This is a genomic window from Pseudoalteromonas sp. NBT06-2, from assembly GCF_002276045.1.
GTDB lineage: Bacteria > Pseudomonadota > Gammaproteobacteria > Enterobacterales > Alteromonadaceae > Pseudoalteromonas.
Map to the genome: position 1 here is coordinate 1 of NZ_NQMR01000021.1, position 87,768 is coordinate 87,768.

The 87,768-nt window shown below is 34.2% G+C and carries 76 protein-coding genes, 1 tRNA gene and 2 pseudogenes; 14 read left to right on the forward strand and 65 right to left on the reverse strand.

The features are described from left to right. Positions 1-169 precede the first annotated feature (169 nt). Positions 170-517: a hypothetical protein gene (locus CJF42_RS06450; protein WP_095365890.1), complete on the forward strand. Its 348-nt coding sequence runs from the start codon at positions 170-172 to the stop codon at positions 515-517. A 63-nt stretch (positions 518-580) separates the two neighbouring features. Here the strand turns inward: CJF42_RS06450 and CJF42_RS06455 are convergent, their stop codons facing one another. From CJF42_RS06455 to CJF42_RS06555, 22 genes and pseudogenes are all read right to left on the reverse strand, one after another. After that, positions 581-1,978, reverse strand: coding sequence for an NAD(P)-binding protein (locus tag CJF42_RS06455; RefSeq protein ID WP_095365891.1), 1,398 nt, complete (start codon positions 1,976-1,978; stop codon positions 581-583). 14 nt (positions 1,979-1,992) lie between these two features. Further along, on the reverse strand, positions 1,993-2,682 hold the full coding sequence (locus tag CJF42_RS06460; RefSeq protein WP_095365892.1) for a class I SAM-dependent methyltransferase: 690 nt from the start codon (positions 2,680-2,682) through the stop codon (positions 1,993-1,995). A 55-nt stretch (positions 2,683-2,737) separates the two neighbouring features. Next, positions 2,738-3,532 carry a flagellin N-terminal helical domain-containing protein gene (locus CJF42_RS06465; protein ID WP_095365893.1) on the reverse strand — a complete coding sequence of 265 codons (795 nt, stop codon included), beginning with the start codon at positions 3,530-3,532 and terminating at the stop codon, positions 2,738-2,740. Between the two features lie 74 nt (positions 3,533-3,606). Continuing rightward, the gene (locus CJF42_RS06470; protein WP_095365894.1) at positions 3,607-5,637 is read right to left on the reverse strand and encodes a motility associated factor glycosyltransferase family protein; all 2,031 of its coding nucleotides are present in this window, start codon (positions 5,635-5,637) and stop codon (positions 3,607-3,609) included. A gap of 42 nt (positions 5,638-5,679) precedes the next feature. Beyond that, the gene (fliD, locus tag CJF42_RS06475) at positions 5,680-7,074 is read right to left on the reverse strand and encodes a flagellar filament capping protein FliD (protein WP_095365895.1); all 1,395 of its coding nucleotides are present in this window, start codon (positions 7,072-7,074) and stop codon (positions 5,680-5,682) included. A 42-nt stretch (positions 7,075-7,116) separates the two neighbouring features. Next, positions 7,117-7,533, reverse strand: coding sequence for a flagellar protein FlaG (locus CJF42_RS06480; RefSeq protein ID WP_095365896.1), 417 nt, complete (start codon positions 7,531-7,533; stop codon positions 7,117-7,119). A 100-nt stretch (positions 7,534-7,633) separates the two neighbouring features. Next, on the reverse strand, positions 7,634-9,241 hold the full coding sequence (locus tag CJF42_RS29030) for a flagellin N-terminal helical domain-containing protein (protein WP_095365897.1): 1,608 nt from the start codon (positions 9,239-9,241) through the stop codon (positions 7,634-7,636). 218 nt (positions 9,242-9,459) lie between these two features. Next, on the reverse strand, positions 9,460-9,927 hold the full coding sequence (locus tag CJF42_RS29500; protein WP_502694776.1) for a flagellin: 468 nt from the start codon (positions 9,925-9,927) through the stop codon (positions 9,460-9,462). A gap of 147 nt (positions 9,928-10,074) precedes the next feature. Beyond that, positions 10,075-11,070, reverse strand: a pseudogene (locus tag CJF42_RS29505) (flagellin N-terminal helical domain-containing protein); the annotation flags it as partial. Between the two features lie 362 nt (positions 11,071-11,432). Next, positions 11,433-12,941 carry a flagellar hook-associated protein FlgL gene (flgL, locus tag CJF42_RS06495; protein ID WP_095365899.1) on the reverse strand — a complete coding sequence of 503 codons (1,509 nt, stop codon included), beginning with the start codon at positions 12,939-12,941 and terminating at the stop codon, positions 11,433-11,435. A 10-nt stretch (positions 12,942-12,951) separates the two neighbouring features. Then, a complete protein-coding gene (gene flgK, locus CJF42_RS06500; protein WP_095365900.1) occupies positions 12,952-14,997 on the reverse strand; it encodes a flagellar hook-associated protein FlgK in 2,046 nt (681 codons plus the stop codon). Between the two features lie 29 nt (positions 14,998-15,026). After that, complete coding sequence (gene flgJ / locus CJF42_RS06505; RefSeq protein WP_095365901.1) at positions 15,027-16,073, reverse strand: flagellar assembly peptidoglycan hydrolase FlgJ; 1,047 nt, start codon at positions 16,071-16,073, stop codon at positions 15,027-15,029. A gap of 526 nt (positions 16,074-16,599) precedes the next feature. Continuing rightward, positions 16,600-17,646 (reverse strand): flagellar basal body P-ring protein FlgI, encoded by a 1,047-nt coding sequence (locus tag CJF42_RS06510; protein WP_252097544.1) that lies wholly within the window; start codon positions 17,644-17,646, stop codon positions 16,600-16,602. 69 nt (positions 17,647-17,715) lie between these two features. Next, the gene (gene flgH, locus CJF42_RS06515; RefSeq protein WP_095365903.1) at positions 17,716-18,417 is read right to left on the reverse strand and encodes a flagellar basal body L-ring protein FlgH; all 702 of its coding nucleotides are present in this window, start codon (positions 18,415-18,417) and stop codon (positions 17,716-17,718) included. Between the two features lie 19 nt (positions 18,418-18,436). Next, positions 18,437-19,225, reverse strand: a complete 789-nt coding sequence (flgG, locus tag CJF42_RS06520) for a flagellar basal-body rod protein FlgG (RefSeq protein WP_095365904.1) — start codon at positions 19,223-19,225, stop codon at positions 18,437-18,439. A 14-nt stretch (positions 19,226-19,239) separates the two neighbouring features. After that, complete coding sequence (locus CJF42_RS06525) at positions 19,240-20,007, reverse strand: flagellar basal body rod protein FlgF (protein WP_095365905.1); 768 nt, start codon at positions 20,005-20,007, stop codon at positions 19,240-19,242. A 256-nt stretch (positions 20,008-20,263) separates the two neighbouring features. Then, positions 20,264-21,709 (reverse strand): flagellar hook protein FlgE, encoded by a 1,446-nt coding sequence (gene flgE / locus CJF42_RS06530; RefSeq protein WP_095365906.1) that lies wholly within the window; start codon positions 21,707-21,709, stop codon positions 20,264-20,266. Between the two features lie 17 nt (positions 21,710-21,726). Next, positions 21,727-22,446, reverse strand: a complete 720-nt coding sequence (locus CJF42_RS06535) for a flagellar hook assembly protein FlgD (protein WP_095365907.1) — start codon at positions 22,444-22,446, stop codon at positions 21,727-21,729. Between the two features lie 12 nt (positions 22,447-22,458). Continuing rightward, entirely contained in the window at positions 22,459-22,881 is a 423-nt protein-coding gene (gene flgC, locus CJF42_RS06540) for a flagellar basal body rod protein FlgC (protein WP_095365908.1), read from the reverse strand. A 17-nt stretch (positions 22,882-22,898) separates the two neighbouring features. Continuing rightward, complete coding sequence (gene flgB, locus CJF42_RS06545; protein WP_095365909.1) at positions 22,899-23,297, reverse strand: flagellar basal body rod protein FlgB; 399 nt, start codon at positions 23,295-23,297, stop codon at positions 22,899-22,901. Positions 23,298-23,479: 182 nt separating this feature from the next. Continuing rightward, complete coding sequence (locus CJF42_RS06550; RefSeq protein ID WP_095365910.1) at positions 23,480-24,310, reverse strand: CheR family methyltransferase; 831 nt, start codon at positions 24,308-24,310, stop codon at positions 23,480-23,482. Positions 24,311-24,345: 35 nt separating this feature from the next. Beyond that, the gene (locus tag CJF42_RS06555) at positions 24,346-25,278 is read right to left on the reverse strand and encodes a chemotaxis protein CheV (protein ID WP_095365911.1); all 933 of its coding nucleotides are present in this window, start codon (positions 25,276-25,278) and stop codon (positions 24,346-24,348) included. Between the two features lie 146 nt (positions 25,279-25,424). On the opposite strand from CJF42_RS06555, the gene flgA reads away from it, so the two are divergent. The 3 genes from flgA (at position 25,425) to flgN (ending at position 26,973) form a co-directional block, all read left to right on the forward strand. Further along, on the forward strand, positions 25,425-26,135 hold the full coding sequence (gene flgA / locus CJF42_RS06560; protein WP_095365912.1) for a flagellar basal body P-ring formation chaperone FlgA: 711 nt from the start codon (positions 25,425-25,427) through the stop codon (positions 26,133-26,135). Positions 26,136-26,204: 69 nt separating this feature from the next. Next, positions 26,205-26,543, forward strand: coding sequence for a flagellar biosynthesis anti-sigma factor FlgM (gene flgM, locus CJF42_RS06565; protein ID WP_095365913.1), 339 nt, complete (start codon positions 26,205-26,207; stop codon positions 26,541-26,543). Next, on the forward strand, positions 26,536-26,973 hold the full coding sequence (flgN, locus tag CJF42_RS06570; protein ID WP_170940507.1) for a flagellar export chaperone FlgN: 438 nt from the start codon (positions 26,536-26,538) through the stop codon (positions 26,971-26,973). The genes flgM and flgN overlap by 8 nt, the downstream gene beginning before the upstream one ends. Before the next feature lie 18 nt (positions 26,974-26,991). Here flgN and CJF42_RS06575 read toward each other — a convergent pair whose 3' ends face one another. Further along, positions 26,992-27,447, reverse strand: coding sequence for an LPP20 family lipoprotein (locus CJF42_RS06575; protein WP_095365915.1), 456 nt, complete (start codon positions 27,445-27,447; stop codon positions 26,992-26,994). 194 nt (positions 27,448-27,641) lie between these two features. Here CJF42_RS06575 and CJF42_RS06580 point away from each other — a divergent pair, with 194 nt between their 5' ends. Both CJF42_RS06580 and CJF42_RS06585 read left to right on the forward strand, forming a co-directional pair. After that, on the forward strand, positions 27,642-28,820 hold the full coding sequence (locus tag CJF42_RS06580) for a flagella assembly protein FlgT (protein ID WP_095365916.1): 1,179 nt from the start codon (positions 27,642-27,644) through the stop codon (positions 28,818-28,820). A gap of 221 nt (positions 28,821-29,041) precedes the next feature. Further along, on the forward strand, positions 29,042-29,770 hold the full coding sequence (locus CJF42_RS06585; RefSeq protein WP_095365917.1) for a glutathione peroxidase: 729 nt from the start codon (positions 29,042-29,044) through the stop codon (positions 29,768-29,770). On the opposite strand, the gene CJF42_RS06590 is transcribed toward CJF42_RS06585, so the two are convergent. The 10 genes from CJF42_RS06590 to rppH form a co-directional block, all read right to left on the reverse strand. Continuing rightward, positions 29,771-29,847, reverse strand: a tRNA-Arg gene (locus CJF42_RS06590). A gap of 59 nt (positions 29,848-29,906) precedes the next feature. Further along, positions 29,907-30,491 carry a hypothetical protein gene (locus CJF42_RS06595; protein ID WP_095365918.1) on the reverse strand — a complete coding sequence of 195 codons (585 nt, stop codon included), beginning with the start codon at positions 30,489-30,491 and terminating at the stop codon, positions 29,907-29,909. 12 nt (positions 30,492-30,503) lie between these two features. Then, entirely contained in the window at positions 30,504-31,157 is a 654-nt protein-coding gene (locus tag CJF42_RS06600) for a FlgO family outer membrane protein (protein WP_095365919.1), read from the reverse strand. A 20-nt stretch (positions 31,158-31,177) separates the two neighbouring features. After that, positions 31,178-31,834, reverse strand: coding sequence for a FlgO family outer membrane protein (locus CJF42_RS06605; protein ID WP_095365920.1), 657 nt, complete (start codon positions 31,832-31,834; stop codon positions 31,178-31,180). Positions 31,835-31,845: 11 nt separating this feature from the next. After that, entirely contained in the window at positions 31,846-32,451 is a 606-nt protein-coding gene (locus CJF42_RS06610; RefSeq protein ID WP_095365921.1) for a FlgO family outer membrane protein, read from the reverse strand. A 79-nt stretch (positions 32,452-32,530) separates the two neighbouring features. Further along, positions 32,531-33,421 carry a UTP--glucose-1-phosphate uridylyltransferase GalU gene (gene galU, locus CJF42_RS06615; protein WP_095365922.1) on the reverse strand — a complete coding sequence of 297 codons (891 nt, stop codon included), beginning with the start codon at positions 33,419-33,421 and terminating at the stop codon, positions 32,531-32,533. Between the two features lie 25 nt (positions 33,422-33,446). Next, positions 33,447-34,280, reverse strand: coding sequence for a thymidylate synthase (locus CJF42_RS06620; protein ID WP_095365923.1), 834 nt, complete (start codon positions 34,278-34,280; stop codon positions 33,447-33,449). 50 nt (positions 34,281-34,330) lie between these two features. Beyond that, the gene (locus CJF42_RS06625) at positions 34,331-35,134 is read right to left on the reverse strand and encodes a sulfite exporter TauE/SafE family protein (RefSeq protein ID WP_095365924.1); all 804 of its coding nucleotides are present in this window, start codon (positions 35,132-35,134) and stop codon (positions 34,331-34,333) included. 154 nt (positions 35,135-35,288) lie between these two features. After that, on the reverse strand, positions 35,289-37,577 hold the full coding sequence (gene ptsP / locus CJF42_RS06630; protein WP_095365925.1) for a phosphoenolpyruvate--protein phosphotransferase: 2,289 nt from the start codon (positions 37,575-37,577) through the stop codon (positions 35,289-35,291). A 74-nt stretch (positions 37,578-37,651) separates the two neighbouring features. Continuing rightward, positions 37,652-38,182 carry an RNA pyrophosphohydrolase gene (gene rppH, locus CJF42_RS06635; RefSeq protein ID WP_095365926.1) on the reverse strand — a complete coding sequence of 177 codons (531 nt, stop codon included), beginning with the start codon at positions 38,180-38,182 and terminating at the stop codon, positions 37,652-37,654. A 487-nt stretch (positions 38,183-38,669) separates the two neighbouring features. Between rppH and mutH the strand changes: the two genes are divergently transcribed. Further along, positions 38,670-39,341 (forward strand): DNA mismatch repair endonuclease MutH, encoded by a 672-nt coding sequence (gene mutH / locus CJF42_RS06640; RefSeq protein WP_095365961.1) that lies wholly within the window; start codon positions 38,670-38,672, stop codon positions 39,339-39,341. Here the strand turns inward: mutH and CJF42_RS06645 are convergent. The 20 genes and pseudogenes from CJF42_RS06645 to rlmD form a co-directional block, all read right to left on the reverse strand. Further along, on the reverse strand, positions 39,338-41,161 hold the full coding sequence (locus tag CJF42_RS06645) for a hypothetical protein (RefSeq protein WP_095365927.1): 1,824 nt from the start codon (positions 41,159-41,161) through the stop codon (positions 39,338-39,340). The genes mutH and CJF42_RS06645 overlap by 4 nt on opposite strands. Beyond that, positions 41,148-42,047: a flagellar basal body L-ring protein FlgH gene (locus tag CJF42_RS06650; protein ID WP_141235502.1), complete on the reverse strand. Its 900-nt coding sequence runs from the start codon at positions 42,045-42,047 to the stop codon at positions 41,148-41,150. The genes CJF42_RS06645 and CJF42_RS06650 overlap by 14 nt, the downstream gene beginning before the upstream one ends. Positions 42,048-42,112: 65 nt before the next feature. After that, positions 42,113-42,934 carry a hypothetical protein gene (locus tag CJF42_RS06655; protein ID WP_095365929.1) on the reverse strand — a complete coding sequence of 274 codons (822 nt, stop codon included), beginning with the start codon at positions 42,932-42,934 and terminating at the stop codon, positions 42,113-42,115. 35 nt (positions 42,935-42,969) lie between these two features. Beyond that, positions 42,970-43,455: a hypothetical protein gene (locus tag CJF42_RS06660; protein ID WP_095365930.1), complete on the reverse strand. Its 486-nt coding sequence runs from the start codon at positions 43,453-43,455 to the stop codon at positions 42,970-42,972. 60 nt (positions 43,456-43,515) lie between these two features. Beyond that, entirely contained in the window at positions 43,516-44,025 is a 510-nt protein-coding gene (locus CJF42_RS06665) for a hypothetical protein (protein WP_252097543.1), read from the reverse strand. Continuing rightward, positions 44,025-44,438: a hypothetical protein gene (locus CJF42_RS06670; RefSeq protein ID WP_095365931.1), complete on the reverse strand. Its 414-nt coding sequence runs from the start codon at positions 44,436-44,438 to the stop codon at positions 44,025-44,027. Before CJF42_RS06670 ends, CJF42_RS06665 begins: the two co-directional genes overlap by 1 nt. Before the next feature lie 17 nt (positions 44,439-44,455). Then, positions 44,456-45,325, reverse strand: coding sequence for a hypothetical protein (locus CJF42_RS06675; RefSeq protein ID WP_095365932.1), 870 nt, complete (start codon positions 45,323-45,325; stop codon positions 44,456-44,458). A 21-nt stretch (positions 45,326-45,346) separates the two neighbouring features. Further along, a complete protein-coding gene (locus CJF42_RS06680) occupies positions 45,347-45,922 on the reverse strand; it encodes a hypothetical protein (protein WP_095365933.1) in 576 nt (191 codons plus the stop codon). 97 nt (positions 45,923-46,019) lie between these two features. Further along, entirely contained in the window at positions 46,020-47,246 is a 1,227-nt protein-coding gene (locus CJF42_RS06685) for a hypothetical protein (RefSeq protein ID WP_095365934.1), read from the reverse strand. 136 nt (positions 47,247-47,382) lie between these two features. Beyond that, positions 47,383-47,925: a hypothetical protein gene (locus CJF42_RS06690; protein WP_095365935.1), complete on the reverse strand. Its 543-nt coding sequence runs from the start codon at positions 47,923-47,925 to the stop codon at positions 47,383-47,385. Then, positions 47,918-49,570 (reverse strand): hypothetical protein, encoded by a 1,653-nt coding sequence (locus CJF42_RS06695; protein WP_095365936.1) that lies wholly within the window; start codon positions 49,568-49,570, stop codon positions 47,918-47,920. The genes CJF42_RS06690 and CJF42_RS06695 overlap by 8 nt, the downstream gene beginning before the upstream one ends. A gap of 17 nt (positions 49,571-49,587) precedes the next feature. After that, entirely contained in the window at positions 49,588-51,402 is a 1,815-nt protein-coding gene (locus CJF42_RS06700) for a formylglycine-generating enzyme family protein (protein ID WP_095365937.1), read from the reverse strand. Between the two features lie 69 nt (positions 51,403-51,471). After that, complete coding sequence (locus CJF42_RS06705) at positions 51,472-52,308, reverse strand: lytic transglycosylase domain-containing protein (RefSeq protein WP_170940508.1); 837 nt, start codon at positions 52,306-52,308, stop codon at positions 51,472-51,474. Continuing rightward, positions 52,308-52,736, reverse strand: coding sequence for a hypothetical protein (locus CJF42_RS06710; protein ID WP_095365939.1), 429 nt, complete (start codon positions 52,734-52,736; stop codon positions 52,308-52,310). The genes CJF42_RS06705 and CJF42_RS06710 overlap by 1 nt, the downstream gene beginning before the upstream one ends. 177 nt (positions 52,737-52,913) lie before the next feature. Then, on the reverse strand, positions 52,914-54,206 hold the full coding sequence (gene eno / locus CJF42_RS06715; RefSeq protein WP_095365940.1) for a phosphopyruvate hydratase: 1,293 nt from the start codon (positions 54,204-54,206) through the stop codon (positions 52,914-52,916). A 162-nt stretch (positions 54,207-54,368) separates the two neighbouring features. Further along, the gene (pyrG, locus tag CJF42_RS06720) at positions 54,369-56,009 is read right to left on the reverse strand and encodes a CTP synthase (protein ID WP_095365941.1); all 1,641 of its coding nucleotides are present in this window, start codon (positions 56,007-56,009) and stop codon (positions 54,369-54,371) included. A 350-nt stretch (positions 56,010-56,359) separates the two neighbouring features. Continuing rightward, entirely contained in the window at positions 56,360-57,157 is a 798-nt protein-coding gene (mazG, locus tag CJF42_RS06725) for a nucleoside triphosphate pyrophosphohydrolase (protein ID WP_286203475.1), read from the reverse strand. 108 nt (positions 57,158-57,265) lie between these two features. After that, a pseudogene (locus tag CJF42_RS28520) lies at positions 57,266-57,469 on the reverse strand (hypothetical protein); the annotation flags it as partial. Positions 57,470-57,647: 178 nt separating this feature from the next. Beyond that, positions 57,648-59,825 carry a GTP diphosphokinase gene (gene relA, locus CJF42_RS06735; protein WP_095365942.1) on the reverse strand — a complete coding sequence of 726 codons (2,178 nt, stop codon included), beginning with the start codon at positions 59,823-59,825 and terminating at the stop codon, positions 57,648-57,650. A 30-nt stretch (positions 59,826-59,855) separates the two neighbouring features. Beyond that, positions 59,856-61,226 carry a 23S rRNA (uracil(1939)-C(5))-methyltransferase RlmD gene (rlmD, locus tag CJF42_RS06740; protein ID WP_095365943.1) on the reverse strand — a complete coding sequence of 457 codons (1,371 nt, stop codon included), beginning with the start codon at positions 61,224-61,226 and terminating at the stop codon, positions 59,856-59,858. Positions 61,227-61,361: 135 nt separating this feature from the next. Here rlmD and barA point away from each other — a divergent pair, with 135 nt between their 5' ends. Beyond that, a complete protein-coding gene (barA, locus tag CJF42_RS06745; RefSeq protein WP_095365944.1) occupies positions 61,362-64,151 on the forward strand; it encodes a two-component sensor histidine kinase BarA in 2,790 nt (929 codons plus the stop codon). 303 nt (positions 64,152-64,454) lie between these two features. Here barA and lptG read toward each other — a convergent pair whose 3' ends face one another. Beyond that, complete coding sequence (lptG, locus tag CJF42_RS06750) at positions 64,455-65,462, reverse strand: LPS export ABC transporter permease LptG (protein ID WP_252097545.1); 1,008 nt, start codon at positions 65,460-65,462, stop codon at positions 64,455-64,457. Positions 65,463-65,587: 125 nt separating this feature from the next. Continuing rightward, positions 65,588-66,718, reverse strand: coding sequence for an LPS export ABC transporter permease LptF (gene lptF, locus CJF42_RS06755; RefSeq protein WP_095365946.1), 1,131 nt, complete (start codon positions 66,716-66,718; stop codon positions 65,588-65,590). A 155-nt stretch (positions 66,719-66,873) separates the two neighbouring features. Between lptF and pepA the strand changes: the two genes are divergently transcribed. The 3 genes from pepA (at position 66,874) to CJF42_RS06770 (ending at position 71,919) form a co-directional block, all read left to right on the forward strand. Then, positions 66,874-68,385, forward strand: coding sequence for a leucyl aminopeptidase (pepA, locus tag CJF42_RS06760; protein ID WP_095365947.1), 1,512 nt, complete (start codon positions 66,874-66,876; stop codon positions 68,383-68,385). Positions 68,386-68,539: 154 nt separating this feature from the next. Beyond that, the gene (locus tag CJF42_RS06765) at positions 68,540-68,995 is read left to right on the forward strand and encodes a DNA polymerase III subunit chi (RefSeq protein ID WP_095365948.1); all 456 of its coding nucleotides are present in this window, start codon (positions 68,540-68,542) and stop codon (positions 68,993-68,995) included. A gap of 68 nt (positions 68,996-69,063) precedes the next feature. Beyond that, a complete protein-coding gene (locus tag CJF42_RS06770) occupies positions 69,064-71,919 on the forward strand; it encodes a valine--tRNA ligase (protein WP_095365949.1) in 2,856 nt (951 codons plus the stop codon). A 165-nt stretch (positions 71,920-72,084) separates the two neighbouring features. Here the strand turns inward: CJF42_RS06770 and csrA are convergent, their stop codons facing one another. The 5 genes from csrA to CJF42_RS06795 form a co-directional block, all read right to left on the reverse strand. Further along, entirely contained in the window at positions 72,085-72,276 is a 192-nt protein-coding gene (gene csrA, locus CJF42_RS06775) for a carbon storage regulator CsrA (protein WP_042143112.1), read from the reverse strand. A 526-nt stretch (positions 72,277-72,802) separates the two neighbouring features. Then, a complete protein-coding gene (gene alaS, locus CJF42_RS06780) occupies positions 72,803-75,403 on the reverse strand; it encodes an alanine--tRNA ligase (RefSeq protein ID WP_095365950.1) in 2,601 nt (866 codons plus the stop codon). Positions 75,404-75,672: 269 nt separating this feature from the next. Beyond that, positions 75,673-76,131 carry a regulatory protein RecX gene (locus tag CJF42_RS06785; RefSeq protein ID WP_095365951.1) on the reverse strand — a complete coding sequence of 153 codons (459 nt, stop codon included), beginning with the start codon at positions 76,129-76,131 and terminating at the stop codon, positions 75,673-75,675. Between the two features lie 13 nt (positions 76,132-76,144). Beyond that, entirely contained in the window at positions 76,145-76,927 is a 783-nt protein-coding gene (locus CJF42_RS06790) for a BPSS1780 family membrane protein (protein ID WP_095365952.1), read from the reverse strand. Further along, a complete protein-coding gene (locus CJF42_RS06795; protein WP_095365953.1) occupies positions 76,927-77,562 on the reverse strand; it encodes a GTP cyclohydrolase II in 636 nt (211 codons plus the stop codon). The genes CJF42_RS06790 and CJF42_RS06795 overlap by 1 nt, the downstream gene beginning before the upstream one ends. Positions 77,563-77,823: 261 nt before the next feature. Here CJF42_RS06795 and CJF42_RS06800 point away from each other — a divergent pair, with 261 nt between their 5' ends. From CJF42_RS06800 to CJF42_RS06810, 3 genes are all read left to right on the forward strand, one after another. Next, the gene (locus CJF42_RS06800; RefSeq protein ID WP_095365954.1) at positions 77,824-78,465 is read left to right on the forward strand and encodes an energy transducer TonB; all 642 of its coding nucleotides are present in this window, start codon (positions 77,824-77,826) and stop codon (positions 78,463-78,465) included. A 73-nt stretch (positions 78,466-78,538) separates the two neighbouring features. Further along, entirely contained in the window at positions 78,539-79,093 is a 555-nt protein-coding gene (locus CJF42_RS06805; protein ID WP_170940509.1) for a sigma-70 family RNA polymerase sigma factor, read from the forward strand. Position 79,094: 1 nt separating this feature from the next. Beyond that, entirely contained in the window at positions 79,095-79,724 is a 630-nt protein-coding gene (locus CJF42_RS06810) for a hypothetical protein (protein ID WP_095365955.1), read from the forward strand. 713 nt (positions 79,725-80,437) lie between these two features. On the opposite strand, the gene CJF42_RS06815 is transcribed toward CJF42_RS06810, so the two are convergent. The 5 genes from CJF42_RS06815 to CJF42_RS06835 form a co-directional block, all read right to left on the reverse strand. After that, positions 80,438-82,387: an alpha/beta hydrolase family protein gene (locus CJF42_RS06815; protein WP_095365956.1), complete on the reverse strand. Its 1,950-nt coding sequence runs from the start codon at positions 82,385-82,387 to the stop codon at positions 80,438-80,440. Between the two features lie 133 nt (positions 82,388-82,520). Then, positions 82,521-85,190, reverse strand: a complete 2,670-nt coding sequence (metH, locus tag CJF42_RS06820) for a methionine synthase (protein ID WP_502694777.1) — start codon at positions 85,188-85,190, stop codon at positions 82,521-82,523. A 108-nt stretch (positions 85,191-85,298) separates the two neighbouring features. After that, a complete protein-coding gene (locus CJF42_RS06825) occupies positions 85,299-86,354 on the reverse strand; it encodes a homocysteine S-methyltransferase family protein (protein ID WP_095365958.1) in 1,056 nt (351 codons plus the stop codon). 63 nt (positions 86,355-86,417) lie between these two features. Beyond that, a complete protein-coding gene (locus CJF42_RS06830; RefSeq protein WP_095365959.1) occupies positions 86,418-87,365 on the reverse strand; it encodes a homoserine O-succinyltransferase in 948 nt (315 codons plus the stop codon). A gap of 71 nt (positions 87,366-87,436) precedes the next feature. After that, the gene (locus CJF42_RS06835) at positions 87,437-87,673 is read right to left on the reverse strand and encodes a hypothetical protein (RefSeq protein ID WP_095365960.1); all 237 of its coding nucleotides are present in this window, start codon (positions 87,671-87,673) and stop codon (positions 87,437-87,439) included. Positions 87,674-87,768 lie beyond the last annotated feature (95 nt).

An 87,768-nucleotide genomic window follows, 5' to 3' on the forward strand; every position in this document is an offset into this window, starting at 1 on the left:
TTTAAATAATCTGATTGGTATTAGATGAAAATTTAATCTCTGAAGCAAAAGAAAAATCACCCAGTAAAATGCATTACATTTGTGATAGATTAGAAGATCTTCAGAACTGCCACCATAAATTTAACATTATTATAACATCAGTTTTTTTTGGTACTTTGACAATCAACAAATGATAAATATATCTGCTATTTTAAAAGGCATGTTAATGCCTAATGGTATTATGATTTCTTCAAATTATGACATTACATGGCAACAAGTTGATAATGGCCAATTAAGAGGGTTAGATTTTTTAAAAGATGGTATTCGGGCATTTGATTTTGATAACAATGAACTAAATAAATTATTAGAAAAAGACTTCACTAATGTTGCTCGATACCCTCACGCTATTGGAGGGTATAAATTAGCACAACTCGGAGAACTTCTATCTCACCCGAGCAGGTATTCATCTTATGAGTCTATATTAGATGCAAATGCAGTGAGGGCTACATCATTTCTTGATGTATTCTCTCCGACTTAACTTCCTAGATTCGCATAAAAAGTGATTTAGTGAAAGTATAAATATACTCTTAATTGAGTATATTTATACTAAGTTTTGAATATCAAAATACACCTCTTTTAATACATCTTCATGAAACCAGCTTTTCCCAGCAAACCGCCCTGCGATATGAATATTATCAAAAGCTTGAGACAAGTCGTCATAATTTTTTTTAACCGCAGTATTAAATTCAAATGTAGGTACAGGAAATGTGTGATGTATAATTTGTTTATGTTGATTGATTATATTTGAACTTTCATCAACTAAACCAATGTTAACTAACTCTTCATACATTTCATTTAATGTAATTTCTTCAGCTTCTTCAGGCTTGCATAGTGCTTCAATCGATACTCTATACAGTGATTTTTCATCCGGTTTTTGCATATTTGGGTAAAGTGTAACTCTAAAGCCTTTAAATTCTTGATCCCAATTCCATACATAATGTGATTCTGTATTTAATAATGGCTTATCGACTTGATAATGGAATATACATGCACTTTTAAATAATAGATTTCTTTGCTTTACCTCTATTTTTGCAGCTTTTAAGGCTAGGATAGGCGGTACAGTCCAAAATAAATAATCACAATCTATTATCTCTCCAGAACTTCCTAATTCAATAGATGAAATAAGCTTTTCTTGGTAGTTAATTGTTTTTATATATTTTTCAGTTAATAACGTTACACCTTTACTTTTCGCCTGTTTTATAAGGTGATCAACCCAATAACCCACCCCGCCTCTTTTTGGATAATAATTTGTTCTTTGAGGAGTTTTATCTTCACGAATTCGTTCTTCAAAATCAGCTTCGTTGTGATAGGCCAACTTGTCATCAAAGGCAGGAATTTCTTTTAATTTTTTACTTACAATCGGGTCTAGTGCCAATAATCGAGATAATCCAAAGTAACTTACCGATGAATTAGTTACCAAAGTTGATAAATCCACATCTGAACCGTACAACTTTCCTGCTATAGGAGCTACAACTTCTGTAGTAAAAGTAGGTCCTAGAGTTTCAATCAAAAAAGTAACAATATCTTCAGCACTACTTTGCTCAGTTAAAGATAGCAACTCAATTATACCTTTCTGATAAACTTCAGAAGGTAAGTTACGTACATCTAGCATTTGGTTTATAAGATTCCATTTACCGGTAAAGTAATTACCTGAGCGAAGCTTACCAAGATCATGCCAATGTAAATTTCGTTCATCTTCTCTTCCAAATAAAATATCATCAATTTCTGGTATCATTGTAGTATTAGGAACATGTGTTCCCTGATCAAAAGTGACTCCCCCATCTAAAGAAATAGATTTAAGGAGACCACCTAACTGGGACTCTTTTTCTATCAGAATAACGTTTTCAAATTTATCCGCTAATAAAATAGAAGCAAATAACCCACAAATACCACCACCGGCAATAATACAGTTCTTTTTTTGTACAGTATTATTTCTCATATACTCAATCCTATTTAAGACTTGGAATCAATTTTTTCAACAATAACATGATATTCTGCATGATTATTTTGATCCTCAAAAAATACTTCTATTTCTTGCTTAAGCTTAACGCTTAATATTTTCCAACCTTTGTTAGAAAAAAGTTTACGAATATCTTCTAATCCTAAAAAACATAGCTGACCTGCTCCTATCAAAGAACCTTTACTAATTTCGGTAACTAAACGTGTATTTTCATCATAGATACCTGAAACAGCACTAGTGTGGGTATCAGCGTAAGGGGTAAATAGCATTCTACCTCCTAACTTTAATACTCGATTTGCTTCTCTAAGGGTATCTATCAATAGTGGGTAAGGCGTACAGGTTAATGAACCTCTATCTATAATAAGATCAACTGAATTATCTTTCTGTGGTAAACAAGTAAAATCTGCACAAGTAAGCTCACCAATTAACCCTTCTGACTTAAAACGTTTTATTGCCACATTAATAGCTTTTTCTGCTCCATCAACTCCTGAAACTATAAACCCTTCATTTGCACAAAACCATAAATTACAACCTGTACCGCAGCCTAATTCTAAAATATGGGTTTCATTTCGTGGTTTGTTTGGTTTATTCCGAAAAACAAAACTAACAACACTATCCCATGGATATCTATTTTCTTGCCCATTTTCATATATATCATTCCAGGTAGGGTCAAATGAAAGCATTCTCTTTTTCTACTCCTAATAGTTTATAAAGCTCAGTTTACACTTAATATTTTTACTAACCAGTTAATAATGAAAGAATATTACTCCAATCATCGAAGCTAGTCCCCATTGTTGCATGTACCATTTCATGCAGTACAACTTCATCTAAAGCTAGCCCATTTGGATCTCCCTCAGGTAAATTTGAGGCATTAAAATCATCTAAATCAATAACCATAACTTGATTGAATGCACCTATACCCGCAATACTCTGAGCTTGAACATAAGCAGCTGTGCCACCAGCTCCATCAACTTGCTCTAAATCAATTTTAAGTGTTTGTCCTTTTCCATCAATCCCAAACTGTTCAAAAATAATTTTTTCAGATTCTCTTAACCAAGATGAGGCTAAACCATTAATCATATCCCTTTCAACAATATCAACCAAACGTCCATCACCCATATCAAATAACTTTTGGCTACCAAAGCGAGTAGTATCATTAATTCGGTTTATTTCTAATTTTAATTGGTCAACTTCTTCTTGGATTGATGCCCTATCACTTCTACTGTAGGTACCATTTGCTGCTTGGAGGGAAAGATCTCTTATCCTATGTAAGTTTGCAGTCACTTCAGATAATACACCTTCTGCTGTCTGTGCCATCGAAATACCATCATTTGCATTTCTAATGGCCACCGCATTACCATTTATTTTAGCTGTGATCCTGTGAGATAACTGCATGCCTGCAGCATCATCTTCGGCATTATTAATTCTCAGACCTGAACTTAATCTTTCAATCGAATTTGAAGTAGCATTAGTCACAGAAGTTAATTGCCTCTGAGTAAATAATGAACTTAAATTAGTAGAAACTGATAGCACATTGATACTCGATAACTAATATTTGTTATATTAGTTATCGGTATTTCAAATTAAAACTTTAATGGGTAGGGAAGTTATTTCTGAGAGTTAATCCAATCAAGTACTAGGTTAGAATATTCTTGCTTCATTACATTCATGTAGTCACATAAATACTTTAATGAACTTGTTGCATACTCATCACGAATAGTTTGATTTCTAATAAAGTGCATTTTACCAACAATCACTGTCTGCAAATAATTTAAGCTTCCAATCAACATCCTACAAATAAAGACATTTTCTTCTTTTCCAACTTTAACTGTGCTGTAGTATTGAAAGTTAAAGTGCTCCATCAACTGATGCTGAGTAACAGTTACATCCCCTAATTTAGGGTCAACTATTTTATCCATTAATTTAAATAGCTCTTGACTAAACTCTGTTACTTTTTCACATAGCACTTTAAATTCAATGATTGATGAGCAATTTAAATTGGCTAATGCTTTTTTAATGTCAGGTAATTTATTTGAACTGAACCTACAGTCTTCAACTTTCAATGGTATAGCTCTATCAATTTTTGCCCCATTTGAACAATTAAAACAATTTAAATGTGCATTCTCAGGCTTTCTAAGTGAGTGTTCCATTGTATGTCTAGACCAATCAAAAATCATATTTGAAAATACAGTGTCCTCAAAATTGCCAGGTACTGTTTTATCTTTATTATAGCTATTTGAAAAATCGGGTAAAGAGTCGTCTTCTTTAAAATAAATACTCTCTTTAGAATGATGGTAATCTGAGTCAATATACCCAAGATCGACACCATGGAGGAATATCTTTGAGAAACCTAATTTGATTGCAAATGCTAATGCTGCATTTGAGACTGTAGGGTTCGAATCAAACAAATGTAAATATTTATTAAATTCATTTTGCCCTAATGCCGTTCTCATTAATTCTGTACCACCATCATTTGGTTTAAAATAAGTATATACATCCCCAAATAAATCCATAACAATTGGTGAAACAGTGTTCATAGTTATAAGTGTTATCTTTTTATAATATTCATCATCATTAATTACTGATACATATTTAAATAAACCTTCAGTACGTTCTATTTCAAAATGAAAATCAGGTGTGAGCCCTGCTTTATACAATGGCATTAAGGCACTACCACCTGAAAATAAATAATACTTATCTCTATTTGCTTTTAAAAAATCAATATTGCTATCTAATGATGGTCCGTTTGCGCATATAAAAACAGGTTTATCCGTAATATCGGTATCTAATAACACATCCGCAGGTAAAAACTTCCTATTATCTCTAATATTTTTCATTGTATGAATAGAGGAGATGATTTCATCTTCAAAAAAACCGAATCCATTATAAAAATTACTTACATTGTCAAAAAACCGTGTAAGGGCCTCATTCGTAACTCCACTTTCATAGTGTCTATAAACGGGGAATGAGCCAGCTCTAAATAGACCTCTTTCAAATAGTTGTTTATGAATACTTTCAATAAAAAATTCAGGTTGAGAGCCTATTTCTAAAGTTATGCCTTTATTTTTTTGTGTGAAATGTTCAAATATTTTACGATAATCAACTGTATGTAATGAAGCGTAAAATAAATCATTATTTGGTTCATAAATAAACAAATGTTGTATGTTTTTATTAACTAATTGCTCTAAATGATACCCTAAGCCCACTCCTATTATAGATAAAACTGGAAAGCAACTTGGGGATTCATACTTTTTAGAGAATGCCTTAGCAATATACTCATCGCCATTTGCAGCAACAGCAGCAACTAACTTAGGATGTTTAAATACTTGATTGGGAAGCTCAGCTTCTTCACTATTAATAGTGTAAACACTATTTACGGTGCAGCTGAAAAAATTATTAAATTGCTCATTACATATTTTTTGAGGATCTCCATCATAAATAAATCCTCCTGGGTAAGCGGCATTCAAAATGCCATCAGGTGTAAGCTCTAATCCATGAGTTTTAGGTTTGTATTCTAAAAAGCGATTGTAAAATGCAGGAAAATACTCTTTTAACGCAAGTAGATTTTGATACAAGGTATAAGATAGAACTGTTTTTAGCTGCTCTTTTGATTCTTCTGCTGTTCTTTTTTCTGACATAAAAACTCCTAATTCTTCGAAATCGAAAAATGAAGAGAAAACTTAATTTTTCGATGTAAATCCTGGTAAGTTATCCAACTGAGTTGTTAAATAATCACCTGTTGCTTTTAATTGCGCAACTAATAAATCCATAGATAAAAACTGTGAATATAGCCTATCTTTTAAGGTCGATAATTTTTTCTCATTTTTAACTTGTTCTTCATCCCAACGTACATTTGATTCTTCTAATCCTGTAATCCGTTGGTCAATTAAACCACCAAATTTACGGTATTCAGATACAACATCATTTAACTTTCGACCTATGCCTTCAGAGGAGGCGAATATTTCACTTAAATCATCAAAGTTAGTATGTACTGAATCCTTTAATTCTTTTGCATCAAGCTCTAAAGATCCATCTTTCTTTGTTGAAATACCCATCATAGATAAACTAAATACATTACCATCTTCTAATTTTACTGGAGTGGATAACGCAGTTCTTATCTGATTCATCATAGTTCTGACAGTACTATCACCAACTAATGTACCAGCGGTATCTAAATCAACATTGACATCAGATGCTTCCTCTACAGAAACAACTACTTTATTAAAAGCCTCAATAAACTCAGTTAGGCGAGTAACTATACTTTCTTCATCTTTACTTATTGAAAATTTATCCTTTTCTCCTGCAGTATGCGTGCCAGTTACTGTAATTACCGCACCAGCAACAACAGAATCAAAGCTATTTGTATCACTATTAACAGTTAAAAAATTATCTACTTTAATTGAAGCATCTTGAGCTGTATTTTGTAAAGTAAAAGTATCATCAGGCGCACCATTGTAATTTAACCGAGATAAACCTGAACCATCGGTAATATCACCATCAATATCGGTAACTGTGATTGCTATATCATTTCCAGCCCCTGTTTTTGTTCCTGTTAAAGTTAAATGCTGACCATCATCTGCAGTTAATATTGAAGCAGTTACTAGTCCATTGCTTGCATCACTGATTTTTGCTTTTACAGCTTCTAAATCATCTGTCGCTGATATTTCTACTTTAAATGTTTCACTGCCAACGGTAAAATCCATTGTACCTTCACCTACAGGATCTCCTTCAGTAAAGCCTATTGATGTCATTTTGTGAGCGGCCGCTAATTGTAAAACTTCAATATCATAATCCCCTGTTACTGAAGCGGAACCAGCTTCAACAGTAAATTTAGATGAACTAGTATCTACAATGCGTTCGTTAAAAGTAAAAGGGAGTTTTAGATCAAATAAAATATCATCTAATTCTGACATAGCGCTTTTAATATTGCCAAAGGAAGATATTTTTGCTGTATTAACTTCTTGTGCCTTATCTTTTTTTTTATCAAAAGGAACGCGTTCAGCATCAACTAAACTTTTAACAATACTATTAACATCTAACCCAGATCCTAACCCTGGTGATGAAATTGAGCTCATATTTCCCCCTTAAAATAACTTTAAAATGTAAAAAATTACAAGTTAAATTTTTTCATTAACTAATATACCTGATGCCTTAGAAAGGTTTGTAATTATGCCAAGTAGTTCCTCTGAAGGAAATTGTTTAATTAAATCTCCAGATTCACCATCTAATACTTTTACAACATCACGTCCTGATTCTTGATGTGTCTCAAATTTTATAGATTTATTAAGACCACCAACAAACTCCTGCAATTTTACTGCCAATTCTTCAAGTTGTTCTTTAGATATTGATTCTGTTTTATTTATGTCTATAAAATCAGAGGGTATTTTCTTATTTTCTATTTGTTCTATTTGTTCTATTTGTTTTATGTTTTCTGTTGGTTTATTAGAGTTTTCAGCAACTAAGTTTTTGTCTGGTTTCACCAAAGCATTTAGCACATCATTCAATTGTGGTGGTGCTGTATTTATATTATTCATTATAGCTCTCCTACTATAGTAGAGTATAAAACGAAAAATGGAGCTAGGTAAAACCTAGCTCCTCTTATTTTACCGAATTGTTTGGAAGTTAATTTAAATATTAACCTAATAAACTTAATGCTGCCTGTGGTAACTGATTTGACTGCGCTAAAATAGAAGTACCAGCTTGTTGCAATATTTGATTTTTTGTCATTTCAGCTGTCGCTGTTGCAAAATCAGTATCTCTAATTTGTGAACGTGATGCTGACGCATTATTACTTACATTCTGAAGGTTTGACACTGTAGAGTCTAAACGATTTTGTACCGCACCTAACTGTGCTCTTTGTGTATCAATCTGTGCCAAAGCCCCATCGATAACATCAACTGACATTTGAGCACCTATTGCAGTACTTACGTCCACATCATCAATTGTTTCAATTGTTGATAATCCAGTTGCAGTAATATTACTTTCTGATGATCTCATTTCAAAATCATCATTTGCTGTTGTTCTTACAGTTCCAACAAAACTAACTTCACTTGTTGCACCAGACATTGCAGCAGTACCACCAGTACCTAATAATGTAAAAGTAGCTAATGTTTGTGTTGCATCTGTAATATCACCTTCATAATCATGTGAATTTGAAGATATTGATAAACTACTCGCATTTTGTGCACCAGCACCTGATATCGCTAAGTTAGAGATTTGTACATTATCTCCAGCTTCACTCACCATTACTAACTCTCCTTCAGCTGATATACTTGCAGAAACACCAGTTTTTCCTGTTTCTGCATTAATCGCATTTGCAATTGAGCTAAGATCTTCGGTGTTGGTGATATCTGCTTTTATAGTTGGTGCTGCAATTGATTCGTCAGTATTTGCCCCTCGTAAATCAAAAGTAATTGAAGTTGTACCACTCACATTACCTGAAACATTTTGAGATGAAAAATCAAGTGATACTATAGTACGAGCATCAGCTTCTACTCCTGTTGTTTTAGTTGCACGATTAACAGCATCTTGAACATCCACAGCTGTACCCGAACCAGCCATAGTTGCTGTTGCAGAGCCCTGAGATCCAAGGATAGAAACTGTTTGAGTAGTTCCCGCTGAACCTAAAAACCCATGATGAGTAGTCGCATTACAAGTTGCAATACCACCTAGTCCAGTTGCACCAGTAGTAACTGCCAAGGCTTGTCCATCATTTAATGAAAAAGTTTGAGCGCCAATATCATTAGCACCAAACGAGCCTAAACTGATATTAATAGTTTCAAATGCTTTTGCGCCAACTTGCATAGAATTAGAACCAAATGAGCCATCTAATAATTTTCTGTCACCAAAAGAGGTTGTTTCAGCAATACGATCTAGTTCACTTTGTAACTGGCCAACTTCTTCTTGTATTGCAGATCTATCTGAATTTGAATATGTACCATTTGATGCTTGTAATGCTAAATCTCGCATACGGTGTAAAATATTTGTACTTTCTTGTAATGCGCCCTCTGCAGTTTGCGCTAAAGATACACCATCGTTTGCATTTCGTGCAGCAACACCTAAACCATTTATCTGAGATGTTAATCGATTTGAAATTTGTAGACCAGCTGCATCATCTTTTGCACTATTGATACGAAGACCTGAAGACAAGCGTTCCATTGTAGTTGATACTGCTTTTTGAGTTTGCCCCAACTGACGCTGTGCATTCAGGGATGTTGCATTCGTTTGAATTGATAAAGCCATAATATTTCTCCTAAATACTCCACAGTTGGAGCTGAATTTCTATGATTACAGTCTCTATTACGGCAGATGTTTTTTTTTCTTTAATTTATTTTAGAAAAATATTTGATTTATTTATAAATGCAGATGTTGGAGGTTTAAAGTAAATAAGCTATAAAGCTTAGGGATATCCATAAAATGAAGCAGTAAAGGTTACTGCTTCATAAGGACCATTAAAAAGACTAACCACCCAATAAGGATAACGCAGCCTGCGGCAACTGATTAGCTTGAGCAAGTATAGAGGTACCTGCTTGTTGTAAAATTTGATTTTTTGTCATTGTTGCTGTTTCAATAGCAAAATCGGTATCTCTAATACGACTACGAGAACCAGATGCATTTTCTGATACATTTTGTAAATTAGATATTGTAGAATCTAAACGATTTTGTACAGCACCTAATTGCGCTCTTTGCGTATCTATTTGAGCTAATGCACCATCAATCACATCAACCGCCATTTGAGCACCTATTGCTGTACCTACATTTAAATCTTCGATATTCTCTAATTGGGATAAACCACCGCCGGTTAACTCAGCTTGACTAGATTGAATACCAAAATCATCGTTACCAGTAGTTCTGATCGTTCCAACAAAATTAATTTCATTTGTTGTTGTAGACATAGCAGTCGCTGCACCCGTACCTACTAAGGTCATTGATTGTAAAGTTTGAGTCGGATCAGAGATATCACCTTCATAATCATGAGAATTTGCTGATACAGATAAGCTACTTGCATTAGCTGCCCCTCCACCTGAAATAGTGAAAGTTGAAATTTGTATATTATCACCACTTTCACTGGTTAACACTAACTCCCCTTCAGCTGATAATTGAGCTGAAATCCCTGTTTCATTTGCATTATTATTAATAGCAATCGCAATTGAACTCAAATCTTCTGTATTAGTAAAAGATGCCTTTATTGTCGGAGCTGCAACTGATTCATCCGTATTACTGCCCCGTAACCCAAAAGTAATGGTTGTTTCAGCTGTCACATTTCCTGTCAAATTATCTGATGAAAAATCTAATGATATAACTGTTCGAGCATCAGCTTCTACACCCGTTTTTGTTGTCGCACGATTGATTGCATCTTGTACATCAACGGCTGTACCTGAAGCTGTAATAGTGGCTGTTGCAGAGCCTTGCGTTCCTAAGATACTCACTGCTTGCACAGTACCCGCTGAACCTAAGAAAGCATGTTGAGTTGCGGCGCCAGAGAAAGCAATACCACCTAAACCTGTTGCTCCAGTAGTAGTACCTAATGTTTGACCTGCATTCATACTAAATGACTGCGCACCAATATCTTCAGAAGCAAAGGAGCCCATGCTTACATTAATCGTTTCAAATGATTTAGCACCTACTTGGAAGCTTTCAGAGCCAAATGAGCCATCTAGTAATTTACGATCACCAAATGACGTTGTTTCTGATATACGATCAAGCTCTGCTTGTAACTGGCTAACTTCCTCTTGGATTGCTGCACGATCTGAATTTGAATAAGTACCATTTGCAGATTGTAGTGCTAAGTCACGCATACGGTGAAGTATATTAGTACTTTCTTGCAATGCGCCTTCAGCTGTTTGTGCCATAGAAATACCATCATTTGCATTTCGTACAGCTACATTTAAACCGTTAATTTGTGATGTTAAACGGTTTGATATTTGCAGACCTGCTGCATCATCTTTTGCACTATTAATTCTTAAACCTGATGACAAACGTTGCATAGATGTTTGCAACATATCGGTCGATTTATTTAAGTTACGCTGGCCATTTAGCGACGCAACATTTGTATTTACACTTAAAGCCATGATTAGAAATCCTCTTTTTGGTCCTACTATGGTTAAAGCAACCAATATGCCAACAATCACTTATTAAACAAAAAAATATAATGAACACATCAACATAAAAAAATAAACCATTAAATATCAGCACCTTAAAATAAATCTCAGTACGGTGAAATAGTGAGTTTTGATTATAAATAAAGCTATTTAGCTTATAATTTATTCTTAACGGTTAAGCCTTGCCGATCGATACAATTTATTGCCGCTTTAAATTTTTAGAAATAAAAGTCAATATTTTGGAGTGTTTTAGTCAATTGAGAGAAGTGTTTTTCAGAAACTTAAAACACAAAAAGTGACTGATTAGTCACTTTTGGATGTCCTATACATTTTTATAAATAATTAAATAGACTTAGATTTTGAATTTTTGCAAAGCTTTGTTGGCTAGCTTGGAGTCCCGTAATTGAAGTTTGAAGATTATTCATCGCTGCATAAATATCAACATCTTCAAGCATTGATAAATTTTTTGTTAATACATCTTTAAATTGGTCAACCGCTAACGCTTCATTAGAGATGGTATTTAACCTAGCGCCTATTTGTGATCGAATATTATCAACATTAGTAAATACATTTTTTAATTCATCTTGTATTGTACCAATCACTTCGGCTCTACGAGTATTTTCAGGTCTATCTAAACGAACAGTTTCACCAACAATCTCAGCTCCTGAAACTGTAATTTCAATGCCGTTAAACTCAATAGATGTTCCAGCTGGATTATAAGCTTGAGCAGGCACCGCATTACTAATGACAGTTAAAGGGATCGTAGATCGATCAACTTCATCAACTTGGATCTGACCTGGTGCAGGAAAGGAAATTTGAAAATCGGCTAGATTATGATTCTCAGGTTTTTTTAGTTCACCTCCACCAACACTAATATTAGATCCTGCGTTAGCACTTCCAGTATAAACAGTACCTAAAATTTGCGTCGCTTCAATCGCTTGGCCTATAACCCACATCATATTTTTTTCAGGTGATGTAGCTGAATCTTGAGCCATTACAAATTGATCACCTACTACTGGCGGATTATTGACATCTGTTTTTACAGATATGCCCTGAAATGTAATTTCGTCTCCCGCAGTATAAGTATGAGGTCCTTCAACAACAGTACCTGATTGCGTATCAACTGCTTGCCAAGTTAATGGCGCGCCTACAAATTGTAAATCAAAGGTACTCGCTGGCGCGGTAGGTTGGGCAAACTCTGTTGGATCTGTAATTAATCCAACAGATACTTGCGCACCACTCACAGCCGGAGCAGCTGCATTAAAATGACCGTACTTAGAAGATACATTATCTACAAAGCTACTTCCGGGATCATTTACTGGTACTTGATATGAAGCTGCTATCAATACCTCTCTTTGCCCATCGTCACCTTGATATTGTGCATACCCAAAGGTATCTTCTGTATAAGGAATTTGATCTGTTTTATATCCTGAGTAAAAATAATCGCCATTAGCATTTCTAGAATTTGTTAAAGATAATAATTCATCATATTTAACTTGTAATTCCTCGCCAATCGCTTGTAATGAATTACTATCCAAAGAACCATTGACTGATTGAACCAAGAGCTCTTCAATACGATACAGAACATTAGTCATTGATTGTAAATTAGACTCACCCGATACATTAAATCGTTCAGCTGTATCCTGTGTTTTAATATAGCGTTCTGAAACATCTATTTCTTTTTTTAATTTGATAATTGAGTTAGAAGCAACAGGATCATCAGAAGGTCTTAAAATTTGCTTTCCTGTCGATAGCTCTTCTTGAGCACGATCTAAATCAGCTTGCCTAGTTTGCATACTAAATAAACTACGATCATAAAAATTTTGAGTACCAATTCGCATAATTTATTTCCTATCTCACTGCTTGTAATAATGTGTCAAAAATTTCATTTGCAACTGAAATAATTCGAGCTGAGGCCCCATAAGCCTGTTGATAGCGAATCAAATTTGCTGCTTCTTCATCAAGGTTCACTCCCGATATTGCAGCCATTCTTTCTTCAGCACCAGCTAACAGAGTTTGAAAAGAATCAGCACTTATTTTACCACTTTGTGTAGTTACGCCAACAAAAGTTACAAGCTCCGCATATGACTCAGAAAAAGTATTTGTTCCACCATCTAAAGTTTTTTTGTTTTGATAATTCAGCATACCCAAAGCATTTGTATTATCACCTTGACCAAACTGTTTTTTATCAAATGGTGGTGCCCCATCTTGGTTTGTTATTGTAAAAACTTCATTTCCTGCTAGGTTACCTTTTAGCTCCACTCTCATTCCAGGCACATCTATTATTTGATCTGCTGGTATATTAAATGGCCCACCAGCTGGAGCTACTAAAGGTGTGCCAGCTGAATCTTGAATACTATATTGCGTACCAGTAGGATCTACGACTATTTGAATTTGAGGATCTAATGGTGGTGGAAAATTCACTTCATTAGGAAAGTTTGTATCAGCTTGATTTGATATTTCATATAAATCAAGTGCAACATTATTTGGGTTAGTTGTTGCAGCCGTTTCTAGATAATTATCTGCTGCTGCAACTAAGTTTGGATCTTCTATTTCAAGGTTAATATCTCGTGCACCAGTATAAGTAGGTCTAATTAAAAACTTATCTCCAACTGCAAGGTTATTATTTGAAATATTAATATCAATCCCTGTTCCTGGGATTTCCATTCTGGTATTTGTAGGCGGTGACATCGCAGTAATATCAGCAGGCGTAAAAGTTACTAAGGTATTATTATCTTGATCCGATACAACTAAATTACCACCGAGATCTACTTGCATTGAATAGTCTTGGTTAGTTAATAAAGAAGTATTATTAATATTAACTGAAAAGTCTGATACAGCTGGGTTTTTAGTTGAATTTAATGTACGAGATAATGCCAATTGTGGATCATTGATATCTTTAAATAAATTAGTACCTTCATCACCATTAAGATCTCGGCCTAAAGATTGCTGACGGTTAAATGTATCCGCATAAGCAATTGACATTTTTCCCATATCTCTGATTGATGGTAATAAAAGATCGTCCCTTATTTTAATGATCCCACCTAAAGAACCACCTTGAATTTGCTCTGTTACTATGGATTTATTAGGCGCACCTGGCGTTGGAGAGATACCTATTTCTAATGTACTAGTATCAAATTCATTCCTTTCAACAGATAATGGAATTGCAAATGTGCCTGTTATTAATGTTAAACCTGTGCCAATTGTTAGATTAATTGTTCCATCAGGTAATTCTAAAGAATTAACCTCAGAATATTCACTTAATTGACTTACTAATAGGTCTCTTTTATCTAATAAATCATTTGGTGGAAAACCACTTTCAGCCACTGAAGACGCAACTGCAATTTCTCCATTTAGTTGTGCTATACGGCTGCTAATTTCATTCATAGCAGCAACGGTTGTTTCTATTTCTTGGTTAATATTACCAAGATGCTGCTGCTCGACTTCTGTGAACATATTATTAAATCGTTTTGCTGTAGATTCTGCGGTGCTTAAGAATACGTTTCTTGCAGAAACTATTGTAGGCTCTTCAGTCACACCATTAACAGCATCAAACATATCTTCAATACTTTTAGTTATACCTGTATCTGTGTCTGCCAAAAAATTATCTAGACGACCCGCATTAACGGTCATTGATTTATTTAAATTGTATTGACTTTGATTATAGAGTACTTCAGAAAATGAAAACTCATTAAAAGCACGAGAAATTGATGATATCTGTGTACCATTACCTAAGAAAACACCACCAAATGGAATACCAACTGTAGATTTTTGCTCAACAGTCTGTCTATTGAAGCCTTTGGTATTGGCATTAGCAATATTATGCCCAGTGGTATCGAGGCCTTTTTGCGCCGCAGCTAATCCAGACACCCCTGTTGATAAAATACCAAACCCCATAGCCTACAACTCCAAAAATTACTTAAATGTTAATTACCTAGTACTTGCTTTAGACCTTGACTAAAACGTTCGCTTTTTAATATGCTTATAATCTTTTCAGCATAATTAGGATCAGTGGCGTAACCAGCTTTCTGTAATGAATGCAAAAATCGTTCCGGATCAGATGACTTAGAAAGTGTATCTTTATAACGAGCACCTGTTCTTAAGAAATTTGTAAAATCATTAAAACTATCTTCAATCGTTTCGTAAGCTCTAAAAGCTGCATTTTTCTTGACCGCAACGCCATCTTCAAACTCTAATGTAGATTTTTTTACGCTATTACCTTGCCAGCTATGATCTACTTTAATATTGAACAAATTATTACTTGATGAACCACTAGGTTGGTTAATAATATGTTTGCCCCAACCTGTTTCAAGCGCCGCTTGTGCCACCATAACGGCAGGATCGAGGTTAATTTTTTCCGCTGCTTTTTTTGCAAATTGCCACATTGCATTAATAAAATCATTAGGGGTTTCAAAGTTAGCTGATTCAACTCTTTCTACAGGAGACTTTTCTTGTGGTTTATTTGCTAAAAACTCAGCTTGTTGCTGCTTAAATCTATCTGTTATCCATTGCGGTGTGCTTTGCTTTTCAGGCAGGCTGTGCGCTTTTACATTCTGTAAAACAAAGTTATTGACATCATCTTTCTCAGAAGATGATGTCTGATTAAAAACTGCATCACTTCTTAATATTGAGGCCGGTTTATAGCTTTGATAATCAGGACTTAGCTGCTGTACAATCAAATCAGCCAAACCTAACGAACCACTTTGAGAAAGATTTGATGTTAATTGCTGATCAAACATACCCTCATAGAATTTTGTAGCGCTACTATTCATTGGACTATCTGATTCAAAAGCTTCATTGGCTTTTCGCATACTCTGCATCAACATATTCATAAATATTCCCTCAAAATGCTGAGCTGCTTTTTTTAAAGCTTCCCTGTCATTACCGTTACTACTGGTAGCATCACGTCTTAAATCATTGAGACTATTAAGATCAAAGTAGTTGCTTGGCATTTGTTGGTTAACTTCATTCATAACAATTTATTGACACTGAACAGATTAATATTATGTAAACTGCAACTATTAAGCCAAAATAAATTTCCCACAACATGCCTGTTAGTAAATTTGAATTACTTCATAGAATTGCTCCATAAAAAGGAAGATTTTATTTTAATCGCGACGTGATCTATACCCATGTTACTTCAAAATGCATGTTTCAGAGCTATCTGAGCGAGCTCAATTCAAGACGTATTGATACAGGAATATATGCACCTTTCAAACCAACGAAAAGATGAAATAGGTTTACTCAGAAGCTCCGTCTCAGCAAGTTTGAACAGGGTTTATGTGCGTTATTAATTTTAATAAGAGAACAACCATTATCTTCAATTAATGCCTTACCTAAATCCTATTTAATTATCTATAAAATCATGAATTTAGAGATATAATCGGTATAGGAGTAGATTTCATGATAATTAAATTAAGAAACCTGTGGGTAAATATATAATATTTATTTAATTTTAAAATGCCACACAGTAGCACTTAATAAAGATGTGCAGCAGATTTATATCACTATCAATTGGCCGCTTAATGCGCCAGCTTCTTTAAGTGCTTCAAGTATTGCCATCAAATCACCTGGAGCGGCGCCTACTTCATTAATTGCTCTGACCAAATCATCAAGGCTTACACCAGGATCAAATACAAAAGCGCGGGTATCATCACGAGAAACATCAATGATACTCTGCGTTGTCACTACGGTTTGTCCATCAGAGAAAGGATCAGGTTGATTAACGTCTTGTTGCTCGGCTATGGTTACTGTTAATCCGCCATGGGTAATTGCTGCGGGCTGTAATTTTACATCTTTGCCTATTACAATTGTGCCAGTTCTTGAATTAACAATAATTTTGGCTCCAGTGTCTGCGGGTTTAAACTCAAGGTTTTCTATAGTCGCTAAATAAGTAACACGCTGCGAAATATCTCTAGGTGCAGTAACTCTAATTGAAGTTGCATCCATAGGACGCGCAGTATTTGGCCCAACAAGCTCATTAATAGAATCTGCTAAGCGTTTTGCTGAAGTAAAGTCAGCATTATACAAGTTAAAAGTAATAAAATCACCTTTTCCAAATGGACTCGGAACAGAACGCTCAACTGTCGCTCCATTTGGAATACGCCCAACTGTAGGTGTATTTATTAAAACTCGACTACCGTCTAATCCTTCCGCTCCTAATCCACTTACAATCAAACTACCTTGTGCGATAGCATACACATTACCATCGACTCCTTTTAAAAATGTTTGTAATAAGGTACCACCTCGCAAACTACCGGCACTACCAATTGAAGAAGCCGTTAAATCAATTTTCTGTCCCGGTTTAGCAAAAGCGGGTAATTCCGCATGCACAGCAACAACAGCCACATTTTTAATTTTTGGGCGCGCGCTTTCTGGCAAGGTAATACCAAAGCTTTTTAACATTGCCTTAAATGTTTGTTCTGTATAAATGGTTTTTTCACCTGTACCAGGCAAACCAACCACTAATCCATAACCTAATAATTGGTTTGAACGTATTCCTTCGACCATAGCAACATCTTTAATCCGCTCTGCTGATAATTGCATAGAAAAAATAAATAGAGATAGAAATAAAAATAGTTTTAAAAAATAAATAATTTTCATAAATTGCCTCTCCTAAAAAGGAGATAATACACTCATAAAGAAACCTGATAACCAACCTGCACTTTGTGTTTCTTGCAAATCACCTTTACCTGAATATTGAATACGCGCATTTGCGATTCTGTTAGACTCAACAGTGTTTTCAGCACTTACATCTATTGCTCTTACAATACCTTCAACTCTGATAAATTCTTCTCCGGTATTTAATGTCAGCCACTTTTCACCACGGATCATTAGGTTTCCGTTAGCTAATACACGCATAACATTTACAGTTATATTTCCGCTTAAGCTGTTTGATTGATTAGATTTCGCATCTCCAGTAAATGATCCGCCAGATTTCATTCCCAACTGAATACTTTGTCCACCTATATTAACTTTATTTGCTCCTAAACCAACTATTGGGTCTAAATTATAATCTGATTCTTTATCTGTTTCTGTTTTTGCACTTTTAGATGCTTGGGTTGATTCTTTAAGCATCACAGTTATGATATCGCCGACCCTCACTGCTTTTTTATCTGAGTACATATCATTGGAACTATAAGCATTAAATAATGAGCCAGTAGGAACAACTACTTGAGTCTCTGCTACAGGGTCTATTGGAGTATAATAGGGGTCATTTGACACTACTTGCCTATTTGCTGTTGATACGCATCCGACAAGTAAACCACAAAGAATAAAAATAACTATGTGTTTAACAACGTGTGTTAATTTAAGCATAATCCTATCTCCGATAAATTTACAGTTGTTGGTTAATAAAGCTCATCATTTCATCAACAGCAGAAATCACTTTAGAATTCATTTCATAAATTCTTTGTGTTTCTATTAAGTTAACTAATTCTTCCGTTGTATTTACGTTTGAAGTCTCTAATGCGCCTTGCACTATATTACCTAAGCCCTGTACACCAGGGTTACCTTGAACAGGTGCACCACTTACAGCAGTTTCAGTAAATAAATTTTGACCTGTAGGTTCGAGTCCTGCAGGATTTATAAAATCAGAAATAGTTAACTGACCAATTACTACATTATCTGCTTGACCACGTATATGAACAGATACTTCACCATCTTGAGACACTGTTAAAGATTGTGCGTCATCAGGTACCGTCATTTCAGGTTGTACAGGGAAACCAGCACCAGAAGTCACTACTCGGCCGTCACCATCCGTAGTAAATTGCCCTGCTCGCGTATAAGCTTGACTACCATCAGGCATAAGTACCTCAAAAAAACCTTGTCCTTGAATCATCCAATCCATCGAATTATCTGTTGTTAATAAATTTCCTTGAGAGAAATTTTTTTGTGTAGCAACAACTTTAGTGCCTGCTCCCAACATTAGACCCGAAGGTAATTCTGTATCTTGAGAAGAACGACCTCCAGGTTGATTAATATTTTGGTATAACAAATCTTCAAAAACAGCACGACTTTTTTTGTAGCCAACAGTACTGGCATTAGCTAAGTTATTTGAAATAACCGATATATCTGTTTGTTGAGCATCAAGCCCTGTTTTACTGATCCACAATGCTGGGTTCATTTTATATCTCCTACCTAAACTATTCTAAGTAAAGAAGCTTGACTTTCATCCATCTTCTCTGCTGTTTTCATCATTTTGACCTGTAACTCAAACTGACGTTGATGTGAGATCATACCCACCATTTCTGCTACCGGATTTACATTAGACATTTCTAAAGCACCGCTCAGTACACTTACACCAGGATCTAATTCACAAAAACCACATAGTTCACCTGCGATTGCCTCACCTTTTGGCCTGAATAAACCATCTAAACCTTTTTCTAATTGATTATTATTTTCTGGTTTAATGATTTTTAATTGATCAACTTCTTCCATAAAATTAGCAGGGGCACCTTGAGGCCTAACTTGTATTGTGCCATCGCTACTAATTTCTATTTTTTCTACCGGAACAGGTAAAATAATTGGGCCACCAGAGCCTATTACAGTACTGCCTCTTGCAGTTAATAACTCACCTGTGGCTGAAACATGTAAATTGCCTTCTCTCGTGTAGGCTTCCCTACCTTCTTTATCTTGGATACTTAGCCAACCACCACCTGTCACAGCAATATCTAAATTACGTCCCGTAGTAGCGATAGGTCCTAAACTCATATTCGAGCCAGGCCTTTCTTCCATAGCAAATACTCTTGAAGGCATGCCTTCACCAAAGGCTTGCATTGAACGTGCTTGCTCAAAATCAGATTTAAAACCGGTTGTTTTTGCGTTAGCCAAATTATTGGCACTTACAGCTGTTCCTATGAGATTTTGCTTTGCGCCGCTCATCGAAATGTATAACAACTTATCCATTGTAAAACGCCAAAAAAATGATACTTACTTCTATGTAGCAATTTTAACGCCAATAAATAAAATACTTTTAAAATTATTTAAATTGATCTAGTTGATAGGAATTAAGAGAGTAAATATTAATCGCATGAAAGTTAAGGTTTAATAAATTATTAGATATATATGTAATAAAACAGTTTTAAATCAATTACCAATCATAGTTACTGATAATTAATTTAAAACATGTGTCATGCTTTAGCTTTATAGAGATGAAGCTTTATTATCTGATTTGTAATATTGTTTGAGATATAGAGTTATTCACTTCAAGCGCTCGAGAGTTAGCTTGAAAGTTTCTTTGTGCTGTGATCAAATCTACTAACTCACCGGTCAAGTTTACATTCGATTGTTCAAGTGTACCCGAACGAATTGAGCCAAAAGTACCCGAATCTGGTTCACCAGCAAGCGGAGATCCAGATGTTTGACTTGATGTCCAGCTCGTATTCCCTATCTGGGTTAAACCTTGATCATTAGGGAAACGTACTAACGCAACTTTACTAATCGCTTGTGAATCACCATTTGAATATTTTGCTTCAATTAAACCATCGGTACCAATTGAAATTCCTGTTAAACGACCAACCGTTTGACCATCCTGACTTAATGCCGAAACTTCAAATGGAGTTGAAAATTGCGTTAGGTTAGTCATCACAAAGTTAAATGTTTGATCTGGGTTAGCACCATTTGTTATTGCACCTGCACCATCATGTGGTATAGCTGGTGGTGTCGTGATACTACCCACTGCACCTAATGGTTCTGTTCTTGGGGTTGGAAAAGTTCCAGGAATGGTAGCACCCGAAGTATCAAATTGTAATAACATCCCCCTTTGGCCAGTTGTAGCCTGATACTGTAAAGCACCTGGATTTGCAACACTAGGATCTTGACGTAAATCAACAGGAGTTGCATTACCAGCATCGTCAGTCAAAGTACTAAACATCACCCAAGTATTATTATTTGTATCTGCTGAGGCAGGCATCACACCGGCTGTTCCTGGAGCTGCACCCGCACCAGCACCTAGTGCTGCCGGGTTTGTTGTTTTAACATAATAAACAGAAGAAATGCGACTATTACCTAAAGAATCATAAACTACCGTTGATGTTGATGAGGTAAAGGTATTTGTATCAGAAGGATCAAATAATGCGGGATCAAGATTTGTTGCATTAGAATCTAAATTAAAACTTAAGTCTACTTGTGTAGTTGCAGCAGGAGCGCCTGCACTATCTGGTATTTGAATCGGTGCTGTTGTACTTAAACTGACTGATTTTACAGAACCATCATCATTTACAGGTAAACCTTGTAAAAAATCACCGTTTGAAGTCACAATGCGATTTTCAGAATCAAGTTTAAATGCACCTGCACGTGTATAAGTAAAATCTCGACTCAATGGACCATCTGTTGTCACAAAAAAACCATTGCCACTAACAGCCATATCTAGCGAGTTAGATGTAAACAATAAACTACCTTGGTGAAATTGTTGAGCAACATCTTGCGTTAAAACACCGCCACCATTTTGGGTTTTAGCATTAGAAAATAAAGAGGTAGAAAATACATCTGCAAATTCAGCTCTTGATTCTTTAAAACCATAAGTATTTACGTTTGCAATATTATTTGCTGTGGTGTCTAAGTCTTTTTGTGCTGCGGTTAAGCCGCTTAATGCTATATTAAATGACATATATAATTCCTACTTTATTAACTAACTTCAATCACATCTTCAAATTTTATGCTACCTAAATCTTTGAAGTTGAGTGTTAATCCAGTTCCATTTTGTCCCATACTCACACTATCTACACGAGTACGCACTTGAACTGGTAATTCGATATGCTGTGCTTTTAAAACTCCATTTTTATCTGGAACATTTTGTACCAAGCCAACAGCCCTTATTTTATATTTACCATCTGGTACTGGATTACCATTAGAATCTTTACCATCCCATTTAAACTCTAAATTACCGCCATTAGATGCTGCCATTGGCACTTCACCTACAACAGCACCATTTTCATCTTCAATACGAATTTTAATATCAGAAGCAGGATACTCAAGCGGGATCCGCCCCGAAATTTCTTCACCAACTGTATTTGTAATATAGTGAGTATCGACCAAAACATCTCGGCCAACTAAACTAGAAGCTTGTAAAGCTTGATTTGATGTCATCGATGCTGCAAATTCATCGAATTTTGTTGACATGTTAGTAATACCTTCAGCCATAGACATATTAGTCATTTGCTGCATCATAGCTTCATTATCAGTTGGATTAGAAGGGTCTTGCATTGACAATTGCTTAGTCATTAACGTGAAAAAATCTGCTTGAGTCAATTCACCTTGGGGTACTTTATCCGGTTCTTTTTCATCTTTTTTTCGTAAGCTATCAACATAACTACTGCTTTGGCTACCATTAATTGGATCTATCATTTTATTCTCCTATTAACGCTGGCCAAGTAAAATTGTTTTACTTAACATGGTTTTTGCCGCATCTGCTATTTGCACATTTGTTTGGTATGCGCGGGATGCTGAAATCATATTTGCCATTTCTTCTACCGTATTTACATTAGGACGATATATATAACCTTCTTTATCAGCCATCGGATGTCCTGGGTTGTATTCCACATTTAAAGGTTTATCACTTTCAACTATACCTAAAACTTTAACCCCAACAGATTCTCCACCTTGGGCTGCGGCAGCTTTTGTCAATTCAGCGGCAAATACGGGGTGTCTAGCTCTATATGTTTCATCAAGACTTGAACTCACTGTATTGGCATTTGAAAGATTACTTGCTGTTGTATTAAGGCGCACCGATTGTGCGCTCATACCCGTACCAGCTATATCAAATACATTAAATAAACTCATAAATTACCTCTTATGCCCTATTGCCCGCTCAATGCTTTCTTAAGCCCTTGGATCTTACCTGTTAGAAATCTTAAACTTGCCTGATACTCTATAGAGTTTTGTACATACAAGTTTCGTTCCACTTGTACATCAACCGAATTGCCATCGCCAGTATCTGGCTGTAAAGGATTACGAAATTGTGCATTCGCTTGGATAGAGTTAGCATTAACATTGAAATGTTTTTCATGAGTTCTAGTCATAGAGCTAGATTGATGAGATTTCGCCTGATTTAATACAGCAGCAAAATCTATATCTTTAGCTTTGTAACCTGGTGTATCTGCATTGGCTATATTGGTTGCTATAATTTCTGCACGTTGTGTTCTTGCTGTCATAGCGCTTGGATGTATACCAAAAGCTTTTTCAAAACTGATCGCCATAACCCCTCCAAAATTTTGACTTTAGAGAGTTCATGCAAAGGTTACGCCATATCGTATTGGTTTAATAAACAAGGTATCAAAAGGAAATTGTTATTTTTATAACTTTATGTAAATTATAGATTTAATTATTTTATAACAAAAACTTAAAATGAGTAACATGCTCATTTTAAGTTTATTTAAAATTATTTTTTTTGATAAATAATGCCTGGGTTACAGCGGATCATATCAAAATCATCATTCAATCCAGTCATTGATTCTGAAGCCCCTAAAAATAAATATCCCTTTGGATTTAAAGCTTGAGCAAATTGACTTATAATTTTAGATTTAATTTCAGGAGAAAAATAAATAAGTACATTTCGGCAAAAAATAATATCGAACTTACCCATTAAAGCATAAGAATCGAGTAAATTTAAATGCCTAAATGTTGCCATTTTTCTTACTGGTTCAACAACCTTTGCCATGCCATGACCACTATCCATAAAAAACTTTTTACGTCTTTCAGGAGAAAGGCCTCGGGCTAGTGCCAAAGAGTCATATTCTGCATTTTTACATAGATCCAGCATGGTATTTGAAATATCTGTACCAACTATTTGAGCACCAGAAGTGAATGAGCCTAAATTTTGTGTTTGAAATTCAGCCGTTGTCATGGCAATTGAGTATGGTTCTTGCCCAGACGAGCTAGCAGCAGACCAAATTTTAACTGGACGACGTAAAGTTTTAAATTCTGGAAATATTTTACTTTTCAAAAGCTCAAAAGGATATTGATCCCTAAACCATAAAGTTTCATTTGTTGTCATGGCATCAACAACAGCGGCACGTAATTGCCGCTCTCTTGGACTCAAAGTTTTACTTACCAATTCAGATAATGATTCAACTTCAAACCGCCCCATTAAAGGCGCTAAACGGCTTTTTACTAGATACAACTTGTTATCACCAAGAACAATTCCGCACTGTTGTTCTAAAAAAGTACGAAATTTATTATATTCATGTTGTTCTAAGTTTTTATTAGCCAAATTTGATATACCTATATATTAAGTTAAAATGAATCTTAATCACAGTGAACCCATTTCTTAACGGCGGCAGCCAGTTCATCTGGATTGAATTTAGCAATAAAGTCATCCGCACCTACTTTTTCAATCATCGCCTGATTAAAAACTCCGCTTAATGAAGTGTGTAATATAACATGTAAAGGTGCTAATCTCGGATCAGCTTTTATTTCAGCTGTTAATGTATAACCGTCCATTTCAGGCATCTCTACATCAGAAATTAATAGGCCAATCCTTTCGGTTATATCTTTTTCACACTCTTTTTCTGCTATTTCCCTTAGCCTAATGAGCGCTTCTTTACCATTTTTAGCAAGCTCTGTTTGAATACCTAATGGTTCAAGTGCTCTTTTTATTTGATTGCGAGCAACAGCGGAGTCATCCGCTATAAAAATAATACGTTCACCTAAATCTTTTTGCATTTCACCATCATCAACAATTTCAGCACTTACTTCAGTATCAACAGGACAAATATCACTTAATATTTTTTCAACATCAAGGATTTCAACTAGCTCCTTTTCGATTTCAGTTACAGCTGTAAGATATGAGTTTCGACCAGAACCAGAGGGTGGAGGTAAAATGGCCTCCCAATTCATATTAACGATGCGCTCAACTGACCCCACTAAAAAACCTTGAACAGATCTATTATATTCCGCGATAATAATAAAGCTATTTTCAATATCATCAATTGGGTTTCCGCCAATCGCCATAGATAAATCGATAACAGAGATTGTTTGGCCACGTATATGCGCAACTCCTCTGATATAAGCATTAGATTTAGGTAACGAAGTTAATCGGGGACATTGTAAAACCTCCCTCACTTTAAATACGTTAATACCAAAGCGCTGACGGCCTCTAAGTTTAAATAACAAAAGTTCCAGTCTGTTTTGACCTACTAACTGTGTTCTTTGGTTGACCGAGTCTAAAATGCCCGCCATTTCAATCTCCTGAATGAAAAGCTAAATATTAGGAATGAATATTGCTTTCATAATAAAGTATAAGTAAATTTATATACAGCAAGCGTCTGATTATTGACGCAAAATATTTATACCCTGTTTTCAACATAAAGCATAGTAGAAACATAATGAGTTTGTTTAATAAAAATCATCATAAGTTAATTTTTTTTATATTTTTGGTCTTATTTTCAAATAATACCTCAGCAGTGGGCTATTCAAAAAGCCAATTACAACAACTTGCTATAAATTATCTAGCTCAAAATTTAAAAGAATTAACTAATGGAACAAGAGAGCTATCAGCGCTGCCCATTGATCCTAGAATATCAGATAAAAATTGTGAAACTGAATTATTAATTAATTCAGTAAACGTACAAAGAAGTAATCGGCAGAGTACAATACAAATTAAGTGCTTAGATGAAAAAAAATGGAATTTATATGTTCAAGTCAAAATAATGGAACTTGCACCTATTGTCGTGGTCAATCAAAACTTAAGTAAAGGTGAAATAATTACAAATGAACACCTAATTACAAAACAAACTCAGAAACATTTAATTAGAACACAATACTTAAATAAAGCGCAAATGTATACTCTGTTAGGAAGCAGGAGTAAACGAAATATCAGAAGCGGTTCAGCCATCACCTATAAACAGGTTTGCATGGTTTGCAAAGGAGATAGAGTCACTATTTTTGCCAGTTATCGCGGGTTAAGTATAAAAACAGCAGGAATTGCATTACAAGATGGTATTATTGGGCAAAACATTTCAGTTAAAAACTCGAAGTCTGGCAAGAAGTTACATGCTAGAGTGATAGGTGTTGATCAAGTTAAAGTAAGTATTTAAGATATATGTTAAACTATTTCTATAATTGGCCGATACTAAAAGTAATGAAATTTTAATGCGAGATACCTAATGGTTAATCAAGTAAATAAAGGCAACCAACAAAACGTTACCTATACTAATTCAAAACAACAACAGCTTAGTGTCAATAAAGATAATGCAGCTACAGCGGTACAAAATCAACCAACTGCTTCAACCAAGGCTGCGAAAGATTCTGTAAATTTAACACCTCAAGCTCAGCAACTAAGAGGTTTACATGAAAAAGCCGAGCAATCTTCAGGTTTTGATAGTAAAAAAGTTAGCGAATTGAAAAAAGTGATTAGCGAAGGCAATTACCAAGTAAATGCCGAAAAACTAGCTGAAAAAATAGCTGGTTTCGAATTTGATTTATATGGTAAATACAATGATTGAACAAAATGCAATACAGAATATTCAACAATCTTTAATTGAGCAAAAGCAAAACCTAGATGCTTTATGGGTAACTTTGCAAAATGAATTAGAAGCGATAAATACTCGAAATAGCAATGCTTTAGAAAATTCAGCTAAAGAGAAAGTGACTATTTTAAATAAAATATCTATATTAGATCAAAAATTAATAAACTCACCGCTTGCGCAAATAAAAAATAGCATCCCTTCAATAAAAGAAGATATCTCAGCGATAAACGAGCTATTAAGTAACTGTAAACAACAAAATGATTTAAATGCCCATGCAGCACACCAAACACAAATAGCAGTCAAAAAAGTAACCGATATTTTACTTGGTTCAATCAAGTCTCTTACATACGATAATAAAGGTAAGTCTCAAGCAGGGACATTATTAAGCAAAGGTATTAAAGCCTAATAGTCTATCCCATTTTAATTAATAATATGTGATCTTCTTTACTGTTCTTGGTTTAACTTGACCAATATATAGATCGTGTACTAGCTTCATATCTAACTCTAACTCAGTAACATAACTATCACCTACAACATAACTCTTAATGACCTTAGCACCTCTTACAGCACCTTGTACTTTAGAGTTTAAAGTATCATTTTTGGTGATCATGCCTCGCATAGATGAACTAGCTGTAATTTGTTGGCCATAAACTTGTTCAGCTAACTCTCTATAAGCTTCTAATTTTGATGCTTTAATAGCAAGAATTTCTTTTTGCTGTTGGTTTTTTCCTGGTTGTAAACTAATAGGTGCATAACCAACCGCTTTTAAAATAGGAAAAAAATCTGGTTGCTTATAATCATATTCGATATGCTTATCAAACATACTCGAACAACCACCTAACAGTGATACGATACAAGTACCTATTATTAGTTTATTCATAAACTCTTTTTACATCCAATGCAAATTATTTTGATACCTGATACATGCATGTTATATGCCCATTTTATATAAATAATCTCAACTAGACTTAATAAATGACTATCTAGAAGCGGTTGGTATAAGATTTGCTTTACTTACCATCTTAATGACTAAATTTTAATGCTTTTACGCTTTTACAATTAAAAGAGCTATTTATGAACAAGTATATTTTCCTGTTTTTTTTCTGTGTTACTCAACCTTTGCATGCACAATGGTATGAATCTATAGGGCAATCTCAAATAAGAGACGGCGATACTCAAAGAGCAAAAACAAGAGCAGTAGAAAGCGCTATAAAACAAGCCCTTATTTTCGCAGGTGCATCTGTAACGAGTATTCAAACGGTCGCTAATGGTCTAATGACACAGGAGGAAACACATGTCAGATCTCATGGGGAAATACAAAATATTGAATTAGTCGACGAAGTCTATTCTAGTGATTCAGTATCCGTAACTTTACGATTAGATATTTTTGCAAATGAAAAAATATGTTTCGCATCTGAATTTAAAAAAAGCTTAGCTATTACTCAAGCACAAATGCCTAATCAAGAACAAGCTCGAAATGGCCAAATTTTTGACATTAATAAAGCATTTAGCGAAAAAATATTTAAAAGTATAAAATCGGCAGATCAATCTATTGTTCCTAGAGCTTATTATCAACAGGCAATTCCTATTTTAGACTTTTTTAATCAACAATATAACTTTGATCCTATACTTATTGAGCAAATAGCAAAAAATAGTGATAGTCAGTATGTTTTGATATCTAAGATAAAGGATATATCTATGGGTGAAAAGCAAAATTCAGATCTCATGTTTTGGCAATCAAACAGCTTTGAACGGTTTTTTGATGTTGAAGTTATGCTTTTTAATGCTGTAACACAAGAAGTGATTGTGCAACAAGATTATTCTACTAGTGGCATTTGGCGATTTAATAAAACAGCAAGAATAGATGTAAGTAGTAATCAATTTTGGCATTCAGAATATGGTCAAGTTTTAAATGAACTATCAAATCAAATAAGTCTAGATTTGCAAGAAAAATTATCTTGCTTGCCAATTCAAGGTAAAATAAAGCACATTAAAGACAATACAGTTACCTTTAATTTAGGTAAACAGCATGGTATTAAAAAAGGCCAATCTTTCGCTATTGCATACCAATCATTCTTTACTGATGAAGAAGGCGTTCAACAACCCTATATAATAACGAGCGCTAACCATGTGAGAGTAAATCAAGTTTATACCCGCAGTGCGATAGCAAGCAGTATAGGCGATGAATTACTAGCAAACATTCAAACAAGTGATATTGTTTTGTTAATTGAAGTAGAAGAGCCTGAGCTTTAATAAATATATCTCATACAAAAAATCGTCATCTTCAAGTGATTTATCGAAGCTGTTCTGTTAGCTTAAAAACAACATCCTTTTTGAGATAGCAGAGCCAATTGCAACATTAAACCAATCTATTTTATCAATCGATACGATAACTACAATCAATTAGACCTATTTAACAACCTGATCAATACTAAGTCAAAATAAACAAATCATATAAAATAATAGGATTTACCATGCTTAAAAATATTGAAGGTCAAACAATTCCTAATGTCACATTCTCGATTCGTCAAAATGATGAATGGATTCAACTATCCACAATTGAAGTATTTAAAGGGAAAACTGTTGTTGTATTTTCTCTACCCGGTGCTTTCACACCAACGTGTTCATCTACACATTTACCATTATTTAATGAACTTGCCCCTGTATTTAAAGAAAATGGCGTAGATGACATTGTATGTATCTCAGTGAACGATACTTTTGTTATGAATGCTTGGGCTGCGAGTCAAGAAGCTGACAATATTCAGTTAATACCAGATGGCAATGGTGAGTTCAGTGATGGCATGGGCATGCTAGTTGATAAATCAGAAATAGGCTTTGGTAAACGGAGCTGGCGTTATTCCATGCTAGTTAAAGATGGCGTTATTGATAAAATGTTTATTGAAGCAGATGTACCAGGCGACCCGTTTGAAGTATCTGATGCGGATACCATGCTAAATTATATTAACCCAAATCAAAAACCTGTTGAGGCTGTATCTATATTCACAAAACCCGACTGTCAATTCTGTCAAAAAACCAAAGACTTGTTAATAGGAAAAGATATTAGCTTTGAAGAAATAGTCTTAGGTAAAGATGCATCATTCACCAGCTTAAAAGCTATTACAGGTAATGATACCGTGCCACAAGTGTTTATTGCTGGTAAGCATATTGGTGGGTCTGAGGACTTAGCTAAATACTATAATTAATGGCGTCCCATAGAGGATTCGAACCTCTGACCTATCCCTTAGGAGGGGATCGCTCTATCCAGCTGAGCTAATGAGACTTATATAATATAAAACTATACTAAATCAATAAGTAACCAATGTGAATTTTATACTTTGGTTACTTTAAAACTGTAACACCATCTTGTAATTCTTCTAATAAATTATTAGCTAACGTAATTTGTGCAGTCGATTCTATTTCACCTGAAGCTCTATTTCTAACATATGTACTCAGCATATAGCTTTCCTGATATAAACTTAAATGACTTTGTAGAATTAAATCTGAATTAGCCTTTTTTCTAGAATAATCCATAACAGGTATGCCAAATTTAAACATTTCATTGATTAATAAGAATTCAATCTGATCTCTCACTTCTTTAAATTTTGATGTCATTTTTTCGGCAATAGATACTGGCTCAATAATAATTGACTGCGTTCCTCCAAGTACATCTAACTTGCTTAAAAGTTTAAGTGTTAATCGGTTTATTTCTTCTTTTAATTTTTGTACTTGCTCTGAAGGCAAATTGCTTTTTAACTGCTTATTATTCTCAGTTTGTAATCTTGCATATTTTTCTAACTGTGTTTCACCTCTAATAACAACTTGTGTCGCAGGCTTTTGTTTTTTAACTTCATTTCTAGTGTCATCATATTCCAAAACTCCGCAGCCAAGTCCCAATAATATTAATATCACAATACAATATTTCATTTTTATTAATCCTTAACTATCAGGTTCTTCATTGATCAATTTAGGAGATATCGTAGACTCTAAAATAAATGAAGGTATCAAGCCTTTAGCCGATGCGATAATAACTTTTGAAAACATATTGACTATTCGAGCATTAACTACAACACCTGCAGCAGTATAAATTAAAGTACCAGATAATATATAATCAGCTTTTAACGATTCAGTTAGTTGTTGATAGTCTCTAGAGAAAACAAAATCACCTTTTTTATTCACTTCTATATATTCCATAACTTTAAAGTCAATAACAGGAATACCGTATTGTTGCATCTCATAGAGAAAACTTTCAGATATTTGATTACCTAGCATATTAGTGCTTTGTAAGTCATCATTAAGATCTACAAAAGAAGTGACCGCTATTTTAGTGTCAGGTGCGTGAGCTTGAAAGCTATCCATTAATCCCATAGCCATTTGCTCAACATATTCACTTAAAAGCTTCGTATTATTAATAGTATAGTCAGCTTTAACCTTAAATACTGAAGCGTCTTTTTTTATTTTTTGCTTTACATTATCGCAATGATTATTAATTAATTCTCTATCACATTCATTATTTACAATTTTATTTGTTAAGTTACATGCTGATAATAAAATTAATGTTAAAGTTAAAAATAGCAGTTTTATAAAATTCATATATCTCTCTTTATACGGTACTATTCATCACCTTGAACTAAGGGTATACCATCTTCAAGTGAACTTGATAGTAACGCTTTTACAGCGTGGGAAGGGATCAATCCTTGCGAAGATGCAACTATTGCTTTAGATTTAACACCCACTATTCTCGCATTTACCATATAACCAGATTCATGCCTTACCAATGTGCCACCTAATACATATTTAATTGGTAGATTACCTTTTAATTCAAGAAAGTCTCTACTAAAAATATAATCGCCACTAGGAGCAACGCGAATATAATCGGTTGTTTTAAAGTCAATTACAGGAATACCAAATTTATGGAGTTCATGCATAAAACTTTCTGACAATTGATTACCTATTAGCGGTGCTTTTTCATAATCACCATCTAAAAATACAAAACTGGTTACACCTATTGGAGTTTGGCTATTCACATATTGAATATTGTCAACTAATCCATGCATTATTCCACGAACATAATGATTTATGTTTTTTACAGTTCTAAAATTACTCGTATTTTTAGATGCTGCTAAGACACTTTTACCGTTATGTGATTGAAAGTTATTATCTGATGATTTCGTTTCTTTAACAACATGTTCGTTATTAGTTGGCATATTAAGCATACTGCAAGCAGATAAAGTTAAACTAGTAGCAATAATAAGATAATTAAAGTGCATTGAACCCTCCATTAATAATGATTACGAATTAAAGAACTATCTCTCAACTGTACTTTTTCTTGAGACCAAAAAACATTAAGTGGAACTGTTTTTGTTGCAGCACCATGAACTATATTACTGTGAATATCAATCAGTTTTACGTTAACTATAAATTGATCTTGAATTTCAGTTAAAGTTCCAGATATAAAATAATCTATTATATGTTTTTCCTTTAACTGAGAGACATCTCTTGACAGCATACTATCTACACTCGGCTTTAGTATGATCTTTGGTAAAGTTTTATATTCGATGACATTAAATCCTAATTGAGTAACAGCTGTTGTTAAACTTTCTTGAATTTGCAATCCAAGTAATTTTGAAGGTCCTTTTTCAGTAATATTAGATAATGAGTCAATAGAAACAAGAGTACCGATTGCAATAGAAGATTTTGATTTTATTGGATTAAATTCTTTAAGTAAATCTATTGCTAATTGCTTACTATATTGGTGCACGCTTACAGTAGACATTTTAGGTACGTACGAATTGCTGAAATCTGTATTTGATGAATCTGGATTATCATTTGTAAAAAGTGAACAAGCCGATAGGAGTAAGGCTAGTGTTATGATCATAATACGCATTAATTTTTACCTTAAATAAACTAAACAGTAAAATTAATGCAATAAAAGTGCCACTGGGCACTTTTATATTAAGCTTATTTTAAATTAACGTTTTAATAAACTCAACTAACTCTTCTTTCATATCATCGCGTTTTAAAGCGAATTCAATATTCGCTTTCATATATCCTATTTTACTACCACAATCATGACTTTTACCTTTCATGTAGTATGCTTCAACTGTTTCATTTTCCATTAGCATAATAATTGAGTCGGTTAATTGAATTTCATCTCCCGCACCCGGTGCTGTACGTTTTAGCAATGGCCATATATTTTTACTTAAAACATAACGCCCTACGACCGCTAAATCAGATGGTGCTTCACCAATAGGTGGTTTTTCTACCATCGCTTTGATTTCTGATGCTTGACCTGGTGCTAGCTCTACCCCATTAATATCAACAATACCAAACTGTTCGACTTGATGATGTGGCACATTTTCAACCATTATTTGACTTTTTTGTGTCTCATCAAATATTTTGAGCATATCCGCTAAGTTATCTTTTTTAAGATCAGCGTTAAAGTCATCCATGATGACATCAGGTAAAATCACCACAAATGGGCTATCGCCGATAATAGGATGAGCACAGGCTATTGCATGACCCAGACCTTTTGCAACACCTTGACGTACATGAATAATAGTGACACCTTTGGGGCATATAGACTTGATATCATCAAGCAACTGACGTTTTACACGCTTTTCAAGTGTCGCTTCTAATTCAAAGCTGGTATCAAAATGATTTTCAATGGCATTTTTACTGCTATGGGTTACTAAAACAATTTCTTTTATACCTGCCGATATTGCTTCATTCACTACATATTGAATTAAAGGTTTATCTACAATTGGCAACATTTCTTTTGGAATTGCTTTTGTTGCAGGCAACATACGGGTTCCTAACCCTGCTACGGGTATCACTGCTTTTAATATTTTAGACATCTTACTTTATATTCCTTTATTTAAATTAAATTGCTATCGGTGCTTTAATAGCAGGGTGAGACTCATAGTTTTTTAATTCAAAGTCTTCAAATTTAAAACCAAATATATCTTTTACATCTGAATTAATAGCCATCGTTGGTAACGGATGGGGTTGACGTGTTAATTGCTCTTGAACTTGTTCCATATGGTTTAGGTATAAATGTGCATCACCAAATGTATGAACAAAGTCACCTAACTCTAAATCACATACTTGTGCCAACATCATCGTTAATAGTGAATAACTTGCGATATTAAATGGTACGCCTAATAAAATATCAGCACTTCTTTGATATAACTGACATGATAATTTGCCATCTAAAACATAAAACTGAAACAAAGTATGACATGGTGGCAAGGCTTGTTTGCCCATAGCGGCATTTTCTGATGGCGAATAATTTGTATCAGGTAAAACTGCCGGGTTCCACGCACTTATAATTAAACGGCGTGAATCTGGGTTTGTTTTAATTTGTTCAACTAGTTCTGATATTTGATCTATTATCTGACCATCATGACCTACCCAACTGCGCCATTGCTTGCCATAAACAGGCCCTAATTCACCTTCATCTGTTGCCCAACCATTCCAAATATTAACACCATTATCTTTAAGGTACTTAATATTAGTATCACCTTGTAAAAACCATAAAAGTTCATGAATAATAGATTTTAAGTGGCACTTTTTTGTTGTCACTAATGGGAAGCCATCGCTTAAATTAAAACGCATTTGATAACCAAATACACTAATTGTACCGGTACCCGTTCTATCTTCTTTTTTAGTGCCCTGCTCTTTGACATGGCGCATTAAATCTAAATATTGCTTCATTTTTATACCTATGGAGTACTTTTATTTTTTTAGTAATTACAATAAAATTTTTAAATTAATAACATACGCACAGCTATGATGCTTAAAATAACTGCAAAAATCTTTTTTATAATTTTGACAGGTAAATGTTGTGTCGCTTTTGCACCTAACTGGGCAAAAATTGCCGATGTGCTAACAATTGCCAGTAATGCAGGTAAATACACATAGCCTACAAACCCTTGGTTAATCTGAGTAACAGACCAACCCGACGAGATATAACCAAAAGTCCCAAAGACTGCAATGACAATACCGCAAGCTGCGGCACAGCCAATCGATTTTTTCATATTAACTGAAAAGTGCGTTAGTAAAGGCACTAATAAAGCACCTCCACCTATGCCTAATAAGCCTGACAAACCACCTAACGAGGCTGTCATAGCTGTAAGAACCGGTTTTTGAGGTAAACTTTTGTGACTTTCTTGTTTAGTGTTAACTAACATTCTTAATGCGATAAATGTAACACAAATAGCAAAAATAATTTTCAATATTTTTGACGGAATTGAACCTGCAATAAAACCACTTAATAATGCGCCTAAGGCTACACCACCCATGATCCAAGGCATTATATCCCATGGAATGTTATTATGTTTATGATGTGCAAAAGCGGAGGAACTTGATGTGAAAATAATTGATGCCAGTGATGTTGCGATCGCGATAACCATAACCTGTTCAAGTGCAACCAAGTTAAAGTGTACTAGTATCGCGCTTAAAAATGGCACAATAAGTAAACCACCACCTATGCCTAATAATCCTGCTAAAAAACCAACTAGGCACCCTAAAATTGCACAACTAAGTACAATCCATAACAAATCACTCATACATGCCCTAAGCTTAATTTAATATTCAGTTTTTTATCTCATTTTTGTATTTTACTTGATGCGGCTTGAACTTTATACAGTTACAACCTTAAACCGTGATAAATAATAAAATTCTTATGATTCTGTGTACTTCATATAGCCGATTTATTTTACTCTAAACTTCTTTAACTTTGTAGAGTAGTTGGCTTAGACCATGAGAGATAATAAAACTTCTTATGATTCTGTGTACTTCTATAGCCGATGATTGCGCTAAGCACGATTTAAGTAATGCTTCCATATCAGTGATCTTTAGCCTTCTTAATACCCATTTCACCTTATTAATAGCGCTTGGGTTCATACTCAAACTTCTATAACCCATAGCAACTAATAAAATAGCTCCTTCAGGATCAGCTGCCAACTCACCACATAAGCTAAATGGTAATTCATATTCCATACAATTTTCAGCGATTAGATTGAGCGCTCTTAATACTGATGGGTGGTAAGAGTCAAATAATTCTGCTACTTGAGAATTTGTACGATCTACCGCAAGTAAATATTGGGTTAAGTCATTACTACCAACAGAGCAAAAATCTACTTTTTTAGCCCATTCAGGTAATAAAAATATACTCGAAGGCACTTCTAACATCACACCAATTTCTGGCTGCTCTATTTTATAGAATTGATCAGCCCATTCATCTTCAAGTTCAAAATAGGCCTGCTTTAATAATCGCTGAGCTTCTTCAACTTCAGTGACATTGGTTACCATAGGAAGCAAGATTTTCAAATTACCTAAACCAGCATTAGCTTTTAACATCGCTTTTAACTGCTCTAAGAATAACTCCGGGTGATCTAAACTAAATCTAATACCACGCCAGCCTAAAAATGGGTTTTCTTCTTCAACATCAAAATAGCTTAAAACCTTATCACCACCAATGTCGAGTGTTCGCATAATAACCGGGGATGGGTGATAGCTAGAGAGTACTTCTCGATACCAGTTTTCTTGCTCTAATTGTGTTGGAAATTGCGATTTTTGCATAAACCAAGCTTCAGTTCGATATAAGCCCACGCCATCACAGAAATGGGCATTACTAAGCTCCGTTGACACTTCAAGACCAGCATTAAGCAGTAACATAATATGCTCACCATCTAAAGTACAGGCATCTAATTGATATTCTGATTCGAACTGATCATGTAATATACCTTCTTGTTTCTTAAATTGGCTATATTCTTGTTTTAGAATATTAGATGGGGAGATGTAAACCTTAGACGCATAGGCATCTATAATTATTTCTTTACCATCTACTTGCAATAAAGGTAAATCCGTAACCCCCCAAACAGCAGGTATGCCTAATGCTTTTGTTAAAATAGAAGCATGAGAATTTGAGCCACCACTAATACTGATTATACCCATTAGTTTTTCTTTAGGTATTTGCGCTAACATGGAAGGAGTCAGTACTTCAGTTACCAAAATCATATTATCTGGATAAGGTTTTAAAGCATGTTCGGTATCAACAATGTGGTGTAATACACGTATCCCTATATCTTGAACATCAATAGCACGTTCTTTTATATAGTTATCTTGCATAGCCATAAATTGCCCAACAAGGCTTTCTATCACTCGTTTTAAAGCACTTTTTGCACACCAACCTTGCTTGATTTCTTTTTCAACTTTTTGACCTAAGCTTTTAGCATCTAATAATTGCTGATATACCTGAAAAACAGCCAAGGCTTCATTGGGCAAAGTATCGCTTAATTCTTGCGACATAATCGAAAATTCATTTCGTGTTGCCGCAACTGCTTGCCTAAATAATTTTATTTGCTCTATATTACTACTATTTTCTAAATCTGTTTTTTTTAACTCAAAACTTGTAAATGATAGTTTTGGTATCACAACAAAGGCTTCACCTATTGCAATCCCAGGAGCTCCTGAAGCACCTTTTAGGCAAGAGGTTTGATGTGCTTTTTCATCTTGTTTGAGTATTTCACTTATTTCAGCATGTGCAAGTTGAGAGGCTAGCTGCGCCGATAATGTAATTAAAAAAGACTCTTCATCTTGATTAAATACACGGGCTAGGCTTTGCTGAATAACAATGACGCCCAATATCATTTTTTGATGTATTATTGGTACAGCTAAAAAGGCATTGTAATTATCTTCATCAACATCAGGGGAATAAATAAACCTTGGGTGGTCTTGTGCAAATGCCAGGTTTATAGGTTCTTCTCTTTGAGCAACTAAGCCTACTAACCCTTCAGTAAAACCAATTCTAAACTTGCCAACAGCGTCTGGGTTTAACCCTTTAGTTGCCATTAATACAAAGTTTTCTTGATTATAATCAGCAAAATAAACTGAGCAGCATTGGGTTTTCATTGATTCTTTAACTAAAGAAACAAAGATATCCAGCGCGCTCTTTAAATCAGGCTGCTGAGAAACAGCCTGTGCAATTTTACGAAGTATTGCTAGCATCTTAAGAAACTAACCTAAATAAACTTTTTATCACACTCAAACCCCATTATCCCTTCTACTCTAAAGCTTTGAGTTTAAAACTTTTTATCACGTTGGCGCCAAGGCTCTTTTACATGAGTTTCTTTTTTATAAAAAGGCATTGCAATAGGAGCAAACTCTTTCATAACACGTCGGTATACATCACGTTTAAAAGAAACAACTTGACGAACAGGATACCAATAACTTACCCACCGCCAATCATCAAACTCAGGATGATTCGTTTTTAATAGATTAACATCCTCATCTTTACATCTTAACTTAAGTAAAAACCACTTTTGTTTTTGACCAATACATACCGGACTAGAGTCTCGTCTAATTAGTCTTTTTGGTAACTTATAGCGTAACCAATGTTTTGAGCTTGCTACAATTTCAACATCTTCAGGTAAAAGCCCCACTTCTTCATGAAGCTCACGGTACATAGTCTGTTCAGGGGTTTCGCCCTCATCTATACCACCTTGTGGGAACTGCCATGAATGTTGACCATAACGTCTAGCCCAAAAGACCTGACCTTGGTTATTACAGATCACAATTCCAACATTGGCACGAAATCCTTCGGCGTCAATCACCTATAGTGCCTCTTAAAAATCATATATTCTATGCTGATTGTTCCACAATGCATCTATGACGGCAAGGATATGGTTATAATAATTACCGCTGTGTATAACATTTGATATATACGTCTATTTTGCAAACAAATCCACAGGGGACTTTAGTTGAAATACTTTTCTCCACAATTTCTGTGGATAAGTTTGTTTATATTCCTGTATTTCAAACATGTAACTTTAAAAACATTAAAGTTACAAATAAAAATAAGAATAAATACCTTTAAAAATCAATGCAATGAAATTTTAAAACACTTAATTTCATCTAATAAAAATCAGTTGAAATAAATCGGACAAAAAACACTCCATTACAAAGTTATGCACTTTTAAAATAAATAAAATGATTATTTATATAAATATCAAGTGTTTTTTAACAAAATTATGGTTAAAAACAATTTTTTGTTATTATCGAGTCCCTAAAAATTAACTGGTATTTTAAATGTCCACAAGCATACGCCCCTGTGCTCCAAAATCTATTAATGAATTATTACGTCGCGTTGATGATATTGCAGGGTTAACTGTGGGTGATTTGGCATCTCAGTATCAATTTAAAGCACCTAAAGATTTATTAAGAGAAAAAGGTTGGATCGGACAACTAATAGAATGGGTATTAGGTGCCATGGCAGGCTCTAAACCTGAACCTGACTTTATTGATTTAGGCATTGAACTAAAAACCATACCAATCTCTTATTCAGGCAAGCCTCTTGAGACAACTTTTGTATCCGTTGTGCCACTTAAAGAGCTACAGGGATTAACTTGGCAGAAATCTCCAGTTAAAAAAAAGTTAAATCATGTTTTATGGCTGCCAATTTTATCTGAAAGGGATATCGCACCTGAACAACGAATTATAGGTTCTGGCTTTTTATGGCAACCGACTATTACACAAAAAATGCAATTACAAAAAGATTGGGAGCAACAAATTGAAATAATTGCACTTGGCGAAATAGAGCAAATTAACGGTAAACTAGGCCAAGTATTGCAGATCAGACCAAAAGCGGCTAATTCAAAAGTTTTGACTGATGCCATTGGTCCTAACGGCAAGATAATTCAAACACTTCCCAGAGGGTTTTATTTAAAAACAAACTTCACAGGGGATATTTTAAAAGCCCAGTTTGGTGCTTAACCTAAGCTAAATTCGCAATCAGAAAGGGTGATCAGCGCATTTTTATCTATGGGTAGTTTAGAATAAACTTCCTGATTATTAATTTTTAATTTCGTCACTTTATTTTTGACTGGCTCAATAAAATAACCTGAGTTATAACTTAAGTAAGCCAATACATCTGCGCCATTAATACAGCCAATATCTATGATACCTTTTTCTTTTAGTCCTAAAGCCACTCGTTTGCCAAGCATTACCCAAATCTTATTTAAATCAAGTTCGTGATCAGGCCATACTAAAGCCAAGTCACTAAAGTCTAAAAACGATAAAGGAGCTGGATTTAAAGACATAATTAAAGCTGAAGGATCATACTGACTCAAGTTTAACTTTAATTGACAAACTTTTAATTCTTGATCTGTGTCATTCGCAATAAAAAGTATGCTATTTGATTTTACTTGCGCTAAATGACCTTGTAATAACCGAATGTCATTATATTGACAGCCATGTAAACTCCCTTTATCTACAATATAAAAATGGCTATTTTTATAAATGAATTGACACTGTTTACCTAATTCATCTAATTGTTTATATCCTAAAACCAGATGGTTATTTACAATTACACTGTGCTCTTGGGTTTGAGTTTTTTTACCTAAATCTAACTTTGTCTCAGTTAAAAAATGCACTCCTGCTAAGGCTTTATTAGCAACCACATTACCTGTAATTGAAATAATGGATCTATCAATTTTTTTCCTTAACAAACTAAGCTCTGAAATGACGGCTTGTTTATTATATTTATTTTTTGATAACAACTTATCTATCATTGAATAAGCTAAATAGTAGTTTTTAACAGCTATCGCATGATTGATATTTTTGATGATTATATTTTTATTTAAGATCGGAAAATAAAAATATAAGGCAACAAATCCCAGCAGGCAGACAAATATAAAACTAATATACTGCCAATTTATAGCTGTTAAGTTTTTAATTATCGTAAATTTATTAATCGTACTACGATAATCAATCAGAACTGAAATCGATTTTTTTTCAAATTCATTTTGTAATAATTGATTTAATTTACTGGCATGATGACTTGTGGTTATCGTAATATGTTTATTACTTTTTTCACTTGAAGAGACGCCTCTAATCGTGAGATCAGACAATGCAATATGTGATTTTTTTTCTGAAATTGAATTTAAAAAATCAGTAACAGCTTTTAATTCTCTTGAATTAAAATGACTAAATTCTATTTCATAGCGATAGCGTTTAGGTAGTCTGTTTATTTTTAAAGCTAATATATACCCGGCATCTTGCGCTATTTGAGTCGCTTTTTTAGCTTGCCAGCGAACAAAACAATCACCTTCACAGTTTGTACTTAGATCGTTATATTTTTTAGAGTCTCTATAAGATTCAACCCTTTCTCCTGAGTCTAAATCAATCAAATAACTTGAAAAATTAAAACGTACCCCCTTAACTTTAGATATCATTTCATCAAATATTTCTATTTGATAAACAATTGCTAAACTGACTGCTAATTGCTGCGCTTTATAATTATATATCTGAGCTAGATTTAATAACTTGTTGTCAGATATCACTTCACAAATTTGATTAATGCAATTATTGAGTTTTAATAATGACTGATCAAATACAGTGAAATTATCATTCACTAATTGAGTTGTTAAAGCGTTTGTAATACCGAGGTATACTTGAGGTGCTATTTCACTGTGTTTTGAATTTAAATTCGCTTGTGGAATAACAACAAGTTGCCAATTATCTTGCGCTAAAGCCTTAGAGACTAATAATGAAAACAGTAATAAAATAACAAAATAAATCTTACCAAATTTCATTGTTTTCCTGTGTTTTTTTGTTTCTAAAAGTGATTCTTTTTACGGTGAAAGTATTACCTTCAAAATTTATCACACTTTGCATATCTAACTCCGCAAGCATTTTATTTAAATTACGGTCTAATTTTGCTGTTTTTATTGTTGATTGATACCAAATTTCACTACGTGTATGTCTAATTTCAATAGGTCTATGTTGCGCATAACCTGAAAATATCACTAAATATTCTTCTATTGCCATATATTCTTTAGCATTAAAACCATCAAATATAAGTGCGTATTCAGTAATCATACGATTTAAATCATTGTGATCTGACATTTCGTCACCATTATTTATCCAAAGCAATTTTTCAGCTAATATGGCCCCCAAATCATTTGCCAAAATTCGTGATTTATCGCCAACTATGGTCAATATGCATTCTTGTTTACACTCTACCGGCCCATTAAAGTTTTTTCCACTATCTACTTCAAAGCTCCCTAAATGTTTGCCTGTTTTTACATTTAATAATCTACCCATTAATAAGGTATTAATTCTTGTGCGAGATGCTAAATTTTGTGAACTGGCATAAATTTGAAAAATCATAATAATATCAATAGGCGGCCTTTTACTTGCTCTAGCTATTTCTATAATTTCACGATCAGTTCTACGAATTTTTGCGGGGGTTTTATCTAATAGGGTCAATATAGCTTCATCATAAACATCAAAACCGCGATCATGCATTTGATTTATTAAGGCATCTAATACGCGTTTAAAAACTCTACTATCATTTGGTACCGAATCACCTGCAGCATCTTCACCAATTATTAGAATATTTGGTTTATCTGCGGCAAAAGCTGGTAATAACAAACATAGATTAAAAGATAAAAAGAATATGCTGTTCCAAAGTCGCATTCTGACTTCCACCTTAATAAGTATACTTTCATAGTATGCAGCATTTAAGCCAAATAAATAGGGCATTAACAATCATTTTGCCACAATAGCCTTGGGCCTTGGGCTTTAATACCATCATAAGCTATTTCTTTAAGCCAAATATTACCTAAAGCAACCTGATACTGCCCTGTGATAGATTTACTTTTATAATAAACTTTCGTTTCACTTAGTTTTTTTATCAGATTTATATCTATTGATAATGGAAATAGTCGAACAGGTGTTCCCGAGCTATAATTTGAAAATTGATATTTTTCACTTTTTGTCATTTTTCCATTAATAATTCTTACAAAATCGCTCAGTTTTACATTTTTCACATGACTATTGGCAATTAAATTAATGTCTCCTTTATTTAATACGCCTAGCCTCATGCCTGTGCATTGCGTTAATAACTGAAATAACATTTCACGTTCATTCACTAAATCAGGCCATGCAACCTCTATTGCCGGACCTTTACCTGCTAATACATCTTGATAATTTTGCTTCGCTTGCTGATGGGAAACCTGTGTATTAGCTTGTCTTATATTTTTTTGTTTCGTATTTTGCTGCTTAGTGCTTTTATATTTAGTTGATGAGGCATTATTTGGTTTATTTTGATTTAATTGACTCCGACCCCTTTTTATTTTTGGTGGGGCTGGTAATTCAATATTTGATAAATTGATTTTTGTGACATTTGATGTCTGCTGTAATGATTTATCTGGTTGCTGTTTAACGAGTTTATCTGCCAGTCTTTGGATTTGAGTTTGCTCTATTACTTTTTGATTTAATAAATAGACAATCACTATTAAACACATTGAAATGGTTAATATAAATAGCCATTTCATTTGAAAGTACGACTTTATATTTATCATAATAAATCCACCTGAATTGCATTAACACAGAGTAATTACCCTGGATTAAGATTATTTAAAGCCTTCATATTCATTTTATCTGCGATCTCTCTTAAAGACATTTTTCGTTGCGCTATCGCCTGTATATCTTGCTGTTGTGTATTTTTATTATCTTCAACTGTGGCTTCAGTTTTTTTATCCTGTGCTAAACCTTCAGCTTTTGTTACTACATTTTGCTCATTTGAACTTATTTTAGTGTCATTAATAGCCATCATTTCTGACACCTGCACTTTAATGTCTTTCATCTGCTGTTTTAATAAAGCAATTGTTTTACTTTGTATTTCATTTTTTTGCTGCAATGTTTGAAATTGTTCATTAATTGATTTTGTTATATCAATCAACATTTCTTGTGTCGATTTTACTTGGCTTTCACTTGAAAATAGATTTGAGAACCAAGTTTTACTGTTCGAGTTACTATAAGCAAGATAACCAACAGCGGTTACAACGCTGAAATAAAAAATGCTGTATATAAGTGTTTTCATTATTCTATCCCCTTTAAATTTATTCTAAATGTGTCATTAAAACGCTTAAACAACTTAGCCTTAGTCAGCTTCATTAGGGATTGCACGTAAAGATACCCAAGCTCTGATCAAATTAGCTGTTGGCAAGCCGATTACAGTTGTCATAAATGCGGTTGAAAAATGTGAAGTCAATTCACCTATAACTAAGTGAACTGAGTTTGGAGTAAGTGATTGTTGTCCCAAAGAACCAATTCCTAGGCTAATTCCCAGTAAAGTAAAAGTTAAAGCCAAAGTTGCTATACCATTTGAAACTTGGCTTCCCACTTCGTACCAATACTCTTTATTAGTAACTGTTTTTACTTTAACACCAGCGTATATGCCTATAACTAATAACAGGCTATAACAAAATATAAAACTCCAACTAAATATCTTTTCAAGCCAAACAAGTAAGTCTGCCAAATTCATTTGCATAACAAAGCTTACTAAGGCCAATAAAATAACACCAAAGCCAATCATAAGACCGAGTGTACTTTTTATATTTTGATTAAAAATAAACATTAATGAAACATTTTTCATCTCAATAGAAGACATTAACGGCGTCCTTTTTTAGTCGATAAAATACTATTACTTGTTATATTTAGTTCACTTAACCAAAGCTCCATAGGTAACAAGTTTTTCTCTGCACTGGCATGGATCAAAAATGTCAGTTCATAATTTTGAAACGCTCTTTGTACGACTGCTGATTGAACATTTAACAACCTATCATCACGTAGCACCATACGCTCTACATCCGTTAATCTGCGGTAACTTGAATTCATGCTCATTCGTTGCTGCTTTGGTGTTATTTGGTCGCTAGTTAATGTATTTAACATCGCAGCACGTTCTCGCTCTAAATTTTCAAGTGTTAAGGCTGATTGTGCATTTACTGAGAGAGAAAAAACACTTGCTAAAAAACCAATTGATAAAGCACAAATAACCGTTTTAGTTTTCATTACTGTATTCATAATATGCTCCTAAGTTCTTATAAAAATAAATCTGCAACACTTGAAGGTGATGTAATTTCTTGTCTTTTAATTTCCATTTCATCAGTCCCATAAGACATTTGGTATTCCATTTCATTGGCATCTAAGGCAACAAGTCTTGCCATATAACTTAATAACAAACCTTCTTGATCTAGTAGTGATTGCTCTGACGATACATCAATTAATAATTGGCGTAAGTACTCTTGTGACGTTACTTCTACGCCATTTAAAGTGGGTGATTTATTCGCGTTATGTTGGCTTATTTTGTTTTTAAGCTGATTAATTTTATCTAAGTTAGTTGCATACTCAGTGGCATAAGGTGATGCTTCGTCATAGCCACCATTGACTAAGTGCTGATCAACACGGGTGATCATTTTTTCCATACGTGCTCTGGCTGCTTTTTGTGATTGACGTAGCTGGTAACCTAAACTGCTGGTATTTGACTGATTTTGAATAGTTATTTTATCTAAAATATTTAAATACAAGTCTTGCTTAGTTGCTAATGCTCGTTGCCTTAAACTTTGGTTTTCTTGTAATAGATCTAAATAATGTGATTTTTGTTGTAAAAGAGCATGGCGTTGATCTATCAAATCTTCATCTTGAGCATTTGATAATTGCTCACCTAACGCTTTCATCTTATTTACAGTGTTAAGCATTTCTTTTTCAATATTACTGACACGTGATGCCATAGGCGACATATTAAAGTCTTGCTCAACACGTTTTTCAATAATATTTACAGGTAATCGGATCAGCTTATCGCTTGCAACAGGATGCCAGCTTACTTTAGATTTTTGACCATCAGTAGAACTCACAGCTGAAAAGCTAAAGCTAGTTAATATGAACAGAAAAATTACTTTATTTAATAACATGACTCTCTCCTCTGTATTTATTTAGTGGTTTAACCAATATTGACGACGTTTAAGTTCATCTCTTAATTGCGTGCTAATATTTAAAGAAACCATCTGTTGCTCATTGATAGTAGAAGGCTCTAATAATGCAGTTGCCGTATCAATTAATGAGGTGTAGTCGTTGAAATATAAATCTTGCCCTGGAAATGCAGATTTAAATTGCACAAAAGCTATTTTTGCCTGACTCACATCTCCACCTTTAATGTAATTGAAAATAGATAATGCATGCAGTTGCATCACATTTTGTGAAAGCTGCAACGGCATTTTATGTGAAAAATCACTTATACAATTTGATAATAAACGTGCTGAAGCTAAATATTGTGCCGTTGACCTTGAAGTTCTAGCTGCATTATCTAAAGCTAAAGCGTTATGTTTACAGTTTTCATCTAAAGTAACTGGCTGAACATATTCCGGTTGTTTCTCTTGTGCATTAACATCAAGAACAGCGACGTTAGAAATGGGTTGTACAGTTTTGCTAGTAGGTGTAGTTGAACTACAGCCAGTTAATAAAACAATGCTTGTTGCTAAAGTTAAATAAATAAACTGATGCGTTTTCATTTTCACTCCAAAGTTATTAAATCTATTGGTATGAAATTAACTATGAAAAGCTTTGACGGTTTTTTTGTGACTTATTGTTATTTAATTTTAAATTAATTTAAAAAGTCATTATTTTATGCTGAAGTAAACGTTCATTAATTGATAATCGTTTTAAAATAGGTGAAATAGAAGCGACTGTTACAGGGCCTTTAAGGTGTTTTATCTCATTATTTAAAGACGCAATTTTCGCATCGGTTAAAAATGTAGATAAAGGCAGTAATAAATAATAAAGATCATTACTTAAGCTACTTGGTATTTTAATCGGCCAAGTTTTTTTTTCAGACTTTAAATTAATAAGCTCTTTTTTATATCTAGTAAACATGATTACTTGTTTGGTATTTTCAGGTGTGATAAATAATAACTGGCATAATTTGGCATGTTCTAAAGTTTTAAATCGACCATTTATTAAATCTAATCTATTTGTAGAAAGTGAATCATCACACTTTTTTTCATCCTTATTTAAATAAGTTTTTTGTCGAACATATGCAATTAAATATGGGCTTATTTTTACCACTTTAGCTTTATTATCTTGATGGTTTCCATTTGCCTTTTGTTGTGTATTTTTATCTAAATTAGTCTGTGTATATATAATAAATAATAAAAGTAATACGCTACACACAATCAAAAATAATGACTTTTTATTTTTAGCACCATAATTATGGGGGGATATTTTTTTAAAATCGATTGCTGCTTGTTTAATTAACTTAGTATTTTTGATTGCACCTTTATTAATCGCAGGCAACTGTGAAATAGCCTGTTCTATATCAGCGACTTGAATACAACACGCTTTATACTGGTCTAATTCATCTATGAATGAATTTTGTACTGGTAATAAAAATTTAACGTCAAAACCTAAATCTTGCCAAGTCGTGATTTGATTTTTTGCTAGAACGAGTTTAGTAGCTATATGAGTAACATTTTTAACTGATTTATTTTTTATATTTATTTCGCCAGTTAAGCATAATATTTCATCGTTTTCATTAGGTACACCATCACCTAATAAATCAATAGATTCTAAAAAATGAGCAATATAAAATCCTAGTTGCCAGCTATTACCATGTTCTATATTATCTGATACATCAATGCGATAAGACTGACCATTAAAGTCTTTTTGGATAATACCAGAACCTTTTTTTACAAAGTTGTGATAAGCAGTACTGATATTTAATGATTGCGCAGTACCATTTAGGCATACAATCGACATTACCTCAGGATCATCTATTAATTCAATATCCTGAACTGCAACTAAGCCCTGTGTTGTCGCAATAAAAACATGGCACTTCATTTAATATATTTTACCACCGAGAGTCTTAAACTTTAGCTTATTTATCACTTACAGCTACCGTTTTCATTGATTAAGTTTAATGTTCATATTTAAATATACCACGTAGTGATCTAAATAGAGATGCGAAGCAGATCTATTATAATAAAAATATTTTTGCATTTGGGTCACTTAATAATTGATATTCTTTTGAGTCTTGTTCAAGTATTAACTGACTTTTGCCATCAATTAAATTAGGAAATTGCACTCGTTTAAATTGCTTATTTAACTGACAGTGTAAAATAACCTCATCTGACTGATGATGCTCAGCACTGTGTTCTATCATTAATATGACATATATTTGATCAACATGCTTTTTAGTTGCTTTAAATTTTAAATTAAAACCTTCACCAAATCGTTCATTTAAATCATGCTCACTGCTTGCAGCTGCTTGATAGTCACTTATTGAAAACTGATATTGCTCAAGTAACTGTAAATATTGTTTTCGAATATTTAACTTTTGTTTGATAGCTAACTCAACTTTTAACGTATTCGTTTTGTCTTTAGCAAATATATAAGCAAATAAATCGCCAAACAAAACAACTGAGTGGCTTTGTGTTTCGTGTATTTGTTTTACATGCTGATTTGCAACATAAATTTGCTCTGCCAAACTATTGTTACAAGGCTGCTGATTATTATTCATCGTTCACTCCATAAAGTGAATTTAACTTATTAAAGAATATGGAAGTATCTGAGCGAAAATTTTCATCTTTTGGATTAGCTTGCTGTGACTGCTCACTTAATACTATCTCTAAGTGACTAATAAAGTGGTTTAACTCTTGTTTTAAAATTAACAATAAATCTTGGCCTTCATGATAAATATCAAGTTCTTGCAATTGAGGTAGGACATTAAAACCAGTCTTATTATTTGCATTAAAAATACGATTTGCATGTTTAAATGTTTTATTTAATTCAGGTAACTTTAACTGCCATTTCATCATTTCATTAAACAACACATTTATATTATTTACTTTAGTCTTATTTACATGTTGAGCTAATAAAACGTGTAAACCTTTAAGTAGTTTTTTATCTGTAACCAACTGATTAAACAAGGTAAACATTTGTGCTTGCTGATGATAATGATTTATATGTAATAAAGCCCATAAAGTATCAATAACCTGCTGATAGTTATTGATTATTAATGCATAAAATGAATGGTAATTATTTTTAGGAAACTGATTAAGCTTTTGAGTGATTAATTGGTTATCTTTTTTTCTTGCAGCCTGCACTATTGTAGCTTGCCAAGCTCCAAACACATGTACTCTGGTAACTGTAAGTGCTAACTTTTTAGAAAAAGGTAAACATTCAATAATAGGTTTAAGGGTCAAGGTTTGGTTTTTTGTTAAAAATTTAGGCTTTTCATTTAACCAATCTATCTCTAGTTTATTTTGCTGTAGTTGTACTAGAGTTTGCTCTAAAAGATCCGCTGAAACTTCTCCTGCTTCAATGTTTTCACCGATTGATAAAGATGACCGTGCATTTATTTTAGAGTGAGAAACAGATAAAGCATGATGAAATGAAACCAATTCAAAGAAACAGCTGGAAAATAACTTAAAACCTAAATTATTACCTTCATCACTGGCTTTGAGCCAAAAATTTAAAATATATTCATCGGTTAACCATGACGTACTATTTAATTTACTTTCTTTGGTAGCAATATTATCTAAAAAGCTTGCCATAAAACGGAAGCGTCGTTGCTCTTGCGCTGATGACAAGTGAAGAGTTAAAAATTGATATATTTTTTTTTGTATGTGAGATGTGATTTCTTTTATTTTTGCAACATCTGCTGCCACTAAGCTTAATTCAAATTCATTTATTAATTTAGGGTCTATATAAACGATAAATTCCAAAAGTGCAGCGAGTAAACCCACTCGAGAAATTGATATATCAAATTGTGTACTTTTAAGGCCTATCCGCAGTACGTTATCAGTTATAAATACCTCACATTCACTATTATTAAACTTGTTTTGAAAGTAATTTTTAACATGTGCTTGCGATAAAAACGTATTTTGCCAAAAGTAACTTAATAATGGCGAAAAGCGACGTGTATTTTCATTTTTTTTAGGCACTTGATAATTGATGATCGCAAAACATAAATAACTTAACTCTAAACATAGTTTGCCATAATTTCGACATACTATATTTTGCGATAAACTATCTATCTCGTGTTTTTTGAATTTTTTTTGCTCACTATTATTTAATGACGGCATTTCTCTTAAAGAATAAAATATGCCTTGAAGCTCATCACTTACACCAAAGTTAGTGATCACACTTGTCATTTTTTGCAAAATACCACTTCCTCTGCTTATAAATCTTGCGCTAGCCTAAACCCATCATCATCAAAACGAGCATTTTTATCATGACGATATCTGACACCTAAACGTAACTGACTTTGTTTGTTTTTATAGGAACCATCTTTTACAACGGCTTTATTACAACGTCCTGTTAACCAGGGAAATCCATCATTTGGCGCATTTTTAAAGTTATCATTCCAACAGTCTTGTACTAACTCTTTCACATTACCGTGCATATCATATAAACCAAAACTGTTTTTATAATAAGTTTTAACATCATCGGGATATTTTTGTTTTTCACACTTATTTGAATAATAACCAAATCGTGCTTGTGAGCAATTTATACGATCACCCCAGCTATATTTATCATAACTACCCGCTCTTGCAGCATACTCCCATTCAGCTTCGCTTGGTAAGCGATATTTTTGTCCTGTTTTTTTATTAAACCAAGGTATAAATTGTTTTGTTATTTCATTCCAACTTATATTTACAACAGGTTTATTTTTACTGTTTATAAAGCCTTTAGGTTTATGCAAACACACTTTATCTTTATAACACGCTTGCCATAAAGCAAATGTGACTTCTGTAGTCATGAGTTTAAAAGAAGCGACTTTTACGCTATGCACTGGTACTTCATAGCTAGAAATATCCTTTGAGCCCATCATAAATTCGCCTGAAGGGATCGTTATAAATTGCACATCAAAGGAGTGAAAAAATAGTCGTTTACTTTTAAATTGAGCCACTTTTACTGATGCTTTCTCTATATATTTACCTTGCATTTGGTTTTGTAAGTAATCAATATAACTTTGCTCTGTATCGTTTTGACTAGCTAATTCCCAAGCTTTATTATCTAATTCAATGGCTTTATTTTTGCGTATTAAAACTAAGCGAGATAATTTATCTTCAGCCTGCTTGATATACTTGCCATTTTTTTTATCTAATAAATACTTTTGATATGATTTTTCGCTATTTATTGTTTTGGCTTGTTGCCAAGCAAAATCATCATCTTGATTAAGCTTAGCTTTTTTACCTTTGACTAATTGATTTAAATTATCTTTTGCTTGTTTCAAATAAGGGTTTTTAGGATTTTTTTCGATATAGTTTTTATAAGCGACCTCTGAATTTTTAACTTTAACTGCAATCCATTTATTATAAATAATCTCATCAACTCTTGATTTGGCTAAAACCCCATATTCACCATCAGAAAACGTTTGGCTAAAACTATCATAGCTATTAACATCATTTAACTCTTTTGCCGATACCCATGCACTTTCTTCTAATTGAAAATGTTCAAACCAACTTATTGCGGTGAAAATTAAAGCGATTAAAGTTAATAATATGATTAGTTTATTTTTATATGTTTGGAATAATAGTGCGATTGAATCAAAGTGATTATTAATATGTATAACTGAATTTACCGATTTTTGCTTTGTATTTTGTATTTTATGCTGAATTTTATTTTTTACTTGTTGGTTTTCTAACTTTTCTTTAAAAAACTCACAAGCTTGTTCTTCAGTTAGTCCAATAACTTTTCCCGATTCAATTAAAGCGTTTTTTACATTTATATTAGTTGTTATATTGGGTATCTGTTTATCTAGGCTGGCTAACCAGTTTTTCAAAGGTAATATTTGACACCTAACACTAAGTTCAATCTCTAAAATAAAACGATTTAGGTCGTCTTCTTCTAGTCCTACAGCATGAGCGAGAGTAATTAGTTCCTGCTTGTTATCATAAGATATTTCACCTTTACTTATTAATATAGCTACAGTTTTTTCGTATAGAAGCCTAAGCTCACTCTTTATTTTAAGCTTTGGATATTCACTCATAATTGTCCTATCTGCATTATATTACTTTATTTTCTTTAATTTTTCTTAATTAGATAACTAACCTTTTTATTAATAGACCAGCTTACCATTAGGTTGATAGATTGATTCCCATTGTCTTACTTTTTGCTTGCGTGTCAACATACTAATACTTTCATGCGCTTTTCTTTGCGTTTCTATAGTAGCAATAGGCGCTTGTTTGGGTGCTCTATATTTTTTATTACGCGTTAAATTATGGCGTCTAATTTTTCTAATATGACTTAACTTTGCTAATTCCGTTTCAGATAAGTATTTATAGTCATCATTGTGATCAAAAACATCTTTATTTCCCGTATTTTCTGCAAAATATTCACTTATATGTTTTTTTATTAATTTATTCACCAATACATGTTTTTTGAAAATTTTACTTGTAGATATGACTTTACGAACATATTGATTTGTTGCAGGTATTACCTTTAAACTGCCATCATACTGCCTTACAGCTGAGCCGCCATTATAATGAGATAAAGCAATATCTAATCTTTGATCATATGTATTCATAAGTTGCTTTAAATATCTAATACCTATATCTATATTAATAGCAATATCATAAAGTTGTGCTGCTGATACTTTAAACTCTCCCATTGCTGTTGCAGGCATAATTTGCATCACCCCTCTTGCTCCGGCATGGCTTAATGCATCGCCTTCAAAATTAGACTCAACCTTAGCAACTGAAAGGGCTATAATGGGGTCTAAGTCATACGCTATAGATTTTTCTATAATGGTATTCATCACTTTTAATTTTTCTGATTGATATGATGCCAGTGCACCTTGAGAGAAAAGCATTAATACACAGCCGACAAAACACATATTAATAATACTTCTTATCACCTGCACTCTAATATTTAAAGTTTTGATTATTTTAACCATTATTTTTTCTCCAGACGTGACAACCATTCATTGTTTAAGGTTGTTATGGAAAGGTTTGAGTTATTTATTTGTGTTTTGATAGCTATAACCTCAGAAATTGATAAAGTACTTTCTATAGCCAAAATAAGCCTTTCCTGTGAGTTAAACTTATTAGGCTTTATTCGCTTTAGCGCTGCATCATAAAAATCGCCATGATAATAAATCACATACTTAAGTGATCCTGCTTTATCTGATTTTGCCTTATTATCTTGAATAACGTCGATTGTTTTTTCTTTATCTAATTGTTGATTTAGTTTTGACTTTGCTGGCACTCCCATAGATATAAGAGTCAAGATTAATAGTGAAAAAAAAGCCATAGATAATGCTAATGCAACTTCAGTTAATGCTTGAGTTGTTGAGTTTTCATGTTCTTTTAAATGAATAGCCACAATACCACTTACGAATAATCTTTATATAAAAGAGATATAAAAGGGTTTGAGTGATTTTATTGACTGTTTGGGATTTAAACTGAAGATTTGTTAAAGCGAAAAAAGTGAGTTGAAAATAAAAAAGGTTTGATATAAAACCAAACCTTTTAAATAAGACTAGCAACTAAGCTGCTTATTTTATTGACATTTAATTTCACTACGGCCTTTATAAGCAACTTTATCGCCTAAAGTACCTTCAATGCGAAGTAGTTGGTTATATTTAGAAACACGGTCAGAACGACACAGTGAACCCGTTTTGATTTGACCTGCAGCAGTACCTACCGCTAAGTCAGCAATTGTTGCATCTTCAGTTTCACCTGAACGATGTGAAATAACAACTGTAAAACCAGCATCTTTAGCCATTTTGATTGCTTCTAAAGTTTCAGTAAGCGAACCAATTTGGTTGAATTTGATTAAAATAGAGTTACCGATGTTTTCATCGATACCACGCTTAAGGATTTTAGTATTAGTAACAAATAAATCATCACCTACTAACTGTACTTTTTCACCAATTTTATCAGTTAATATTTTCCAACCAGCCCAATCACTTTCGTCTAAGCCATCTTCAATTGAAACAATTGGGTGACGCTCAGAAAGACCCGCTAAATAATCAGCAAAACCAGCTGAATCAAATACTTTACCTTCGCCTTTAAGGTCGTATTTACCGTCAACGAAGAATTCAGATGCGGCACAATCTAGCGCTAATGTGATATCTTTATTCATTTCGTAACCAGCAAGCGTTACAGCTTCGGTGATGATAGCAAGAGCTTCTTCATTTGATGCTAAATCAGGTGCAAAACCACCTTCATCACCTACAGCGGTGCTTAAACCACGATCACTTAATACTTTTTTAAGAGTATGGAAAATTTCAGCACCCATACGTAAAGCTTCATTGAAAGTAGATGCGCCTACAGGCTGGATCATGAACTCTTGAATATCAACGTTGTTATCAGCATGCTCACCACCATTGATGATGTTCATCATAGGTACTGGCATAGAATATTGACCTGAAGTGCCATTTAAATCAGCGATATGTTCATAAAGCTCAACACCTTTATCAAGTGCAGCAGCTTTAGCAACAGCTAATGACACAGCAAGAATAGAGTTTGCGCCAAATTTTTCTTTATTTTCTGTACCATCAAGCTCAATCATAATGGCATCAATAGCTGCTTGTTCAACTGGATTTTGACCAATTAAAGCTTCGCCAAGTTCGCCATTAATGTAATTTACTGCTGTTAGAACACCTTTGCCTAAATAACGTGATTTATCACCATCGCGTAACTCTAATGCTTCACGGCTACCTGTTGATGCGCCAGATGGTGCACATGCTCGACCCCAAAGACCGTTATCTAAATGTACATCTGCTTCAACAGTTGGATTACCGCGTGAATCCATTATTTCACGACCAATGATTTTTACTATTTTTGACATTTTAGTTCCTCTTCCCAATGATAATTTTAGTGATTGTGGATATTAATATTAATACCAATTCCATTAAATATATGGTTACTAACTTTATAGAACAGGTATAAATTTTCACATTAAATTTTTGCAATAAAAAAGCCGTGTCAGTGCACGGCTTCTATTACTTCACTACGATGGTAATGATGATTTTTGATATTTTTTGGCTGCTGCAACAAAGCCTGTAAATAATGGGTGTCCATCTCGGGGCGTTGATGTGAACTCAGGGTGAAACTGAGCAGCTATAAACCAAGGGTGGTCTTTATTTTCAATAATTTCAACTAATTTTTTATCTTCAGATAACCCTGTAAATGAAAGACCTGCAGCTTCTAGCTTCCCAACAAAGTTATTGTTAACTTCATAACGATGGCGATGACGTTCAAATATTTCATTCGAGCCATATACTTCAGATACTTTAGAACCAGGTGTTAAGTGACATTTTTGTGCGCCTAAACGCATTGTGCCACCTAAATCAGATGCTTCATCACGTTGCTCAACTTTACCTTCTGAGTCTAACCATTCAGTGATAAGACCAACAACTGGTGCATTACTATTTGCATTAAACTCAGTTGAGTTTGCATCTTCAAGACCAGCAACATTACGTGCATATTCAATTAAAGCAACTTGCATACCTAAACATATGCCTAAATATGGGACTTTATTTTCACGTGCATATTGTGCTGTAAGAATTTTACCTTCGACACCTCTACCGCCAAAACCACCAGGTACAAGAATTGCGTCTAAACCAGCTAATACTTCTACGCCTTTGCTTTCAACATCTTGTGAGTCAACATATTTAATATTAACTGTAACACGATTTTTAAGACCTGCGTGTTTTAATGCTTCATTAACTGATTTATATGCATCTGGTAATTCAATGTATTTACCAACCATACCAATTGTTAATTCTGTTGTAGGGTTAGACTCTTGATAAAGAACTTGTTCCCACTCTTCAAGATTTGCTTCAGGGCAATCTAAATGGAAGCGACGACACACGAGATCATCTAAACCTTGAGATTTTAATAATGCAGGGATCTGGTATATGCTTGGTACATCTTTTAATGAGATAACGGCTTTTTCTTCAACATTAGTAAATAAAGAAATTTTAGCGCGTTCGTTTGCGGGTATTGCTCTATTTGAACGACAAATTAATACATCTGGTTGAATACCAATTGAACGAAGCTCTTTTACTGAATGTTGCGTTGGCTTCGTTTTAAGCTCTCCTGCGGCACCTAAATATGGTAATAAGGTTAAGTGCATGTAAAGTGCAGACTCACGACCTAACTCAGTACCTAATTGGCGAATCGCTTCAAGGAAAGGTAGTGATTCTATATCGCCTACTGTGCCGCCAATTTCAACCATAGCAACATCATAACCTTCAGCACCTTCAATTACACGACGTTTGATGTCATTTGTAATATGTGGGATCACTTGGATGGTAGCACCTAAATACTCCCCTTTACGCTCACGACGTAAAACATCTTCAAAAACACGCCCTTGTGTAAAGTTATTTTTCTTAGTCATTTTAGTACGAATAAAACGTTCGTAATGACCTAAATCTAGATCTGTTTCTGCACCATCTTCAGTTACAAAAACTTCACCATGCTGAATTGGACTCATAGTACCTGGATCGACATTGATATATGGGTCTAATTTTAGAATAGTCACTTTTAAGCCGCGTGCTTCTAAAATTGCTGCTAATGATGCAGCAGCAATACCTTTACCCAAGGATGAAACCACGCCACCCGTTACGAAGATAAATTTTGTACTCATGAGAACCCTAAAATGTGAAAAAACAGTATACCCAAACGACCTAAAGACAATGAATTCAATTGATATAAAATGATTATCAGCCATTGATTTTAGGAAAGGCTTAACACCTTGTCAAAATCAATAACTCAATAAGAACAACTTTTAATCCATTGAAGAAATGCTTGAGGAATTCCACTTTAATATTACATTTTATGAAAAACAGATAATTGTTATTGCATAAAAACATCTAAAATTAGAATTGCGCAAGCATTTTAAGTTTTGTATCTTATGTAGTTTGGGCATTTACCAAGACGGGACGAAATTATACTAAAAACCTAATCTTTTCTCAATGAGAATTATAAAAAATATGATCATTTATTTTTCTCACTTACCTTAACTTCTTCCCATATCATACCCAGCTGTTCCAATGTAACATCTTCAAATTTAATCTTTTGTTGGCTTAAATGTATTTCTAATTGCATAAACCTATTAGTGAACTTTTGATTTGCCTCTCGTAATAGTTGCTCTGGGTCCTTTTTTGCGTGTCTAGCAACATTTACTAAAGCAAACATTAAATCTCCAATTTCTTCGGCAGTTTTATCTGAGTAAGGGTCTAAATAAAGTTCTTGTTCAACTTCATCCACTTCCTCTTTTACTTTATCCCAGGCTCCTGAAACTTCAGGCCAATCAAATCCAATATGAGCAACGCGCTTTTGGATTTTATTTGCTTGACTTAAAGCGGGTAAATTTTTTGGAATATCAGCTAAAACTGAAACTTCTTTTCCTGCTTTTATTTCTCTTTCTTTCGCTTTCTCATTTTCCCAGTTTTGCTTGATTTTAATCTCATCATTAAATTTTTGTTCTCCAAATACATGTGGATGACGGCGGGTAAGCTTTTCACATACAGTTTCAACGATATCATTAAAATTAAAATGCTGATCTTCAGTCGCTAATTGTGCATAAAAAATCACTTGAAAAAGTAAATCGCCTAATTCTTTTTTTAACTCATTAAAATCACTTTGTTCAATTGCATCAGCAACTTCATAGGCTTCTTCAATGGTATGAGGCACAATTGATTTATAGCTTTGCTTTAAATCCCATGGACAACCTGTTTCAGGTGTACGTAATTGCTTCATGATTTCTATTAAGTTTTCTATTGGGTGACTCAAAATTTATTACCTTATTGGTATAGCAAAGGCCAATATATCCTTCCCCTTTGCATATATAAATGCTACATGGAAATACATGATTTCAGCAAGTCGACAAACGTGCCAAATGCTAGGGGCTGTTGATCTTTCGAGATTACTTTTGCAGCGAATTGTTGGGAATTTATACAAGGCAGAGGCTTTGTCATGTGGTTGTTCCACATAAAAAGCCGATAACGCAGTAAAAATGCCCAACAAACGCTGTCCGAAGGATTCGGCTAAAAGCATTTTATTCTTTGTTGAGTCGTATTTACTTAGAATGACTAGGCTACACACTACTCGCCGCGACTAAAATGCTTTTATCTCGAACAAAATTTAACCCTGAAAGATCAACAGCTCCTAAGCATAAGAGTATCGTTAAGTCATATTCTCAACAAATATCTTATAACAACGCAGTTGGCCGCTTATCGTCTGCCCTACGTGAGTTATTATTTAAATTTTCGTAACAGATTTATTAATGATGACGCATAGCTTCATACACACCTTCTATTTGTCGTACCTTTGTTAATACACGATTCATTGCAGATAAATCTGTAATTTCAAGTTTCATATCAAAAATAGCTAACTGTTTTTGCGGCTGTGTGTTTAAGCTCATATTCAATACATTAATTCGTTCATTTGCGAGCACAGAACTAATATCACGCATCAATGCTGGTCTATCATTGGCTTCAATACGTATAGTCAATGCATAATTAGTTTGAACATCTTCAGCCCAACTAACATCAGTTACACGCTCAGGTGCTGAATTACACAGTTGAATAAACTGTTCACAATCATTGCGGTGTACGGCAATTCCTCTACCTAAGGTGATATATCCTGAAATCGTATCTCCTGGCACAGGTTGACAACAACCCGCAACATGGCTCATTAAGCTACCAACACCGTCAACAACAATGCCATTTTTGTCACCTTTTGTAGTACATGCTTTATGATGATGTTTAAACTTTGGTATGTCGTCTTTTACTTGTCTACTTTGTAAGTAATTTATAAATTGTGCTAAACGAACATCCCCAGCACCAATAGCAACTAATAACTCATCAACTTGGTTGAAATTAAAACGTTTTACAGCACCTTCTAATTCTTTATTAGTAAGTTCATGTTTAATTAACTCAGCATCAGCGATTTCTTTTCCTGCGGCTAAGTTTTTATCTCTATCTTGTTGTTTAAACCAATGATGGATTTTCGCACGTGCTCTGGAAGATTTAATATAACCAAGAGAAGGATTTAACCAATCACGACTTGGACTAGGTTCTTTTTTTGTTAATATTTCAATTTGATCGCCCGTTACTAATTGATGCGTAAACGGCACAATTTTACCAAATATTTTAGCTCCAATGCATCTATGTCCCACATTGGAATGAATATAATAAGCAAAATCAAGTGGTGTAGATCCCAAAGGCAAATCAACAATGTCACCTGAAGGGGTAAATACATAAGCGCGATCTTCAATCACTTGATTTTTTAGCTCTTCAGCAAGTTCCATATCATCTGCTAGGCTAGAATCATCAACCACTTCTTCTTGCCATTGCAATAATGAACGTAACCAGTTTATTTTTTGATCATACCCTGACTTTTTACTCGGTAATGATCCTTCTTTATACTTCCAATGCGCAGCAACACCAAGTTCAGCATTTTCATGCATAGCTTGCGTTCTAATTTGTACTTCAACTGTTTTCCCTTCAGGGCCAAGCACCACTGTATGAATTGATTGATAACCATTAGGTTTAGGTGTCGCAATGTAATCATCAAACTCTTTATGCAAATGCTGCCAATTTGTATGCACAATACCTAATGCAGCATAACAATCTTGGATATGATCAACTACAACTCTTATAGCACGTATATCAAATAGCTGTTCAAAATCGTAGTTCTTTTTATACATTTTTTTGTAAATGCTAAAAATATGCTTGGGACGCCCATCAACTTGCGCGTCTACATTTGCTTCATCTAATTTTGATTGAATAGAAGCAACCATATTTGTCATATAAGATTCGCGATCTAGACGTTTGTCATCTAATAACTTTGCAATTTTTTTATAATATTCAGGATGTAAATAACGAAAAGAAAGATCTTCTAATTCCCACTTTATTTGTCCAATACCCAAACGATTTGCTAAAGGAGCAAAAATACTACTTGTTTCTTTGGCTGCAATTACGCGCTCTTCTTCGTTAGCATTTTTGACACTACGTAAGTGGCATACCTGTTCTGCTAGTTTTATTACTACAGCACGTACATCTTCAACCATAGCTAAAAGCATACGCCTGATATTATCTATCTGCACAGTACCTTTATTTTGATGCGCTAAGGTGCTAATTGTCGCCATTTGAAAAACGCCTTTAAGCAAGCTTGCTAAAGAATTGCCTAATTTGTCTTCAACATTTTCAATGGTGATAACTTTCCTTAAATAAAAAGGGGTTAAATAGGCGGTCGCAAGTGTTTCTGGATCCATATTTAGCCCAGCTAATATTTCAACCATTTCCCTTGATTGTTCAAATAGTAAGTTTTCATCCAAATCCTGGCAAAAATCTATTGCTAGACGCATTGTAACTAGCTGTTCATCATTTAGATCAATTAATTCTAGCCAATGAGTCTCTGAATCATCATTTATATGCGATTGACGAATTGAAACCATAAAACACTTCCTTTTTACGACTAATACTTACTAAGACTTTGCAAACAAAGCCATAGTTTCAACATGTCCGGTATGTGGAAACATGTTCATTAAGCCAGTTTTACTAATATTAAAACCAGCATCTACAATTAATTTACTATCTCTCGCTAATGTTACTGGATCGCAAGATACATACAATATACGAGAAAAATGCTTTAGTTTAAGTTGAGATAAAATATCAAATGCTCCCGCTCTTGAAGGGTCAAGTACTAATACGTCATACTCTTCATTAAACCAGCTTGATTTTGCCATTGGTTCATTTAAATCCTGACAAAAAAACTTTGCATTTTCTATTTGATTATTTTGCGCATTAAACTTTGCCATTTCAACAGACGAAGATACACCTTCTATACCAATGACCTTATTTACTCTTTGTGCCATCGGTAAACTAAAATTACCAATACCACAAAATAAGTCCAGTATTTTTTCATCATTTTTTAAATTTAACCAGTCAATTGCTTGTTTTAACATTGCCCTATTAACTTTATGATTAACTTGAATAAAATTATCAAAAGAAAAATTAAACTTAATATCAAACTCATTTATAAAATAATGCAGAATATACGTACTTTTATTATTAATGACTGCTTGTATTGCCGCATTTTTGTCAGTAAATTTATATTGTCCTGTTTCACCTTCGAATACGATTTTCCAGCCATTTTTATCTGCCTCTAAAGCGATTAAATTAATATCTTTTTCACTTAATGGCTTTATATGACGAATTATAATTAAAGCCAGAACTTCAGTCTTATATAATTGTAAATGTGTAATCGACTGACCTGTTTTAAGCCTTGCTAATAGTGGATGGAACACGTCAAAAATATTATTAAAACAAGACTCTAAAACTTGGCAACTATTAATATTGATTATCTTTTTTGAACCCTTTTGACGATAACCAAATAAATATTCTTTTTTATTTTTATCATAAAATACTGCTATACGGGCTGTTCGACGATATGATAAAGGCTGACTATTTATGACCGATTGCCAATTTAAGTCTATTTTTGCATCACCTAAAAACTTTTCAAATAAAGAGTTAACGGCTTTTTGCTTTTCAGCTAATTGTTGCTCTGTAGCTAAATGCTGCAACTGACACCCGCCACAAACGTTATAATGAACACAAAATGGCTGAACCCGATATGGACTGGGCGTTATCACTTTATTTACCGTGTAACGTTCAAATTTAGCTTTACTTTGTGTCAAAGTGGCTAATACAGTTTCTCCAGGTAAAGCACCTTCAACAAAACCCACTTTTTTATTTACTCTCGTAATACCTATCCCTTCATGGTTTAAAGTATCGATAGTCAGTTGCTGCTTTCGTTTTACAACTGTTTTTTTTTGTGGCTTGAAAAATAGTGCCATTAATAATGCCTTGATTATGTTTTCGATTAAATAAATTGCACTTAAAATTCAATAAATAAAAGCACAATGATTGATTAAGCAAAACTTAAGCTTTACTCTTAGTTATTAAATTAAAAATATTAAAAATTACTTTATATGACTAAATTAGGTTTAAAAGAATGGGTTTTATTACTCACTTTAATGCCCGCAATGATCATAGGTTTAGTACTTGGATCTTATTTTACTATAAATCGTTATTTTGAATTAAATGACTTTTTAATTAAACAGGGAACTCATATTATTGAATCTTTAGCAATTTCAGCTGAAGACGCTTTATTCAATAAAGATAAAAATACATTAAACCGTTTAATTCGTCATAGTCATAATAAACAATCACCTTTAATTAAAAGCATTGCTGTATTTAATCATGATAATCAGTTGGTTGTTACTAGTAATAATCATCGTCACTTTTCACAATTAAAGCAAAAAACAAACACTAATTTAAATAAAAGTACTACAGTCACATTTTACGATAATTATATTGTTTTCCATACGCCTATTTTTGATCATTCAACCTCAATGAATAGTGTAACCTTAACTCAAGCTCTGCCGATTATTGGTTTTATTGCGATACAAGTTAACAAAGAGCAAGCTATTATGGCAAAACAGCAATCTGTCATTTTTAGTATTGTTGTTATTTTATCTACTTTAATTTTAGCTTTAATACTTTCCTTAAGATTAAGCCAACGCTTATCTAAACCACTACAAAAAATTGTTTTAGCAATAGATAAATTGAAAGAAGGTAAACAAGATATTGCGATAGATACACCCATGGGTGGTGAATTTGAACTGATCAGACAAGGTTTAAATAATATATCTCATAATATGATCATGCAAAAAGATGAAATGCAAAAAAATATAGATCAAGCCATCAGTGATTATAGAGAAACACTAGAGCAATATGAAACTCAAAATATCCAGTTAAATATTGCAAAACAAGATGCACAAGATGCCAACAGAGTAAAATCAGATTTTTTAGCTAAAATGAGTCATGAATTGAGAACACCATTAAATGGGGTTATCGGATTTACTAGGCAACTTTACAAAACCCCTTTAAATGAAAACCAAGTTGATTATTTAGATACTATAGAGTTATCAGCTAATAGTTTATTAAATATTATTAGTGATATTCTTGATTTTTCCAAGCTGGAAGCTGGCGCAATGGAGCTTGAGAAAATACACTTTCAATTAAGAGATACAGTAAATGAAGTTTTGACTTTGTTAGCGCCAAGTGCCCATGAAAAGTCATTAGAGTTATCAATTTATATACAAGATAAAGTCCCTGAAAATTTAATTGGCGACCCAACTCGATTCAAACAAATACTGATTAATTTGATTAGTAATGCAATTAAATTCACTGAATCAGGTAGCATAACGATCGACATAGAATGTCGTCTTTTTGATATCAAACATACCTCGTTATTGGTCGCAATTAAAGATACGGGTCATGGTATCAGTACCGATAAACAAGACTCTTTATTTATGGCATTTGGACAGGCAGATTCTAGTATCACCAGAAAGTTTGGCGGCACAGGCTTAGGTTTAATTATCACTAAACATATTGTTGAAGCGATGAAAGGCGGCATTTCCTTAAACTCAGCTTTAGGCAAAGGTAGCTGTTTTACATTTAATGCAATGTTCGAACTACCAGAACATGATTATATAGATATATTGCCAATCAATAGCCTCAAACAAAAACACGTTTTATATTTTGAACCCCATGAACATTCACATGATTCAACTTTAACCATATTAGAAAACTGGGGACTACGTGTTGAAGCATGTAAAACTATAGAAGAGTTAGAGTCCACGCTCAATCAAGAGTTGAATTTTGATATATCGATTATAGGACACAGCCCATCACCTGATACAATGAAAGAGATACGAACCTTGGTCAGCATGACTCGTGAGCATACTGATTACCTTTATTTAATGGTTAATACAATTTCTCATAATATGCGTGAAGCACTTGTCACTATTGGTGCAGATGCCTGCTTAAGTAAACCTGTCAATCATAAAAAATTATGTGAAACTTTAGCCGCGCCATACCGATTAGATCACCCTTCAATTCACACACCAACAGCCAATGAACAAGTTTTACCTTTAAAAGCATTAATTGTTGATGATAATGCAGCAAACCTCAAACTCCTTTGCACATTATTAGATGAGCAAATCGAAAGCTTTGATACCGCACATAATGGTGCTCAGGCTCTGAGTTTAGCTAAGAGCCGTAAATATGATTTAATCTTTTTAGACATTCAAATGCCTATTATGGATGGTATAACCGCCTGTAAAATGATTTTAGATTCATCCCTAAATGAAGATACCCCTATTATAGCCGTAACGGCTCATGCGCTAGCTAGCGAAAAAGAACACTTATTAAAAATAGGTTTTAGAGGATATTTAACCAAGCCATTAGACGAAGATATGCTACGTCAAGCTATCCATGAATACGGTGAACACAATATGCCTAAAAAGAACTTGAAAATTCCAAAGACTAAAACAAACAAATATAAACTCAACTCTCCAAATGCACCATTTAAAAGCAGTATTGTAGATTGGTCTCTTGCATTAGAGCGTGCAGGCGGTAAAAGTGAACTAGCTCATGAAATGCTTAATATGTTAATGAGGAGCATTCCTGAAACACAAAAGAAATTAGAGCAAGCTTATATAGACCGAGAGCGTGAAATAATTCTGCAAATCATACATAAATTCCATGGTGCTTGCTGTTATACCGGAGTGCCAAAATTAAAAACATTAGCAGAGACTATGGAGCTTTCACTTAAAAAAGGTGCTTCGATACAAGATATCGAGCCAGAACTTTTTGAGTTTCAAGATGAGTTAATTAACTTGATGTCTGATGCCAGTATAGAAGAAATATCATAAACTGTGATTAATCTTCCCTACTCGTTTTAGAGAAGATTATACCCAAGCCACTTGATAATGCTTGTTTCAGAATTTATCAGGTGAGTTAGCACAAGGCACATCATTTTAGGAATGCTTATTGCCTTCAAACTGATGTAACGTAGTGATTACTTACCTGATAAATTCCCTACGGTCGGGTTTTAAATGGTTAACTACCGCGTTATTTATGTTGATAAGGGAATAACCATTACCTGCAATAAATGTCTTGTATTTGACCATTTAAACTCCCGCTGAAATCATGCATTTCCAAGTAGCTTGGGTATATTATGTTCTTTTATGTAATAAATAAGTCGCAAAAGCAATAAAAATTAGACTAGGTACAATCGCACCAATAGCAGGTGGGATCTCATAAACTAACACAATCGGGCCAAAAATTTTGTCCGTTAAGTTAAATACAATACCTGTCACAACACCCATTATAATTCTTGCGCCCATTGTAACAGTACGTAAAGGACCAAAAATAAATGATAAAGCAACCAGCAACATTACAGCAATTGATACCGGTTGCATTAATTTACGCCAGAGCGCTAATTCATAATTACTGGTATCTTGATCGTTTTGCTCTAAATAATTTAAATAAGATATAAGACCTGAAAATGCCAAAGATTCTGGCTTTATTGACACAACGCCTAATTTTTCAGGTGTTAAATCAGAATGATACAACTCTTGTTCGAGTGTTTGTGAAGTTACTTTATCTTTTCCTAAGTGAATACGATTGACATCTTTTAACATCCAACCTTGTGGGTGGGCTGTTGCTGTTTTTGCTTGAGTAACTTGCTTGAGCTCTAATGTCATTTTATCAAAATCATACATATTGAGTCCATTTAAACGCCCAGAAGAATCAACATTTTCTATATTAATAAATACGTCACCATCTTTTGCCCAAATACCTTTTTTAGCATTTAAAACACTGCCTCCTGATATGGCCGATACTCTGAGCTTTTTTGCTGCTTTTTGTGCTTCAGGGACACCCCACTCACCTATTGCCATCATGCACAAAGCTAAAAATAAAGCGGTTTTCATAACCGACATGATTATTTGTAAACGAGACATACCAGCTGATTGCATTACAACTAGCTCACTATTTGAAGCCAACGCACCTAAACCAGTTAAACCACCAATAAGCGCAGCCATAGGAAAGAATAATACCAAATCACCAGGCATACTATACAAGGTATAAAGTCCTGCTGCTGCTAAATCATAGGTACCACGACCAACCGATCTCAGCTGCTCAATAAATTTAATTAAAGTATTTAGTCCTACTAACACCATCAAAGCAAAACCCGTGGTTTGTATAATGCTGCGGCCTAAATACCAATCAAGTGTTTTCAACTCATCATGCCTTTTAAATAATGCTTAAAATAAACGATTTTATTATTACTAAAAATGTATTTAAACTAACTAGCCGTTTTTTTAAATTTAGCGAAAATAAATGAACCTATGGGTCTGTCTTTTAAGATAAGTAAGGAACCAATAAATAACGCTGATAAATGGATCCACCACAAACCTAGAGATTGAGGGATTTTACCGTCGGCCAATGCAAATTTAGCTGCATTTAAAAATATAAAATACCCTAGATATAAACCAAGTGCTGGTACTAATTTAGCAAACTTACCTTGACGTGGATTAACAACACTTAAAGGAACTGCTAGCAAGGTCAAGATAGGTATTGATAATGGGATCGCAATACGCCATTGAAACTCTGATCTGGCCTCATTGTTATCCATAACGGCAAGCTCATAGCTTGGTACAGCTTTTAGTTTTCGCCTTTTATGCTCAATGGCTTGCTCTTGAATTTGAACATCATACCCTTCAAATTCGGTATAAGTTAATTCTTGACTCTTATTTTGAATTTCATATCTTTTACCATTTGATAATATGAGCTTTTGCTCCCCAGATATATCTTCAACAACAGTGCCTTTTTCTGCATAAACAATTTGAGCTTTTTTATTAGCTTCAGGTGCTAAGTTTTGCTCTTCTTGTGATTCTGGCAATTGCGCTACAAACACACGTTTTAACTCACTACCACCTTGATTTATATCGTGAATAAAAACAACGGCTTTACCATTTTCTGTTTGCTGGAAACGTCCAGCTCTTAAAGATGATAATCCAGCATCAGCTTCAGCCTGCTCTCTTAACTGATATTCTTGTTCACTCGCCCAAGGCGCCAAATATAAAGTAACAATACCTGCAAATATAGCCATGATAAAACTTGAAACTAAGGTTACGCGAGTAACATACCACTCACTTACACCACATGCTTTTAAGACAGTCATTTCACTGTCAGCATAAATTCGACTGTAAGCTAAAATAATACCAAGGAATATGCTCAAAGGTAGTATTAAAGAAGCTAACTGAGGTAGTTTAAGTGCTAAAAACGACATCACTAACTTGCCAGGGATCCCGCCTTCTGAAGCTGAACTTAAAATGCGTACAAATTTTTCACTGACAAAAATTGTCATCAAAGTAAAGAAGACTGCAAATTGAGATTTAAGTATCTCAACAGTTAAATAACGAAAAATTAGCAATCTATGCCCCTATAAACATCTCTTTTCACTGGAATAGTGTGGAATTTCGAGTAAACTTGTTATTTTTAGAAGTTAATTATATGTCATTGACGCTGAAGGTACACAAAAATTTGTAACTAGCGGCAATAGAAAGCAAATTAAAGGTAGGTGTCGCTATGGAATTTAGCGTAAAAAGCGGAAGTCCGGAAAAGCAAAGAAGTGCTTGTATTGTTGTTGGTGTTTATGAACCACGACGTTTATCTCCGATTGGTGAGCAGTTAGATCGTATTAGCGATGGTTATATCTCAAACTTATTACGCCGTGGAGATTTAGAAGGTAAACCAGGACAAATGTTGCTACTACACCATGTACCTAATGTACTGAGTGAGCGCATACTGCTTGTAGGTTGTGGTAAAGAACGTGAATTAGATGATAAACAATATAAACAGATCATCTCAAAAACAATCAGCACTTTGAATGAAACGGGTTCAATGGAAGCTGTATGCTTTTTAACTGAGCAGCACGTAAAAGGGAGAGATACTTACTGGAAAGTGCGTCAAGCAGTTGAAACAACCCAAGACAGTTTATATACGTTTGATCAACTTAAAAGTAAAAAAAGCGATACTCGTCGCCCTTTACGAAAAATAGTCTTTAATGTACCAACGCGCCGTGAATTGACAATTGGTGAAAGTGCAGTAGAGCATGGACTTGCTATCGCTGAAGGCATGAAATTATGTAAAGACGTTGCAAATATGCCACCAAACATCTGTAATCCAGCTTATTTAGGTGAAGAAGCTAAAAAAATTGCAGCTGATTACGACAAAGTAAAAGTAAATATTGTGGGTGAAACAGAAATGGCTGAACTCGGTATGAACTCATACTTAGCAGTTGGTCGTGGTAGTGAAAATGAATCTGTTATGTCTGTGATTCATTATAACGGTGCACCAGAAAATCAAGCACCAATTGTATTAGTTGGTAAAGGACTTACTTTTGACTCAGGCGGTATTTCATTAAAACCAGGCGAAGGCATGGACGAAATGAAATATGATATGGGCGGTGCAGCTGGTGTTATTGGTACTATGCGTACATTAGCACAAATGAACTTACCAATAAATGTAATTGGTGTACTTGCTGGATGTGAAAATATGCCAGGCTCAAATGCATATCGACCTGGTGATGTTTTAACCACAATGTCTGGACAAACAGTAGAAGTATTAAATACCGATGCTGAAGGTCGATTAGTATTATGTGATGCATTAACTTATGTTGAAAGCTTTGACCCTGAACTTGTAATAGATGTTGCGACACTAACAGGTGCTGTCATTGTTGCTTTAGGTCATCATGCGACAGGTGTTTTAGCAAACCATAATCCATTAGCACATGATATTCTAAAAGCATCCGAACAAAGTGGTGACAGAGCTTGGCAATTACCTTTATGGGATGATTACCAAGAACAACTTGCAAGCCCATTCGCTGACTTTACAAATTTAGGCGGGAAAGCTGCGGGTACGATTACTGCTGCATGCTTCTTATCTAAATTTACTAAAAAATATAATTGGGCACATTTAGACATTGCAGGGACAGCATGGAGAAGTGGTGCAAACAAAGGAGCGACCGGTCGACCAGTACCTATGTTAGCTCAATACTTATTGAACAAAGCAGAAGAAATTCAAACCCCAGAAGCTTAATATAGATATCAATTATTTAGGTTTAATATGTTATTAATTTTGAACAGTTAAACTTAAAAAATATATCAAGATTTATAAATAAATCCCCTTTCGCTTTTGCGATAGGGGATTAGTTTTTATAGAATAGCCCATTGATTAAATAAAAAAGACTGTTATGGACGCTATTTTTTACGTTTTAAAACAAAATACAGAACAGGATGAAGCTGAGCTGGAAACACATATTCCGGCTCATTTTAATCTCGCTGCACACTTAGCCGCAGATCAATTTAGACAAGGAAAGCGCATTTTTATTTATACAAATGACAAAAACGATGCTCATTTAATTGATGAATATTTATGGTTATTTGAAGCGAATAGCTTTGTACCACATAACCTTCAAGGTGAAGGTCCTGTAAATGGTGCCCCAGTAGAAATTGGTGACTCTACACCTGTGGGAAACAGAAGAATTTTAATTAATTTGGCAACCAAAGTTCCAGATTTTATAAACAGATTTAATCAAGTTTTTGATTTTGTTCCTAGCGATTCAAACCTTAAACAGGCAGCTAGAGAAAGATATAAATATTTACGACAAATGGGCGTAAATATTTCTACACAAAATATTGAAACTTAATACAAATACCCGTAACCATTCATGATACGGCTATAGATAAACTAAAAAATTAGATTAAGGCTCCAATAATGGAAAAAACATATAACCCGCAAGATATTGAACAGTCTTTATATCAAGGGTGGGAAGAAAAAGGTTATTTTAAGCCATCTGGTAAAGGAGAAGCATACTCAATTATGATTCCACCGCCAAATGTGACTGGTAGCCTACATATGGGCCATGCATTCCAAGATACTATCATGGATACACTGACACGTTATAAGCGTATGCAAGGTAATAATACTTTATGGCAAGTCGGTACAGATCATGCTGGTATCGCTACTCAAATGCTAGTTGAGCGTAAACTTGCAGCAGAAGAAGGTAAAACTCGCCATGATTTAGGCCGTGATGCTTTTATCGATAAAATTTGGGACTGGAAACAACAATCTGGTGGCACAATCACCAAACAACTTCGTCGTTTAGGCGCATCAGTTGATTGGGATCGTGAACGCTTTACAATGGATGATGGTTTATCTGAAGCGGTAAAAGAAGTTTTTGTTCGATTACATAAAGAAAATTTAATTTATCGTGGTAAACGCTTAGTTAACTGGGATCCAAAATTACATACTGCAATTTCAGATTTAGAAGTAGAAAACAAAGATAAAAAAGGTCATATGTGGCACTTACGTTACCCACTAACTGATGGTCTAAAAACTAAAGATGGTAAAGATTACATCGTAGTTGCAACAACACGACCTGAAACTATGTTAGGTGATACTGGGGTTGCAGTAAATGCAGATGATGAACGCTACCAAGATTTAATAGGTAAAGATATTTTATTACCTATCATTAATCGTCGCGTCACTATCATTGCCGATGAACATGCTGATATGGAAAAAGGCACTGGTTGCGTGAAAATCACGCCAGGACATGATTTTAACGATAATGAAGTTGGTAAACGTCATCAACTTCCTATGTTAAATATCTTTAATAAAGATGCGGCGATTCTAACACAGTGCGAAGCCTATTCTTTTGACGGTAAAGAACTTGAATTTGATGCGCCAATTCCTGAACATTTACATGGTTTAGACCGTTTTACTGCACGTAAAGTTATTGTTGCTGAATTTCAACAAGCTGGTTTATTAGAAGAAATTGAAGAGCATAGTTTAACGGTACCTTATGGTGATCGTTCAGGTGTGGTGATTGAGCCACTACTAACTGATCAATGGTATGTACGTGTTGCACCATTAGCCGAAACGGCAACTAAAGCTGTTAGAGACGGTGAAATAGAGTTTGTGCCAAAACAATACGAAAACATGTATTTCTCTTGGATGAATGATATTCAAGATTGGTGTATATCACGTCAACTTTGGTGGGGACATCGTATCCCAGCTTGGTATGATAATGAAGGAAATGTATTTGTTGGTCGTGATGAAACCGAAGTACGTAAAGACAACAATATTGCGGATGATGTTACGCTTAAGCAAGATGATGATGTATTAGACACATGGTTTTCATCTGCTCTTTGGACTTTCTCAACACAAGGTTGGCCTACACAAACCGAAGATTTAAAAACATTCCACCCTTCAAATGTACTGGTAACTGGTTTTGACATTATTTTCTTCTGGGTTGCACGTATGATCATGATGACCATGCATTTCAACAAAGATGAAAACGGAAAACCTCAAGTACCATTTAAAACCGTTTATGTGACTGGCTTAATTCGTGATGACAACGGCGACAAAATGTCTAAATCTAAAGGTAACGTACTCGATCCATTAGATATGATCGACGGTATTGACCTCGAGAGTCTAGTTGAAAAACGTACTGGCAACATGATGCAACCAAAACTTGCAGCTAAAATTGAAAAAGATACACGCAAAGTATTTTCTGGCGGTATCGAAGCACATGGTACTGATGCATTACGTTTCACATTAGCAGCAATGGCATCAACGGGTCGTGATATTAATTGGGATATGAATCGATTAGAAGGTTACCGCAACTTCTGTAATAAGCTGTGGAACGCAAGCCGTTACGTATTAATGAATACAGAAGAGCAAGACTGTGGCTTTATCAATGATCTTACTAAAGAATATTCATTAGCTGATCGCTGGATCTTAGGTCAATTTGAGCAAACAGTAAAAGTATTTACTGAACATTTAGATAACTACCGTTTTGATTTAGCTGCTAATACTATTTACGATTTCACATGGAATGAATTCTGTGGGTGGTACTTGGAACTCACTAAACCTGTCATTATGCAAGGAACTGAAGCTGAACAACGTGGTACGCGTCATACATTAATCACTGTTCTTGAAAGTTTATTACGCTTAATGCATCCATTAATGCCATACATCACAGAAACTATCTGGCAGCGTGTTGCACCACTTGCTGGATTAGATACAGTAGATACCAGCATTATGGTTCAGGCTTTTCCTGCATTTAACGAAGTAAATGTAGATACAGATTCAATGGCTGATTTAGAATGGGTTAAACAATTCATTTTAGCAATCCGCAATATCCGTGGTGAAATGGACATTAGTCCAAACACACCACTGAATGTATTACTTAAAAATGTATCAAGTGAAGATCTGCGTCGTTTAGATGACAATAAAGCATTTTTAGCTTCTCTGGCTAAACTTGAGAGTTTTACAGCTCTAAATAATGGTGAACAAGCTCCGGCTTCTGCAACCGCTATGGTTGGTAGTTTAGAGGTGTTAATCCCTATGGCTGGTTTAATTGATGTTGCAGCAGAAGTTGCGCGTCTAAATAAGCAATTAGAAAAGCTAGAGAAAGAATTAGCTCGCGTAACAGGTAAGCTAAACAATGAAAAATTTGTTAGTAAAGCACCTGAAGCAGTACTCAACAAGGAAAAGGCTATTTTTGCAGAGTTAAGTGAAGCAAAAGCTAAATTAGTTGAGCAAAAAACAACGATTGAAAACCTTTAATTAGCATCACATGTACAACCCCTCTTATATTGAGGTTTTGTACATGACCTTAAAAATAAGTAGCTGAAATAAACTAATTCATAGCTTAAAACAAAAAATGCCAATCAGAAAATTGATTGGCATTTTTATTTTGACTAATAATTATAAAATTATTAAATCAAATAATTACTCATTACCCGCTGAAGGATTCGCCTTTTCAGCTTGAATACGCATATAAATTTCTTCTCGATGGACTGAGATGTCTTTTGGTGCATTTACACCAATACGTACTTGATTACCTTTAACACCCAGTACAGTAACTGTAACTTCATCACCTATCATAAGGGTTTCACCGACGCGACGAGTTAGTATTAACATGCGCTTGCTCCTAGTATTTCATAAAATTAAAAGATTCCGTCCCCTCTTATTTTAAAGAATAAAACAGAGAAAAGTAAGTAAAAATTATAATTGTTTTTTTTATACTCTAATTAAAGCTGTATTTGATAAAAAATCAATAAAAGACAAGTAATTAACCAATAAAACTAGAATACACTTTTGAAACTTAATGTAGGGTTTTATGGAAATAAGTACATATTATTATTTATTGATTTTTTAATATTTTAAGTTAAATAGATATTTTAAGCGAAAATATGCTCGAAAGAAAATATTGGGTATTACCTAGATGCCATAAGTAATACCATTTCCGTTAATAAAGAAGGTCAATCAGCGGGAGTTCAAAGTGCTTTAGACAAGGTTTTGGTTACAGACAATAGTTATTCCCTTATCAAACCCAATAACGCAGCATAAAGCGCTTTGAAAACTGCCTAAATCTAGTGGTACTGTTAGATTTTCAGCTTGTGAACCACCAGAATATTGACTCTATCTGGCGGTTACTAATAAAAATCTAAACTTTTTCGCTTACCCAAGCTTGTACACTCTCTAGTGTCGTTGTTAGATTTTCAGGTTGTGAACCACCAGCTTGCGCCATATCAGGGCGACCACCACCTTTACCCCCAACTTGTTGTGCTAAGAAATTAACTAATTCACCGGCTTTAAACTGGTCCGTTAAATCTTTAGTTACACCCGCTATTAAGCTTACTTTTGAACCTGCGGCAACACCTAACACAATAATACCTGAGTTAAGTTTTACTTTAAGATCATCTACCATACCACGTAAAGCTTTTGATTCTGTACCTTCTACATTAGCAATCAAAACTTTAACGCCATTGATATCAATTACGGAATCTAATAATGAAGCACCTGCCGCACTGGCAAGTTTATCATTTAATTGGCTAATTTCTTTTTCTAAGCCTTTAGCTTTATCAACAAGAGTGGACACTTTATCAAGTGCACTATTGCTATCAGCTTTAACTAAGCTTGCTATTTTATTTAATATTTCAGATTGTGCATTGATATGTTCTAATGCCGCGATACCTGTAACAGCTTCGATTCGACGCACACCGGCAGCAATACCATTTTCTGTTACAAGTTTAAATAAACCAATATCACCTGTACGATTTACGTGTGTACCACCACATAATTCGATTGAAAAGTCACCAATACTAACAACACGTACTTCATCATCATACTTTTCGCCAAATAGTGCCATAGCACCTTTACTTTTAGCTTCGTCAATTTGCATTAACTCAGTATTTAAATCTATATTGCGACGAATTTCTGTATTAACTTGTGCTTCAATCTTAAGTAATTCTTCGTTTGTTACGCCTTCAAAGTGCGAGAAATCAAAACGTAAACGCTCAGGATCAACTAAAGAACCTTTTTGTGTAACGTGCTCACCTAATACTTGACGTAAAGCTTCATGCAATAAGTGTGTTGCAGTATGGTTTTTACGAACATTATCACGACGTATCACATCAATTTGTGCTTCAACACGGTCATTTAAGCCAATTGAACCTGTAACTTTACCTTGATGCGCAATTGCGTTACCAAGCTTAGTTGTATTCGTTACAAAAAATTCACCACCCATTACTTTAATAGTACCTGCGTCACCAATTTGGCCACCTGACTCAGGGTAGAAAGTGGTACGATCTAAAATGACAATACCTTCTTGGCCATCATCAAGTACAGACGTATTTTCACCATTGACAAACAACTCAATCACAGTACTGCTGATATGATCATTTTGATAACCTTTAAATGATGTTGTATGATCAGATTTTAATTGTTCATTATAATCCGTGCCAAATTTACCTGCTTTTTGTGCTGTCTCACGCTGAACTTGCATTGCAGCTTTGAAGCCATTTTCATCAATTGTTAATTCACGTTCACGTGCAACATCAGCGGTTAAATCCGATGGAAAACCATATGTATCATAAAGTTTAAATACAAGGTCACCAGGTATTACAGTACCTTCAAGTAATGTTAAGCTATCTTCTAAAATCACTAAACCACGATCTAGTGTTTTACTAAATTGCTCTTCTTCAATACGCAATACTTTCTCAACAATTGCTTGTTGCTTCGTAAGTTCAGGATAAGCATCCCCCATCTCGTTAATTAATGAAGCAACTAACTTGTGGAAGAAAGAACCCGTTGCACCAAGCTTATTACCATGACGAACAGCACGACGAATAATACGGCGTAATACATAACCACGGCCTTCATTTGACGGCATAACACCATCAACAATCATAAATGCACAAGAACGAATATGATCAGCGACAACGCGTAATGATTTATCTTCTAAATTAGTTGCATTTGTTAGAGTTGCAGCTGAACTAATTAAATTTTTGAAGATATCTATTTCATAGTTCGAATGCACACCTTGTAAAATTGCAGCAATACGCTCAAGACCCATACCTGTATCAACAGAAGGCTTAGGTAAAGACTCCATTGTGCCATCTGCATGACGGTTAAATTGCATGAACACTAAGTTCCAAATTTCAATATAACGATCACCATCTTCATCAGGAGTACCAGGAGGACCACCAAATATCTCTTCACCATGATCATAAAATATTTCGGTACAAGGACCACATGGACCTGTATCACCCATAGACCAAAAATTATCTTTAGCACCAATGCGAGAGACACGATCAGGATTTACACCAATTTGATTGATCCAGATATCTGCTGCTTCATCATCTTCAGTATAAACAGTTACCCATAGTTTTTCTTTTGGTAATTTAATTACTTCCGTTAAAAACTGCCATGCAAATTGAATTGCTTCAATCTTAAAGTAATCACCAAAACTAAAGTTACCTAACATTTCAAAAAATGTATGGTGGCGCGCTGTATAACCCACGTTTTCTAAATCATTATGTTTACCACCAGCACGTACACAACGTTGCGAGCTTGTGGCACGAGTATATGGACGGCTTTCACCACCTAAAAATACATCCTTAAACTGAACCATTCCCGCATTGGTAAATAATAAAGTTGGATCATTACCTGGTACTAAGCTGCTAGAAGAAACGATTTGATGCTGTTTACTAGCATAAAAATCTAAGAATGTTTGACGTAATTTTGCTGTGCTCATATGCTGCATGGGTTATCTCACTCGTCTGACACTATACCCGTAGCTATTCAAATTTAGGGTTTCAGAGTTTAAGCGAGCAGCCAGATCAAGGCATCTCTTGCAGTCAATGGTTATTCCCTTAGTAAAAGTGATAACGCAGAGCTGGCTTTTCGCTTAAACTCCCAAAAGGCGAAACAAATCTAAGTCATCTTCGTTGTTATAAAAGCTAAAAAGGTAAAGCCACTTCATTACTTTTATGCCTAGAATCTAACTTAGGTTTGATTCGCTGAAATCCCTAACTATGATTGGTTACGGGCATATGCGAATTCAATTTGTTCATAGTTAAAACCCCTATACATTAAATAGCGAACTATTTTCGCTTTTTGCTTGTAATCGGGCGTGTTTTTTATATTCGAAAACTTCTTAATATAAGCTGTTTTGGCTAATTGATACCAATCAATATCCATTTCATCTATTTGAAATGCCAATAGCGATTTATCAATGCCTTTAGCGCCTGCTTCTGATTTTATTCGTGCATAACCATGGCCTTTAGCTAAATGGCGTCGAATAAATCCCTCACAATAACGTGTTTCATCAATATAATTAAGGCTTTCACACCAGTCTAGTAATGACTCTATATAATCTGGTGATGCTTCTTTTTGCTGTAATTTAAAAGTTAAATCACGACGAGAATACTCTTGTCGTGACAATAACCATAAAACATAATTTTTTAATTTTTGCTTAGTTTGGTCGTCCATTTAAAATGTGACTTTATGCATCAAATTGACCATGAGAACTAGGTGGTTCATCATTATTTTGTGTATTATTAACTTCATCTAATTGGAAAATTGCTTGGTAAGCAATGAAAAAGGCGATGTAACTTATAGGCATTACTATCAATAATGGGATTAAAGATAATAAAGATGAAATTAAAATCAATACAGATAAAATGCCACCAAAAACGCCTAGAGCAGCAAAGTTATGCCAAAAAGACAATAAGCTTGCTTTTATTACCTCAAAAATAGCTTCTTTCTTTTTAAAGTAAACCAGTGGCACAGCAAACGCAAAAGCCATCATATAAACAGCAATTAAACTCACAAATATAATGACATTAGCTGGTTGTATTGCAGCTATAAATTGCTCAACAACTAATTCAGGGTTTTGTGTATTTTCTTGTAAAATCAATAATGCATCTTCAAATAAAGCGCTACTCACAAGCGCAAGCAAAATACCCACTGCCATTTGATATAAACCTAAACGGAATAAACTTAATCGAGTACCCTTTTCGGTAAAAGGCTTTAGAATGTCTGCAAGCATAATTTTCTCACCTTGCAGTTTAATTAATACAGCACGATAAAAACCTGCAATTAGAAATGGGGTCGCTAAAGCAGCAGGTATTTGTAACAAAGGTATCACAAATGGAATTAAACCAACTAAAATAATAAATAGATGCATGAAAATAAAAGTGCTCGGTTGAGCTTTGAATATTTTCCATGCTGCTTTGAACCATGTTAATCCAGATTGTGCTTTAAAAACTCTTAATTCAATTGCCATTATTTATCTTCATTCTCTTTACGTATGCTAATTATTTTGCCTAAATCTAAACTATGTGAACCATGTTTCACTTTGGTTTCTAAGTAAGTTTTATTGCCTTCTTTAATGTGGGCATGGGTACCAACCACATCATTAACGGCGATACCTGCATCTTTTAATGCATTTATTTTTCTAGGATTATTTGTTAACAATTTCACTTGAGATACACCTAAAGCCTTTAACATCAATACGGCATCAGAAAAATCACGTAAGTCATCTTCAAACCCTAAATGATTATTTGCTTCGTAGGTATTCATACCTTGAGACTGTAGAACATATGCATCTATTTTATTATATAAACCAATACCACGTCCTTCTTGGCGTAAGTAAAGTAAAATACCACCTTGTTGATGCATTTTTTCTATTGATTCATTTAATTGCTCACCACAATCACAACGAGATGAATGAAAAACATCGCCAGTCAAACATTCAGAGTGCATACGTACTAAAGGTGTTTCTTGATTTTTATCTGCGTCATTAAAAACCAAAGCAACATGTTCTAATTGATCTTTTAGGCCGGTAAATGATACTAATTGCGCTAAGACATCACTATTTTTGCCAACCTTTAGTTGGACTCTTGCCCTTACTTCTGCCACAACATATCTCAAATATAAATTTTATAGCAACATTATACTTAAACAAGTTAAAAATACGAGTTTCATTAATGCCCAAGATCCAAACTAAAAACGGCATAACTTCGCTAAAGATTCAATAAAGAACAAATAAACTCCAATATTAAAATAACCCTCTGCATATTCTTTAATATTTAAAAATAAAAATTTAATCCCTTTTCTCTTTGTACAGCGTTTTATATATAAATCTTACATTTTTAAAAGTACAATCCTCAGGAGAAGCTTATGACATTAACAATCAATCAAAGTCCTTTATATAAAAGTTTTAAATTTTCATCTTTCATTTTAGGTGCTAGTATCACTACCGTAATTACCTTTTCATTTATGCAATATTTAATTAAGAGTGATTATAAAACATCTTTAGATGTACCTGACATCATAGAGATAGATGTAATGCAAGAACCACCAGTAAAACCGATTACTGAAATTAAAAGAGTACCTCCACAACCACAAATAAAACCACAACCGCCTAAAAATATGCCACCTCAGGTAGAGAGTGTCGATCCTGGAAACCAATTAACACATTTTGCACCTTCAATTAAAATGATCAGCTCAACAATAAAAATCCCCACTATGATAGGTAATCAAGGCGAAGCAATGCCTTTAGTCAGGATCACACCCAAATACCCAATTACAGCAGCAAGGGACGGTAAAGAAGGTTGGGTTCAACTTGGATTCACAATATCAGAAATAGGCACTGTTATTTCGCCATACATTATAAACTCAGAGCCTAAACGTACATTTGATAAAGAAGCTCTTAGAGCACTGAGAAAATGGAAATATAAACCTAAAATGGTTGAAGGCAAAGCAGTACAACAAGCAGATCAAAGTATTCAACTAGACTTTAAATTAGATCAAAGTCTATAAATAGAATGAGAAATGTAAAAGCATTTCTCATTCAACGCATTAATACCACTAACACACAAGGACATATTTATTGATGATATCGAGCTTGAAAGAATGGTTACTACCAAAAAAAAATGCTGAAACTTTGATGTCACTTTATGCAAAATCTGGAAAAAATGAATTATTACAAAGGTTAGTAGAATTACATTCTAATGATCTATATCATTTTTTATTAAGCCAAAGTGATATTGAATTAGCAAAGGATATTAGCCAAAAAACATGGTTGAAAATCATAGATAAGCGAGAGTTATATCAATGTAGAGGCTCATTCAAAACTTGGCTATTTACGGTAGGTCGAAATACTTTACTTGATGAAATGCGAAAATTAAGCCGTTTCAAACTCTTATTTGATGATCAAATAGAGCCTGAACTTATTCAGATAGTAAATTTAGATAATAACAGCGATATTCAAATAAAGTTCAAGTTACTATTAAAAAATCTCCCCTTTGCACAAAGAGAAGCATTTTCTTTACAACAGGAAGGGTTTTCTATTTTGCAAATAGCCCAAATCACGCAACAAAAAGAGCAAACAATAAAAACCAGGTTACGTTATGCAAAATCATATTTCAAACAGCATATAGGAGGTTAATATGTCACAATCCAACAATAATTTTGACGATAAACTTAACCAGTTATATAAAAAACACAAATCTGACAACCAACTCTCATCTCAAGAAAAAAAACAGCTTATTGCTAAGATCAATAAAGATAAATATCTAAAAAAACTAGATTGGATCAACACATTCCAAATTAGCTTAGCATCTGTGGCGTTATTCACTTTATTCGGTTTACTCTTCAATCAACGAGATTATCAAAACAATATTGAAGACACTGTTTACAACCCAGAAAATGCGATTATTGAAGTTCACTATTTAGAAAACAATACATACCATAAAGAAATAAAACCGACTGAACAAAAAACAAAATCTCAAATAGCACTTCAACAAGCAAGTGAAAAATTAGATCGTTCTCAATCAAATCTTAAAAATAAAAAACAATTCAAAGGCATACTAATTAACAAAGCGGATAATTGGTATATAGAATCATGTAATAAAGAGGTCTTAGTACAAATAAATGCATCATTGATAAATCAATTAAAACGCAATAACGCGCTTGATAATAATATCATACAAGGAGATTTACTAGCTTTTAAACATAATTCAAATGGAGAGATTATCGCCATGATAAAATCTGATAACCTGCTTCAGTGTCAGGGATGATATATAAGTTATTCACTTGAATATAATTTTTAAGTGAATACACCTTATTTATCTAGTTCTTTTTCTAGGCAATCGGGCCATGTGAGAATTCTACATCACTATGATTACTTAGATAAGACTCTAACATTTCCCGAATTTCTTCTTCATTGCGTACGATTTTGAAACTCTCTAATTAAAGTCTTCTTGTAACGGTATTTTCCTGATGTGATTTCCAAATAGCTTAGGGTTAATACTTACTCAACCGTTCTGCCTAATAATTTTTAATTGGCGCTAAACCTTTTTATGCCTTGTATTTCAAATGCTTTGTCCTATTCCAATTAATACCATTTCCGTTAATAAAGAGCTCAATCAGCGGGAGTTCAAAGCGCTTTAGGCCAAGGCATTGGTTACAGACAATGGTTATTCCCTTATCAAAACCAATAGCACAGCATAAAGCGCTTTGAAACCCGCCTAAAAGAAGCTTTTGATAATTTACACTGCGTTGTTATGCCTGTTCTAAAGGGAATAACCATGAATTCACTGGCATGCCTAGCATTGTAAAACCTCATAAGCTCTGAGTGGTCACTTAATTACCTGAATTGGTATAACTATCGTCAGATCCCAAGATATCAGCAAGAACGAGTTTTAATTTAGTCTTAATCTATATACTTACAAATAAAATAATACAAAGGGCCATAAAAAAATCACGGCCCTTATAAAATAAAAAGATTAATTTATAAAAGGTGTTTATCTAAAAATCCAACTACCTTTCTCATGTACGCTTTTTGATTTTTGGGGTTATAAAAGCCATGTCCTTCCTTCCCCATTACAAACCACTCATAATGCTTGTTTGCTTTATCTAAGGCATCTCTTAGTCGCTCAACATGTTCATAAGGGGCTCTTTTATCTTTTTCTCCATGTGCCAACAATAACGAAGCTTTTATTTTTTCAACATAATTTACTGGTGACATGCTTTTTAATTGTTTCTCATCAGTACCTAATACACGCTTTAAATAGCTCATTCCAGAGCCTCTTTGTTGGACATCGCCTTCATCAAACATTAACTCTAAATCATATATTCCAGCATTAGCAATGGCACATTTATAAGTTTCAGGGAAAATAGCAGCACTTTGTACAGCAGAGTATGCCCCAAAGCTTGCTCCCATAATACATACATTATTATCTTTTGCTTTATTCTGTTTAACTAACCATTGATAACCATCATAAATATCTTTTTGAGTTAAACTCCCCCAAGATTTGTAACCTGCAGCTTCATATTCATATCCAAAACCGCCAGATCCTCTATAGTTCACTTGCAAAACAGAATAACCATGAGCCACTAAATATTGAACTTGAGGCGAAAACTCCCAATAATCTCTTGTTCCATGAGGTCCGCCATGCACTAAAACAACAACAGGCGCTAGTTCACCTTGTTTAGTAGATTTCGCTTGAGTATAGAAGCCGTTAATTATTTTCCCATCAGATGCTTCAAACTTAATAGGCTCTACTTGTGAAAAATCACTATTTTTAAAATTTGGCCTAAACTTGAATAGGTGAGTTATTTTATTATTTTGTTTATCAAATAGATAAAGACTGCCGGGATCAATATCTGAAGAAACCAAAACAACATAAAAATCACCATCATCTGTTTTACTGGTAATCGTCACTTCACTATAAGGGAAAGTAGCAAGTAAGCTTTTATATATTTTTGCTTCTTCGAGTTTTTTATTTAAAATTAAATAAGCAGGATAGCCATCATCAACACGAATAGCATAAGCGGAGCGGTTATCTGTTGTCATTTCAACATGAGTTACACTTACTTTTTTATCTGTGAAAACTGATTTATAACTATAATCTTCAAGATTTAACTTGAAAATACCTTTAATATCTTGTTGGTAATTATCAATAGTGTATAAATACTTACCTGACTCGCTTATTGATAAAGGGGTTACAGTTTCTCCAACACTTCCTTTTGGTACTTTTTTCCAATTACCATCATCTTTAATATGTATTTGCGAATGATTGTTTTTATCAGTGCCGATAACAGCTCTGATATTTCCTTGAGTGTCGGTTAAAAATTGTGAAAATGACACAGGGGCTTTACCTAATTTCTTTTTAATAATACCGGTATACACATTAAGCTTAAATACTGATGCATATCTCTCACCAGTGTTACTCATGGGAGTTGAGCTGATTAAAATATGCTTTTCATCTTCAGATAAAGTGTCAATTATCTCACCCCAACCAAAAGTCGATTTTTTTTTCTTTATATGGCTGCCAGTTTGCATCTCACCCGATCGATAACCATATATCATTTTACCTTTTGAGCCGTCTAAATTCACAGAATAAAGTTCCCCATAGGAAACAGGTGCTTCGGCCCAAGGGTCTTTCTTTACAACATTAATTACAACTCGTTCATTATTAACCCAATAATACTTCCCTACTTCTAAGCTTCCAGCAAATTTTGCACTTCCAACAGGTTTAAATGTTGATCTTTCTAAAAACACTAAAATAGTTTTGCCTTCATTCAATGTCGCTACTGCAAAATGCTTGCCATCAGGTGAAATTTTGGCATTGTAATACTGGGACCGATCAAAAAGTCCATCCCAATTTTTGGCCTTTACATTAAATGTTATCGCTATAACGCTAAACATTAAAAAAAGCTGAATTACCCTATTTAACATATTATTCCCTTTAAGTTATTAATTTCATTGCATACATTAAAAACATGTTACAATAACATGTCCTGAATATGAGAAAAAGCGATATAAGTCGCTTTATTGTAACAGTAAAACAGTAAGTTAATAACTTAGCTGATTAATTTTCATAACCTAGGTTTGGACCTAACCAACGTTCAGCTTCTTCCAACGTCATATCTGCACGATTAGCATAATCTTCAACCTGATCTTTTTGAATAGCAGCAACGGCATAATATTTAGATTCTGGATGAGAGAAATACCAACCTGATACAGCTGCCCCTGGCCACATTGCATAGGAGCTCGTTAACTTCATACCGATGCGGTTTTCAACATCAAGTAACTGCCATATTTTTTTCTTCTCTGTATGTTCAGGACAAGCTGGATAGCCCGGTGCGGGCCGAATGCCTTGGTAATTTTCACGTATTAATTCATCATTACTTAAGTTTTCATTTTCCGCATAACCCCAGTATTCTTTACGTACTTTTTCATGTAAATATTCAGCAAAAGCTTCAGCTAATCTATCTGCAATTGCTTTGATCATGATCTTATTATAATCATCTTGCTGAGTATCAAAGGCATCGGCTATTTCATCTTCCGCTAAACCACCTGTAACTGCAAAACCACCAAAATAATCTTTTATGCCTTTTTTAGCGATGTAATCAGTTAAACAATAATTAGCAAAATCTGTTTTTTCAGTTTGCTGACGTAACTGACAAGACCTTAATAAAACTTCACACCTTGTTTCATCGCTGTAAATCTCAATATCATCTTCAACACGGTTTGCTGGAAATAAACCTATAATGCCTAATGGTTGTAATTTACCAGATACTTCCAGTTCATCTAACATTTTATTTGCATCGTTAAACAAGCTTTGTGCTTCTTCACCTACAACGTCATCAGTTAGTATACGTGGATATTTACCTGCCAATGACCAAGTCATAAAATAAGGGGTCCAATCAATATATTGGCGCAAGGTTTTAATTGAAATATCTTTAAATTCAGTAATACCCAATTTTTTAGGCACGGGTGGCGTATAGTTATTCCAATCCAACTTAGCGCTATTGGCACGAGCACGAGCAAGCGTAACAGGCTTAGAACGAGGTCGTTTACGCGCTTGTTGGTCGCGTACTTTTATATATTCATCTGTGGTTTTTTGTAAAAATTCAGCTTTGACTTTGTCACTTAATAAATTAGAAACAACACCAACTGCACGACTGGCATTGTTTACATAAATAACACCTTTTTTATCACCCTCAGTGCGATATTGCGGCTCAATTTTAACTGCTGTATGTGCCTTAGAGGTCGTAGCTCCACCTATCATTAACGGTAAATCAAATCCTTGACGAGTCATCTCTTTAGCAACATGTACCATTTCATCAAGTGAAGGTGTGATAAGTCCCGACAAACCGATAATATCTACATTTTCTTCTTTAGCGACGCGTAAAATGGTTTCTGTTGGCACCATTACACCTAAATCGATTACTTCATAGTTATTACATTGCAGTACCACACCTACAATATTTTTTCCGATATCATGCACATCACCTTTAACAGTAGCCATAAGGATCTTACCGTTAGATGAACCTTTTACTTTGGTTGCTTCTATATAAGGGTCAAGGTAAGCAACTGCACGTTTCATTACGCGAGCCGATTTTACAACTTGCGGTAAAAACATTTTACCGGCGCCAAACAAATCACCTACTACATTCATGCCATCCATCAATGGACCTTCAATCACCTCAATAGGTAAATCCGCTGCTAAACGACATTCTTCAGTATCTTCTTCTATAAATTGTGTAATACCTTTAACTAATGCATGCTCTAAACGCTTTTTAACTGGCCAAGTACGCCACTCTAAATCTTCTTTTTTATTTTCTTGCGCCATGCCTGAATATTTTGGCGCAATTTCTACTAATCGTTCTCCCGCTTCAGGGTCTGTATTAAGCACCACATCTTCAACAGCTTTTCTAAGCTCTGTAGGAATGTCATCATAAACAGCCAATTGACTGGCATTTACTATCCCCATATCCATACCCGCTTTTATTGCGTGATATAAAAATACCGAGTGAATTGCTTCTCGTACTGGATTATTCCCTCTAAAAGAAAACGATACATTAGATACACCACCTGAAACTTTACAGTGCGGTAAGCCTTGCTTTATACGGCGAGTGCCTTCAATAAATTCAACCGCATAATTATCATGCTCTTCAATACCTGTCGCGACAGCAAAAATATTTGGGTCAAAAATAATATCCTCTGCTGGAAAGCCAATTTTTTCAACCAAAATATCATAGGCACGCTTACAAATAGCAAATTTTCGATCTTCTGTTTCAGCTTGCCCTGTTTCGTCAAATGCCATAACAACTGCCGCTGCACCAAAACGTTTAATCAATTTAGCTTGACGTATAAAGTTATCTTCACCTTCTTTTAAAGAGATAGAGTTAACAATGGCTTTACCTTGAATACACTTAAGTCCAGCTTCAATGACATCCCATTTAGAGGAATCAACCATGATCGGCACTTTACAAATATCAGGCTCAGCAGCAATCAAATTTAAAAATTTCACCATTGCTGCTTTAGAATCTAACATGGCTTCATCCATGTTAATATCTATCACCTGAGCGCCATTCTCTACTTGTTCACGGGCAACGCTTAAAGCTTCTTCATATTCTTCATTCATGATCAAACGTTTAAACCGAGCAGAACCCGTTACGTTTGTTCTTTCACCTACATTAGTAAAAACAGCTATTTGTTGTGTCATTATTTTTCCACATTCTGATTTTGGCAGATATATTTCATTCTCATCCACCTTGCCAAGAAGTTAACCCTTAGCATAAAATTATAACTTTGAAAATGCCACGCAGTGGCTCCAATAAAGATGCGCAGCAAAATTATTTTAATTTAGGTTACAGGCTTCAAGGCCCGACAAACGCATTCTAACTTCAAGTTCAGGTAATTTACGTGGCGTAACTCCCGCAACACCTTCTGTAAAAGCTTTAATATGCTCAGGTGTTGTTCCACAACAGCCACCTACAATATTAATAAAGCCACAATTTGCCCAATCTATCATTTCTACTGACATTTCACTTGCTTCTAAATCATATTCACCAAACTCATTTGGTAAACCCGCATTAGGATGGACTGATGTATAAGTTTCACAAACACGAGATAACTCTTCTACATATTGGCGTAATAAATCAGGGCCTAATGCACAATTAAGTCCAATCGAAATCGGTTTGATATGACGAATTGAGTTATAAAACGCTTCTGTTGTTTGTCCTGATAATGTACGACCTGATGCATCTGTAATAGTACCAGATACCATAACTGGCAATGTTACACCCGCTTGCTCAAATGCTTCTTCAACACCAAAGGCTGCCGCTTTAGAATTTAGGGTATCAAAAATTGTTTCTATCAAAATAATATCTGAACCACCTTCGATTAATGCCAAAGTAGATTCTATGTATGCTTCCACCAGCTGATCAAAAGTAATATTTCTAAATGCTGGATCATTTACATCTGGTGATAATGAACATGTTTTTGACGTTGGACCTAATACACCGGCTACATAACGCGGTTTTGAAGGATCTTTCGCTTGTATTTCATCACATACTTTACGAGCTAATTTTGCTGATTCAAGATTAATTTCTCGACTAAATTTGGCCATCTCATAATCTTCCATAGAAATGGTGGTTGAATTAAAAGTATTAGTTTCAATAATATCTGCACCGGCTTCTAAGTATTCACGGTGAATTTGCTCGATAATATTCGGCTGAGTAAGGCTCAATAAATCATTATTACCTTTAATTAAGATATGCCAATCAGCAAAACGCTCACCACGGTAATCTTCTTCTTCAAGTTTATGTTTTTGGATCATGGTACCCATAGCACCATCTAAAATAAGAATGCGCTCATTAAGGCTTTTAATTAATTGCTTTCGTTTATTTTTCATCTGTTATTAAACCCTAAAGATTTATTAATAATGCCACGCAGTGGCCCTTATAAGTATTTTGTTCTATTCTGCATAATTATTTGTTCTGACATCTTGGCTTATAAGCTTTATATCATAAGGCGTAGTCTGATATACATAATAGTTTAGCCAATTTGAAAATAATAAAAATGCATGACTTTGCCAAGTTTTTGATGGCTCATTTTTAGGGTCATCATTTAAAAAGTAGTTCTCAGGTATTACTGCATTTGAGTTTTTTGCAGCATCTCTTGCAAATTCCTCCGCTAAAGTATGTGCTTCATATTCTGGATGACCGGTTATAAAAACTTGGCTACCTGACCTGTTTTTTATTAAATATGCGCCTACTTGATCGGAACCAGCTAATACTTCAAGTTCAGGAATTGTCGCTATTTGATCCAATGAAATGTTGCCATAGCGAGAATGAGGTACTAAAAAGTCATCATCAAATCCACGTGTTAAAGCACCATGTTCAGAAAAGCACTGGTGTTTAAATACACCACATAATTTATTTACTTTAAGTTCACGCTTTAGGCCATAGTGATGGAATAAACTGGCATGTGCAGCCCAACATGAAAATAATGTAGAAGTAACATGTCTTTCAGCCCAATCTAAAATAACTTCTAATTCTTGCCAATAACCAACATCTTTATATTCTAAATGCGCTAAAGGTGCACCAGTTACAATTAATGCATCATAATTATCGTCTTTTATTTCAGAGAAATAACGATAAAAAGTATCTAAATGCTGCTCAGAAGTATTTTTACTTCTATGGGTATCAAGTCGTAATAAATCAACATTTACTTGTAGCGGGCTGTTGGCTAACAAACGAATAAACTGAACTTCCGTTTCAACCTTATTAGGCATTAAATTTAAAATAGCCAAACGCATTGGGCGAATTTCTTGTGTTTTTGCACGGCTTTGTGGCATAACAAATACATTTTCATTTCGAAGGGCAGCAATCGCAGGTAGCTGATCTTGTACCGTGATAGGCATAAAAAACTCCAAAAAAATAAACTTATTGCGCTATTATGAACGGATAGCGATAATTTTCAAGCTCTAGATGTTTAGACGTCCATAAAAATGGAGTTTATTATACCTATAATGCTAATACCTTCTACTTTAGGGGGAAAGCAGTGCAATAATTCAGGTATTTCTATTGCATATCGTTTAAGGACTATGGCGCTATTAGCTTTATAAATTCGTCCAATTAGCTGCACAGGAGCTGATTTTTTCTGCCTTAGTAAATCAGTAATGGTAAGAATACCTAGTGATTTAAAACTGTCATCTAATGCAAGTAGCATGGGTATAAACAATACCTTTACTTTAGTTTCGAACAAAAAAACTCGACTATAGTCGAGTTTTTAGGCTTTATTGATTGAAATCAATGTTCTGTTTA

Excerpts from the sequence above, each read along its gene's own strand:
- flgC (WP_095365908.1), bottom strand. The coding sequence starts at position 22,881 with ATGAGTTTATTTAATGTATTTGATATAGCTGGTACGGGTATGAGCGCA.
- lptG (WP_252097545.1), bottom strand. The coding sequence starts at position 65,462 with ATGGTGTTAGTAGGACTAAATACTTTAATTAAATTTATTGAGCAGCTG.
- CJF42_RS06805 (WP_170940509.1), top strand. The coding sequence starts at position 78,539 with ATGATATCGAGCTTGAAAGAATGGTTACTACCAAAAAAAAATGCTGAA.
- CJF42_RS29030 (WP_095365897.1), bottom strand. The coding sequence starts at position 9,241 with ATGGCTTTATCAATTCAAACGAATGCAACATCCCTGAATGCACAGCGT.
- csrA (WP_042143112.1), bottom strand. The coding sequence starts at position 72,276 with ATGTTAATACTAACTCGTCGCGTCGGTGAAACCCTTATGATAGGTGAT.
- CJF42_RS29500 (WP_502694776.1), bottom strand. The coding sequence starts at position 9,927 with ATGACCTTAGTAGGTACGGGTGCAGCGACTGCTATGTCTACAACAACA.
- ptsP (WP_095365925.1), bottom strand. The coding sequence starts at position 37,577 with ATGCTAGCAATACTTCGTAAAATTGCACAGGCTGTTTCTCAGCAGCCT.
- rlmD (WP_095365943.1), bottom strand. The coding sequence starts at position 61,226 with ATGGCACTATTTTTCAAGCCACAAAAAAAAACAGTTGTAAAACGAAAG.
- CJF42_RS06600 (WP_095365919.1), bottom strand. The coding sequence starts at position 31,157 with ATGAATTTTATAAAACTGCTATTTTTAACTTTAACATTAATTTTATTA.
- fliD (WP_095365895.1), bottom strand. The coding sequence starts at position 7,074 with ATGAGCTCAATTTCATCACCAGGGTTAGGATCTGGGTTAGATGTTAAT.
- CJF42_RS06450 (WP_095365890.1), top strand. The coding sequence starts at position 170 with ATGATAAATATATCTGCTATTTTAAAAGGCATGTTAATGCCTAATGGT.
- CJF42_RS06535 (WP_095365907.1), bottom strand. The coding sequence starts at position 22,446 with ATGATAGATCCAATTAATGGTAGCCAAAGCAGTAGTTATGTTGATAGC.
- CJF42_RS06705 (WP_170940508.1), bottom strand. The coding sequence starts at position 52,308 with ATGGTTAAAATAATCAAAACTTTAAATATTAGAGTGCAGGTGATAAGA.
- CJF42_RS06625 (WP_095365924.1), bottom strand. The coding sequence starts at position 35,134 with ATGAGTGATTTGTTATGGATTGTACTTAGTTGTGCAATTTTAGGGTGC.
- CJF42_RS06665 (WP_252097543.1), bottom strand. The coding sequence starts at position 44,025 with ATGTCTTCTATTGAGATGAAAAATGTTTCATTAATGTTTATTTTTAAT.
- eno (WP_095365940.1), bottom strand. The coding sequence starts at position 54,206 with ATGTCAAAAATAGTAAAAATCATTGGTCGTGAAATAATGGATTCACGC.
- CJF42_RS06455 (WP_095365891.1), bottom strand. The coding sequence starts at position 1,978 with ATGAGAAATAATACTGTACAAAAAAAGAACTGTATTATTGCCGGTGGT.
- CJF42_RS06660 (WP_095365930.1), bottom strand. The coding sequence starts at position 43,455 with ATGAAAACACTTATATACAGCATTTTTTATTTCAGCGTTGTAACCGCT.
- CJF42_RS06790 (WP_095365952.1), bottom strand. The coding sequence starts at position 76,927 with ATGGCAATTGAATTAAGAGTTTTTAAAGCACAATCTGGATTAACATGG.
- CJF42_RS06480 (WP_095365896.1), bottom strand. The coding sequence starts at position 7,533 with ATGAATAATATAAATACAGCACCACCACAATTGAATGATGTGCTAAAT.
- flgN (WP_170940507.1), top strand. The coding sequence starts at position 26,536 with ATGATTGAACAAAATGCAATACAGAATATTCAACAATCTTTAATTGAG.
- CJF42_RS06800 (WP_095365954.1), top strand. The coding sequence starts at position 77,824 with ATGACATTAACAATCAATCAAAGTCCTTTATATAAAAGTTTTAAATTT.
- CJF42_RS06645 (WP_095365927.1), bottom strand. The coding sequence starts at position 41,161 with ATGAAATTTGGTAAGATTTATTTTGTTATTTTATTACTGTTTTCATTA.
- CJF42_RS06555 (WP_095365911.1), bottom strand. The coding sequence starts at position 25,278 with ATGGCGGGCATTTTAGACTCGGTCAACCAAAGAACACAGTTAGTAGGT.
- relA (WP_095365942.1), bottom strand. The coding sequence starts at position 59,825 with ATGGTTTCAATTCGTCAATCGCATATAAATGATGATTCAGAGACTCAT.
- CJF42_RS06830 (WP_095365959.1), bottom strand. The coding sequence starts at position 87,365 with ATGCCTATCACGGTACAAGATCAGCTACCTGCGATTGCTGCCCTTCGA.
- flgL (WP_095365899.1), bottom strand. The coding sequence starts at position 12,941 with ATGCGAATTGGTACTCAAAATTTTTATGATCGTAGTTTATTTAGTATG.
- CJF42_RS06655 (WP_095365929.1), bottom strand. The coding sequence starts at position 42,934 with ATGATAAATATAAAGTCGTACTTTCAAATGAAATGGCTATTTATATTA.
- CJF42_RS06595 (WP_095365918.1), bottom strand. The coding sequence starts at position 30,491 with ATGAAATATTGTATTGTGATATTAATATTATTGGGACTTGGCTGCGGA.
- flgH (WP_095365903.1), bottom strand. The coding sequence starts at position 18,417 with ATGCTTAAATTAACACACGTTGTTAAACACATAGTTATTTTTATTCTT.
- CJF42_RS06680 (WP_095365933.1), bottom strand. The coding sequence starts at position 45,922 with ATGAAAACGCATCAGTTTATTTATTTAACTTTAGCAACAAGCATTGTT.
- CJF42_RS06700 (WP_095365937.1), bottom strand. The coding sequence starts at position 51,402 with ATGAGTGAATATCCAAAGCTTAAAATAAAGAGTGAGCTTAGGCTTCTA.
- CJF42_RS06810 (WP_095365955.1), top strand. The coding sequence starts at position 79,095 with ATGTCACAATCCAACAATAATTTTGACGATAAACTTAACCAGTTATAT.
- flgA (WP_095365912.1), top strand. The coding sequence starts at position 25,425 with ATGAGTTTGTTTAATAAAAATCATCATAAGTTAATTTTTTTTATATTT.
- flgB (WP_095365909.1), bottom strand. The coding sequence starts at position 23,297 with ATGGCGATCAGTTTTGAAAAAGCTTTTGGTATACATCCAAGCGCTATG.
- CJF42_RS06580 (WP_095365916.1), top strand. The coding sequence starts at position 27,642 with ATGAACAAGTATATTTTCCTGTTTTTTTTCTGTGTTACTCAACCTTTG.
- CJF42_RS06620 (WP_095365923.1), bottom strand. The coding sequence starts at position 34,280 with ATGAAGCAATATTTAGATTTAATGCGCCATGTCAAAGAGCAGGGCACT.
- CJF42_RS06510 (WP_252097544.1), bottom strand. The coding sequence starts at position 17,646 with ATGCAATTATCAGCAGAGCGGATTAAAGATGTTGCTATGGTCGAAGGA.
- flgM (WP_095365913.1), top strand. The coding sequence starts at position 26,205 with ATGGTTAATCAAGTAAATAAAGGCAACCAACAAAACGTTACCTATACT.
- pyrG (WP_095365941.1), bottom strand. The coding sequence starts at position 56,009 with ATGAGTACAAAATTTATCTTCGTAACGGGTGGCGTGGTTTCATCCTTG.
- CJF42_RS06610 (WP_095365921.1), bottom strand. The coding sequence starts at position 32,451 with ATGCGTATTATGATCATAACACTAGCCTTACTCCTATCGGCTTGTTCA.
- CJF42_RS06585 (WP_095365917.1), top strand. The coding sequence starts at position 29,042 with ATGCTTAAAAATATTGAAGGTCAAACAATTCCTAATGTCACATTCTCG.
- CJF42_RS06460 (WP_095365892.1), bottom strand. The coding sequence starts at position 2,682 with ATGCTTTCATTTGACCCTACCTGGAATGATATATATGAAAATGGGCAA.
- alaS (WP_095365950.1), bottom strand. The coding sequence starts at position 75,403 with ATGCAGCATATGAGCACAGCAAAATTACGTCAAACATTCTTAGATTTT.
- CJF42_RS06785 (WP_095365951.1), bottom strand. The coding sequence starts at position 76,131 with ATGGACGACCAAACTAAGCAAAAATTAAAAAATTATGTTTTATGGTTA.
- CJF42_RS06605 (WP_095365920.1), bottom strand. The coding sequence starts at position 31,834 with ATGCACTTTAATTATCTTATTATTGCTACTAGTTTAACTTTATCTGCT.
- CJF42_RS06825 (WP_095365958.1), bottom strand. The coding sequence starts at position 86,354 with ATGAAAAATAAACGAAAGCAATTAATTAAAAGCCTTAATGAGCGCATT.
- flgJ (WP_095365901.1), bottom strand. The coding sequence starts at position 16,073 with ATGAATGAAGTTAACCAACAAATGCCAAGCAACTACTTTGATCTTAAT.
- CJF42_RS06770 (WP_095365949.1), top strand. The coding sequence starts at position 69,064 with ATGGAAAAAACATATAACCCGCAAGATATTGAACAGTCTTTATATCAA.
- CJF42_RS06575 (WP_095365915.1), bottom strand. The coding sequence starts at position 27,447 with ATGAATAAACTAATAATAGGTACTTGTATCGTATCACTGTTAGGTGGT.
- CJF42_RS06690 (WP_095365935.1), bottom strand. The coding sequence starts at position 47,925 with ATGAATAATAATCAGCAGCCTTGTAACAATAGTTTGGCAGAGCAAATT.
- CJF42_RS06675 (WP_095365932.1), bottom strand. The coding sequence starts at position 45,325 with ATGTTATTAAATAAAGTAATTTTTCTGTTCATATTAACTAGCTTTAGC.
- CJF42_RS06470 (WP_095365894.1), bottom strand. The coding sequence starts at position 5,637 with ATGTCAGAAAAAAGAACAGCAGAAGAATCAAAAGAGCAGCTAAAAACA.
- flgK (WP_095365900.1), bottom strand. The coding sequence starts at position 14,997 with ATGGGGTTTGGTATTTTATCAACAGGGGTGTCTGGATTAGCTGCGGCG.
- galU (WP_095365922.1), bottom strand. The coding sequence starts at position 33,421 with ATGTCTAAAATATTAAAAGCAGTGATACCCGTAGCAGGGTTAGGAACC.
- CJF42_RS06670 (WP_095365931.1), bottom strand. The coding sequence starts at position 44,438 with ATGAATACAGTAATGAAAACTAAAACGGTTATTTGTGCTTTATCAATT.
- CJF42_RS06525 (WP_095365905.1), bottom strand. The coding sequence starts at position 20,007 with ATGGATAAGTTGTTATACATTTCGATGAGCGGCGCAAAGCAAAATCTC.
- flgE (WP_095365906.1), bottom strand. The coding sequence starts at position 21,709 with ATGTCATTTAATATAGCATTAAGCGGCTTAACCGCAGCACAAAAAGAC.
- CJF42_RS06650 (WP_141235502.1), bottom strand. The coding sequence starts at position 42,047 with ATGCGACTTTGGAACAGCATATTCTTTTTATCTTTTAATCTATGTTTG.
- flgG (WP_095365904.1), bottom strand. The coding sequence starts at position 19,225 with ATGAACCCAGCATTGTGGATCAGTAAAACAGGGCTTGATGCTCAACAA.
- CJF42_RS06685 (WP_095365934.1), bottom strand. The coding sequence starts at position 47,246 with ATGAAGTGCCATGTTTTTATTGCGACAACACAGGGCTTAGTTGCAGTT.
- pepA (WP_095365947.1), top strand. The coding sequence starts at position 66,874 with ATGGAATTTAGCGTAAAAAGCGGAAGTCCGGAAAAGCAAAGAAGTGCT.
- CJF42_RS06765 (WP_095365948.1), top strand. The coding sequence starts at position 68,540 with ATGGACGCTATTTTTTACGTTTTAAAACAAAATACAGAACAGGATGAA.
- CJF42_RS06835 (WP_095365960.1), bottom strand. The coding sequence starts at position 87,673 with ATGCTACTTGCATTAGATGACAGTTTTAAATCACTAGGTATTCTTACC.
- CJF42_RS06815 (WP_095365956.1), bottom strand. The coding sequence starts at position 82,387 with ATGTTAAATAGGGTAATTCAGCTTTTTTTAATGTTTAGCGTTATAGCG.
- barA (WP_095365944.1), top strand. The coding sequence starts at position 61,362 with ATGACTAAATTAGGTTTAAAAGAATGGGTTTTATTACTCACTTTAATG.